Consider the following 110231-nt stretch of genomic DNA (forward strand, 5'->3'; position numbering starts at 1 on the left):
TTGCCGTTCGCCGCGTTCGATTCCTCGACATTGCAGACATAGAGGACGGGCTTTGCGGTCAGCAGCTGGGCCTGCGAAAAGACGCGGGCTTCCTCTTCGTCCTTGGGCACGGTCAGCCGCGCGGGCTTGCCATCGCGCAGCAGCTCCAGCGTCTGGCCCAGGACCGAGGCGGCGATCTTGGCTTCCTTGTCGCCCTGCTGGCCCTTCTTGATGAAGGCGGGGACGCGCTTTTCCAGGCTTTCCAGGTCGGAGAGCATCAGCTCGGTCTCGACCGTCTCGGCGTCGGCGATGGGATCGACCTTGCCCTCGACATGGGTGACGTCACCGTCCTCGAAGCAGCGCAGGACGTGGACGATCGCGTCCACCTCGCGGATATTGCCCAGGAACTGGTTGCCCAGGCCCTCGCCCTTCGACGCACCGCGCACCAGCCCGGCGATGTCGACGAACGCCAGCTGCGTCTCGATGATCTTGGCCGAGCCCGCGACCTCGGCCAGCTGGTACAGGCGCAGATCGGGCACCGCGACGTTGCCGACATTGGGCTCGATCGTGCAGAACGGATAATTGGCGGCCTGCGCCGCCGCCGTTTCGGTCAGCGCGTTGAAAAGGGTGGACTTGCCGACATTCGGCAGGCCGACGATGCCGCAGCGGAAACCCATGCGTCGCTTATCCTACAGGAAAGGGGAAAGCGCCCCTCTAGCGAGGATGGGGGAATTTCTCAACCGATGGTGCGGAGGGACGGGGGCGTTTGTCCCGCCTCCGTTCGGCCTGAGCGAAGTCGAAGGCCAAGGGAATCCGGTTAGCCAAGATACCCCTTGGCTAAGGTTTGACCCGTGGCCTTCGACTTCGCTCAGGCTGAACGGTGTGGGGGAGTTCCCGTACTCCTCAGGCGGCCCCTACCGCCAGCGCGGCGGCATAGCCGAGCAGCATGACGCCCATCGCACCCGAAAAGCCCATCAGCACCAGACCCATATAATGCAGGATCGCCGGATTGGCGCGCTGCGCCTTCTTGTTCCGACCCAGGCCCGACAGCACGAAGCTGGCCAACATGCCAAAGGTGAAGACGGCGAATTCGAGCATTGGGAACAGATCCGGGATAGGGGTGCGATCGCCTTTTCCCTTACCCAAAACAGGTTAACAGCACGATATCGCCGCGACCAAGCGCCTTTCATGCGCGACCAGCCGAGGGAACTTTTCGACTGGTCGCGGGTGCGGTGCGCGTCGTCGTCCCCGTTCCATTCGGATCAGTAATAATTGAAGCTGACGCTGATCCGCTCGCCCTTCGCGGCGTTGGGCACCACCTCATGCCGCAGCCAGCTTTCCCAGAGCAGCACCGTACCCGGCTCGGGCGTGGCGGTGGCGAAGGTTGCGAGATCGTCCGGCGCATCGGCGCGGCGCGGCGGCGCGGCCATCAGCATTGGCAGGCGCGGGTCCTCCAGCTTCAGTGCGCCCGAGCCCTTGGGCATGGCGACATAGAGCGTGCCCGACACCACCGAATGCGGGTGGATATGCGCCGAGTGGTGGCCGCCGGGCTTCAGGACATTGACCCACAGGCTGTCGAGCTTCAGCTTGCGGCCGCCAAGGTCGAAGGCACATTCCTCGGCGAAGCGCGCGACATGACGGTCCAGCTTTTTCTTGAGGTCGGCGAAGACGGGATCGCGGATCGGCAGGTCATTGAGCGAGGCATAGCTGGTATAGCCGCGATAGCCATGCTCCTTGGACCAGCGCCGCCCCGCCCGGTCGTCCTCGGCCAGCGCCCAGCAGCTTTGCTCGATCTCGGCCAGCAGCTCGGCATCATCCAACTGGCCCTCATAGAGCAGCGAGGCGAAGAGGCGCCGCACGCTCATGCCGCATCCCCCAGCCGCAGCGCGATGTCGTTGACGAAGCGCACGTCGTCGCCCTCCGCCAGCCAGTGCGCCTCCGCCGCCAGTGCGCCGAGCAGGTCGGACAGCGGTTCGATCTCGGACTTGGCGTAATTGCCCAGCACATGGCCGGTTACACGGTCTTTGTGCCCCGGATGCCCGATGCCCAGCCGCACGCGGCGAAAATCCGGCCCCAGATGCTGGTCGATCGAGCGCAGGCCGTTATGCCCCGCCGTACCGCCGCCGGTCTTCACCTTGACGCGGAAGGGCGCGATGTCGAGTTCGTCGTGAAAGACGGTCAGGGCGTCCACGCCCAGCTTGTAGAAGCGCAGCGCCTCGCCGACGCTGCGGCCGCTTTCGTTCATGAAGGTGGCGGGCTTCAGCAGCAGGATCTTCTGACCGCCGATCCGCCCTTCCTGGGTCCAGCCCTGGAACTGCTTCTTCACGGGGCCGAAGTCGTGCACCTCGGCAATGGCGTCCATCGCCATAAAGCCGACATTGTGGCGGTGCATCGCATATTGCGCGCCCGGATTGCCCAGCCCGGTCCAGACCTGCATGTGGTGTTCCTTGTCCGTGATCGCGACGGCCCCTAGCACCGGGCGCGACGAACGCGAAACGGGGCTTTGTCGTTGTGTAGACGATCAGGGCCGGGGCAGAAGGGCGATCGCCCGGTCGGTCGCGACGATATAGCGGTCGTCCGAGTAACGATGCGTGCCGACGAAATGGATGAAGCGCTCGTCCACCGGCTGCGGCTCCAGCCAGTAATTGTGATAGCGCGCATAGGGCAGCAGGCGCACGCCCGGTTCGTTGGCCAGCAGGAAGTTGGATGTGACCTGCTCGCTGCCCCAGCGTGTCCAGGCGGTATCGCCGACCAGCCGGGCGCCTTCCTGCGAAAAGCGAACCGCCTCGGCCTGCCCGCTCGGGCCGCCGCGTGCGAAGCCTGCAAATCCTGCACAGCCGCGAACATAATGGTGGCGGTCGGCGTCGAGATGGTCGGCCAGGCGCGACTCGATCAGGCTCTGGATATGCGCGGGCTCGGCGGCGGGGCCTTGGGGATAGCGATGGGCGACGAAGTCGGGCAGCGTCCGGATGCCCATGTCCTCGGCATCGGGGCCACCCAGGAAGAGGAAGCTGTCATTCGCGACGATCGCGGCACGCACTTCGGGAACGTCGCCCAGCGTCACCGTGTCCGAATCGAGCTGGATGACATAATCCTCCGCCCGCAGCGCCAGCACGGTCAGCAGCCTTTCCCATGCTCCGCCGCGCGGGCATCCCGCGCCGTCGACATCGGCCAGCCGCAATATGGTGGGCGATCCGACATGATGCGCGAGCAGGCGTTTGTCGGCGTCGGTCAGGGTGCCGTCGTCGAGGATGACGATCCGCCCCATGCCCAGATGGTGGTGGAACGACTTCACCGCGACCAGATAGGGCAGGACGGTGGCGGTGCCGATCATCGACAGGATCACCACGCCGTCCTGCTTCGGCACGATCGGCGGCGTTGCCTGAATCGCGCGGGCATGGTGGAAATGCCGCTTCATCCGATGGGCGCGCGACTGGCGGTCGACCAGATGACAGGCCAGGCCGATGCCCGGCAGCTTGCGGATTGCGTCCATCATGGCGCGCGTGATGAGCGAGCGGGCAGGGCCGGACAAGCCGGGATCGCGGCGGCCAAGGACCGATTTGGCACTATCGGGTCAGATTAGACCCTGCGCGCGCAAGCTGACATGGCCCGAGGTGCCGATGATGATATGGTCGTGCACCGTGATGCCCAGCCGCTTCCCCGCCTCGGCGATGGCGCGGGTCACGTCGATATCGGCGCGGCTGGGCGACGGATCGCCGCTGGGATGGTTATGGACCAGGATCAGCGCGGCCGAGCCGAAGTCGATCGCGCGCCGGATTACCTCGCGGACATAGACCGGGGCCTGGTCGATCGAACCCTGTCCCATCAATTCGTCGCGGATCAACATGTTACGGGTATTCAGATGCAGCACCCGCACCCGTTCGACCCCGTGATGCGCCATGTCGGCGTGAAGATAGTCGAGCAGCGCCTGCCAGTTGGACAGGACCGGCCGCTTCATCGCTTCCGCCTGGACCAGTCTAAGCGCGCACGCCTGGGCGATCTTGATCGTCGCCGCCGCCGTCTCACCGATCCCGTCGACCCGCTGGAGCGCGATCGGATCGGCGGTCAGGACGCCGCCGATATCGTGGAACTCGCGGAGCAGCGCCTTGGCCATCGGCTTGGTGTCGCGGCGCGGGATGGCGGTCATCAGCAGATATTCGATCAGTTCATGATCGAGCAATCCGCCACCGCCCAGCAATCGGTTGCGCAGCCGCGCGCGGTGCCCGGCATGGTCATTGGCCTCGATTTCGCTGGTGTCGCGCATGGTCCGTCCCCCCGATGCGGGTCAGCATAAAGCGGGCGGCGGGAACTGTCGCCGGGCTTCACGCGATTGCGTGGCGCGAGAACCGGCGGCTATGACATGGGCCGAGAGCGAGGGAGTGGCATCGGGGTGGAGGGCGCGAGCGAGGAGATCGAGACGCGCGTGACCCCGGTCGCGAGCCCCACCCGGCGTTTCCGCCGCCTGCAATTCACGCTGATCGCCATCGCCCTTGTCATCCTCGTCGCGCTGGTCGCGCTGTGGATCGAGCGAAAGCCGCTGGCCGGGCATGTGCTGGACCGCGAACTGGCGAAGCGCGGCGTGCCTGCGCGCTACAAAATTTCCGACCTGGGTTTTGGCCGCCAGCGGCTGACCGATGTGGTGATGGGCGATCCGCGCCATCCCGATCTGGTCGCCGACTGGATGGAGACGCGGACCCGCATGACCCTGTCGGGCCCGGAAGTGACGGGGGTGCGTGCCGGGCGCGTTCGCCTGCGCGGACGGCTGGTCGACGGGCGGATCAGCCTGGGTACGCTCGACAAGCTGATGGGCGGGGCAGGCTCCTCGGGCACGCCATTCCAGCTGCCCAAGCTCGACGTGATCGTGCAGGATGGCGGCATCCGGCTTGATACGCCGCACGGGGCCATCGGGCTCAGCGTGTCGGGGCAGGGCGTGTTGAGCGACGGCTTTACCGGGCGGCTGGCGGCGGTGGCCCCCCGGTTGGTGATGGGCGATTGCGTCGCCACCGGGCTGGCCGCGCCATTGCGCGTGCGGGTGGTGCGCGAGCAGCCGACGCTGACCGGGCCGCTGCGGCTGGGCAATCTGCGCTGCGGTGAGGTGGCGGTCGCCGATCTGGCGGCGCGGGTCGACGTGACCTTCGGCGCGGCGCTCGACCGCTGGCAGGGGCGCGCCTCGGTCGGCAGCGGCGCGATCCGCCATCCCGTCATCGCCGCCGCGGCGATCGACGGGCAGCTGGACTTTTCGGGCACGCCCAAGGGCACGCAGGGCCGGATGCAGGTCACCGCGCGCAACGTGGCGGCGCATTTCGGTCGGGCCGAGCGGGCGATGGTCGCGGGCCGCTATCTGGTCGGCCCGACCACCCGCTTCGACGGCCAGGCGCAGTTAAGCGGCGCACAGGCGTCGGCCACGGCCCTCGCCCCCGTGCTGAAGGCGGGGGAGGCGGCAGCGGGTACGCCGGTCGGGCCGGTGGTGCGCGCCATGGTTCAGGCGGTCGGCCGGGCCGGGCGGCGCTTCGCCGCCGACATGGCGCTGGCGATCGATAGCGATCGGGGGCCGCGAGGCCCCGGCTTTGCGGTGCGGGTGCCGCGCCTGACTATCGCCTCGGCCAGCGGCGGACGGCTCGCCTTCGCGGGCGGCTCCGGCCTGGCCTATGATGCGCGGGGGCTGCGCATCGATACGCGGCTCGCCATGGGCGGCGGCGGTCTGCCCGGCCTGCGTGCGACGCTGCAACAGGATGGCCCGAAACAGCCGATACGCGGCACCGCCGAGCTGGCCCGCTACGAAGCGGGCGGGGCGGCCCTGGCGTTCGACCGGATGGTGTTCCGCTCCGCCGCCAATGGCGAGACCCAGGTGACGACCCGCGTCGCATTGTCCGGGCCGATCAGCGGCGGGCGGATCGACGGGCTGGTCCTGCCGATCGCGGCGCGCTGGGACGGCGGGCGGCGGTTGCTCGTCAATCCGACCTGCCAGCCGCTGGCGATCGACCGGCTGGCGCTGTCGGGGCTGCGGCTGGCGCGGGTGGGCGTGCGGCTATGTCCGCTGGATGGCGCGCTGGTTCGGCTGGACGGGGCAAGGCTGGGCGGCGGGGCGCAGCTGGGGGCGACCAAGCTGGTCGGGCAGATCGGTAGCAGCCCGCTGGCGCTGGCGGCGACGACCACCCGCTTCGCGCTGGCCGACCGCAGCTTCACCCTGACCGGCGTGCAGTCCAGCATCGGCCGCCCCGAATCGCCGACCCGGATCGATGCGGCCGAACTGACCGGCCGGATCACGCCGCAAGGTATCGCGGGCCAGTTCACCGGCGGCGCGGGGCAGGTCGGGCAGGTGCCGCTGCTGCTCGGGGAGGCGCAAGGCGACTGGCAACTGAAGGGCGGCGTGCTGACCCTGAACGGCGCGCTTCAGGTGCGCGACGCGCGCGCCGATTCGCCGCGCTTCCTGCCCATGGCGGCGCGCGACGTCACGCTGACGCTGGTGGGCAGCCGGATCGACGCCAAGGGCACGCTGTTCGAGCCGACGAAGAATGTGAAGGTCGCCGATGTCACCATCACCCATGCGCTCGACAAGGGCGCGGGCGAGGCGGACCTGACGGTCCCCGGCATCACTTTCACAAAGGAGTTCCAGCCGGAATTGCTGACCCCGGTGACGAAAGGCGTGATCGAGGATGTGCGCGGGCCGGTCAACGGGACGGGCCATATCGCCTGGGACGCCGACGGTGTGCGCTCGACCGGGCGATTCGGCACCGACGGGATCGACCTCGCCGCCGCACTTGGCCCGGTCAGCGGCATTGTGGGGACGATCAATTTTACCGATCTGCTCGCGCTGGAAAGCGCACCGGGGCAGGTGGCGACGGTCAAGACGATCAACCCGGGCATCCAGGTGACGAACGGCGTCATCCGCTACCAGACGCTGTCCGGGTCACGCGTGAAGGTGGAGAGCGGTCGCTGGCCCTTTGCGGGCGGCACCCTGACCCTCGACCCGACGCTGCTCGACTTCTCGCAGCCGGTCGAGCGGCGCATGACCTTCCATGTCGAGGGGGCGGCGGCCGACCAGTTCCTGCTCCAGTTCGACTTCCAGAATCTGAACGCGACGGGCGTTTTCGACGGCACCCTGCCCATGATCTTCGACGAACGCGGCGGGCGGATCGAGGGCGGGCGGCTGATCGTGCGACCCGGTGGCGGAAGCATCGCCTATCTGGGTGAGATCAGTCAGAAAAATCTGGGCTTCTGGGGCAATCTGGCGTTCGGGGCGCTGCGTTCGCTCAACTATCGGTCCTTGCGGATCGACATGAACGGGCCGCTGGCGGGCGAGATGGTGACCGACGTGCGCTTCGCCGGGATCAGCCAGGGCAAGGGCGCCAAGTCCAATTTCATCATCCGGCGGCTGCAGAAGCTGCCCTTCATCTTCAACGTGCGGATCAAGGCGCCCTTCCGCGGGCTGCTTGATTCGGCGCAGTCCTTCTACGACCCGCGCCGCCTGATCCAGCGCAACCTACCCGCCCTTCTGGACGAACAGAACAAGCGGGCCGCACCGCCCGCCACCGTCAAACCCGCCATTCAGCCTTCGGCAAGCGAGACCGTGCCATGACCGTAACAGGATTGAAAATGCAGGACAGAATGCCGATCTTGGGGATGACACGATGGATGCCGGTCGCGCTGACCCTGCTCGGCGGAGGATGCGTCAACATCTCCGCGCCGGACAAGCCGATCGAGATCAATCTGAACATCAATGTGACGCAGGAAGTGGTATATCGCCTGGATGGCGAGGCCAAATCGCTGATCCAGCAGAATCCGGGGATATTCTAATCATGAAGGCAAAGACGGTGATCCTGGCGCTCGGTGCGGTGGCGCTGCTGGGCGTGTCCGGCATGGCAATGGCGCAGCGCGATCCGGCCTATGCCGCCGCGCGCGCCGAGGGCTTGGTGGGCGAGCAGCCCGACGGCTATCTGGGCATCGTCGGCAGCGCGACGCCCGCGCTGCGCACGCTGGTCAACAGCATCAACATCCAGCGCAAGGCCGCCTATACCCAAAAGGCGCAGGCCAGCGGCGCGACCGTCGAGCAGATGGCCTTCACCAGCGGCTGCAACCTGATCGCGCAGACCGCGAGCGGCGAGAAGTACAAGACGCCCGAAGGCGTGTGGAAGACCCGCACCGGCGCGGCCCCGGAACGCGCCCCGGCCTGCGTGTAATGCCCCTTCTTACTCCCCTCCCGCAGGCGGGAGGGGCCGGGGGAGGGGAGTCCGGTAGCGATCAGGCGAGCATGTTGGAGGCGCGCTTGAAACCTCTCGATCGAATTCATCGCTCGCCGACAGCGCCAGCCCTCCCCCAACCCCTCCCGCCTGCGGGAGGGGAGGAATAAAGGGGAGAAGAACAAGGGGGCGCTGTCACTCCCCGGCAACAATGCTTAACACATCTGTCACAACCCAACCCCCAGGCGGTTGACTTGGGGGGAGGGGCTTTCTAAACGGGCCTCGCCTTGGCGGGGTCGCTCGCCGTTCGCGCGCATTCTCCCCTTCGGTGACGAAATCAGGTGAGGGTGGCTGCGTGGCGGAGAAGGAACCCGGACAGGACTTTGGCGATGCGGACGATCCGCGTCTGGCCGCGCTGGATCAGCGATTGGCCAAGGCGAAAGCGGACGGCGCAGCGCGGCAGGGGGTGAAGGTGGATGCCGACAGGGGTTATTCCCAGGGCAGTCGCGTCATCTCCGCGCTGATCGGAAGTCTTGTCGGCAGTGCGTTGATCGGCTGGCTTTTCGACCGCTGGTTCGGCACCGCACCCTGGGCCCTGATCGTGATGCTGTTCCTGGGGATCGGCGTGGCGTTCAGGCAGATCATTCGGATTTCTGGTGAGCGCCCGGAGTAACCGGGCGTTCGTCATATGTGGGAACGAAGCAGCGTGGCGGCAGAATCGGGCGGCAAGATTGATCCGATGCACCAGTTCCTGATCGAGCCGGTGCTCGGTCGGCACTGGGTGGTCGGCGGCTACGACCTTTCCTTCACCAATTCCGCTTTGTGGATGGTGGCGACGCTGGTCGCGCTGTGGATCTTCATGATCGGCGGGATGAAGCGCGATCTGGTGCCCGGTCGCTGGCAGGCGGCGGTCGAGGGCTTTACCGGCTTCGTCAATTCGATGCTGACGTCGAACATCGGCCCGGAAGGCAAACGCTTCCTGCCCTATGTCTTCTCGCTGTTCATGTTCATCCTGTTCGCCAACATCCTAGGCCTGCTGCCCTTCGGTGTCGTGCCGGGTGTCCATCCCTTCACCGTGACCAGCCATCTGACCGTGACCGGCGTGCTCGCCGTCATCTCGTTCGCGATCGTGCTGATCGTCGGCTTCGGTCGTCACGGCTTTCACTTCTTCGCGCTGTTCGTGCCGCACGGCACGCCCAAGCTGATGATTCCGCTGATCTTCGTGGTCGAGCTGATGAGCTTCCTGGTGCGCCCCTTCTCGCTGGGTCTGCGACTGTTCGTCGCGATGACCGCGGGGCACATCCTGCTGAAGGTTCTCGCCGCCTTCGTCATCAACGGCATCAACATGGGCCCGGGTTATGCCGCGCTCATCACCCTGCCGAGCTTCCTGCTGATGATCGGCATCACGCTTCTCGAACTGCTGGTCGCCGCGATCCAGGCCTATGTCTTCGCGCTGCTGACCTCGGTTTATCTGAACGACGCCGTCAACCTGCACTGATCCGGTACGGCCGGATCGGGCAGGCGGGCGCGCCGCCGACTTGAATACCCAAACGACCCTTTTTGAACTGGAGTGATTGAAATGGACGCAGAAGCCGCGAAGCTGATCGGTGCCGGTCTGGCCGCTATCGGCATGGGCATCGCCTCGCTCGGCGTGGGCAACGTGTTCGCCAAGTTCCTCGAAGGCGCGCTGCGCAATCCGGGCGCGGCGGACAGCCAGCAGGGCCGCCTCTTCATCGGTTTCGCCGGTGCCGAGCTTCTGGGCCTGCTCGCCTTCGTGACGATGATCATCCTGGTGTTCGTCGCCTAATCATTCGGATCGGCCGGGCGTGTCGCTGACGATGCGCCCGGTTGATATGGCAACGAGGACTCCATGCCCCAGATAGCACAGATCAGTGCGACCTATGCGTCGCAGATCTTCTGGCTCCTCATCACGTTCGGCCTGCTGTATTTCGTGGTCGGTCGTGGGATGGTGCCCAAGATTCAGGCGACCGTCGACGCTCGCGAAGGCCGTATCGCCGGCGATCTGGCGGCGGCGGAGGCCGCGCGGGCCGAGGCCGACCGGGTCGAGGCGGCATGGCGCTCCGAAATGGACGCCGCCCGTGTCGCCGCGATGGCGGAAACCAACGCCGCTAAGGCGCGGGCCACCCATGCTTTCGAGGCGCAGGTGAAGGCGGCCGATGCCGACCTGGCCGAACGCCTGGGTCATCATGACCTGGCGATCGCCAATGCCAAGGCCGAGGCGATGGCCAATCTTCAGTCCGTGGCGGCCGAGGCCGCGCGCGATCTCGTCGTCAAGCTGTCCGGCGTCCAGGTGGGCGAGGATGCGGCGGCCGACGCGGTGCGAAAGGTAAGCGCGCATGGCTAATCATTCCGCAAACGGTACCGCGGCCAATGCCGATGCGCTGGTCGCGCAGAACCTGGCGGACGCGGCGTCGGCCGAAGGCATGACGCAGAAGCCGATCCGCGAAGGCGACGGCCTGACCGGTAACACGGTCGCAGCCGCCGAGGCCGAGCATCACGCGCCCAGCCCGACGGCGCTGGGTTTCGATTCGACCGGCTGGGTGGCGCTCGCCGCTCTGGTCGTGCTGATCGGCATGCTGGTGAAGAAGGTCCCGTCGATGATCGGTCGTTCGCTCGACCAGAAGATCGCCGGGATCCGCGCCCAGCTCGACGAAGCGAACAAGCTGCGTCAGGAAGCCGAGACGCTGAAGGCCGAATATGAGGCCAAGGCGAAGGCCGCCCATGCCGATGCCGAGGCGATGCGCGCCCAGGCCCAGCATGAAGCGGGTCAGCTGCTCAGCAAGGCCAAGGCCGATGCCGAGGCGCTGATGGAGCGTCGCGCCAAGATGGCCGAGGACAAGATCGCCGCCGCCGAGCGCGCTGCGCTGGCCGAGGTTCGTGCTCGTGCCGCCGAGGCTGCCGCCAAGGCTGCGGGTCTGCTGATCGCCGAGCATCACTCGGCCGATGCGGATCGTGCGATGATCGACCGCACTATCTCGGGGCTCGGTCGCCCGAACTGATCGGCTTTCGGGCCGGAAACAGGACCGCGCTTCGGGTTGGCCCGAGGCGCGGTTCGGTCGTTTTTGGAGCTTTCCAAGCCTCCGTTCAGGCTGAGCCCTTCGGCTGGCTGGCAAGCCAGCCGCTCTGGATAAACTTCGGCGCATAGCGCCGAAGTCGAAGCCCAAGGGAATCGCTCTTCTCCGCGCGGGGATAGGGCGGTGCGTGGGCTTCGACTTCGCTCAGCCTGAACGGAGGGTGGGGAAACGCATTCCTCCCCAAGCTCTGCTTGGGGAGGGGAACCGCCGGGCAAAGCCCGGTGGTGGAGGGGCCGAAGCCCCACAACACTTAGCCCGCCCTCAGGGCAGGCCCGCATCGCCGTCTCTTCCGGGTTTCCGGCGACGATGCCCATCCTTGAGCCCGTGACAAAGGAGACGCTTCCGATGGCATGGGTCATTCTGGGCATTGCCGTGATTACCGAGATTTGCTGGGCGCTCAGCCTGAAATGGGCAGCGACCGTCGCCACCTGGCAGGCATCGAGCGTGCCGATCATCCTTAGCTTCGTGAATATGGGCCTGCTCGCGCTCGCCATGCGCGGGCTTCCGGCGGGCACGGCTTATGCGGTGTGGACCGGGCTCGGCGCGGTCGGCGTGGTGATCGGCGGGGCCATCGTGTTCGGCGACAAGATCGCGCCGATCCAGGCGGGCTTCATGGTGCTGACCGTCATCGGCGTGATGGGCACCAAGCTGTTCGCGCAGGGGTAAGGTTACGTTCGCGCGAAGCCGCTGAGACACGAAGAAGATGGTTCGCGCGGAGGCGCAGAGAGCGGAGGGAGAAGAAGGTCTCTCGATCGCCACGTTCGGAACGCCTCTGCGTCCTCCGCGCCTCTGCGCGATCAAAAAAACCATCGCGTCTTCGCGGCTTCGTGTGAACCAAACACCCTGACAGGGTAGCGATCCGCCTTCGGCGATCCTAAATCGCACCCAATGTCCGAGCCTCCCGTCGACCGCTTCAACGAAGAGAAATCCACCTTCACCTTACGCGGGGCCGATGCGCCCGATCTGAAGGCGGGGGTGGCGGCGATCCGCAACGTCCTGGCGACGTTGCCGCTGCGCCCCGGCGTGTACCGGATGCAGGATGCGCGCGGCGACGTGCTGTATATCGGCAAGGCCCGCGCGCTGAAGAACCGCGTCGCCAACTACACCCAGGTCGACCGCCTGCCGAAGCGCCTGCAACGCATGGTCGCGCAGACCCGGTCGATGACCATCGTCACGACCAACAACGAGGCCGAGGCGCTGCTGCTCGAGGCGCAGCTGATCAAGCGCTACCGCCCGGCCTTCAACGTCCTGCTGCGCGACGACAAGAGCTTTCCCTTCATCCTGCTGCGCAACGACCACGACTTCCCGCGCATCCAGAAACATCGCGGCGCCAGGCGGGCGGTCGGCAATTATTACGGCCCCTTCGCCAGTGCGGGCAGCGTCAACAACACGCTGAACGCGTTGCAAAAGCTGTTCCTGCTCCGCTCGTGCACCGACAGCTTTTTCAAGGGCCGCGACCGGCCGTGCCTGCTCTATCAGATCAAGCGCTGCTCCGCGCCATGCGTCGGCCGGATCGACGAGGCCGCCTATGCCGAACTGGTCGCCGATGCGAAGAACTTCCTCGGCGGCAAGTCGACCCAGGTCCAGGCCAAGCTGGGCACCCAGATGCAGGCGGCCGCCGAGGCGATGGACTTCGAGCTGGCCGCGATCCTGCGCGACCGGCTGAAGGCGCTGACCTTCATCCAGGGCACGCAGGCGATCAATGCCGAAGGCGTGGGCGATGCCGACATCTTCGCGCTCGCCAATCGCGAGGGGGTGATGGGCATCCAGGCCTTTTTCATCCGCGGCGGCCAGAATTGGGGGCATCGCAGCTTCTTCCCCGCGCACACCACCGATGTGCCTGAGGAGGAGGTGCTGACCAGCTTCCTCATGCAATTCTACGAGGAAGTGCCGCCCGCCAAGACGATCCTGCTCGACCGCGACCTGCCCGAGGGCGAGCTGCTGACCGAGGCGCTGGGCGAGCGGGCGGGATACAAGGTACAGCTCACCGTGCCGCAGCGGGGCGATCGCCGCCGCCTGCTCGACCAGGCGAAGCGCAACGCGGTCGAGGCGCTAGACCGGCGACTGGCCGAGTCGACCACCCAGGCCAAGCTGCTGCGCGAGGTGGCCGACTTCTTCGACCTGTCCGAACCGCCGCAGCGGATCGAGGTCTACGACAACAGCCATATCCAGGGCACCAATGCGCTTGGCGCCATGGTCGTGGCGGGGCCGGAGGGTTTCCAGAAGGGCCAGTATCGCAAGTTCAACATCAAGGGGAACGAGGCGGCGACCAACGACGATTTCGGCATGATGCGCGAAGTCTTCCGCCGCCGCTTCGCCCGCCAGCTGGAGGAGAACCCGGATCGTGACGACGCGACCTGGCCCGACCTGGTGCTCATCGATGGCGGACGCGGCCAGCTCAACGCGGCCAAGGCGGTGCTGGAGGATCTGGGCATCGAGGATGTCTGCCTGGTCGGCGTCGCCAAGGGCCCGCATCACGGCCGCGAGGGGCGCGAGGTCTTCCACATGATGGACGGCAGCGAACGGATGCTGCCGGTCAACGCGCCGCTGCTCTTCTACCTCCAGCGGCTACGCGACGAGGTTCACCGCTTCGTGATCGGCGCCCACCGCGACAAGCGCGCCAAGGCGATGGGCGCGAGCCCGCTGGACGAAGTGCCGGGGATCGGCCCGGCGCGGAAGAAGGCGTTGCTGATGCACTTCGGCACGGGGCGCGCGGTACGGAACGCGAGTCTGGAGGATTTGCAGAAAGTGCCGGGGGTCAGCCAGGCGGTCGCGCAGCAGGTGTACGACTTTTACCATAGCCGATGATGGCGTATCGCCGCCGTCAATAGAATCTGCGCAATGTGACGGTCCGCGATGTGCCATCGCAGAGTGTCAGCAGATGCTTGGTTCCCGGGGCGGCGTGAGCAAAATAATCTTCGACCAAGTCTTTTGAGACGGCTTTATAATCAATGGAGCATATCTCGTCGCCCGGTTTCAACTTGGCGGCGGCTGCTGGCGATCGGCTCATGACATGGGCAACCGATAGTCGTCCGTTCCGGGTATATCCCTGTATCCCGGATGTGCTTCGATAGGCTGGCTTTGACGGCAGCACCCGTGGCTCCAGCAACATCCGTCCCGCTGTCAGGTCGACCGTCACATTGTAGTTCCGCAGCACGCCCATGCCGATCAAAGCCCGCATCTCTTTCGCTCCCCACCAGTTTGCGTGCTCGACCGTCGCATAGGCATCTGAAACCCTGTACGCCCCGAGCGTAAAATCGGTCAGTCGGCCAAGGGGTTGGACGACCACGCCTCCGGCACCGACCGATGCGATATCTGTCTGCGGTTTGAACCTCGTCCGCTCGGCAACAGCGGGCGAAATGGACACCTCGCTGTCGGAGCCGGTGTCGATCATCGTGGGGGATACGAACTGGCCGTTGATCGAGACGTCGGTGACCAGCCGGGAGTTGTTCGGCCCCACCCGGATCGGAATGCCGTCAGGGATCGGGATCGATCCGCTGCTTAGCAATCGGAAACGATGATGATCCTGATCGACCTGCCATTCGAAGATGCCGAGTATGGGCAGGCCGATCACCACCTCGACATCGGCAAGGCCCATAGCGTTCAAGCGGCTGAGATCCATGACGGTAACCGCGCCGGGCTTTGTGGTGCGAATTGCGGCGACATCCAAGGTGACGGAAGGCGTAGTGTAAAGTTGCGTGGGTCCACCGACACTGTCGGGTTTTGCCCAAGGTGTCAGGGGTAGATGATGGGAGTCGGCATAGGTCTTGCTCACAACAAGTTGATCGGAGCCCGTGTCGATCATCGCCTTGGTGGGGTGGCCGTTCAAGACGACGGGAATGACAATGATATCGCTTTTCTGATCGAACTCTATCCATCCCGATCCTGTATCAGGTATCCAGAAAACCGGGCGATCGGTGAACGTTGCGGGCAGGGTGGAAGGGGCTTCTTGTGTTGGAAGCGCCGAGAGCGGTGAAAGCGCTGCTACGGAAGATGTGAGCAATGCTGTCCGAGTCAGCGATCTTTTTACAAAGCCCAAAATCATTTCACCAACCTGCCCATTTTTGCAGTCTTTCGTGGAGACAGCTTTGAAGAATGGTGACGTAACGCGGGTCATTCGAGCAAGCTGAAAAGCGCCGTGGCCTAAGAATTTCACCAGCGCTGGTGGTGTTGCTTTACGAAACATGCTTGGCCTTGCCAAAAACCGCTTTTTATTTCTTGGACATAGCATCCCACCCCATTCCCCCCTACATCCTTTCCCATGCACCGGGTCGCCCCCGCCATCATCCTGTCGGTCAGGCCGCATGGCGAGCATGGGGCGATCGTGCGGGCTTTGACCCGGCAAGACGGGGTGCAGCCGGGCTATGTCCGGGGCGGGCGGTCGCGGGCGCTTCGGCCGGTGCTGCAACCGGGGAACGGGATCGTCGGCGAGTGGCGGGCGCGGACGGTGGAGCAACTTGCCGCGCTGACCATCGAGCCGGGCCATAGCCGCGCCGGACTGCATGGCGAGCCGCTGGCCGCCGCCGGGATCGAGTGGCTGTGCGCGCTGACCGCCGCCGCGCTGCCCGAGGAGCAGCCCTATCCCGTCCTTTACGACGCGCTCGACGCGGTGCTGACCGCGATCGAGTCGGCGCCCTCGGCACGGGGTTGGGCGGGGGCGTTGGTGCGATACGAGCTGCTGCTGCTGGGGCAGTTGGGCTTCGGGCTCGATCTGGAGCGGTGCACGGTCACCGGTGGGACGGACGATCTGGCCTTTGTGAGTCCCAAGAGTGGGGCGGCGGTGTCGGTGGGGGCGGCCTTTGGTTATGAGGCGCGGCTGTTTCCGCTCCCCGATTTCCTGCGCGAGGGTGGGGTGGGGGACTGGCCCGAGATTTTCGCCGCCGGGCGGATCACCGCGCATTTCCTGGCGCGCGATATCCTGGCGGGTTTGCGCCATGATCCGATGCCTGCCCGGGCGCGGCTGTTCGATCGTTTCAAAAGGGCGGTTGCGTGATGGCCGCCCGCTAAGGCAAAGGGCCCGTCGAACTAGGGTAAGAAGGGGCCAGCCATGGCATTGATCGCGATCCTCGCCGGTGACGGCATCGGCCCGGAAGTGACCGCCGAAGCACGGCGCGTGCTGGAGGCGCTGGACTTGGGCCTGACCTTCGAGGAAGCCAAGGTCGGCGGGGCGGCCTATGAAGCCGTCGGCCACCCGCTGCCGCCCGAGACGCTGGAGGTGGCGGGGCGCGCCGACGCGCTGCTGTTCGGCGCGGTCGGCGATCCGCGCTTCGATAATCTGGAGCGGGCGTACCGGCCGGAGCAGGCGATCCTGGGCCTGCGCAAGGCCTTCGGGCTGTTCGCCAATCTGCGCCCCGCGCGCCTGTTCGAGGGGCTGGAGGATGCCAGCTCGCTGCGCCCCGACATCGCGCGGCGCATCGACATGGTGATCGTGCGCGAGCTGACCGGCGACGTCTATTTCGGCGCCAAGGGGCGCGGCACCACCGAGGCGGGCCTGCGCGAAGGCCATGACCTGATGCGCTATGACGAGGAAGAGGTCGCCCGGATCGCCCGCGTCGGCTTCGAGACCGCGATGCGCCGCCGCCGCCGTCTGTTGTCGGTGGACAAGGCCAATGTTCTCGAAACCTCGCAGCTATGGCGCGACGTGGTGGTCGAGGTGGCGAAGGATTACCCGGACGTCGCGCTCGACCACATGTATGTCGACAATTGCGCGATGCAACTGGTGCGCGATCCGGGCCAGTTCGACGTGATCCTGACCGGCAATCTGTTCGGCGACATCCTGTCGGACCAGGCGTCGATGTGCGCAGGGTCGATCGGGATGCTGCCGTCGGCCGCGCTGGGGGCGACGGGCAAGGGGCTGTACGAGCCGATCCACGGTTCGGCCCCCGACATCGCGGGCCAAGGCAAGGCGAATCCGTGCGCGGCCATCCTGTCGTCGGCGATGATGCTGCGCCATTCGCTGGGCCTGACCGAAGCTGCCGACCGCATCGACGCGGCGGTGGCGGGTGCGATCCGCGAGGGCGCGCGCACAGGCGATCTGGGCGGCAGCCTGTCGACCCGCGCCATGGCCGACGCGATCCTCGAACGCCTCTGATCCGCATGGGTGCGCTCCTCGAACTCGCGGTCGTCATCCCGACCTTCAACGAGCGCGCCAATGTGCCCGTGCTCATCGCCAAGCTCGACCAGGCGCTGGCCGGGCGGCGGTGGGAGGCGATCTTCGTCGACGACAACAGCCCGGACGGCACCGCGGAGGCCGCGCGTGAACTGGGCCGGGTCGATTCCCGCGTCCGGGTGATCCAGCGGATTGGGCGGCGCGGGCTGTCTTCGGCCTGTATCGAGGGGATGTGCGCCACCGCCGCGCCTGTGGTCGCGGTGATCGACGGCGACCTCCAGCATGACGAGACGCTGCTCCCGAAGATGCTCGATCGGTTGCAGACGGAAGCGGACCTCGACATCGTCGTCGGCTCGCGCTTCGTCGATGGCGGCGGTACCGGCGACTGGGACCGCGACCGGGTGGCCAAGTCGGCCTTCGCAACCCGATTGTCGCAGCGGGTGTTGAACGTGAACCTATCCGACCCGATGAGCGGCTTCTTCATGGTCCGCACCCAGGTCGCGCGTGAGACGGTGCCGCATCTGTCGGGGATCGGCTTTAAGATCCTGCTCGACATCATGAGCGCCGCGCCGCGCCCGCTTCGCGCGGTTGAGATGCCCTATGTCTTCCGCCTGCGCACCGAGGGCGAGTCGAAGCTCGACCATGTCGTGGCGATGGAATATCTGATCGCGCTGTACGACCGGCGGTTCGGCAAGGTCGTGCCGGTGCGCTTCGCCATGTTCTCGGCGATCGGCGTGCTGGGCGTGGGCGTGCACATGGCGGTGCTCAGCCTGTTCTTCATCCTGCTCGGCGCGAGCTTCCTGGCCAGCCAGATCGTCGCGGTGACCGCGGCGATGACGTTCAACTTCTTCCTGAACAACGCACTGACCTATCGCGACCGGCGTCTGCGGGGGTTCAAGCCGCTGCTCGACGGATGGGTGTCCTTCTGCCTGGTCTGTTCGGTCGGGGCGATCGCCAATGTCGGCGTCGCGGCCTTCCTGCATGACGCCCGCGCGAACGAGTGGGCGCTATCGGCGCTGATCGGCGTGCTGATCGGCGCGGTGTGGAATTATGCGCTGTCGTCGCGGTTCGTGTGGGGGCGGTATTGAGCGACCGAGGTGAGAGCTGGGCGTGCATTTCGACTTCGCTCAGTGCGAACGGGGTTTGGTATTGAAACCCGTTCAGGCTGAGCGCAGTCGAAGCCCACGCCCTGACCCTCACCGCCAATCCATGAACCAAGTCCATCGCGCAAAGGACTTCGGCCCCGCCAGCGCCCCGGCCGTCAGGATCGGGTAGAAATAGACAAACAGGCAGGCGACGGCGACCAGATAGGCCTCGTCCCAATCGCGCAGCCGCCTGCGCCAGCGATCGATCGCCACCGCCAGCGCGACCGACAGCCAGATCGCGGGCAGGAAATAATAATAATAGAAGCCCAGCGACTTGGGGATGATCGCCCAGACCGCAAAGCCGCCGATCCACAGTGCCGCCGCGACGCCCAGCCGTATCTCGCGGGTCCGCAGCCAGCCGAGCGCGCACGCCGCCACCGCGACCAGCCCGCCCCACATGACCGCCGGATTGCCGAGCAGGAAAATGCCCCGCTGGGCGCCATCCGCCATCTCATAGAAATACCAGATCGGCCGCCCGATGACCGGCCAGCTCCACCAGGTCGACTGGTAATGATGCGGCGGCAGAATTTGCGTCTGGCGCGCATACATCTCCAGCTGGAAGGGCAGCAGCTTGGCCAGCGTCGTCGGCTCGCGCGCGTAGAAAAAGGCCGGCGCAAAGGTCGCCGCATAGGCCAGGCCCGCGCCCATCCCGAGCAACCCCCAGGCCGACCACCAGCGCAGGCCCGACCAGCGGCTCGGATCCTGCCGTTTCATCAGGACGAAGCCGATCGCGGCATAGCCCAGATAGGGCACCGCCGCCCATTTCGTCCCAACCGCTAGCCCCAGCAGCACCGCCCCCAGTCCCCAGCGCCAGCGGCTCTGTACAGGCGAGCCGCGCATCGCCCAGCCCATTGCCGCGACCGCCAGCACGACGAACGCCGCCATGAACCCGTCGAGCATCGCGATCCGCGCCTGCACCAGCACCATGAAGTTGAGGATGGTCAGCGCCGCTCCGATCGCCGCCGCGCGCGTCCGCCGGGTCATGAGCCAGACGATGCCGAAAACGCCCCCCACGATCGCCGTCCCGGCCCATGTCGACAGCGCGCGCCAGCCCAGCGGATCGTCCCCGAACAGCAGCATTCCCGCCGCGATCAGGGTCTTGCCGAGCAGCGGATGCTCGATATTGACCGGCCCCTCCAGCGCCAGCAGCGTGCGGGCGGCGGGAACGTAATGGATCTCGTCGAACACCAGCGTGTGCGGGGTGGTCAGCCGCCAGCTGAACAGGGCCTGGGCGGCGACCAACAGCGCCAGCAGGGCCGGGACCGGGCGACGGAGCGGATCGAGCAGGCGACGCATGGCCCTGGTCATGGCCGGGCAGGGCGGGGGGCACAATGATTTTTCGGCCCGGTCGCCCGTAGGTGCCCCTAACCCATCCTTCAGACTTATCCGCTAGGCCAGCGGGTCATGAGGGGGACCGACGTTCGGCGGTCGAACCGACATGGGTAATGGACGGATGGGTGCGATGGGTTTGTTCGGCAAGAAGGATGTAAGCCTGGGGGATCGGCTTGCGCTGGCGGTGTTCCGGCATTCGCCCGATGCCATGCTGCTGTTGTCGGACGGCAAGTTCATCGCGGGCAACGCCGCCGTCGAGCAGATCTATCATCGCCGCCTGTCGGAGGTGCTGGGTCACAACCCGCTGGATTTCTCCGCCCCCTGTCAGGCGGATGGCCGCCCGACCGAGGTGCATATCGGTGAGCGGGTGGGCCAGGCGCTACGGGATGGCTTCGCCCGGTTCGAATGGTTGAACCAGGACCCCAAGGGACAGGTGGAGCGGCTTCTCGTCACCCTGATCCCCGCCCATGTCGTGACGCCGCAGGATGTGCTGGTCCTGATCCAGGACATGGGCGAGACGATGGAGATGGTGAACCAACTTGGCGACGGACTGTCGCGCATCGCCAATGGCGATCTGTCGCACCGTATCGCCAAGCCCTTCCGTGATGATTACGAGCCGCTGCGCCTGCACTTCAACGAGGCGGCGCAGATGCTGGGCGGATCGATCCAGTCAATCGACTCGTCCTCGCGCCGGGTGCACAGCGCCGCGCTGGAGATCGGCAAGGCGGCCGGTGACCTGTCGCGCCGTACCGAGCATCAGGCCGCCTCGCTGGAGGAAACCGCCGCCGCGATGCGGCAGGTGACGAGCGCGATCCAGGAAACCGCACAGTTCGGCAACAAGGCTGCGCAGGTCGCCGCCTCCGCGCAGGAGAATGCGGCGCAGAGCGGCGTCGTCGTGCAGCGCGCGATGGACGCGATGGGCGGGATCGAGCGGACCTCCAACGAAATTTCCGAGATCATCGGCGTGATCGACGGCATCGCGTTCCAGACCAATTTGCTGGCGCTGAACGCGGGCGTCGAGGCGGCACGCGCGGGCGATGCGGGCAAGGGCTTCGCGGTCGTCGCCAGCGAAGTCCGAGCGCTGGCGCAGCGCTCGGCGGATGCCGCCAAGGATGTGAAGAGCCGGATCGGTGCGTCGGACGCACAGATCCGCTCGGGCGTGCAGGAAGTGGACGCCGCCGGATCAACGTTGCAACGCATCGCCGCGCAGGTCAGCGAAATGGCCGCGCTGATCGGCGACATCGCCAGCGCGTCCCAGCAACAGGCGAGCAGCGCGTCGCAGATCACGATCGCGATCGGCGACCTCGACTCGGTCACGCAGCAAAATGCCGCGATGGTCGAGGAAGCCTCCGCCGCCGCCCGCGAAATGGTGGGCGAGGCGAGCGCGATGGCCGATCAGGTCGGCCGCTTCCGCCTGGGAAGCCAACCCGCCCCGGTGGCACAGCCCATGTGGAAGGCGGCGTGACTTGCAAATCCTCCCCGGTACGGGGAGGTGGCAGCGCGAAGCGCTGACGGAGGGGGGCTTCCGCACGGGACCTTCTATGCGGCACGCCCCCTCCACCACCGCTTCGCGGCGGTCCCCCTCCCCGTACCGGGGAGAATAAAGGTCGTTCATTCGTCAGACAATTTGACGAAACCCCGTTTCGCATGGCACCCATGGTTCCAAAGCGGGGATGGGTGCGATGCGCCCCAATCCCGTCCGTGCGAAATGCGACAGAATGAACGGGAGAGTGACGTGATGCGAGCGGTTCGATCGGCCTTGTGCGCAATTCTGGCGGCCAGCGCGCTGTCGCCCCTTTCGGCGCAAAGTATGTCGGCGCAAGGCCCTGTCGCCAATGACGGCCCGCCCAGGACCTTCGAGGTGAAGGGCAAGGGGTTCCTGCGCAACGGCCAGCCGCATCAGGTGATCTCCGGCGAGATGCACTATACCCGCATCCCGCGTGCCTATTGGCGCGACCGGCTGCGCAAGGCCAAGGCGATGGGGCTGAACACCATCACCACCTATTCTTTCTGGAACGTGCATGAGCCGCGTCCCGGCGTCTATGACTTTAGCGGCCAGAACGACATCGTCGCCTTCATCCGCGACGCCCAGGCCGAGGGGCTGGACGTGATCCTGCGCCCCGGACCCTATGTCTGCGCCGAATGGGAACTGGGCGGCTATCCCGCCTGGCTGCTCAAGGACCGCAAGCTCGTGCTGCGTTCGACCGATCCCAAATATACCGCCGCCGTCGACCGCTGGCTGATGCGGCTGGGGCAGGAGGTGAAGCCGCTGCTGCTCAAGAATGGCGGGCCGATCGTCGCGGTGCAGCTGGAAAACGAATATGGCGCGTTCGGCGACGACAAGGCCTATTTGCGCGGGCTGGAGGCCAGCTACAAGCGCGCCGGACTGGGTGGCGGCATCCTGTTCACCTCCAACCAGGGCGGCGATCTGGCCAAGGGTTCGCTGCCCAACCTGCCATCGGTCGTCAATTTCGGTTCGGGCGGCGCGCAGAGCTCGGTCGCCAAGCTGGAGGCGTTCCGCCCCGACGGCCTGCGCATGGTCGGCGAATATTGGGCGGGCTGGTTCGACAAATGGGGCGAGGAGCACCACGAGACGGACGGCAAGAAAGAGGCCGAGGAAATGGCCTATATGCTCAAGCGCGGCTATTCGATCTCGCTCTACATGGTGCATGGCGGCACCACCTTCGGCTGGATGAACGGCGCGGATTCGCACACCGGCAAGGACTATCACCCCGACACGACCAGCTATGACTATGACGCGCCGATCGATGAGGCGGGCAATCCGCGCTATAAATACGGTCTGATCGCCGCCGCCATCGCCGAAGTGACGGGCAAGCCCGCCGCACCCACGCCCGCGCCCACGGTCGCGACGACCTTCCCGGTGTCGGCGGTGCGGCGCAGCGCCTCGCTTTGGGACAATCTGCCCGCGCCGGTGCGCGCGGCCCAGCCAAAGACCTTCGAGGAACTCGACCAGAATTATGGCTATGTCCTCTACCGCGTCGCGGTTCCGGCGGGGCCAGCACAGACGCTGACGCTGAAGGGCATGCATAGCTATGCCCAGGTCTATCTGGACAAGGCGCTGGTCGGTACGCTCGACCGGCGGCTCGATCAGGAGACGGTCGAGTTGCCCGCTCGCGCGAAGCCCGCGACGCTCGACATACTGGTCGAGAATACCGGCCGGGTGAACTATTCCCACGCGATCCGCACCGAACAGACGGGTCTGACCGGCGCGGTGACGCTGGCCGGACGGCCGCTCAGCGACTGGCAGATGTTCCGCCTGCCGATGGACAATCTGGCGTCGCTCAAGCTGTCGGCCACGCCGTGCAGCGGGCCATGTTTCTATGAGTCGGAGATGACGGTGGCGAAGCCCGGCGACACCTATCTCGACATGCGCGGCGCGCATAAGGGGCAGTTGTGGCTGAACGACCATAATCTCGGCCGCTTCTGGAGCATCGGGCCGGTGCATACGCTCTATACGCCAGCTCCTTGGCTGAAGGCGGGGGGCAACCGGGTGCTGTTCTTCGACCTGACCGGGGATGCGAGCGACAAGCTGACCACGGTGGACAAGCCGATCTATGGCAAGGTGACGAACCACCGCGAGGCGCAGTAAGCGGCGGCTTGCCCCTCCACCATCGCTTTCGCGATGGTCCCCCTCCCCATCGGAGATGGGGAGGAATGGGGCGATAAAATCCTCCCCAAGCTGTGCTTGGGGAGGGGGACCACCCGGCGGAGCCGGGTGGTGGAGGGGCGGGCGCCTTAGCGGACAGCCGCCGCCTGGTTCGCGACGATCGCCTCGCGCTGCTCGGGGCTCATAGCGGCGGCGTTGACATCTGCCGCCTTGATCGCGTCGGCGCGGTCCTCGGCATAGTCGCGGGTCTTTTCCGCCTGCTTGTCCAGCATCTTGGCCTGGTTGCGCAGCGTGTCGGCCTGATCCTCCATGCCGTCGGCACGGTTGTCGGCGGCCTTTTCGACATTCTCGGCCAGCTTGTCGGTGCCCTTGCCGTTGCAGGCGGACAGCGACACCAGGCTGGCGGCCATCAGCAGGCCGATGCGGATCTTCATGATTATTCTCCCTGTTGGAACTGGAGCGAATAACCGGATCGGGCGCTTTTCCGTTCCGCTGGCGTAACACTGACATATCGCGGGCGTTTCCGAATATCCTTGAACCCCGCTGCCCGGATCGGCAAATGAACGGGCATGAAGCGTAAGACTGGCCAGGACCGTTCGATCACCTCTGGGTGGCGCCCCGCGACGCAGGCCGTGCGCGGCGGCACCGCGCGGTCGGAATATGGCGAAACCTCCGAGGCACTCTTCCTGACCTCCGGCTATTGCTACGACCGGGCAGGGGACGCGGCGGCGCGGTTTGCGGGCGAGCAGGAGGGGATGACCTATTCCCGCCTCCAGAACCCGACCGTCGAGATGCTGGAACAGCGGATCGCCCTCCTCGAAGGCGCCGAGGCGTGCCGCACCATGGCGTCGGGCATGGCGGCGATGACCGCGGTGCTGCTCTGCCAGTTGCAGGCGGGCGACCATCTGGTCGGCGGTCGCGCGGCGTTCGGGTCGTGCCGCTGGCTGACCGACACGCTGCTCCCGAAGTTCGGCATCGCCACCACCGTCGTCGACGCGCGCGACCCGCAGGCGTTCCTGGACGCGGTGCGCCCCGAGACGAAGGTCTTCTTCTTCGAAACGCCCGCCAATCCGACGATGGACGTGGCGGACCTGGAGGCGATCTGCGCCATCGCGCGCGAGCGCGGCATCACCACGGTCGTCGACAATGCCTTTGCGACCCCGGCGCTCCAGCGGCCGATGGATTTCGGCGCGGATGTGACGGCCTATTCCGCCACCAAGATGATGGACGGGCAGGGGCGTGTGCTGGCAGGCGCGGTGTGCGGGACCGAGGACTTCATCACCAACACGCTGCTGCCCTTCACCCGCAACACCGGGCCGACGCTGTCGGCGTTCAACGCCTGGGTGGTGCTGAAGGGTCTGGAGACGCTGGACCTTCGCATCCATCGCCAGTCGGAATCGGCGCTGAAGGTCGCGACCTTCCTGGAAGGCCGCGTTCCGCGCGTCCTGTGCCCCGCGCTGCCCAGCCATCCGCAGCATGAACTGGCGATGCGCCAGATGAAGGCAGGCGGCAGCATCTTCGCGCTGGAACTCGATGGCGGCCGCGAACAGGCGCATGGCCTGCTCGACGCGCTGGAGTTGATCGACATCTCCAACAATATCGGCGACTCGCGTTCGCTGATGACGCATCCCGCCTCGACCACCCATGCGGGCGTGACCGAGGAAAAGCGGGTCGAAATGGGCATCGGCGAGGGGATGTTGCGCCTCAACATTGGGCTGGAGGATGCGGACGACCTGATCGACGATCTCGACCAGGCCTTGCGCGTCGTGGGTCTGTGAAGGCGCTCTTCTCCCACGCGCTGACCACCGGGCCGGTGACGGTTCGGGTGTCGGTCAGCTATCTGCCCGAACAGTCCGAGCCGCAGCGCGGGCGCTGGTTCTGGGCCTATCATGTCCGTATCGAGAATGATGGCGACCAGCCGGTTCAGCTGCTCACCCGCCGCTGGATCATCACCGACGCGCGCGGTGCCCGCCACTCGGTCGAGGGCGAGGGCGTGGTCGGCGAACAGCCGGTGATCCAGCCGGGCGCCGCTTACGATTATGTCTCGGGCTGTCCGCTGGCGACGACCAGCGGCGCGATGCAGGGCAGCTATCGCATGGTCGGCGCGGACGGCGTGACCTTCGACGTCGCCATTCCGCATTTCGCGCTCATCGCCCCGGCGGTGGAAACATGAAGCGCACGCATCTTCCGCTCAACGGCCTGCGCGTGCTGGACGCCGCCGCGCGCCATCTGAGCTTCACCCGCGCCGCCGACGAGCTCGCGGTAACCCCGGCGGCGGTCGGCCAGCAGATTCGCGCGCTGGAGGATACGCTGGGCGTCGTGCTGTTCCGGCGCACCACGCGCGGGCTGGAACTGACGCCCGAGGCCGAGGCGGGACTCGCGCCGCTGCGGGCGGGCTTCCTGCAATTCGAGGATGCGGTGCGCGCGATGCAGGCGGGCCAGTCGTCCAAGTCGCTGACCATTGCCGCGCCGCGCGACGTGACCGAGAAATGGCTGATGCCGCGCCTTGCCGCCATCGCCGCGAACGACCCCGATCTGCGCTTTTCGCTGATTGCGTCGGACGAAGGGCTGGACTTCACCGAGGCCAATCTCGACCTCGCCATTCGCTGGGGTGACGGTCCCGGCGGGCTGGAGGGCGAGGCGATCGAGTCGGACGGGATGATTCCGATCGGGCCCGCCGACGCACCGCTGATCGCCTGGCCGGGGGCACCGGAGGAAGGCGCACCACTGGTCCGCGTGACCGATGCAGGCCTCGCCATCGACGCGGTGGCGGCGGGCTTGGGCCATGCGATCGTACCGCAACTGCTGGCCGAACGCGATCTGGCCGCGGGGCGGGTGGTCGCGACCGGCGAGGCGGTGCCGTCGCGTATGGGATATTGGCTGGTCGCCCCGCTGCCGCAATGGCGCCAGCAGAAGGTCAAGGCGCTGGTCGAAGCGCTGGGCGGCTGATCCTCCCCGGAACGGGGAGGGGGACCATGCGCAGCATGGTGGAGGGGGATCGCCGCGAGGGACGCCCTATGCGGAAGCCCCCTCCGTCAGGCCTTGCGGCCTGCCACCTCCCCGTGCCGGAGAGGATTTCAGGGTCAGGCCGCCGGTGCCGCGTCGAAGGGTACCGGAAACTTCTTCGCGCAGAAGGCGCAGTCGACCTGGATCAGGCCGTCCGCATCCGCCATCTCGCGGCGTTCCTCGACCGAGAACTTCGTGATGACGCTGGCGATATACTCCGCCGAACATCGGCAGCCGCGCACGATGGCGGGGCTCTCCGACACGCGGACATTCTGCTCTTCGTGAAACAGCCGCCATACCAGGGTCTCCAGCGGCAGCGCGGCGTCGGCCAGCTCCTCGACCTGCATCGTCTGGCCGAGCGCCTGGACATGCTCCCATTCGGGATGGTCGAGCTTGACGTGCAGCCGCTCGCGGCCTTCCTCGCCCTCGGGCAGGTGCTGGAGGAACAGGCCGCCCGCGATGGTGCGGCCGTCGGGACCCTTGCTGATCCCGACGCGCAACAGGCTGGGAATCTGCTCCGACTGGGTGAAATAGCTCTCCGCCGCCGCCGACAGCGTATCGCCATCGATCGGCACAATGCCCTGATAGCGCTCGTCGGTCACCGCCAGGTCGAAGGTGATCGCCAGATAGCCCTGTCCGAACAGCGCAAACAGCGTGGGGTCGGCGGGCAGTTCGGCCAGTCGGTCCTCGTCATACTGAATATAGCCGCGCAGCTCGCCGCCGCGATAATCGCACACCAGCAGGCGGATCACGCCGCTGTCGCTGCGTGTCTGGATGGTCAGCTGGCCGCCGGTATCCTTCAGCGTCGCGCCCATCAGCGCGGTCAGGGTCAGCGCTTCGGCCAGCAGCCGCTCGATCACCGGGGGATAGGCGTGCGCCGCCAGGATTTCGTCCAGCACCGGGCCCAGCCGCACCAGGCGTCCGCGGGCGTGCTGCTCGGGGATGGTGAACGCGATCGCGCGGTCGAGGTCGGGCAGGGTGATGTCGGTCATGCTCGTGCCTTTACGCACCGGAGGATGTCCGGGCGATATGGTGCCGGTGCGGCGGGGGAAAGAGAAAAGGCCGACGAACCCGCCGGCCTTTCCATAGATAGTATGGGTCTCGCGCCGATCAACCGATCTGACCGAAGCACCACCGCAGCACGGACTTTTGCGCGTGCAGGCGGTTCTCCGCCTCCGGCCAGATCAGCGACTGCGGGCCGTCGATCACGTCGGAGGTCACTTCCTCGTCACGGTGCGCGGGCAGGCAGTGGAGGAACTTTGCATCCGGCTTGGCCAGCGCCATCAGCTCGGCATTGACCTGGAACGGCATCATCGCGGCCAGCTTTTCCTCGGCATGGGCCTGGCCCATCGAGATCCAGGTGTCGGTGACGACGATGTCCGCCCCCTCGACCGCAGCACGCGGATCGGTGGTGCAGGTGGCGCGGCCCTGGCCCAGCGCCAGCGTGCCCGGTTCCGGGTGATAGCCATCGGGGCAGGCGGCGACCACGTCGAAGCCAAGCAGCCCACCCGCCTCGACGATCGAGTGTAGCACGTTGTTGCCGTCGCCCAGCCAGGCGACCTTCATGCCCGAAAGCGTCTTGCCCGCCTCGATCACGGTCAGCAGGTCGGCCATGATCTGGCACGGATGCGACAGGTCGGTCAGGCCGTTGATGACCGGCACGCTGGCATAATGCGCCATTTCCTCGACCTTGGCATGGTCGTCGGTGCGGATCATGATCGCATCGGTATAGCCCGACAGGATGCGCGCGGTGTCGGCGATCGTCTCGCCGCGACCCAGCTGCATTGTGCCCGCATCGAGCACGATCGAGGTGCCGCCGAGCTGGCGGATCGCCATGTCGAAGCTGACGCGGGTACGGGTGGAGTTCTTCTCGAACACCATGGCGAGCACATGGCCCGCCAGCGGAGCGTCGGCATCGACGCGGCCCTTGGTGAAACCGGCGCGGGCGGCCTTGCGGGCCTGCGCGTCGTTCAGAATGGCGGTCACACCCTCGGGACCGGCGTCGGCGAGGTTCAGGAAGTGGCGGATCGTCATGGGTCGGTTCTCCGTCCCCCGGCGGTTTCCCGCCGCCGGGGTGGCAGGAATTAGTCGTCGGCGGCGGGGACGTAGACGCGCGCGGCGTCCGACAGCTTCGTCGCGAACTCGGTGATGTGGCTCTCGTCGATGGTCAGGGGCGGCAGGATACGGATAACGTTCTCGCCCGCCGCGACCAGCAGCAGTCCATGGTTGTCGCGGCAATGCGCCACGAAACGGCGGCTGTCGCTCTTCATCTTCAGACCCTGCATCAGGCCGTGACCGCGCACTTCCTCGAACAGATGGTCGAAGTTCGGGATCATCTGCTCCAGCGTCGAGCGCAGGCGCTTACCCATCGCCTCGACATGCTCAAGGAAACCGTCTTCCTGCATCACGTCGAGCACCGCTTCCCCGGCCGCCATGGCGAGCGGGTTGCCGCCATAGGTCGAGCCGTGCGTGCCGGCCACCATGCCCTTGGCCGCTTCCTCGGTCGCCAGGCACGCGCCCAGCGGGAAGCCGCCGCCGATGCCCTTGGCCGACGCCATGATGTCGGGCTTCACGCCGTACAGCTCATGCGCGAAGAACTTGCCGGTGCGGCCGTAACCGCACTGCACCTCGTCCAGCACCAAGAGCAGGCCATGCTCGTCGCACGCCTTGCGCAGCCCCTGCAGGAATTCCATGCTCGCGGGGCGCAGGCCACCTTCGCCCTGGATCGGCTCGACCAGGAAACCGGCCGTGTTCTCGTCGATCAGCGCCAGCGCGGCTTCCAGATCGTCGAACGGCGCATAGGCGAAGCCGGGCAGCAGCGGCTCGAACCCGTCGCGCATCTTGGGCTGGTTGGTTGCCGAGATCGCGCCCAGCGTCCGGCCATGGAAGGCGTTGTTGAACGTGATGAGCGTATGGCGCTGCGGATTGCCATTGGCGAAGTGATAGCGGCGCGCGGTCTTGATCGCGCACTCGACGGCCTCTGCACCCGAATTGGTGAAGAACACCGTGTCGGCGAAGGTCGAATCGACCAGCCGCTGCGCGAAATGCTCACCCTGCGGACTGCCATACAGGTTCGACACATGCATCAGCGTCGCGGCCTGGTTGGCGATCGCCTCGACCAGTTTCGGATGGCCATGGCCCAGCGCGTTCACCGCGATCCCGGCGGCGAAGTCCAGATACTGCTCGCCGTCCTCGCCGTACAGATAGACGCCCTCGCCTCGAACCGGACGCACCCCGCACCGTGGGTAAACGGGCATCAGGGCGGTGATGGTCACGGGAACGTCTCCTTCAAACAGCAAAGGGCGACATCAAGGGCCGCCCTTTGCAATCATACGGGCTATTGCGCGTACGCGTCAACTTGGGGGCCGCCCGTGTCGGTGCGGCCCGGCCCCATGGCTTGGCCGGAGCCGGGGTGGATCGTCAGCGCTTGGTCGTCACCGGATCGACCGCGGCGGTCAGATCCAACCGGCTGATCTGGCGATCCGCCGTGCGCGACGCGATGCGCGAGCCATTCTGCGTTTGTTGCCGCGAGATGAAGGTATAGCGCTCCAGGCGCAGCGTACCGTCGGGATGAGCGGGCTTCTGCAGTCTGGTATAGCGGCGCTCGCCCATCGCCTTGGTGATGGTATCGACCCAGGCGGGACGCGTTGCGGCCGTGACGTTTACCGGCTCGACATCGGCGACATGCCCGTCGGGCATTACGCGAAAGCTGATATCGACAAAGGCCGGGCCATCGTCCGTCACGGCCGCCCCTTGCGGCAGGTCGCGCGGATAGATGTTGGGCATATAGACGAGCGACTGATGATCGCCATCGCTTTCTAGTTCGGCGACAACCTTGTCGATCATTGCGGGACGATCCTTTTCGGGCACCAACTGGATGGGGATGGTGCGCGCGACGTTGCGATAGGGGCGCATTCCCGGCTCGGTTCGGCGCAGGATCGTGTCGATCGATTCCTGCGCGCGCTGCCGCCATGGCGGATTGTCCGCTGCGATAGCGTTGGTCAGGATGGCGGTGCGGACCAATGCCATGCCCAGCACATCGGTCATCCCTGCCTTTTCCGCCCCGTGTGCCACCCATGAATAATGCTGCAGTGCGCCGTAAGCCCGTCCTTCACGCGCCAGGGCGTCGCCAACCTCCAGCCGCTGTTCCCAAATGCTGGGCGCATTCCTGGGCAGACCGGCGCGCAGGGCATAGACCGCATCGGCGAAGCTGGAGACGGGGCTGGTTTCCAGGCCGTTCAGCCGGGTGACACGCCCGACCGCACGGTGAAGCCCGGCAACCTCGACCGGCAGTTCGGCGGCATAGCGGGCGTTGCGCGACCGCGATTCGGTCAGGGTCCGGTGGCTGCCCGGATAATCACCGGCAATGAACTGGAGTTCGGCATAGGTCAGCGAGCGCTGGATATCTTCCTTGGGCGGGCAATGATCGCGTAGGCATTGTTCGAGATCAGCCTTGGTAGCCTTCAGACTGCTGCCGGTGACGGTGATGGTCGATCCATCCTCGGTCGGCAGGGTGGCGATAGGCGTTTCGACCGGCGGGGCCGGGGGCGATAGCGGCGCCTGCGCTTGAAGCAACAAGGGGAGCAAGATCATAAGTCAAGCCTTTCCTGTCCGGGTCCAGAACGAATCTGGCCCTGCCTAGATGCCGGATGGGATCGGCATAGTGTTCATGTTACCGTAATCTTTACAAGTAAGCTAATGTTTCCCGAGACTATAGGTTCAGGCGTCGATCACCTCTTCGTCCAGTCGCGCCGCATTTTCCTGAATGAAGGCGAAGCGATGGGCCGGGTTGTTGCCCATCAGCCGGTCGACCAAATCCTTCACGCCTGCGCGTTCCTCATATTCCTGGGGCAGGGTGATGCGGATCAGGCTGCGGGTCGCGGGGTCCATCGTCGTTTCGCGCAACTGGCCAGGGTTCATCTCGCCCAGGCCCTTGAAGCGGGCGACGTCGACCTTCTTGCCCTTGAACGCGGTGCGCTCCAGCTCGGCGCGGTGGGCGTCGTCGCGGGCGTAGAGCGACTTGGCGCCGACGGTCAGGCGATAGAGCGGCGGCTGCGCCAGATACAGATGCCCGCGCCGGACCAGATCGGGCATTTCCTGGAAGAAGAAGGTCATCAGCAGCGTGGCGATATGCGCGCCGTCCACGTCTGCGTCGGTCATGATGACGATCTTTTCGTAGCGCAGCTGGGTCGGGTCGCAATCCTTGCGTGTGCCGCAGCCCATGGCCAGCGTCAGGTCGGCGATCTCCTGATTCTGCAGGATTTTGGTCGAGGTGGCGCTGGCGACGTTCAGGATCTTGCCGCGGATCGGCAGGATCGCCTGCGTCTTGCGATCGCGCGCCTGCTTGGCCGAGCCGCCTGCCGAGTCGCCCTCGACGATGAACAGTTCGGTCCCCTCGGGGCTGTCGGCCGAACAGTCGGTCAGCTTGCCGGGCAGGCGCAGCTTGCGTGCCGACGTGGCGGTCTTGCGCTTGACCTCACGCTCGGCCTTGCGGCGCAGGCGCTCGTCCATCCGGTCGAGCACATAGCCGAGCAGCGCCTTGCCGCGATCCATGTTCGCCGAGAGATAATGGTCGAAATGGTCGCGCACCGCCTTTTCGACCAGCCCGGCGGCTTCCGGGCTGGTGAGGCGATCCTTGGTCTGGCTCTGGAATTGCGGTTCGCGGATGAAGACCGAGAGCATCAGTTCGGAGCCGACCATCACGTCGTCGGCGGTGATGTCCTTGGCCTTTTTCTGGTTCACCAGTTCGCCGAACGCGCGAAGCCCCCGGACCAGCGCCTGGCGCAGGCCCTGTTCGTGCGTGCCGCCATCGGGGGTCGGGATGGTGTTGCAATACCAGCTATAGCTGCCGTCGCTCCACAGCGGCCAGGCGACCGCCCATTCGACACGGCCCTGTTCGCCCGGAAAGTCCTGATTACCGGAGAAGAAATCGGCGGTGGCGCATTCGCGGCCGCCGATCTGCTCCTTCAGATGATCGGCCAGGCCGCCGGGGAACTGGAAGACCGCCTCGGCAGGCGTGTCGTCGGTGATGAGTTCGGGCGCGCAGTGCCAGCGGATTTCGACACCCGCAAACAGATAGGCCTTGGAGCGGACCAGCTTGTGCAGCCGCGCGGGCTTGAAGTGCAGTTCGGGGCCGAAAATCTCGGTGTCCGGCGTGAAGGCGACGCTGGTGCCGCGCCGGTTGGGGGCGGCACCCACCGTCTCCAGCGGGCCCAGCGTCGCACCTTTGGCAAAGCGTTGGCGATAGAGGATACGCTCGCGGGCCACCTCGACCACCGTGTCCGACGATAGCGCGTTGACCACGGAGATGCCGACGCCGTGCAGACCGCCCGAGGTCGCATAGGCCTTGCCGGTGAACTTGCCACCCGAGTGGAGCGTCGACAGGATGACCTCCAGCGCCGACTTGTCGGGGAATTTCGGGTGTGGATCGACCGGGATGCCGCGTCCATTGTCGACGATGGTCAGGCGATTGCCCGGCTCCAGCTTCACCTCGATCCGGGTGGCATGGCCCGCCACCGCTTCGTCCATGGCATTGTCGAGGACTTCGGCGGCCAGGTGGTGCAGCGCGCGCTCGTCGGTGCCGCCGATATACATGCCCGGACGGCGCCGCACCGGCTCCAGCCCCTCCAGCACCTCGATCGAAGAGGCGTCATAGGCGGGCTGGGGGCGGGCGCCGCCCGCGAACAGATCATTGGACATAACGGGAACTATAGGCCTTGTGGCGCGCTTGCGCCAGCTTCGTGGCGCGTTGCGCAAATGCAACAAAACTTTGCTAAAAATCTAACCTGGGATATTTCCACGGGCCCGGGCCGTTTCCCCGTGACCTTTATGCCAAGGGTACGGGAGTGATAATGATGAAATTCTGGATGGCGGGGGCTTTGGCCTCGACGCTGATCGCCGCGCCGGCCATGGCGCAGGACGGTTCCTATGCGGCACAGGACGACGCGCCCTTCTCCGGCGTCTATGTCGGTGGCAGCTTCGGCTACGACGTCCAGCCCAACGACGTCGGCTCGCGCTTCCTGTTCGATCGCAATCTGGACGGGCGGTTCGGCGATACGGTGACGACGTCGGCTGGCGCCAACGCCTTCTCGCCGGGCTTCTGCAACGGTCGTGCGCGCAGTGTCCTGTCGCCGCAGAATGCCGCGACCGGCTGTGACAACGACAAGGACGGTATCGCCTATTATGGCCGCGTCGGCGTCGATCATCAGGTCGGCAATATCGTGTACGGCGCGGTGGGCGAGTTCGGTAAGTCGGAGATCACCGACAGCGTCTCGGCCTTCTCGACGACCCCGGCCTGGTACACCATGACGCGGAGCATCGACTGGGAAGCCTCGGTGCGCGGTCGCGCGGGCTATGCGGCGAACAACACGCTGTTCTACGGCACGTTCGGCGGCGGTTATGCCCGGATCAACCGTGAGTTCGCGACCTCGAACGGGGCGAACGCCTTCGCCATCGGCGGCAAGCGCAACCAGTTCGGCTTCCTCGGTGGCGGCGGTATCGAGCAGAAGATCGGGCGCAACTTCTCGATCGGCATGGAATATATGTACCACCAGTATCGCGACGACGACACGCGCGTGCGAGTGACGCAGGGCTCGGCGCCCGCGACCAACCCGTTTGTGCTGGCGCCCAATACGGCGGGCACGGACATCCGGCGTTCGGACGACAAGTTCCGCTGGCATTCGCTGCGCGCGACGGCGGCGTTCCGCTTCTGATGACAGGGTGCGTCCCGTCGCTTTTGGTGAGCGGCGGGACGTGCACTTCGACTTCGCTCAGTGCGAACCGAGTTGGTGGCTAGAGACCCTACCTCCGTTCAGCCTGCGCGAAGTCGAAGGCCACGGAACTACCGCAGTCACGAAAAAGCCCGCCGGTCACAAAACCGGCGGGCTTTTTTCATCGACCCCGAATCAGCGGACGCGCGGGCCGCCAAAGGGCAGGGGAGGCGGCGGACGGCGGTCGCGCCGGGGCAGCTGCGCCTGATAGGCGTGGCCGCAATGCGCGACGCAATAGGGGAAGCCCGGGTTCACCTTGTCGCCGCAGAAGTGGAAGTCCGGCTCGCCCGGATGGCCGATCGGCCATTTGCAGATGCGGTCGTTCAGGTCGAGCAGCGAGGTCTTGCCCGCCATTTCGGGGCTCGGCTTGGCGGGGACCAGGCGGCGCGGCGGCGCGGGCGAGGGCGGGGGCTGTTGTTCGCCGGGCGACTGGCGGACGAAGCCGCCGGGGCCGACCGAGCGCAGGATCGGCTGCGGCTCGCGCACCTTGGCGGGCTCGGCTTCGATCTCGGCGTCCGGTTCATCCTCGGCCACGAAAGGCGCGGGCTCTGGCTCGGGTTCCGGCGCGGGCGACGGCGGCGGAGCGGCCGCGACCACCGGCTCGGGCGCGGGGGCTGTAGCAGGCTCGTTGGCCTTCACCGGCGAAGGACGCGCCTGCAGGCCCAGGCGGTGCGCCTTGCCGATCACCGCGTTGCGGCTGACCCCGCCCAATGCTTCGGCGATCTGGCTGGCGGTCTGTCCCGCTTCCCACATCGTCCTGAGCGTATCGATCCGCTCATCGGTCCACGACATTCGAAACCTTTCCTTACTTCATCAACGCACCGGCCGATCATCGTACCGGGTTGCGGGCGGCCACGGCAACGGTTACGCGCTATGGCGATGAGCAGCCAGCCCCCTATCGGCGAAATTCCCTCGGCGGTGCGTGCCGCCCCCGGTGAGCCCGTAATCCGGAACATCAACTGGGGCGGCCTCAAGACCCTCTATATCAAGGAGGTGCGCCGTTTCTTCAAGGTGCAGCTCCAGACGATCTGGGCGCCGTCGGTCACGACGCTGCTTTATCTCATCATTTTCACCACCGCGCTCGGTGGTCGCCATGCCGTGCCAGTGGCGGGGATGCAGGTGCCGTTCGCCGATTTCATCGCGCCGGGCCTGATCGTGATGGGCATGATGAACAATGCCTTCGCCAATGCCAGCTTCTCGCTGCTGGTCGGCAAGATCCAGGGCACGATCGTCGATTACCTGATGCCGCCGCTGTCCACCGCCGAGCTTTTGGCCGCGCTGGTCGGCGGCGCGGTGACGCGCGCGGTGCTGGTCGGGGTGACGGTGTGGGCCGCCATGGCGATCTGGCCCGGGGTGCATGTGACGCCGCACGCCTTTTTCGCAGTGTTGTGGTTCGGTCTGTTGGGTTCGATCTTCCTGGCGCTGTTGGGGGTGCTGACCTCGATCTGGGCGGAAAAGTTCGACCATGCGGCGGCCGTCACCAATTTCGTGGTCGTGCCGCTGTCGCTGCTGTCGGGCACCTTCTATTCGGTCGATGGTCTGGCACCGGCGTTCCGTGCGATCAGCCATGCCAACCCGTTCTTCTATGTCATTTCGGGCTTCCGCTACGGTTTTCTGGGCCTTGCCGACTCGCCGGTGACGCTGGGCGGCTTCGTCGTGCTGGGCATCGACGTCGTGATGGCGGTCCTCTGCTATGCCCTGCTGCGCAAGGGTTGGAAGCTGAAAAACTGAAACGGTTCGGCTTTTACCGTTCCTTAACCATCCTGCCGCTAACGTAGGGTTCTGCTTTAGCAGCAGATTTCTCCCTCGACCGGGTCATCAGCATGCCCGGCCAGGTCCTTGGCGGGACTGATTTTTCGGTCCCGCCGTTTCTTCCCCCCGATAAAGCCCGGCATTGCAACCGCGCGCCAATGGGCGTAGCGGTCGCCCCATCATGACATCTTCTGCTCCCATGGCGGTCGTGCTCGTTTCGGGCGGGCTGGACTCGATGATTTCCGCTGCTTCGGCCAAGGCCGCCGGATACCGCGTGCTCGCGCTTTCGGTCGATTATAACCAGCGCCACAAGGTCGAACTCGCCGCCGCGGCGCGAGTCGCCGAGGCGCTTGGCGCCGAGCGCCACATCGTCCTGCCGCTCGACCTGTCGGCCTTTGGCGGCTCGGCACTGACCGCAGACATCGACGTGCCCAAGGACGGCGTGCAGCCGGGCATCCCGGTTACCTATGTCCCGGCGCGTAACACGATCTTCCTTAGCCTCGCGCTGGGTTGGGCCGAGGCGGCGGGCGCGCGCGACCTGTTCATCGGCGTGAACGCGCTGGACTATTCGGGCTATCCCGATTGCCGTCCCGAGTTCATCGCCGCCTTCGAGGGGCTGGCCGAGATCGCGACCAAGGCGGGCGTCGAAGGCCAGCCGTTCAAGATTCACGCGCCGCTCCAGCACATGACCAAGGCCGACATCGTGCGCGAAGGCACGCGGCTGGGCGTCGACATGGGGCTGAGTTGGTCCTGCTACGACCCGACGCCCGAGGGGCTGCATTGCGGCGAATGCGACAGCTGCCGCCTGCGGTCCAAGGGCTTTGAGGAAGCGGGCATTCCCGATCCCACCGCCTATGCGGTCAAGCCGCAGGGCTGAGGCCATGAGCTATGCCGTCAAGGAGATGTTCCTGACGCTCCAGGGCGAGGGCGTGCAGGCCGGGCGACGCGCGGTGTTCGTGCGCTTTGCAGGTTGCAACCTGTGGTCGGGGCGCGAGCAGGACCGGGCCAGCGCGATCTGCCGCTTCTGCGACACCGATTTCGTCGGGGTCGATGGTTTGGGCGGCGGGCGTTTTGCGGATGCGGCGGCGCTGGTCGCGGCGGTCGAGGGCTTTTGGGGCGAGTCGCGGGGCGAGCGCTTCGTCGTCCTCACCGGGGGCGAGCCGATGCTTCAAGTCGACGATGCGTTGGTCGATGCGCTCCATGCGGCGGGCTTCTTCATCGCGATCGAGAGCAACGGCACGATCGCCGCGCATCCGGGCATCGACTGGGTGTGCATCAGCCCAAAGGCGGGGTCTGAGGTCGTCCAGCGTTCGGGGCAGGAATTGAAGCTGGTCTGGCCTCAGGCGGGGATCGATCCGGTAGAGGTCGAGGGCTGGGACTTCGCGAACCACCTGCTCCAGCCGCTCGACGATCCGCGTGCGGAGGAGAATCGCGAGGCGTGTATCGCGATGGTGATGGAACGGCCGCGCTGGCGGCTGACGCTCCAGACGCACAAGATGCTGGGATTGCGATAATTCTCATTCCTCCCCTGTAAGGGGAGGTGGCAGGGCGCAAGCCCTGACGGAGGGGTGTCCCGCTCTCGATAGGGTGACACCCCTCCACCAGCTTCGCTGGTCCCCCTCCCCTTGAAGGGGAGAAATTTTTCTCAATGAACGAACCGCGCCACCACGTCGCGATAGCTGCGCGACACCTTCACCTGTGCGCCCGATTCGAGCAGTAGGAAACACTCGCCATTGGTATGCGGCTTGACCTGCTTGACCAGGTCCAGGTTGACGATCGTCGAGCGGTGCACCCGCTGGAAACGGCGCGGATCGAGCCGCTTTTCCAGGTCCTTCATCGTCTCGCGCAGCACCAGCGAATTGTCGCCGGTGTTGATGACCATATAGTCGCCCGCCGCCTCGATCATCTCGATCGTGTCGACATCGACGCGGAAAATCTGGCCGCGATCCTTGATGTTGATGAGCTTCTCGAACCGGCTCGACGCCACTTCGCCGCCCTCGCTCAGGTCGGTCACCGCGTCGGGGGCATGTTCGGCGAGCACTTCCTTCAACTTCTCGACCTCGCCCGCGCCGCGCTTCTCGTTCAGCCGCTGGCGCACGCGGTCGAGCGTGTCGGCCAGGCGCGCTTCCTCGACCGGCTTCATCAGATAGTCGACCGCCTGCGCCTCGAACGCGCGCAGGGCGTGGTCGGAATAGGCGGTGACGAAGACGAACAGCGGCGGCTCGACCTCCATCAGCCCCTGGACCACCGAAAAGCCGTCGAAGCCGGGCATCTGGATGTCGAGGAAAACGAGGTCGGGCTTGTGAGTCTTGATCGCGCGGATCGCCTCGCGCCCGTTCGAGCAGCGCTCGATGATCTCGACGTCGTCGTGCGCCTGGAGCCGAAGCTCCATGCCCTGGATCGCCAGGGGCTCGTCGTCGACGAGGATGGTACGGATGGTCATGCGGCCTCTCTGTTCACATTCTCAAGCTGGAAGGGGATCTCGATCTCGACCGAGAATCCGCCAGCCGGCGCGGAGCGGGATTCGAAGCGGTGGTCCGGGCCATAAGCCTGGGCCAGCCGTTCGCGGATATTGGACAGTCCAACGCCGGTCGAAACGCTTGAGGAATGGCGGATTTCGTGCAAGCCGGGGCCGGTGTCGGATACGGCGATCCGCACCCGTTGCCCGACCAGTCGCACATCGACGCGGATTTCCGCGCCTTCCTCCTGCGGCGTGACGGCGTATTTGATGGCGTTCTCGACCAGCGGTTGCAGCAGCAGCGAGGGCAGGCGCGCGCGTTCGGCCCGCGGGTCGATCTCGAAACTGGGACGCAAGCGGTCTTCGAAGCGCATCTTTTCGATTTCGAGATAGAGTTTCAGCGTTTCAACCTCTTGCGCCACGGTCACATGCGCCGTGGGCTCGTTCGCCAGCGTGTAGCGGAGGAAGGCTGACAGCCGGCTTAACATCGCATTGGCCCGCTCGGTCTGTTTCAGCAGGACGAGCGTCGAGATCGAGTTCAGCGTGTTGAACAGGAAATGCGGGTTGAGCTGATAGCGCAGCATGGCCAGCTGCGCAGTCGAGGCCTGAAGCTCCAATGCGCGCATCTCGTCGATCTGGCTCTCGACGATCAGATAATAGTTGATCGCGAAATACAGCGCCGACCAGCCCGCCAGCACCACGAAGGTGATGAACAGGTTGCCGATCAGTAGCGTGACGGTGACGCCCGGCTGGGTGGTGGTGATGAACGAAAAGGAAAAGGCGTTGAGCGCGGCGTACAGAAACGTCGCCGCCGCCAGCGTCGCCAGCGTCAGGAACACCCCCATGATGCGCGGGATGCGCCGGTAATAGCCGTACAGCGTCGAGAGCAGCAGGGTGATGCAATAGCCCAGGATCGCCTCGATGATGACCGGGATGATCTTCTCCAGCGAAAAGCCGTTGGAGATGCCGACCACCGATCGCAGCACCAGATAGCCCGACCACCCGGCCGCCTGCAGCGTCCAGAAGGCACGCGCCTTGTTCTCGAAAAACGGCCGTACCGACAGGGGATCGGAGGCGGGGGGCGAAGCGGGGGACGTCGCGGCGGGCGAATGACTGGCCATGGCCGGGCGACATCTACACGGCCCGGCGGGGAAGGGCAAAGATTGGGGCGGGGCAAAAAGAAGGGCCGCCCTTCCCGAAGGAAGGACGGCCCGATTGCCTGTCGCCGGACGCCTTGGCTTAGAAGCTGAAGCGTGCGCCGATGCGGATCTGGTAGAGCGACTGGTTGAAGCTCACCGCTTGCGTGTTCGGGTTGGTGAACGAGGTGTAGCGATACTGGGCGCAAGGCTGCGCCGTCGTGGTCGCCACCGTGCCACCGTTGTTCGCGTTGCCCGGGGTCGTCAGGCACTGCACCGTGATCGGCGCCGCACCATAGGGGAAGCTGAGCTGGCGCAGGCCACCCCAATCCTTGTTGATGAGGTTGGGCAGGTTGTTGATGTCGGCGAACACCGCGATGCGCGACCGGCCGATGAACGTCGGGATTTCCTGCTCGAGATGCAGGTCGATCCGGGTGAAGGCGCGATTGCGGCCCGTGTTCTTCGGCACGATCATGCCGCGATAGCGCGCCAGATCGGGGTTGGCGTTGATATAGGCGTCAAGCGCCTGTGCCGCTTGTGCCGCGGTCTGGGCCGTCTGAACGCCGTTCACCAGCGTCGTGCCATCACCATAGCTGACGCGCGTATCGTTCAGACCGGTCGGGACATACAGCAGGTTGGTCGGCGCATTGCCCGACAGGACCGTGCCGAACACCGGCGAACGCACGTTGTTCGAGTTGTCGAACATCGTATAGCTGTAGGCGCGGCCCGCGCGGGTTTCGCCGAACAGCTGGATACGGGTCTTATAGTCGCCGAAGAAGGCGTGATCGTAGCCGACGCTGTACTTGAACTGCCACTTAATCTGATCCGCCGAGATGCCATAGGCCGGGTTGTTCGGATCAGCGCCATAGAACTGGTTGCGGTAGTTCGAGTTGATCGTCGACGAGGTGGCGTTGCCGACATCCTTCACCCACTGACGGGTAAAGCTGCCGCCGAATTGAAGGCCCCAGTCGAATTCCTTGTCGAACCGCGCGACGATGACGTGACTATAGCCCTGCGAGCTGTTGGTCGACAGAATGTCATAGTTCGGATCCGCAAAGATAGTCGCGCTGCCGTAACGGGTACGGCCATCCGGCATCACGCCGACGGGGACCGAGCGAAGATCGGTGAAGATCACGCCGTCGACATTCTTGGTGTACAGATAGTCCGCACCAAAATTGATCCCGAACAGGCGATAGTCCGCCGACAGCGTGGCCTTGAGCGAACGCGGCAGGTGGAAGTTCTGGGCCAGTGCGCCGGTGTTGGTGCGCGACAGGTTCGTCGGATTGGTAGTGTTCGCGGCATACTGGGCAACGGCGGCCGGAACGTTGCCGGTCACGTTGTTGAGGGCCGCCTGGCAGATCGCATCGGGAATGCCGCCAGCGCAGGTGTTGAGGCCCTGGCCAGCCCGCGTGATCGTGATCGCGCTGGTCGTGAGGGTGTTCGAGAAGCTGTTCGACATGAAGATGTCGGGCAGGCCGCCACCGAAGATACCCGCACCGCCGCGAACCTTCAGGCCGCCGCCGAGGATGTCTGTCGGCTTCCAGTCGAAGCTGATACGCGGCTCGAACTGATCGAGGCCGTTATAGGTGTTGGTGTTGGGAAAGCCGTAACGCTGGTTGAAGAACTGGTTGTACACCGGCCGCTCGCCCATCGCGTAGAGCGTGTAGCGGGCGCCATAGGTCAACGACAGGGCGTCCGTGACCTGCCACTCGTCCTGCAGGCCGAGTGAAATGGTGGTGTAGCGGAAATCGGCTGCCGGACTGACGCCCGCGATCGGCGCGGCGAATTGCAGCTGGTTGGCGTTACCCGCACGGAAATCGGCCAGCGAGTCGAAGTAATAGGAGCCGAGGCTGTTCTGCACGAAGTTGTTGAAGGTGCGGTTCTGCGTGACGTCGATCAGCGCCTGCACCTGATGCGTGCCTGCCGTGTAGCGGCCGACGAGCTGACCGCCCCAGGTGTCGGTGAACAGCTGGTTGGTCTGACGGCTGTTATCGGGGCCAAAGGTGATACGCGGAACGGCGTTGCTGCAGCCCGTCAGCGCGCCGGTCGAGGTGGCGTCATCACACACCGAGAGCTGGCCGATGCTGCGGCCCTGGAGCGGCTCCTGACCACGGCGGTACCACTTGTAGAGTGCACGCGCTTCGGTCGAGAAATTGTCGGTCCAGTCGGAGTTCAGCTGGACGATGCCTGCGCGCAGCAATTCGGTCAGCGCATAGGCGTTCGAGCTGAGGCCATAGGTCGGCGCGTTGGCCGCCAGCGACGTATTGTTCTGGCTGACCAGCGAGTCGAACGAATTGATGTAGGACAGTGACAGGCGCTGGCCGGTCGCGACGTTCCAGTCGATACGGCCGACGATCTTTTCGTCCTTGCGCGGGTTGAGGCCCAGGATGCCGCCAGCCGCCGTGCCCAGGTTCTTCGTGTTGGCGATGTTCAGGACGTCATTGACGGCCTGCGTCACCGCGCCGGGGTTGGCGTAGGACTGGATGACGGTGCCGAACGGACGCGGATCGGTGTTGCGCTCGCCCGAGACCATGAAGAACAGCTTGTCGGGAATGATCGGCCCGCGCAGCGTGGCGCCGTACGTTTCCGACTTGAACTTGGCGGTGTTCAGGCGGTTGCTGCCGATCTGGTCGCCGGTCAGGCCGTCGGTATTCTGCGAATAGAAGCCGGTGCCGTGGAGCTGGTTGGTGCCCGACAGCAGAACGGTGTCGATTGCGCCGCCCTGGAAGCCCGACTGGCGGAAATCATAGGGTGCGATCGAGACCGATACCTGCGAGATCGCGTCGAAGGGGACCGGGCCACGGTTGGTCGGGCTGGCGTCCTGGTTCAGGCCGAAGCTGTCGCCGACGGTCACGCCGTTGATGGTGAAGCGGTTGAAGCGCGGGTTCACGCCCGCGAAGCTGACCGCGCCACCGCGATCGCCCTGGTTGCCGAGATCGATCGTGGCGAACGGATCGCGGCGTTCGATGTCACGGATGTCGCGGTTGACCGATGCGACCTTGGCGATGTCCGCCTGGGTCAGGACGGTCTGCGGACCATCGGAGGTGACGCCTGCGCCGCGAATGGCCGAAGCGGTGACGACGATGTCTGCGCCCGCGCCCGTGCCCGCATCAGCGGCGGCTGGGGTCAGGTCGATCGGCAGCGTATAGGCTTGCTGGACGACGGTGAAGACGTCGGTGACCGTCTTGTTGCCCTGGGGGCTCGTGACTTCGACCGTGTAGGGGCCGCCAGCCTGCAGGCCGGTTTGCGTGAAGGTGCCGTCCGTGCCCGACTGGGTGGATGTGCGCGTGTTGGTCGGCACGTTGATGATCGTGATCTGAGCGCCCGGAACGGGCACACCGCCTGCGGTCACGGTGCCGCGAATCGTCGCGGTCGTTTCCTGTGCGGCAGCCGCCGCCGGAATGGCGAGCGCGATGACGGCCGCGCCCAGGAAAAGCGAATTACGCATAAGTTATAGGTCCCCTTTTCGCGCGCGAAGCGGCGCGGTCCGACCGCTTATGCGGCTCGGTTGAGCGTGCCCCTGCGCTACGAACATTGCCGTTATGTTACAAAGACCGGGGCGGGGACAGGGGGGGATTCACTCCGTTGCCAGGCGTTGCAGTTTGGCAACGGTATTGTGAGCGGTAACCGCGCTATCCTGTTCAATAGGCAGCGGAATCCTCAATCCGCCTTGGCCGGTAGCCTTTTCGGCAAGGCCGATGAAAAGGTTTCCGGTGGGGCCGGGATGGCGGGAATCATGACGGTCGGGTCATGATTCCCGCCACGCTCAGCTTGCCGCGACCAGATCGTTCCAGGCGGCCTCGTCGATCACCCGGATGCCCAGGTCCTGCGCCTTTTTCAGCTTTGATCCGGCGCCCGGCCCGGCGATCACGAGGTCGGTCTTGGCGGACACCGATCCCGATACGCGCGCGCCCAGCGCCTCGGCCTGCGCCTTGGCCTCGTCGCGCGACAGGGTTTCGAGCGTGCCGGTGAAGACCAGGGTCTTGCCGGTCACTTCCGACTCGCGGGTCTGGTGGACGGTGTCGGCGGGCGTGACCTCGCTCAACAGATCGTCGACGACCTCGCGGTTATGCGCCTCGGCAAAGAAGTCGAGCAGCGCGTCGGCGACTTCGGGGCCGATCTGCGGCGTGTCGATCGCGGCGACGATGGCGCGCTGGCGGCGAAGCTCGAACTTGCGCTCGGGTTCGCCCAGTGCGGGGACGGTTTCGGCGCGAACCTGAAGCGCGGCGTCGATCATCGCGCGGAAGCCCGCCATCGAGACGAAGCGGCGGGCCAGGTCGCGCGCGGTGATCTCGCCGACATGGCGGATGCCGAGCGCGAACAGGAAGCGGTCGAGCGATATGGTCCGCCGTGCGTCGATGGCGGCGAGCAGCTTGTCGACCACCAGCTCGGACATGCGCTCGCGCTGGATCAGCGCCTCGCGATGCTGGTGCAGGCGGAAGATGTCGGCGGGCGAGGCGATCAGGCCATCGCGGAAGAACTCCTCGACGCGGACCAGCCCCAGCCCGGTGATGTCGAAGGCGTGGCGCGAGACGAAGTGGATGAGCCGCTCGACGCGCTGCGCCGGGCAGATCAGGCCGCCGGTGCAGCGGATGACGACCTCACCCTCCTCGCGTGTCGCCAGGCTGCCGCATTCGGGGCAGTGATCGGGGAAGATAAAGGGCTCGCGCGGCGTCTCGCGGGTCAGATTCTCGACGATCTGCGGGATGACGTCGCCTGCGCGTTGCAGGACCACCCGGTCGCCGGGGCGCACGCCCAGCCGCTCGATCTCGTCGGCATTGTGGAGCGTCGCGTTGGTCACGACGACACCGCCCACCGTCACCGGCTCCAGCCGGGCGACGGGGGTGAGGGCACCCGTGCGGCCGACCTGGATGTCGATCTTCTCCAGCGTGGTCTGCGCGCGCTCGGCGGGGAATTTGTGCGCGATCGCCCAGCGCGGCGTGCGCCCGACAATGCCCAGCCGGGCCTGCCAGTCCAGCCGGTCGACCTTGTAGACCACGCCGTCGATATCGAAGGGCAGGTCGGCACGCTGCGCCTCGATGGTGCGATAGATGGCGAGTGCGGCCGCCGCATCGGGCACGCGGGCAAAGGCGTCGGCGATGGGAAAGCCCCAGCGGCGCCACGCCTCGACCATGTCGAACTGCGTCTCGACCGGCACCTCGCTCGCCTCGCCCCAGCCATGCGCCAGGAAGCGCAAGGGGCGACCGGCGGTGATGGCGGGGTTCTTCTGGCGCAGCGAACCGGCGGCGGCGTTGCGCGGGTTGGCGAACTGGCGCGCCTCCTTGTTCGCGTCGGCGGCTTCCTGCGCCAGCCGGGCGTTGAGCGCGGCGAAATCGGCCTTGCTCATATAGACCTCGCCGCGCACCTCGATGACCTGCGGCGCGTCGGCGGGCAGAGTCTGGGGGATGTCGGCGATGGTGCGGACATTCTCGGTCACGTCCTCACCGATCGCACCGTCGCCGCGGGTCAGCGCCTGCACGAGTCGCCCGTCGACATAGCGTAGCGAACAGGACAGGCCGTCGATCTTGGGCTCGGCGGTCAGGGTGACCGGCTCGTCCTCGGGCAGCTTCAGATAGCGGCGGACGCGGCCGACGAACTCCTCGACCTCTTCGTCGGTGAAGGCATTGTCGAGGCTGGTCATCGGCCGCGCGTGCGGCACCTTGGCCAGATGCGCGGCGGGGGCGGCGCCGACCTGCGTATTGGGCGAATCGGGGCGGATCAGATGCGGGAAGGCGGCCTCGATCGCGGTGTTGCGGCGAACCAGCGAGTCATAGTCCGCATCCGAAATCTCGGGCGCGTCCTCGGTATGATAGAGGCGGTTGTGGTGGGCGATTTCGCGGGCGAGGCGATCGAGCTCGGCGGCGGCTTCGAGATCGGTTTGCGGCAGGGTCTGAGGTGCGGTCACGCCGCTCGTGCTAGTCCAGCCGCGATGGTGGGATCAAGCGGTTGCGCGACGGGCGGTCATTGGCGTCACAGGAGCTGATCGGCCGGGCGCAGGATATCCGGCGCCAGGCCATGGTCCGCCATCCAGCTACAGGCCTGTTCGATATGGATCGCCACCATCGGCAGGTCGAGCTTGTCGGCCTGCATCAGGCACAAGCGCAGGCCCGTGACCAGGGCGGTCATATCGTTTGCATCGACGATCTGAGCGGCAGAGGCGAAATTATGTGGCATCCTAAAGATCCATCATGTTGCGGTGACGGCTCGAAGTCCCCGATCACCGCGCAGAGTATCAGATATAAAATAATTTTCTACGAAATTCTGTCAGCTTTCCAGCAGCCGATCGGCCTGGGCGCGCGCTTCGTCGGTAATGGTCGCGCCCGACAGCATCCGGGCGATCTCCTCGCGGCGCTCCCCATCGCTCAGCGCGCGGACGCCGGTGCGGGTGACGGTGCCGTCATGGCTCTTGGCGATCAGCAGATGCGCGGCGCCGCGTGCCGCCACCTGCGGACTGTGTGTGACGACCAGCAGCTGGGTGCGCCCGGCCAGCCGGTGCAGGCGGTCGCCGATCGCCGATGCCACCGCGCCGCCGACGCCGCGATCGATCTCATCGAAGATCATCGTCGTCGCGCCGCCCTCTTCGGCCAGCGCCACCTTCAACGCCAGGATGAAGCGCGACAACTCGCCACCGCTGGCGATCTTCATGAGCGGGGCGAAGGGGGCGCCGGGGTTGGTCGAAATCTCGAACTCGACCCGGTCCTTGCCTGCCGCCGACCAGCCCGAGGGTTCGAGGCCTGCGACGATGGTGCGGAAGCGAGCCGCATCCAGCTTCAACGGGGCCAGTTCGCTTTTCACCGCCTGGTCCAGCCGTTCGGCGGCGGCGGTTCGGGCGGTCGTGACCGTCGCGGCGGCCTTGTCATAGGCGGTGCGGGCGGTGGCGACCGCCGCTTCCAGCCGCCCGATCCCTTCCTCGCCCGCGTCCAGCCGCTCCAGCCGTCCGCGCAGCTGCTCGGTCAGCGTGGCCAGATCGTCGGGCTGCACCCGGTGCTTGCGCGCCATACCGCGCAGTTCGAACAGGCGCGCCTCGTCCTCTTCCAACGCCCGCGGATCATAGGCGAGTTCGCGCTGCGCCTCGATCAGCCGTTCCTCGGCCAGCGACGCCTCGATCACCGCCCGGTCGATCGCGGCGAGCGCTTCGGTGAGGGCGGGGTGGTCTTCGCCGATCCGCTCCAGCACGCGAGCAGCCTGGCGCAGGCCCGCCAGCGCGCCGTCGGATCCTTGCAGATGCTCGTCGATAGCACCCAGCTCGCCCGCGATCTTCTCCGACCGCTGCATGGTGCGGCGGCGGTCGGCCAGCGCCTCTTCCTCGCCGGGCTCGGGGGCGAGCTTGGTCAATTCGGCGACCGCATGTTCCAGCCATTCGCGGTCGCGCGCCGCCGTCTCGATCTCCTCGCGCGCGGCGGTCAGTGCAGCTTCGGCTTCGCGATACCGTGCCCAGGCGGCGGCGACCGCGCTGGTGTCGATCCGCCCGAAGCTGTCCAGCATCGTCCTGTGGCCGCGCGGGTTCAGCAGGCCGCGATCGTCATGCTGGCCGTGGATTTCGACCAGATGGGGCGCGATCTCGCGGAGCAGCGCGGCGGAGGCGGGCTGGCTGTTGACGAAGCCCCGGCTGCCGCCATCGGCCTTGACCTGACGCCGCACGATCAGCGGCTCACCCGGTTCGATCTCGATCCCGGCGTCGTCGAGGATGGTGGCGAGGCGGCTGTCGGGGGCAGGGGGCTCGAAGCTGGCGGTGACGATGGCTTGGCCTGCACCGTGGCGGACCAGCCCGCTGTCGCCGCGTCCGCCAAGCGCCAGTCCCAGCGCATCGAGCAGGATCGACTTGCCCGCCCCGGTCTCGCCGGTCAGGACGCCCAGGCCCCGGCCGAAATCCAGGTCCAGCGCCTCGATCAGGACGACATCACGAATGGACAGCGTGGTCAGCATGGCCCGCGATATAAAGCGAAACGCAGGCGGATGTTATCCCCCGCCGCAAAAATGATCCCGATTTGTTCGGGGCGGCATTCCTTCCCTCGCCCTTTATAGAGGGGAGAGGGTTGCGCAGACTTGGTCTTTGCGAAAGCTAGAGCATGATGACATGAGATTAACCCACCCCTCCCCTTCAGGGGAGGGGCCGGGGGTGGGGCGCCTCCGCAAGCGTGCAGCCCGTGGCGAGGCCCCACCCCAACCCCTCCCCTGAAGGGGAGGGGCTCGCCTTGGTTCAACGCAACGTCATCACGGTCTAAGCCCTAGTCGGAGCTGGGTGAGGGGTGATGCGCTCGGAAGCCGAGCGCGCGAGCCTCTGGGCTCGCTCAACCCCTCACCCAAGCTGCGCTAGCCAGCAAAGCTGGCAAGCTTCGCTAACCCTCTCCCCTGTCCAGGGGAGAGGGAGATTTATGGAAAACTTATCCCGTCGGCGAACTGTTGTTGCCGGTCGGCGTGGGACGCCCGGGCGCCGCGGCGCTCGGCGTGGCGGTGTTGCCGCCGCCGGGCAGGCCGATATTGGTCGAACCGGGCGTGCCGGTCGGCACCACGGGCTGGCCAGGCTGGATCGCGGGGATCGGCTCGACCGGATATTCGCGCATCAGCTTGTAGGCGCGATTGTACCAGTCGCTGCCCGGATAGTTGGCGCCCAGTACGGCGGCGGAGCGCTCGGCCTCGCCGCGCACGCCCAGCGCCAGATAGGTCTCGACCAGACGCATCAGTGCCTCCGGCGTGTGGCTGGTCGTCTGATACTTGTCGACGACGGTGCGGAAACGCATCGACGCGGCCAGCCACTGGTGGCGATCCTCGTAGAAGCGACCGATCTCCATCTCCTTGCCCGCCAGGTGATCGTTGACCAGATCGACCTTCAACCGCGCATCGGCGGCATAGCGGCTGTTGGGATAGCGGCGCATCAGTTCGCCCAGCGCGTCCAGCGCCTGGCGGGTGATCTTCTGGTCGCGGGTGACGTCCTGGATCTGCTCGTAATAGTCGAGCGCGATCAGATAATAGGCATAGGGCGCGTCGCGGTTGCCCGGATGGACCGAGATGAAACGCTGTGCCGACTGGATCGACTGGGTATATTCGCGGCCCAGATAATAGCTGAACGCGCTCATGATCTGCGCGCGGCGGGCCCAGATCGAATAGGGGTGCTGACGCTCCACCTCGTCGAACAGCAGCGCCGCCTCCTTGTAGCGGTGCTGGTCCAGCCGCTGTTTGGCGGCCGTGTACAGCGTGCCGACGTCGCGCGCGACATAAGGCAGGTCGGTGCGGTTACGGTTGCGGGCGCAACCCGCGATCGGAAGGGCCAAAGCGGCGATCAGCGCCAGCGACAGCGCACGGGAACGGGGGTTACGCATCGCGCATGTCCTTAGCGCAGCATTGGGGCGGGGAACAGTCCTTCCCGTACAACCCGTAACGATAGCTCTTCGCGACAGACGACTTGCCTTCCCGGTAACGCTCGCGGCATGGAAATCCGGTGCGCCGGGCGGCAGGGAACGCCGCCCCGGCCCCGACGGTTCTGCCGTCGCCCGATCGGAAGGAACCTGAACGAAATGCCCGCCACGATGCTCCACACCCACCGCGTCGAGAAGCCCTGGGGCCGCCACAAGCTGTATCCGGGGTTCGAGGATGTCGCACCGGGCGGCGCCCCCGTGGGGGAGGTGTGGTTCCAGGAGCCGGGCGACACGTCGCCCGACCTGCTCATCAAATATCTGTTTACCAGCGAGAAGCTGTCGGTGCAGGTCCACCCCGACGACGAACAGGCGCATGCCCGCGGCCTGCCGCGCGGCAAGGACGAATGCTGGACGATCCTGACCGCCGAGCCCGATTCGACGATCGCCCTGGGGCCCAAGGCGCCGATGACCAAGGAACAGCTGCGCAGCGACGCCCGCGACGGCTCGGTCGAGGCGGATCTGGACTGGGTGCCCGTGAAGGAGGGCGATTTCTATTATGCGCCGTCGGGCACCATCCATGCAATCGGCGCCGGATTGACCGTGATCGAAGTGCAGCAGAACAGCGAGACGACCTATCGCCTCTATGACTATGGCAGCGACCGCGAGCTGCATCTGGAGGACGGTGTCGATGTCGCGCATCTGACCCCGTATCAGCCGATCGTCTCGCCCGGATCGGCGGGCGAAGGGCGCGACATTCTGGTCGAGGGGCCCAAATTCGTCCTCGAACGCTGGGCAGCGGGCGAGCATCCGGTGGCCCTGCCCGAGGGGCGGACGGCATGGCTGATCCCGATCACCGGATCGGGCGAGGTGGCGGGCATCGCGTTCCAGGCGGGCCAGTGCCTGACCGTTACCGGCAGCGAGACGGTGACGCTGTCGGCGGACGGCGACGCGCTGTTCGCCTATGCGGGCACGAAGCGGCTGTAAGACTGGTGGCCCTCTCCCCTGGACAGGGGAGAGGGATTACACGCCTTATTTCCCACGACCTTAGAACAGCCCCGGCACGTCGCGCTGTGCCACCGACGGACGGTCGGGCTGGAGCAGCTTGCGCGGGCCGGTCCCTGCCGCCTGCGCACTGGCGGTTGCGCTGATCGGGGTGCAGCTCTTGCCCTGGAGGAAGTCGAGCGCGGCGCGGGTCGAGGCTTCCTGCGGATCGCCCATCTTGCGCGTCAGGTCGTCGCTGGCGCGGCAGCTGGCGGGCACGGTGGCCGCCAGGCCGTTGTAATAATCGCCCTGCTTGTTGGCGTTCTGGAGCGAGATGGCGATGACACGCAGCCGATCGTCGCACTGGGCATTGTCGCGCGCGATCTGGCCCACCGGCTTGCCATAGGTGTTGGCGCCGATCAGGCCGGTATTGGCGCCCATATAGGGCAGGGTGCGGTTGAGGACGAGTTCGCTGGCCGAGGCGGTGCCGCCGGTGCCGATAAAGGCGAGGCGGGTGGGCACGATCGATTGGGCTTGTGGCGCGAAATAGGTCGTCTCGTTGTTCGACGACTTGCTGGCGCGGAAGGCGACATAGCCCATCACGTCCGAGGTCTGGCGGTTGCCGCCCAGCAGATTGTTGAACAGATCGGCGATGCTGAGGCTGCCGCCGCCATTATAGCGAAAATCGACGACGACCTGCGTGATGCCCTGCTGCTTGAAGGTCGCGAAGGCGGCGCGCAGCTGCGGGTCGGCGGTGCTGATGAAGGTGCGCAGGTTGATATAGCCATAGCGTTGGCCGTTATCGGTGATGATCTGCGTGCCGTAATTGGGCGATACCGGCTGGACGGTATAGGCCCCCTTGGTCAATGAAACGGTACGCACATTGCCCGCAGGGTCGGCCACCTGGAAATAGCGCACCGTGCCCGCCGTATCGGGGCCGAGCGCATTGGTGAGCCCGTTATTGGGATCGGCCCGAACGATGTCGCTGATCGACTGGATATTGGCGGTGGTGGTGCCGATGCCGCGAATCTCCGAGCCGCGGTCGATCCCGGCCGCCAGGGCCGCGCCGCTTTCGAAGGATTCGGCAATCATCAGCTTCGACTGTGACGCATCGGTCGTCAGGCGAAATCCGAAGCCCGCCGAATCGCCCGAGCTGTAATAGGCGTCCTCTTCCTTGATCGAGGTCAGATAGGTGAAGAAGCGGTCCTTGCGCTGCGCTCGCGCGGTCGCGGTCAGCGCATCGATATAGTCGCTGACCGTCGTATAGCCCGACGGGTCGAGCGAGGCGGGCAGGATTTCAGGGAACAGATACCATTCGTTCATCTGGGCCGAGACCCAGTTCTGGCGATTGCGCAGCGAACAGGCGCTCTCGACCGTGCCGGTTGCGCCGCCGCCGCTGCCCCCCGTGTTCGATCCGGTCGTGCTGCTGCTGCCGCCGTCACCGCCGCCGCAACCGGCCAGTGTCGCGCCCAGTGCCAATACCGCGCCCAAACGTCCGAATCGGCTCATCAAAACCCCCCACTGCAAAAGCTATCACCGGGATAGCCCATCGCCTCAACTGTGTCAGGCGCGATCTGTAGGATTGATGAACGGCCCATGTCTTGGCGGTCAGCCTATTGTTCTTGCTCGTTCAAGTTGTTCTTCAATTCGGTCACGTCGCCGATAATGTCACGACATGCACGATTTTTTGTGCCGACGGGAGTAAGAGGTCTCATGCTGAACGTGCTGACCCTGTCGAGCCTGTTTCCCGACGCCACACGGCCGAATTTCGGCATCTTCGTCGAACGCCAGACGGCTGCGCTGGCGTTGCGGCCCGGCGTCGTGGTTCGGGTGGTCGCACCGATCGGCCTGCCCGTCTGGCCGCTGGTACGCTCGGCACGGTTCCGGGCGCAAGCGGCCTTGCCGTTGCGCGAGACATGGGCGGGCCTGGACGTCCGCCGCCCGCGTTTCGTGACGATCCCCGGCACTGGCGGGCGGTTTCATGCGCCCGCACTGGTTCGCGCGCTGACCCCGGTGCTCGACCGCTTGCGGGACGAGGCGCCGTTCGACGTGATCGACGCGTCCTTCTTCTTCCCCGACGGCCCGGCGGCGGTCGCGCTGGGGCGGCGTTACGGCGTGCCCGTGTCGATTAAGGCGCGGGGGGCGGACATTCATCACTGGGGCCGCGCCCCCGCCACCCGGCATCAGGTCGCGCGCGCGGCGATGCAGGCGAACGGGCTGCTCGCGGTCAGCGATGCGATGGCCGATGACGTGGCCGCATTGGGCGTCCCGAGGCACCGTATCCGCGTCCACCATACCGGCGTGGACCAGAGCCGGTTCCAGCCTGTCGATCGGGCAGCCGCCAAGCGGGCACTCGGTGTTACGGGGCCGCTGATCCTGTCGCTCGGTGCGCTGATTCCGCGCAAAGGGCACGGCGTCGTGATCGATGCGGTCGCGCGGCTGCCCGGTGTCACGCTGATGATCGCAGGTGAGGGGGCGGAGCGTGCGGCACTGATCGCGCGGGCGGAGCGGGCGGGCATTGCCGGGCGGGTACGGCTGCTCGGTGGTGTGCCTCATGCCGAATTGCCTCCCTTGCTGGGGGCGGCGGATGTGATGGCGTTGGCATCCGCCTCCGAAGGGCTGGCCAATGCCTGGGTCGAGTCGCTCGCCTGCGGGACGCCGATCGTCATAACCCCGGCGGGCGGGGCGGGCGATGTCGTGACGAGCCGCGTGGCCGGGCGAATCGTAGAGGCCGATCCGGGCGAGTTCGCCGCCGCGATCCGCGACGTGCTGGATCAGGCCGCGGACCCCTGGGCGGTGCGGGCGGTGGTGCGGGACTTTACCTGGGCGGCCAATGCGGCGGCGCTGCATTCGCACCTGGCCGAACTCGTGGCGCGGCGGCGGTAGGAAAGTCCTCCCCGGTACGGGGAGGGGGACCACGCGCAGCATGGTGGAGGGGGCGTGCCGCAAGCGATGCATTGCGAGGAAGCCCCCTCCGACAGGCCTTCGGCCTGCCACCTCCCCGTGCCGGGGAGGATTCGTCAGATCAGGCGTCGAGCGGGTAGAGGGCCGCACAGATCTTGCGGCCTTCACTGCGCAACACGCCCCAGGAGCGGGCGGCGGCGCGGCTGTCCATGACTTCGACGCCCAGCCCGCGCGCCTCGAGCGCCGCCACGAAGGCGGCGGGCGCGCGGCGCAGGTTCGCACCCGTGCCGAGCAGCAGGAATTCCGGCGCCTCGTCGATCAGTGCCGCGACCGATTCCGGGCTCAGTACCTCGAACGGCGGCGGGCTCCACGGCTCGTGCCAATCGGGTGACAGGAGCAGCGCGGGATAGGCGATCTCGCCGACCCGAAAGCCCGTTGCGGCAAAGCCACGGACGATCGGGCCGGGCGCGGTGGGATCGCGCGTGATGCGGATCGAGTCGCTCACGCTGGCGCTCAGCCCTCGCGCGGGGTGATGCGCTCGGCGTCGGCCACCTTGCGCTTGTCGGTGGTGCCCGGCTTCTCGCGGTTCGGCTCGGCCCGCAGGCCCAGCGTGATGAGCAGCGAGGACGAGACGTAGATCGACGAATAGGTGCCGACCACGATGCCCAGGATCATGGCGGCGGTGAAGCCGCGCAGCACATGGCCGCCCAGCAGCAGCAGCGCGATTAGCGCCAGCAGAATCGTGACCGAGGTCATGACCGTGCGCGGTAGCGTCTCGTTCACCGACAGGTTGATGATCTCGCGCATGTCCATCTTGCGATAGCGGCGCATATTCTCGCGGATGCGGTCGTCGATCACGATCTTGTCGTTGATCGAATAGCCGATGATGGTCAGGAACGCCGCGATGATCGTCAGGTCGACTTCGAACCGCGTAATCGCGAAAAAGCCGAGCGTGACCAACAGATCGTGGACGATCGCGACGATGGTCGACACGCCGAACTGCCATTCGAAGCGGAAGATCGCGAACAGGCCGATACCCAGCACCGCCAGCACGACCGCCAGCACGCCGTGCTTGATAAGCTCGCCCGAGACCTTGCCCGACACGGTGTCGTAACGGCTGAAGGTCGCGCCGGGGAATTGCTGGCCCAGAGCGGTTTCAACCTTGCGGACGACGGCGTTGGTCGCGCCGTCGTCATTGGATTTGGGCGCGGGCAGGCGGATGCTGATGGTCCGGCCATCGCCGACCGTCTGAATATTGGCTTCGCCGACGCCCAGCCCGTCGATCACCGAGCGGACCCGATCGGCCGAAGGCGGGGTGGGGAACTTCTCCTCGATCATCAGGCCGCCGACAAAGTCGACGCCCAGATTGAGGCCCTTGGCGAACGTGACGCCGACCGCCAGCAGGGTGAGCGCGAGCGTCAGCCCGAACGCCCAGCCGCGCAGGCGGACAAAGTCGATGTTCGTATTGTCGGGGACGAGTTTCAGGAGGCGCATGATCTGTTCTCCTGCCTCAAATATTGATGGTCTTGGGCTTCTCACGGCGCAACCAGAGCGCCACGAGCATCCGCGTGAAGGTAACGGCAGTGAACACGCTGGTCACGATGCCGATCAGCAGCACGACCGCGAAGCCCTTGACCGGGCCGGAGCCGAGCACGAGCATGATGACGCCCGAGATCGCGTGGGTCACGTTCGCCTCGAAGATGGTGCGGCTGGCTTCCTTATACCCCAGCTCGACCGACTGGACGATATTGCGGCCGCGCCGTCGTTCCTCGCGGATACGCTCGTTGATGAGCACATTGGCGTCGACCGCAGTGCCGATGGTCAGCACGAAGCCCGCGATACCCGGCAGGGTCAGCGTCGCGTTCAGCATCGCCATCACGGCCAGGATGACCAGGATGTTGATGATGACCGCAATGTTCGCATAGATGCCGAACCGGCCATAGGTGAGGGTCATGAAGATGACCACGGCCAGCGCCGCGATCGCCGAGGCGAGGATGCCCGCATGGATCGAATCCGCGCCCAGATCGGGGCCGACGGTACGCTCCTCGATGACCTTCAGGTCGATCGGCAGCTTGCCCGACCGCAGCGAAATCGCCAGCTGGTTGGCCGTGTCGACGGTGAAGTTACCGCTGATCGACGCGCGACCGCCGAGGATCGGTTCGTTAATGTTGGGGGCCGACAGCACCTGACCATCGAGGATGATCGCAAAGGGCTTGCCGGTATTCTCCTGCGTGATTCGCGCGAACTTGCGACCGCCCTGCGCGTCGAAGGTGATCGCCACCTGCGGCGCGTTGGTCTGCTGGTCGAAGGTCTGCTGCGCGTCGATCAGCTGATCGCCCGAGATGATGACCGGCCGCTTGACCGCGATCACCGGCGCACCCAGCGGATTGCCCGGATAGGGCAGAATCTGGCTGCCCGCGGGCGCATTGCCCTTGGCCACGTCCACCGGGTTGGCGGTCGTGTCGACCAGCTTGAATTCCAGCTTGGCGGTCTTGCCGATCAGGTTCTTCAGCTGCTGCGGATCCTGAAGGCCGGGCACCTGCACCACGATGCGGTTGCTGCCCTGCTGCAGGATCGTCGGTTCCTTGGTCCCCAGCGCGTCGATACGGCGACGCACGACTTCGGTCGCGGTCTTCATCGCGGTATCGACCGCCTGGTTCAGCCCCGCCTGGGTCGGCTTCAGCACGAAGCGCGAGGTGTCGACGACCTGGATGTCCCATTCGCGCTGGCCGGTCATGCCCGCGCCACCGCCGGTGATCGCCAGCAACCGCTCGCGCGCCGCATCCACCTGGCTCGGGTCGCGCAGCATGAAGCTGAGCTGGCCGTTCCGCACCGAGATATCGCCGATGTCGATCCGCGGATTGCCACGGCGCATTTCGGCCGCGACCTGATCGCGCATCGTCTCCAGCCGCGTATTGGCGAGGTCGGACGTGTCCGCCTCCAGCAGCAGATAGCTGCCGCCGGCCAGATCGAGGCCGAGGTTTACGCGCGGATGGGGAATGGGGCCCCATTTGCTGGTGGTGCTCTCAGGCAGAAAGCTCGGGATCGCGAGCAGGCACAGCGCGGCCAGCAGTGCGACGATGGAAGCGACCTTCCAGCGGGGGAAATCCAGCATAGGATCAGTCGTTCGCGGGTTTGGCGGTGGGGTCGAGCACGTCGGTCAGCGTCGCCTTGACCACGCGAACGCGGACGTTCGGCGCGATCTCGACCTCGACCAGCTGGTCCTCGACGCGGGTCACCTTGCCGACGATGCCGCCCGCCGTGGTGACCTGATCGCCCTTCTTGACCGCCTCGATCGACGCCTGCAGCGTCTTCATGCGGCGCTGTTGCGGGCGGATCATCAGGAAATAGAAGACGACGAAGACGAGGAGCAGCGGCGCGAGGCTGAGGAACGAGGCGGCTCCGCTCGATGCGGCGACGCCAGATGCTGCCTGGGCGGTGAAGGGAATGAACATTCGGACCCGTCTATGCTGAATGGGCACGGGTACGAGTCGACCGATGACGATCGACAAGCCCCCATGTCGGATAGCCTGCCCGCTACCATCGCAGGCGGACAGGCGCAATGGAGAGGCGGATGTGGTGTTGCGACTATCGCAACATCAAGGCTTGCATCCCCGATAAAACCCGCCTAGAGGCCGCCGCTCGGTCGGGGCGTAGCGCAGCCTGGTAGCGCATCACACTGGGGGTGTGGGGGTCGCAGGTTCGAATCCTGTCGCCCCGACCAATCTTCTACCGACATCGGTGGGCGACGAAGAAGCGGGCGAAAGCCCGCTTTTTTCGTTTCAGGCGTTTTTCACTTTCACTGTGGAGTGAAGCGCGGGAGGTTTGGCTTCATGGCGGGCCAAAGCGATCCAAGCTGAATGGTGGCTATGGGTGGGAAGCGGACATGCTGTCTTGGCGTCAGCAAGCCCAGCCTGTCGCCGCAAGCACGACGCCAAAGCACGCGAGCGAAATGTAAATCACGGCAAGAACCCGAAATGCTACAGGAGTCGCATCTCGGTCGGCATCATCTACGCTACGGAAAACGCTTGGCATGTTTCCACTGGCGAAACCTGCCCATAATGCGATCCCTGAGAATGAGGCTATCACCAGCCCAACGATCACTGAAGCGTTCATAGCTCATCATTGCCACCCGTAGGAATGTCCGCAAGTGGGCGAAAGCCGCCGCCTCTACCGAACCGCCATCTCCGCCGCCGCGATCTGCGACAGCAGGTTCGCGCGCACCACGTCGGATACCGGCGGCAATGGCCGCGCCGCCTTGCCATGGCGCAGGCGTTCGCGGTCCTTTTCGTCCGGCTCGACGACGCGCACCCGCACTGCCGCCTTGCCGACCGCGCGCAGGCCGAGTTGTTCGGCCGCGCCGCGTGACAGGTCAATGATCCGCGACGATCCGGCGAACGGCCCGCGATCGTTGACCCGCACGATAATCCGCCGTCCGGTATCCAGCGCCGTCACCTCGACATAGCTGGGCAGGGGCAGGGTGGTGTGCGCCGCCGTCGCCCAGCCGGGGCGGAAGCGTTCGCCGTTCGCGGTGCGCTCGCCCGATTCGCTGCCATACCAGCTGGCATAGCCGAGCATGTCATAGGTCGCGTCGGCGGCGGGGACATAGGTGATGCCCCGCACGGTATAGGGCTTGCCGATCCGCACCGGGAAATCGCTGACCGGCCGGTAATTCCCACCCGAACAGGCCGCGACCAGGCAGGCCGCCGCCGTTGTCCATCGGCGCATCGCTTTCCAAACCACCATGCGCCTCGATTAGGCTTGCCGAGCGCCGGGATAAAGCCGTTTGCGCCTCTATCCGCCGCAGACTATCCCCGTGCCGACCGGCAAGGGCTTTCAGCCCCGCCGCCGGTCTATCGCATCGGTGCCCCTCGGGGCTTCAAACGGGAATATGGTGCAAATCCATAGCTGTCCCTGCAACTGTAAGCGGTGAGCGCGTGATGCCGGTTCCTGCGACAGGGAACAGCCACTGGAGTGATCCGGGAAGGCCGCATGACCGACGCTTCGACCCGCAAGCCAGGAGACCTGCCGATGCGAGTCGCTCTTTGCCGGGGTCCAGGGGATGGTCATGGCCAGGATATATTGTATCATGCGAGCGACGCCATCCGGCCGACCCGAATCGGAACCCCGCCCGGCGTGCGCCCGCCCGAGGCTGGAGACCGCCGCGACAGCGGAAGGGGTGGCCTTAGTCGCAACGGCGCTGTGCAAGGCGTGATTCGCCCATGTCCGAAGTTTCCGCCCGACCATCTTTGAAGCGTCGCGTCACCCTGCTGATGGGGACGCTGGTCATCGTCAATATCGCCGTCTGGGGCTGGGCCTTCAGCGTCTTTGCGGGCAACAGCCTGATGCTCGGGACCGCGCTGCTCGCCTATAGCCTGGGCCTGCGCCATGCGGTGGATGCCGATCACATCGCCGCGATCGACAATGTCACCCGCAAGCTGATGCAGGATGGCCAGCGCCCCATTGCGGTCGGCCTGTGGTTCGCGATCGGCCATTCCGCCATCGTGCTGATCGCGGCGACCACCGTGGCGCTGGCCGCGAGCACCCTGTCCGACTTCGAGGCGTTCGGGCAGAGCGGCGGGACCATCGCCACCATCGTCTCGGCCAGTTTCCTGTTCGCCATCGCGATCATGAACCTGATCATCCTGCGCGACGTCTGGACCCGGTTCCGCCGCGTCGCGCGGGGCGAGCCGATGGCGGAGGCGGATGCGGGCATGCTGTTTTCGGGGCAGGGGCCTTTGTCGCGGCTGTTCCGACCGCTGTTCCGGCTGATCCGGCGCAGCTGGCACATGGCGCCGCTCGGCTTCCTGTTCGGGCTGGGCTTCGACACCGCGACCGAGGTGGCGATATTGGGTCTGTCGGGGTCGCACGCGGCGGACGGCGTGTCGCTGGCGACGATCCTGGTGTTCCCGGTGCTGTTCGCGGTCGGCATGGCGCTGATCGATACCGCCGACGGGCTGGTGATGCTGGGCGCCTATGAATGGGCGTTCGTCCATCCGCTGCGCAAGCTCTACTATAACATGACGATCACTTTGGTCTCCGCACTGGTCGCGCTGGTGATCGGCGGCATCCAAGCGACCGCCTTGCTCGCCGAGCGGTTTGGCTGGACCTCGGGACCGTTCCGCTATGCGGGTGCGCTGTCCGAGCATTTCAATGTGCTGGGCTTCGCCATCGTCGGGCTGTTCGTGGTCTGTTGGGGCGCGAGTTTCCTCCTCTATCGCTGGCGCGGGTTCGCCGCGATGGAGGCGCGAATTGCCAAGCCCGGCGCGGCGGGATAAATGCCGCACATCGGGGACGAAAGTCCCCGAAGATCGCGCCGGTGCCCGCAAGGGCTTTAAACGGGAATGGGGTGCAAATCCCCGGCTGTCCCTGCAACTGTCAGCGGCGAGCGAGCGATGCTGGTGCCCCCTCCCTTTCACTAGGGCGCGAGGCACGGCCACTGGAGTGATCCGGGAAGGCGCATCGCATCCGCTTTGACCCGCGAGCCAGGAGACCTGCTGGCGTCATGGTCGCTCTTGCCTGGACCCAGGGGGTGGTCGGGGCACGGTTCTCCGTCGGGGAGCGACGAAGCCATGCGGCCGGGGCCGCATCGGTCGCCGACCAGCGGGGCGGACGCATTACTCGCGCCCGTCCGTCACCGCTTTCGGCGATGGGCCCCGTCCGCGCTCGCTCGTCCGGCGCGTCGGAGAAACATCATGCGTGACCTCTCCAAGGTCCCCGTCACCATCGTCACCGGCTTTCTGGGCGCGGGGAAAACCACGCTCATCAGCCATCTGATCCGCAACGCGGGCGGCCGTCGCCTGGCGGTGGTCGTCAACGAGTTCGGCACTTTGGGCATCGATGGCGACATCCTGCAAAGCTGCGCCATCCCCGATTGCCCGGCGGAGAATATCGTCGAGCTGGCCAATGGCTGCATCTGCTGCACCGTCGCCGACGACTTCATCCCCACGGTCGAAAAGCTGCTGGCGATGGAGCCGCGCCCTGATCACATCCTGATCGAGACCTCGGGCCTGGCGCTGCCCAAGCCGCTGCTGAAGGCATTCGACTGGCCCGCCATCCGCTCGCGTATCACCGTCGACGGCGTGGTCGCGCTCGCGGATGCCGAGGCGGTCGCGGCGGGCCGCTTCGCCCCCGATCTCGATGCGGTGGAGGCGCAGCGTGCCGCCGACCCCAGCCTCGACCATGAAACCCCGCTGTCGGAGGTATTTGAGGACCAGCTGGCCTGCGCCGACATCGTCCTGCTGACCAAGGCGGACTTGGCCGGGCCGGAGGGCATCGCCAAGGCGCGCGCGATCATCGCCGCCGAGGCCCCGCGCCCGCTGCCGATGGTCGAGGCGGTCGACGGCATCGTCTCCGCCGAGATCGTGCTGGGCCTGGAGGCGGCGGCCGAGGACGACATCGCCGCGCGCCCCTCGCACCATGACGGCGCGGACGATCACGAGCATGACGATTTCGACAGCATCTCGGTAATGCTGGGCGAGGTGGAAAGCCCCGAGGCGATCGCCGCGCGTATCGTGACGCTGGCCGAGCAGCAGGATATTTTGCGCGTGAAGGGCTATGCCGCGGTCGCGGGCAAGCCGATGCGGCTGCTGGTCCAGGCGGTCGGCCGCCGCGTGCGCACCAGCTATGACCGGCCCTGGGGCGCAGGCGAGCCGCGTGGCACGCAGCTGGTCGTCATCGCCGAGCATAACCGGATCGACCGTTCGGCGATCGAGGCCGTGCTGAAGGGCTAAGGCCGGTGCATCTCGTCTTTCGCGAGAGCCATGGGCTGGAGGAACAGGCGGTTCCACAGGATCTGGGGCAGCGCCCCGGTGATGTGGTCGTCCTGTCCTTCTCCGACAGCGACCTCAGCGCCTTTGCGGCGGGCTGGCGGGCGGCGGGATTTCCCTGGTCGCTGCGGCTCGCCAATCTCGCGGCGCTGGTCCATCCGCTGTCGGTCGATACCTATGTCGAGCAGACTTTGGTGCATGCGAAGGCGATCCTGATCCGGCTAATCGGCGGGGCGGCGTATTGGGATTACGGCCTGCGCGAGGTCGAGCGGCTGGCCCGCGAGCGGGGCATCACGCTGGCGGTGCTGGCGGCCGATGGGCGCGAGGATCGGCGGTTGGCGGGGGCTTCCAACGTGGGGGAAGCGGTGGTGCGGCGGTTGACGGCGCTGTGCGATGCGGGTGGGGCAGGTGCGGCGGGTGTGGCTTTGCGTGAAATCGCGGCGTTGCCGTCCGTGGCCCTTGCCCCTCCCCAACCCCTCCCCCTGCCGGGAGAGGGGCTTTCAAGGGACGCGGTGACCCCAAGCACGCCCCTCCCGCAAGCGAGTTGCGGGTCGGCCATGCCCCCGGCATGGCCTGAACGATGCGGGGCATCGTTCACCCGCAACTGGGATGGGGGAGGGCCCTCTCCGCACGTAGCCCCGGTCGGAGGCTGGTCCCCAAACGGCGCATCATGCCCCGCCGCCGCCCTGCTAACCGCAACCCGCCCCCGCATCCTGATCGTCTTCTACCGCGCCTATCTCGCCGCCGCCGATCTGGAGCCGATCGCCGCCCTCCACGCCGCGCTGGAGGAACGCGGTTTCGACCCCATCGCCCTGTTCGTCCCCTCGCTGAAAGCCGAGGGTGCAGGCCCCTGGATCGCGCGCTGGGTCGGCGCACTCACGCCCGCCGCGATCGTCAACGCCACCGCCTTCTCCGCACGCGGCGAGGACGACACGATGCCGCTCGACGGGGCGGGCGTGCCGGTGTTCCAGGTCGCGCTCGCCACCAGCGACCGCGCGGGCTGGGAAGCCTCGGCGCGGGGGCTGTCGCCCGCCGACCTCGCCATGCATGTCGTCCTGCCCGAGATCGACGGACGCCTTTTCGCGGGCGTGGTCAGCTTCAAGCAGCCGGGCGAGCGCGACCCCGATTTCGACATCGCCCTGCGCCTCCACCGCGCCGAGCCCACCCGCATCGCGGCGGTCGCCGATCGGGTGGCGGGCTGGGCCAGGCTGGCGGCGACCCCGGCGGCGGAGCGGCGGCTGGCGATCCTGTTGTCCACCTATCCGGGCAAGGACTGGCAGGCGGCGCATGCGGTCGGGCTGGACGGATTCGCCTCGACGGCGGCGATCCTCGAAGATTTGGGTCAGGCGGGTTATGACGTGGCGTGCCCGGCCGATCTGCCCGAGGCGCTGATCCATAGCCGCATCGCATGGCCGGTCGCAGCCTATCGCGAGGCGCTGTCCACGCTGCCTGAAACCTTGCGCGCCGATCTTCTGGAAAGCTGGGGCGCGGTCGAGAACGATCCGCTGGTGGAGGGCGATGCCTTTCATTTCCCCGCGCTGGCGCTGGGCAAGGCGATCGTCGCGCTCCAGCCCGAACGCGGGCGGCGCGACGTACGCGCGGACGAATATCACGATCTTTCGCGCTGCCCGCGTCATTCCTATGTCGCCTTTTACCTCTGGCTCCGTGCGCAGACGATCGACGCGCTGGTTCATGTCGGTGCGCACGGCACGCTGGAATGGCTGCCCGGCAAGGCGGTCGCGCTGTCGGACGCCTGCTGGCCCGAGGCGTTGACCCGCGACTGGCCGGTCCTCTATCCCTTCATCGTCAACGATCCGGGCGAGGCGGCGCAGGCCAAACGCCGTCTGGGGGCCGTCACCATCGGCCATGTTCCCCCGGCTCTGGTCCAGGCCGGAACAGGCGCGGGGCTGGGGCGGCTGGAGGCGTTGCTCGACGAATACGCCAATGCCGATGGCCTCGACCCCGCCCGGCGCGACCGGCTGCGCGCGCTGATCGCCGAGGAGGCGGAGAGCGTCGGGCTGGGCGAGACGCTGGGGCTGGCGGGAGCCGAGGATCCGCTCGTCCGGATCGACGCCTTTGTCTGCGACGTGAAGGACAGCCAGTTCGGTGAGGGGCTGCATGTCTTCGGGCGCGGCGAGCAGGGGGCGGCTGAGCGCGCGGGGTTGCTCGCCGGGCTGAACGGTCAGCGGGTGGCGGCGGGGCCTTCGGGTTCGCCTTATCGCGGGCGCGCCGATGTGCTGCCCACGGGCCGCAACCTTTATGCGATCGACCCGCGCGCAGTGCCGAGCCGGGCGGCGCAAGCCCAGGGCGTGAAGCTCGCCGAGGAACTGCTTCGCCGCCACATGCAGGAGGAGGGCGATTATCTGCGCACCCTGATCGTCGATCTCTGGGGATCGGCGACGATGCGCACGGCGGGCGAGGAGTTCGCCATGGCGCTGCACCTGATCGGGGTCGAGCCGGTGTGGGACCATCGCTCCGAACGGGTGACGGGGTTCGAGGTGATGCCGCTGATGCGCTTCGACCGGCCGCGCGTCGATGTGACGCTGCGCGTGTCGGGGCTGTTCCGCGACGCCTTTCCGCATCTGGTCGCACTGTTCGGGCAGGCGGTGCGGGCGCTTGGCCAGCGTGACGAAGCGCCGGACTGGAATCCTTTCGTCGGGCAGGCGACCCCGCGCGTCTATGGCCCGGCGCCGGGGCGTTACGGCGTCGGGCTGGACCCGAATGCGGGTTACGACGAAGCGGCGCGGATCGAGGCGGGGCAGAGCTGGCTCGCCGCCTCGGCCACCGCGCTCGACGATGGCGACCGGCGCGACGCGGCTGGTATCGCCGCGCGGGTGGCGGGGGCGCAGGCCTTTGTCCATCTCCACGACCTGCCCGAAAGCGATCTGCTGCTGGCCGCCGATTATGCCGCGCATCAGGCGGGGTTTGCGGCGGCGCGCGCGGCGCTGGGGGAGGGGGCGGCGTCGCTCTATCATCTCGACACGCGCGATCCGGCCCATCCCAAGGCGCGGACGCTGGCCGAGGAGATCGCCCGCACCGTCCATGCCCGCGTCGCGAACCCACGCTGGGTCGAGGGGATGATGCGCCACGGCTTTCGGGGCGCTGCCGAGATCGCGACGACGCTCGACCATCTGGGCAGCTTTGCGCATTTGGCCGACGCGGTGCCCGCCGCGCTGATCGACCTCTATTGGGATGCAACGCTGGCGCAGGACACGGTGCGCGACTTCATGGCGCAGGCGAATCCGGCGGCGCTGGCGGCGATGGAGGCGCGCTTCGCGGCGCTTCACAAGGCGGGACTGTGGCGGACGCGGCGCAACTCGGTGCTGGCGATGCTGGACGGCGACGCATGAGCGGCTTCGTCGTTAAGGGCTGGTGCCCCGATGCGTTCCGGCCGATGATGGCGGGCGACGGCCTGCTGGTTCGCGTCCGCCCGCCGCTGGGGCGGTTGGCCGCCGCGCAGGTCGAGGGGCTGTGCGAGGTGGCCAACGCCCATGGCAATGGCCAGATCGACCTGACGGCGCGCGCCAATCTGCAACTGCGCGGCGTGACCGAGAAGGGCTGGCCCGTGCTGCTCGAAGAATTGCAGGCGCTGGGGCTGGTCGATCCCGATCCGGTGCGCGAGGGGCGGGGCGCGATCCTGGTCGATCCCGCGTGGCGCGAGGGCGACGACACGTACGGCATCGCCACCGAACTGCGCGCGCGGCTGGCTGAATTGCCCGCGCTGCCGGGCAAGGTCGGCTTTGTCGTCGATGCGGGCGCGCGGCCGATGCTGAGCGACGCGCCCGGGGATTTCCGTATCGAGCGGGCGGCGACTGGCGGCCTGCTGCTGCGCGCCGATGGGCGGGCGACCGGTGTCGCCACGTCGCGCGAGGATGCGGTCGACGCCCTGATCCGGCTGGCCCACTGGTTCGTCGCGAGCGGGGGGCAGGCGGCGGGGCGGATGGCTCGGCATGGCGCGACCCTGCCAAAATGGGCATCGGGTGCGGTGTCGTCCGCCCCCGCCGGTGAATCGCTGCGACCCGGTGCGCATCCGATGGGGGCGGTCTATGGCTTGCCTTTCGGGCGCATCGACGCCGCAGAGCTTGCCGCCTTCGTTCGCACGCATCGCGTGGCGCTTCGCCTGACGCCGTGGCGGATGCTTCTGGCCGGGGGAATGGCCCCGGCGCCTGCCGCCGCCATGGTCCTGGAAGACGCGCCCATCCTCCATGTCGATGCCTGTGTCGGCGCGCCCGCCTGTCCGCAGGCCAGCGTCGCGACCCGCGATCTGGCCGCCCGTCTCGCCCCGCTCGTCACCGGCCGCCTGCACATATCGGGTTGCGCGAAGGGCTGCGCACGGGCACGGGCGGCGGACTGGGTGCTGACCGGGCGGGAGGGGGCTTTCGACCTGGCCCGCAACGCCCGCGCCGGGGCCGCGCCCCTTCACACCGGATTGACGCCCGAGCGGGCGGTCGCGCTTCTCGGAGCCTGTTGATGCCCTATACGTACGAAACCGACGGCGCGGCGATCTATCGCCAGTCCTTCGCCATCATCCGCGCCGAGGCGGAGCTGGCCCGCTTCGACGCGGAGGAGGAGCCGGTCGCGGTGCGCATGATCCATGCCGCCGGGCTGGTCGAACTCGCGCCCTCGATCCACTTCTCAAGCGGTTTCGCGGTGGCGGGGCGGCAGGCGCTGGCGAATGGTACGGCGATCCTGTGCGACGCGCACATGGTCAGCGAAGGGGTCACGCGCACGCGCCTGCCCGCCGACAATCCGGTGATCTGCACGCTGCGCGATCCCGCCGTGCCCGCCCTTGCCAGGGAGATGGGCACGACCCGCTCGGCCGCCGCGCTGGAGCTGTGGCGGCCGCATCTGGCGGGGGCGCTGGTGGCGATCGGCAATGCGCCGACCGCGCTGTTCCATCTGCTGACCATGCTGGAGGACCCGACATGCCCTCGCCCGGCGGCGATCATCGGCTGTCCGGTCGGTTTCGTCGGCGCGATGGAGTCGAAGGATGCGCTGTGGGAGGCGCAGCCCGTGCCGTGCGCCATCGTCAAGGGCCGCCCCGGCGGCAGCGCGATCACGGTGGCGGCGATCAACGCGCTGGCGAGCCGCGCCGAATGACGGGAACCGTTCACGGTGTCGGCCTGGGGCCGGGCGCGGCGGACCTGATGAGCGTGCGCGCCGACCGGCTGGTGCGCGGGGCCCGGCATGTCGCCTATTTTCGTAAAAGCGGACGGCGCGGCCACGCGCGCACCATCGTCGAGGGAATGCTGCGGGCCGACGTGGTCGAATATCCGATGGACTATCCGGTCACGACCGAAATCCTGTTCACCGATCCGCGCTACAATGAATGCCTGTCCGCCTTCTATGCGGAGTGCACCGCGCATATCCTGTCGCTCGTTCAAAGCGGCGAGGATGTCGTCGTGCTGTGCGAGGGCGATCCGTTCTTCTACGGCTCTTTCATGCACCTTTACAGCAGGTTGAAGGACCAGGTGCCTGTCGCGGTCGTGCCCGGCATCACCGGCATGTCAGGGGCCTGGACCGCCAGCGGCGCGCCGATCACCTGGGGCGACGATGTGCTGACGGTGGCGATGGCGACCCTGCCCGAGGACGAGCTGACCCGCCGCATCGCCCAGACCGACGCGCTGGTCGTCATGAAGATCGGCCGCCACCTGCCCAAGCTGCGCCGCGCCATCGCGGCGGCGGGGCGGACGGATCAGGCGTGGCTGGTCGAACATGCCGCCCAGGCTGGCGAGCGCGTGCGGCGGCTGAGCGAGGTCGAGGACGCGCCCGCCCCCTATTTCTCGATCGCGCTGATCCACGGCCAGGGGCGGCGGCCATGAGCGGCTGGCTGATCGTCGCGGGGCTGGGGCCGGGCGCGGAGGCGATGGTGACGCCCGAAGTGTCGGCGGCGCTGGCCGAGGCAACCGATGTCGTCGGCTATATCCCCTATGTCGCGCGCGTGCCCGAGCGGCCCGGCCTGACCCGCCATGCCAGCGACAACCGGGTCGAGCGCGACCGGGCGCTCCATGCGCTGGAGATGGCGGAGGCGGGGCGGCGGGTGGTCGTTGTATCGTCAGGCGATCCGGGGGTGTTTGCGATGGCGGCGGCGATTTTCGAGCGGGTGGAGGAAGACCCCGCCCGCTGGCACGACCTCGATATCCGCGTCCTGCCCGGCATCACCGCGATGCTGGCCGCGAGTGCGCGCGCGGGCGCGCCGCTGGGCCATGATTTCTGCGCGATCAACCTGTCCGACAACCTCAAGCCCCAGGCGCTGATCGAGCGGCGGCTGGCGCTGGCGGCGGAGGCGGATTTCGCCATCGCGCTCTACAATCCCCGGTCCAAGGCGCGGCCCGATGCGCTCGATGCCGCCTTCGCGCTGCTCCGCGAAACGTGCGGCGACGACCGCCCGGTGCTGTTCGCGCGCGCCGTCTCGACGCCCGAAGAAGCCCTGCGCATCGTGCCGTTGCCGCAAGCGCGCGGGGACATGGCCGATATGCGCACCGTCGTCATCATCGGGTCGAGCCGCACGCGCATGATCCCGCATGCCGGACGGCCGATCCTCTACACCCCCCGGACGGCGCCGTGATCCAGCCAGTCGAGCACCGCCGCGACGCTGCCCACTTGCGGGCGGGGCGGGATGAAGGGGCGGTCGATCATCACGACCGGCAGGCCGAGTTCACGTGCCGCGTCGAGCTTCGCCCGTGCGCCGGAGCCTCCGGCGTTCTTGGCGACCACCATTTGGATCCGGTGCTCGCGCAACAGGGCCAGTTCGCCCGCCAGCGTGAAGGGACCGCGATCGACCACCAGTCGGTGGTTCGGAAAATTGGCGGGCTCCGCCGCATCGACGAAGCGCAACAGGTAGAAATGCTGCGCAGCATGCGTGAAGTCCCCGATCGTCTGGCGACCAAGAGCCAAGAAGACACGCGCCGGTTCGGTGTCGAGTGCGGTCACCGCTTCGCCTGTGTTGGCCACGCGCGTCCAGCGGTCGCCGGGACCCTCCACCCATTCGGGCCGGGTCAGCGCGAGAAGGGGGACGCCCACCGCCGTCGCCGCCGCCATCGCATTGGCACTGATCCGCGCGGCGAAGGGATGGGTGGCGTCGACCAGATGGGTCATGCCCTCGCGCATCATGTAAGCGGCCAGCCCCTCGACACCGCCGAATCCGCCCACGCGCGTCGGAATAGCCTGCGCGCGCGGAGCCTCGGTGCGGCCCGCATAGCTCAGCACCGCGCGTTCGCCGCGCGCCGCCAGCGCGGTCGCCAAAGCGCTCGCTTCGGTCGTGCCGCCGAGCAGAAGGATGTGGCGCATGGCTGACTCCGAACCCTGGCTGACGATCGTCGGCATCGGCGAGGATGGCTGGGACGGCCTGACCGCCCCCGCGCGCGCCGCGATCCTGACCGCCGATAGCGTGATGGGCGCAGCCCGTCACCTGTCGCTGCTGGCCGAACAGGGCCGGGCGGAGCGGATCGTCTGGCCGGTGCCCTTTGCCGATGGCGTTCCCATGCTGCTCGAACGGCGTGGGCAAAGGGTGGTGATGCTCGCCTCGGGCGATCCCTTCTGGTTCGGGGCGGGGACGGTGGTGACTCGTCACCTGGAGCCGGACGAGTGGGTCGCCTATCCGGCGCCGTCCACCCTGTCGCTGGCGGCGGTGCGGCTGGGCTGGCCGACCGAGACGATCCAGAGCGTCGGACTTCACGCCCGCCCGATCGAGACGCTCCGCCCGCATCTGGCACCCGGCCAGCGGATATTGGCGCTGATGCGCGACGGGGCGTCGGTGACGGGGCTTGCGGCATGGCTGGCCGAACAGGGCTTCGGCGACAGCGTGCTTACCGTGCTGGAGGCGCTTGGCGGGCCGCGTGAGCGGGTGCGCGCCTGCACGGCGGATGCGCTCGACTGGACGGATATCGCCCATCCGGTCGCGGTGGCTATCGAGCCTGCGGGCTCGGGCCGGATCTTGCCCCGCGCAAGCGGACTGGACGATGACTGGTTCGCGCATGACGGACAGATCACCAAGCGCCCCGTTCGCGCGCTGGCGCTCTCCGCGCTCGCCCCGCGACCCGGCGAACTGTTGTGGGACATCGGCACCGGATCGGGATCGGTCGCGATCGAATGGCTGCTCAGCGACCCGACCACCCACGCCATCGGTTTCGAGCGGGACCCCGCGCGCCTGGCCCGCGCCGCCGCCAATGCGGCACGACTGGGGCTGGCACGGCTGGAACTGGTCGAGGGCGATGCGGTGGCCCAGCTGGCCGAGCGCCCGCATCCCGATGCGGTGTTCGTCGGCGGCGGCCTGTCGCGGCCGCTGGTCGACGCGCTGCGGACGCTGCCGCGCTGTCGCCTGGTCGCCCATGCCGTCACGCTGGAGACCGAGGCGCTGCTCGCCGAATGTCATGCGCGATATGGCGGCGAGCTGCTGCGCATCGAACTGGCTCATGCCCGACCGCTCGGCACGAAGCGCGGGTGGAAGGCGAGTTATCCCATCGTTCAATGGCGGGTCGCATGGTGATCGCCGGATTCGGATGCCGGGCGGAGGCGACGGCGGAGTCCTTCCGCAGCGCGCTGGCGGCGACGGGCATGCGCCCGGATGCGCTCGCCGTGCCCGCCGATCGCGTAGCGGTGATCGCGCCATTTGCCGAGGGGATGGCCGTCCATTCGATCGCTGCCGATCTGCTGCAAGATATCGACACCCCGACCCGCTCGACCGTCAGCATGACCGCGCGCGGCGTGGGCAGTGTCGCCGAAGCCGTGGCGCTCGCCGCCGCTGGATCCGGCGCGCGGATCGTCGTTACCCGTGTAATTTCCTCCGACCGCATGGCGACCTGCGCCATCGCCCAGGGACCTGAATCATGACCGTCCACTTCATCGGCGCCGGACCCGGTGCCCCCGACCTGCTGACCTTGCGCGGCCGCGACCTGATCGCCGCCTGCCCGGTTTGCCTCTATGCCGGATCGCTGGTGCCGGAGGCGGTGCTGGCGCACTGCCCGCCGGGTGCCAGGATCGTGAACACCGCGCCGATGACGCTCGACGAGATCATGGCCGAAATCTCGGAGGCCCATGCCAAAGGCCAGGACGTCGCCCGGCTCCACTCGGGCGACCTGTCGGTGTGGTCGGCGATGGGTGAGCAGGTCCGGCGCTTGCGTGAACTGGGCATCCCCGTCTCGGTGACGCCCGGCGTGCCGTCCTTCGCGGCGGCGGCGGCGGTGCTGGAGAGCGAGTTGACCCTGCCCGGCATCGCCCAGTCGGTGATCCTAACCCGCACGCCGGGCCGCGCCAGCGCCATGCCGGAGGGTGAATCGCTGGCCGCCTTTGCCGCGACCGGCGCGACGCTGGCCATTCACCTGTCGATCCACAATCTCGCCAAGGTCGTCGCCGACCTGACCCCGCATTACGGCGCGGATTGCCCGGTCGCGATCGTCTGGCGTGCCAGTTGGCCCGAGCAGCGGATCGTCCGCGCGACGCTTTCCACCATCGAGCAGGCCGCCGCCGACGGGCCGGAGCGAACCGCGCTGATCCTCGTCGGCCGCGTACTTGCCTCCAGCGATTTCGCCGAGAGCCGTTTGTATGCCGAGGGCTATGACCGCCGCTACCGCCCGGGGAACAGCCTGACATGACGCCGGGATTGATGATCGCCGCGCCCGCTTCGGGCACGGGCAAGACCACCGTGATGCTGGGCCTGCTCCGCGCGTTTCGGGATGCGGGACTCCGCGTCCAGCCGTTCAAGAGCGGTCCCGATTATATCGACCCCGCCTTTCACCGCGCGGCGTGCGGGCGGGCGTCGTTCAACCTCGATGGCTGGGCGATGCCCGCCGCGCTGCTCGATACGCTGGGCCAGCGCGGGGCGGATGCCGACCTGATGCTGGCAGAAGGCTCGATGGGGCTGTTCGACGGCGTCGCCAAGCCCGGCGCGACCGGCATGGGCAGCAGCGCGGAGACGGCCAGGCGTATGGGCTGGCCGGTGATCCTGGTCATCGACGTGTCGGGACAGGCGCAGTCGGCGGCGGCGACGGCGCTGGGGTTTGCACGCTACGACCCGGAATTGCGGGTGGCGGGGGTGATCCTGAACCGCGTGGCGAGCCCGCGTCATGAGCGGCTGGCAAAGCTGGGTTTTGAGGAGATCGGCCTGCCGGTCTTCGGCGCGCTGCCCCGTCGCGGCGATCTGGTCCTGCCCGAGCGGCATCTGGGGCTGGTGCAGGCGGTCGAGCATCCCGAACTCGACCGGCTGATCGGCGATTATGCCGCGTTCCTCGCGGCGCATGTCGATCTGGAGGCGGTGCGCGCGGCGGCCTATGCAAAGCCCGCCATGCCCATGTCCGGCACGCTTCCGCCAGCACCCGCCCAGCGGATCGCGCTGGCACAGGATGCGGCCTTTTCCTTCGTCTATCCGCACATGCTGGAGGGCTGGCGCGCAGGGGGGGCGGAGATTTTGCCCTTCTCGCCGCTCGCCGACGAAGCCCCCGACGCCTCGGCCGATCTGGTGTGGCTGCCCGGCGGCTATCCCGAGCTTCACGCCGGGCGGCTGGCGGCGGCGGAGACGTTCCGCGCCGGGCTCGCCGCCCATGCCGCGACCAAGCCGATCCATGGCGAGTGCGGCGGCTATATGGCGCTGGGTGAGGCGCTGATCGATGCGGAAGGCGTCAGTCACCGGATGGCCGGGCTGCTCGGCCTCGTCACCAGCTATGCCAGGCGGAAAATGCACCTCGGCTATCGCCGCGCGATCCTGCTCGGCGAGGTGGCGGGGATGCCCGAAGGCGCGGTGCTGGGCGGGCATGAGTTCCATTACTCGACCGTGCTCGAACAACCCGACGAAGCGCTCGCCCATGTCGTCGATGCGCAAGGCGAGGCGGTGCCGGAGACCGGGTCGCGGCGAGGGGCCGTGACCGGCACATTCTTCCATCTGGTGGCGCGCTGGTGGTGAGCGGGGTGGTGAGCGGGTTCGTGTCCCTTGTCGGCGCGGGGCCGGGCGATCCGGAACTGCTGACGCTGAAGGCGGTGCGCTGTCTGGGCGCGGCCGATGTCGTGCTGTTCGACGACCTCGCCGCCGGGGCGATGCTGAGCCATTGTCGCCCCGACGCCGAACTGATCGCGGTCGGCAAGCGCGCGGGCCGCGCGTCGCCCAAACAGGGCGAGATCGACCGGCTGCTGGTCGATCATGCGCTCGGCGGCAAGCGGGTCGTCCGATTGAAGTCGGGCGATCCGGGCGTCTTCGGGCGGCTGGAGGAAGAGATCGTCGCGCTGAAGGCGGCGGGCATCCCGTTCGAGATCGTCCCCGGCGTCAGCGCGGCGAGCGCGGCGGCGGCGGCGGCGGGCATCCCGCTGACCCGGCGCAACGAAGCGCGGCGGGTGCAGTTCGTGACGGGCCATGACGTCACCGGCGCGCTGCCCGCCGACCGCAATATGGCGGCGCTGGCCGATGCATCCGCGACGACGGTGGTGTTCATGCCCAAGCGGACCTTTTCCGCACTGGCCGAGGCGCTGATCGCGCACGGCCTGTCGCCCGAGACGCCAGCGCTGATGGCCGAGCATGTCGGCTGCCCCGACCAGCGCCTGACCCGCGCGAGCGTGGGTGAACTCGCCGCTCGACTGGCCGAGGGCGTGTCCGACAAGGCCGCGCTGATCCTCTACGGCCCGCTGATGGAGGATATGTGATCCATCTCGACCTGATCGGCATTGGTACAGGCAATCCCGACCACCTGACCCGCGCGGCGGAGACGGCGATGCGGAGCGCCGACCTGATCCTGCTGCCACGCAAGGAAGACAAGGCGGAATTGATCGACCTGCGTCGCGACATCTGCGCACAGGTGCTGGCGGGAACGAGCGTGCGGGTGGTCGAATTCGACCTGCCAGTGCGGGCGAGTGAAGGGGCCTATCTCGATACGGTCGAGCATTGGCACGATGCGATTGCCGAACGCTGGGCGGCGGAGATCGCCGCGCATCTGCCGGGTGGTGGGCGCGTGGCGTTGCTCGTCTGGGGCGATCCGTCGCTGTATGACAGTACGATCCGGATCGCGCGGCGCTTGGCCTCGGTCGAGCGGGTGACGGTGGTGCCGGGGATCACCAGCCTTCAGGCGCTGTGTGCGGCCCATGCCATTCCGTTCAACGCGGTCGGGGCGCCGGTTTTGGTGACGACCGGGCGGCGTCTGCGCGAGGGCGGCTGGCCCGAGGGGGCGGACAGCGTCGCGGTGATGCTCGATGGCGGATGCGCGTTCACGACGCTGGACCAGCCGGATGCGATGATCTGGTGGGGGGCCTATCTGGGCATGGACTACCAGGCGATCGAGGCCGGGCGGCTGGCGGATGTGGCCGAGCGGATTGTCGCGCGCCGGGCGGAACTGCGTCGGGTCCACGGGTGGATCATGGACGTGTATCTGTTGCGGCGGGGTGGGGATCTGGTGGGGGAGGGGGCGTGATAAAGTCCGTCACTCCGCCACGCGCCGCCCCCCTCCCGCAGGCGGGAGGAGATGGGGGAGGGTTTTGCCTCAAGCCGAGTCACCAGCGGCTTAACCCCCACCCCAAACCCCTCCCCCCTGCCGGGAGGAGGGGCTTAGCGCGTATCGCTCAGGCACAGGGCACTCCCCTCCCGCAGGCGGGAGGGGCTGGGGGAGGGCTTTGCCTCGAGCCGCATCGCCCGCGGCTTAACCCCCACCCCAAACCCCTCCCCCCTGCCGGGATGAGGGGCTTAGCGCGTATCGCTCAGGCACAGGGCACTCCCCTCCCGCAGGCGGGAGGGGATGGGGGAGGGCAACGCCACAAGCTCAACCGCTTGAGGCCTTGTCATTACACTGACGATTTAAAACTCGATGCCCTTTTGCGCCTTCACGCCCTGTTCGCGGAAGGGGTGCTTCACCTGCGTCATGTCGGTCACCAGATCCGCTGCTTCGATCAGCGCATCGGGCGCGTTGCGGCCGGTGATGACGACATGGGTCATCGCGCCCTTGGTCGCCAGCACCTCCAGCACCTCGTCGACCGGCAGATAGTCATAGCGCAAAACGATGTTCAATTCGTCCGCGACGATCAGGTCGTAGGACGGATCGGCGATCATTCGCTTGACCTCCTCCCACGCGCCCCGCGCGGTGGCGATGTCGCGGCTGCGGTCCTGGGTGTTCCAGGTGAAGCCCTCGCCCATCGCGTGAAAATCGACCTCGGGAAAGCGCGCCAGCACCGCCGCTTCGCCGGTGGTCATCGCGCCCTTCACGAACTGGACCATGCCGACGCGCATGCCGTGGCCGACCGCGCGGATCACCATGCCGAGCGCGGCGGTCGTCTTGCCCTTGCCCTTGCCGGTATGGACGATGACCAGGCCCTTTTCGGCGTCGCGCGCGGCGACCTTGCTGTCCTGCGCGGCCTTTTTCTTGGCCATGCGCTCGGCATGTTCGGCGTCGGTTCGCATCATTTCTCTCCTGAAAGCCGCAAAGGCAGGCCCGCCACCACCAGATCGGTCGCGTCGCACACCCGCGCCAGCCGCTGGTTGAGCGTCCCTTGCGCATCGCGGAAGCGGCGCGCGAGCGCATTGTCGGGCACGATGCCGAAGCCGACCTCGTTGCTGACCATCACCACCGGGCCGGGCGCATGTGCGACCGCCGCGACCAGTGCATCGCCCGCCGCCGCCAGATCGGCCTCCGCCAGCAACAGGTTGGTCAGCCAAAGCGTCAGGCAATCGACCAGCAGCACCCGGTCGGCGCGGCTATGCTCGGCGACGGCTTCCGGCAGGGCCATGGGCGCTTCGACCGTCATCCAGCGTTCGTCGCGATCGGCCTGGTGCCGGGCGATGCGGTCGCGCATCTCGTCGTCCCAGGCCTGCGCGGTCGCGATGAAGCAGCCGGTGGGCGTCATCGCTTCGGCCAGCGCCTGCGCATGGCGGCTCTTGCCCGACCGGGCACCGCCGAGGACGAGGATGGTACGGAGCTTCGACATGCCGCTGCGCATTGCGGGAGCGGGCCGATGACGCAAGCCCAAATGGCGGCCCTGACCCATCATGGCGGCCGGATCGACGCAGCCAAGGCATTGTTCCCGAACGCCCCCATGCCTTGGCTGGACCTGTCGACGGGGATCAATCCGGTGCCCTGGACTCCGCCCGAAGGGCTGGAGGTCGACGCCGCCCCCCTGCCGGATCGAACTGCGCTGGCCCGATTGGAGTCGCTGGCGGCCGCGTATTTCGGCGTCGCGGCGGAACGGGTCGCGGCCGTGCCGGGCAGCGAGATGGCGCTGCGCCTGTTGCCGCTGCTGGGCGCCCCGCAGCCGATCGTTGCGGTTCGCCCGAGCTATGGCACGCATGGCGCGGTCGCGTCCCAGCGGGTCGACCATGACGCGCTGGACGATTGGGCGGGGCAGGCGGGAAGCCTGTTGATCGCCAATCCCAACAATCCCGATGGCGTCCATCGTACGCCCGAGCAACTGACCCGGCTGGCGGCGGGGCAAGCACGGGCGGGTGGCTGGCTGGTCCTGGACGAAGCCTTTGCCGATGCGATGCCGGGAAACGGGTTCGATGGCGGTGAACGGGTCGTGGTGCTGCGATCGTTCGGCAAGTTCTTCGGGCTGGCCGGGGTGCGGCTGGGCTTCGTCATAGCCGCGCCCGAGGTCTTGGCAGGTCTTCGCGATCTGCTGGGCGACTGGCCGGTGTCGGCGCATGCGATCGCCTGGGGCAGCGCGGCCTATGCCGATCGCGCCTGGATCGCGGCGACCCGGATCGCCTTGGTCGAACGGGCGGCAGCGCTGGACGCGGTGCTCGCCCGGCATGGCCTGACCGCCCGCGGGGCCTGTCCGCTGTTCCGCATGGTCGACACGCCGGAGGCGGGCGTCATCTTCCAGCGATTGGCGGCGGCGGGCATATTGGTCCGCCCCTTCGCCGACGCGCCGGAGCGGTTGCGTTTCGGCGTGCCCGCTGCGGCGGCGGAGCTCGAACGATTGGATGAGGCGTTGCGACATGGCTGACCCGGTGGCTCTGGTCGCACTGGCGCTCGATGCGACGATCGGCTGGCCCGACCGGCTCTACGCGCGTGTCGGCCATCCGGTGGGGGCCTTCGCGCGGTTCCTGAATCTGGCCGAGCGGCTCGGCAATTCGCCCACGCGGCCCGAGGGCGTGCGGCGGGGCCTGGGTGTCCTGACCATGGTCGTGCTGATCGCGCTGACCGGCGGGGTGGCGTGGTGGCTCGACCGGGAATCGCATATTTTGTTCGGCCGTTGGGGCTGGATCGCCAGCGCGGTTCTCGCCTGGCCGGCGCTGGCGCAGCGGAGCCTGTACGTTCATGTCCGGCCCGTGGCCGATGCCCTGCTGCGTGGCGATTTGCCCGCCGCCCGCGTGCTGGTCGCGCGGGTCGTGGGACGCGATACCCAGCGGCTGGATCAGGCGGGCGTCTCGCGCGCGGCGATCGAGACGCTGGCGGAGAGTTTCTGCGACGGCATCGTGGCCCCCCTGTTCTGGCTGCTGCTGCTCGGGCTGCCGGGGGTGTGGATGTACAAGGCGATCAACACCGCCGACAGCATCATCGGGCACAAGGAGCCGCGCTGGCGGGCGTTCGGCTGGGCGGCGGCGCGGATCGACGACGGGGCGAACTGGATCCCTGCGCGGATCGCCGGGGCGCTGGTCTGCATCGCGGGCGCAGGCGGCTGGGCGGTGATGAAGCGCGATGCGCGCGCCCATGCCTCGCCCAATGCGGGCTGGCCCGAGGCGGCGATGGCGGGGGCGCTGGGCGTCGCACTCGCCGGGCCGGTCGCCTATGACGGGGTGACCCAGATCAAGCCGTGGATCGGCCGCGAAGGACGCGCCGCTTCACCCAAAGACATCGTCACGAGTTTGCAAATCTATGCCCGCGCCTGCCTGTTGCTCTGGGTGATCGCGGGGAGTGTCGCATGGCTGGCGTGATGATCCAGGGCACCGGCTCGGACGTGGGCAAGTCGGTGCTGGTCGCGGGCCTGTGCCGGGCCTTTGCCAATCGCGGGCTGCGCGTCCGCCCCTTCAAGCCGCAGAATATGAGCAACAACGCCGCCGCGACGCCCGATGGTGGTGAGATCGGGCGGGCGCAGGCGACGCAGGCGCTGGCGGCGCGGGTGCCCCCGCATGTCGACATGAACCCGGTGCTGTTGAAGCCGCAGGGCGACCGCACCTCGCAACTGATCGTGCGCGGACAGGTGCGCGGAATGCTGCCTGCGTCGAAGTGGCGCGAAGGGCGCATCGGGCTGCTGCCGGAGGTGGTCGACTGCTATCGCCGTTTGGAGGCGGAGTGCGACCTCGTCATCGTCGAGGGCGCGGGCTCGCCCGCCGAGGTCAATCTGCGCAGCGGCGACATCGCCAATATGGGCTTTGCCCGCGCGGCGAACGTGCCGGTGGTGCTGGCGGGCGATATCGACCGGGGCGGGGTGATCGCCTCGCTGGTCGGCACGAAGGCGGTGATCGACCCGGCCGATGCCGCGATGATCCGCGGCTTTCTGGTCAACAAGTTTCGCGGCGACCCCGCGCTGTTCGCGGATGGCATGGGCGTGATCGCCGAGCATACCGGCTGGCATTCGCTTGGCCTGATTCCCTGGCTGGCGGACGCGACACGGCTGCCCAGCGAGGATGCGGTGGTGCTGGAGCGAAGCCGCGCCGGTGCCGGGGGGCGGATCGTGCTCGCCTGTCCGATCACGCCGCGCATCGCCAATTTCGACGATCTCGATCCGCTGCGCCTGGAGCCGCAGGTGGATCTGGTCATGGTCCGCCCCGGCGAGCCGATCCCCGATGCCGCGATGATCGTCCTTGCGGGATCGAAGGCGACCATCGCCGACCTGGCCTTCATCCGTGCGCAGGGCTGGGACATCGACATCGCCGCGCATGTCCGGCGCGGGCGGCCGGTGCTGGGCCTGTGCGGAGGCTACCAGATGCTGGGGCGTACGGTTGCGGACCCGGACGGGATCGAGGGGCCGGCGGGGACGGTCGCGGGGCTGGGCCTGTTGGACGTCGATACCGTGCTGACCGGCGAAAAGACGGTGCGGCCGGTGACCGGCGAGGCGCTTGGCGCGTCCTTCTCGGGCTATGAGATTCATCTCGGGCGGACGAGCGGGCCGGATACTGCGCGGCCGGTAGGTCATCTGGCGGACGGCCGTGCCGAGGGGGCGATACGTGCCGACGGGCTGGTCGCGGGCAGCTATGTCCACGGCCTGCTGGGCGAGGCGGGGCAGCGCGCGGCGTGGCTGGCGCGGATCGGCGTGGCGGGGCAGGGGCCGGATCACCGCGCCGATGTCGACGCCGCGCTCGATGCGATTGCCGCCGTGCTGGAGGCGCATGTCGATTGCGATGCGCTGCTGCGGATCGCTCAGGGCAAGGCATAGCGGACGGCGGCGAGCAGGAGCACGGTTTCGGTCAGTTCGATCCCGGCGCCATGCACATCGCCGGTCACCCCGCCCAGCTTGCGCCGGAACCAGAGCGACAGCGTCAGGATGATGAAAGGCGCGGCCGCCAGCGGCGGATAGAACAGGCCAAGCACAAGCGCGACCAGCATCCATCCGATCATGTCGACCGGCCGTATCGCCTTTGCGACCATCGCGCCCAGCCCGCCGGGGCGTAAGGGCGGCAACAGGCGCGCCCAGACCAGCGGCCCGACCCGCGCCGCCGCCGGAATCAGCGCGAGCATCGGCCCTGCACTAACAGGCAAGGCATGGAGCACCACCAGCTTGGCGATCAGCTGCATCGCCAGCGCGACCACGCCGAAGCTGCCGATATGCGGATCGGCCATCACCGCCAACAACCGCGACCGATCGCCATGCGCCGCGCCCAGTCCATCGGACAGGTCCGCCAGCCCGTCGAGATGCAGCGCCCCCGTCGCCCAGACCCAGGCGATCAGCGCCGCCAGCGCGCCCGTCCATGGATCGACGTGCGCGCCAAGCCAGCCTGCACCCGCGACGATCACGCCGACCACAAGGCCCGCCACCGGGTAGAGCCGGATCGCCCGCGCGAAATCCACCTCGTCCGCTTCGACGCGCGGCATGGGGAGGCGGGTCAGGAAACCCAGCGCGACGATCAGCGTCTTCATGCCGTGACCAGCCCCGTCACCTGCGCGTTGCGTGGTTCGCCGTCCCATACGTCCAACGTGACCAGCACGGCATAGGGCAGCGCGAACGACCAGCAGGCGCGTAGGTCGAACCCGCACAGGACATGCAATGCTGCCCGCATCGTGCCGCCATGGGTGACGATCAGGGTCGGCTCGGGCGACAGATCGACGATGGCGGCACGGACCCGCGCGACCAGATCGGACCAGCGCTCACCACCCGGCGGTGGGGCAGCGTCGGGGTCGTTCCAGAATTGGCGCAGCGCCTCCGGATCGATGTCGCTCGCGGCCAGCCCGTCCCAGTCGCCGAAATCCAGCTCCCGCCAGCGCGGATCGACCTCCGTCGGGCCGATCGCTTCGGCACAGGCGCGCGCGCGCGACAGGTCGGAGGCGATGCGGCGGGTGACGTCCAGGCCGCTCGCCCGCGCGACGCAGGCCGCGACTCCCGCGGTCGTGGCCGGACTGTCGGTTCGCCCCAGCATCCGCCCCGTCAGCGCGGGTTCGCCGTGACGGAGCAGATGAAGGCGAAAGCCGGTCATTCGCCCGCGATGCCCGCCTCTGCAAAGGTCGCCATGCCGTCATGGGCGGCGACCGCAGAGCGGATGACCTGGACCGCCACCGCCGCGCCGCTCGCCTCGCCCAGCCGCATGTTCAGCGACAGGATCGGCTCCAGCCCTAGCCGCGCGAGCAGCAGGACATGGCCCGGTTCGGCCGAGCAATGGCCCGACAGGCAATGCGCACTGATCGCCGGATTGGCATGGGCCAGCGGTGCGACGGCGGCGGTGCCGATAAAGCCGTCGAGCACGACCGGAATCCGCCGGTGCCGTGCGGCCAGCACCGCGCCAGCCATGGCGGCAATCTCGCGCCCGCCCAGGCGGCGCAGAATTTCGAACGCGCTGGTCAGATGCTCACGGTGGAGCGCCAGCCCCTCGGCCACCACCGTCGCCTTGCGCTGGACACCTTCGGGATCGACCCCGGTGCCGGGTCCGACCCAGAGCGGAGGCGCCCCGCCGAAACTGGCGGCGGCGAGCGCGGCGGCGGCGGTGCTGTTGCCGATGCCCATCTCCCCCAGCACCAGCAGGTCGGCATCGCCCACCGCCTCGGCCCCGGCGGACAGCGCGCTCAGGCACTCCTCCTCGGTCATCGCGGGCGCGGCGGTGAAGTCGGCGGTCGGCCGGTCGAGGTCGAGCGGCACCACGACCAGCTCCAGCCCCGCCGCTGCGGACAGTGCGTTGATCGCCGCCCCCCCGGCGGCGAAATTGGCGACCATCTGGACGGTCACTTCCGCCGGAAAGGCGCTGACGCCGCGCGCGGTGACGCCGTGATTGCCCGCGAAGATGACTGCGCGCCCCCGCTCGATCCGGGGCCGCTCGACGCCCTGCCATCCGGCGAGGAAGACGGCGATGTCCTCCAGGCGACCGAGCGAACCCGGCGGCTTGGTCAACTGCCCTTGCCGCGCGGTCGCGGCGGCGCGGGCCTGGTCATCCGCCCGGGGCAGGGTGGCGAGCGCGGTCTCGAACGCCGCGACATTGGGGAAGGCGTTCATTCGACGACATATCCTTCGGGGGGCGTGCGGGTCAGGAAATGGCCTTTCACCCCTTGCGGCCACTGTTTGTAGGGCACCTGGCCCCAGTCGCTGTCGGCATAGGCGCGGGCATAGTCCAATATGGCGCGTGCGGCATCGTCATCGGGGGTGAACTTGCCCATCACATAGCCGACCTTACCGGGACAGCGCAGGTGGACGGTGCAAAAGGATTGGCAGGCGAAGAGGCAGGGCATCTCCTCGACGGCGACATCGGCATAGGCCGGGTCGGACGCCCGCACCCGGCGCAGCGCCTCGACCAGCAGCGCGCCGCCGCGCTGGCCCTGTTCGTTCTCGCGCGCGTCGTCGGACAGGCGGCAGGTGTTGCAGGCGACCACGGCGGGGCCGTTCGCGGCGGGCTTCAGCATGACAGGAACTCGGACATCGGGACGTTTCTCCAAAGGCGCTGTCGCCGCGCGAGGGGAAAGCCCCGTTTCGTCCGGCACACCCTGTCCGGTCGAAGGACGACCGCGACGGGCAGGTCTCCTGGCTCGCGGGTCGGGGCCGATCCGCCGCCTTCTCAGGGATTAGCCCAATGGCGTCGTGGCGGGCGGCTCGCCGCTTACAGTTGCAGGGGCAGCCGGGGTATCGCACCCCATTCCCTTTTCACCTCTTGCGAGGAACCTGTCGCAAGGGCGGCGATAGGCGGGTGAGGGCGGGGTGGCAAGCGTTGTGCCTTGTTGCGTCACGGTCGTGACGACTATGTCATCGCGGAACCCCTTACCCCATCGGTGAGTCCCTGTCGCATGACCCAGAACGCCACCACCCGCACCGAAACCGACTCGATCGGCCCGATCGAGGTCCCCGTCCATGCCTATTGGGGCGCGCAGACCGAGCGCAGCCTGGAGAATTTCCCGTTCGGCACGCGCGAGCAGATGCCGATCGGCATCGTCCATGCGTTGGCCATCGTGAAGAAGGCGGCGGCGCGGATCAATCGCGGCCATGGCCTGGCAGCGGAGAAGGCCGATGCGATCGAAGCGGCGGCGCAGGAGGTGATCGACGGGCGGCATGACGACCAGTTCCCGCTGGTCATCTGGCAGACCGGCTCCGGCACCCAGTCCAATATGAACGCCAACGAGGTGATTGCGGGCCGCGCCAACGAGATGCTGACGGGTACGCGCGGCGGCAAATCGCCGGTCCACCCCAATGACGACGTCAATCGCGGCCAGTCGTCGAATGACACCTTCCCCACTGCGCTCCATGTCGCCGCCGCGCTGGCGGTGACGAAGCAACTGTTTCCCGCGCTCGACCGGCTCCACGCCGCGCTGGAGGCTAAGGCGAAGGAATGGGATTCGATCGTCAAGATCGGCCGGACCCATTTGCAGGACGCGACCCCGCTGACCCTGGGGCAGGAATTTTCGGGCTATGTCCAGCAACTCGCCAATGCTCGCGACCGGATCGAGGGGACGCTTCACCGCAATATCCTGCCGCTGGCGCAAGGGGGGACGGCGGTCGGCACCGGGCTGAACGCGCCGAACGGCTTTGCCGAGGCGATCGCGGCCGAGATCGCCGAGGCGACCGGCCTCGACTTCGTGACCGCGCCCAACAAATTCGAGGCGCTGGCGAGCAATGACGGGCTGGTCGACCTGCACGGCACGTTGAACGTGCTGGCGGTTGCGCTGACCAAGATCGCCAACGACATCCGGCTGCTGGGTTCCGGCCCGCGCTCTGGGCTGGGCGAGCTGGAGCTGCCCGCCAACGAACCGGGCAGCTCGATCATGCCGGGCAAGGTCAATCCGACCCAGTGCGAGATGCTGACCATGGTCGCCGCGCAGGTGATCGGCAACAATGCCGCTGTGACGGTCGGCGGCTTGCAGGGGCATCTGGAGCTGAACGTCTTCAAGCCGCTGATCGGGGCGAACGTGCTGCGCTCGATCCATCTGCTGGCGGTGGGCATGGAGAGCTTCGCGACCCGCACCGTCGAGGGGATGACGGTCAATCGCGACCGGATCACCGAGCTGCTCGACCGCTCGCTGATGCTGGTGACCGCGCTGGCGCCCGAGATCGGTTATGACAATGCCGCCAAGATCGCCAAGCACGCGCATCAAAAGGGACAGACGTTGAAGGAAGCCGGGCTGGAACTGGGGCTGGTCGACGAGGCGACCTTCGACCGGGTGGTGCGGCCGGAGTTGATGTTGGGACGGTGAGGGCTTCCCTTGGGCTTCGATTTCGCTCAGCCTGAACGGATGAAGGGTTTATCCCCCAAACCCCGTTCAGCCTGAGCGAAGTCGAAGGCCACGCCCCAACGCCTACCCCCGATCCCACCCCTTCGCCGGATAGGCGGGCAGTGCGATCCGATACCGGATCGCGGCCCCACGCAGCACGAACCCGGCCAGCGCCGCGATCGGCCCCGCGCCGGGCACCCCCAGCTGCATCAAGATCACATAGCTGGTCGAGGACAGCGCCGCCGCCGTCACGTACAGCTCCGGCCGCATCAGGATCGAGGGCTCGCCTGCGATCACGTCGCGGATGATGCCGCCGACACAGGCCGACACGACGCCCAGCATCGCCGCCGCCACCGGCGGAATGCCATAGCCGGTGGCCTTGGCCGCGCCGTACACGGCATAGGCCGCCAGCCCTACCGCGTCGAACCAGTCGAGCGCGCTGCCCCGCCACCAGCGCTCGGGCGTCGCCCAGACCGCGATCGCCGCGATCAGGCAGACGATCGGCACCCTGGCGTCATGCACCCAGAAGACCGGCGCATCGATCAGCAGGTCGCGCAACGTCCCTCCGCCGACCCCGGTGATGAGCGCGAAGAAGACCAAAGTCACCATCGTCTGGCGATGCTTGGCCGCGACAAGTGCACCCGACACCGCGAATACGGCCAGTCCGGCCAGGTCGAGCCAGGGCATCACGGCGGGCAGCATGGCGGTCGGTTGGGGCAGCATCGCCAGCGACCCTAGAGCGGCCATCCGCAGGGGGGAAGGGCGGCGCGTTGATGAACGTGACGTTATCTGCCGTTCATGCAACGGACGTTAGAAGTGGGACGTTACGGCGTCAGATCAATTCGAAAGGAAGTTTGTGATGCGGAAATTGATGCTTGCCCTGGGTTGCACCGCCATGGTCGTCCCCTCGCTGGTCCTGCCCGCGACCGCTGCCGATGCGCAGCGCCGCTACAAGTATCGCGAATGGCGCGATGACCGTGGTCGCGTCCGCTGCCGCAAGCCGGACGGCACGACGGGTCTGGTCGTCGGTGGCGTCGCGGGCGCGCTGCTGGGCCGCACCATCGATACGCGCGGCGATCGCACGCTGGGCACGCTGGGCGGTGCCGCCGTCGGCGCGCTCGCCGGTCGCGAGATCGAGCGGGGCACGAGCAATCGCCGCTGCCGCTGAGACCGGCTCTCCCCGACATGCGGGAAGCAGGGGCGTCACCTCCGGGTGGCGCCCCTTTTGTTTGGAAAAACAAGCAGATCATGATGTCTCGATAGTGAACGGCAAGTAGTTTTCGGTTCACGCAACAATCAGCGTGAAGGCGGGTTCATCTTCCCATCATCAACGGGAGTTCGAGTATGCGTATCGCTCTGTTGACGGCCACGATCGCCGCCACCGCCTTTTCCGCCATTCCTGCCGAGGCGCAGCGCAATGGCTATGAAGCCCGCCAGGAATATCGCGAGGACGTCCGCGATGCACGCCGCGACTATAACCGCGAAGTGCGCCGCGCCAACTCGCCGCGAGACATCCGGGAGGCGCGCCGCGAATATCGCGAGGACATTCGCGATGCCCGCAAGGATTATCGCAAGGACATGCGCAATGTCCGTTGGCGCAACTACGACTATAACCGTTTCGAGCCGGGCCAGCGCGGTTACTATCCCGAGCGCTATTATCGCGACGGCCGCTATTACCAGCCGCGCGCGCTCGGCCGCAACGACCGCATCTATCGCGGCATGAACGGCCGTTTCTATTGCCGCCGCAATGACGGCACCACGGGTCTGGTGATCGGCGGTCTGAGGGCGGCGCGCTGGGCAATGTGATCGCAGGCGGCGGTTCGCGTCTGCTCGGCACGGTGATCGGCGCGGGCGGCGGTGCGCTGCTGGGCCAGCAGATCGACCGCGGCCAGGTCCGCTGCCGCTAAGCAGCGTGTAGCGTGAAGGACGGCCCGGCGGGGAAACCCGCCGGGCCGTTTGTCATTTTAGATGAAGCCGCCGCCCAGCATCAGGCGAAGGCCGAAGATCAGGATGAGGATCAGGTTGAGATTGCGCCCCGTATCACGCGACGACAGCGCACCCACCGCCGCACCGACGATCGCGATGGGAATCACGAACCAGTAGCCCCAGGCAAAAAAGGGCAGAAACGGCACGATCCCGAGCAGAAGCGCGACCAAGCCGATGACGATCGAGAACAGGTTCAGCATGGAGGCCAAGATGGCGTGGGCTGATCCTCTCTACAAGCGCACCCGTCCATATCCTGTCATGATCGGGTATCATGGTAAGTTGACCATGCACTTCCCAAAGCACCACCCCGGCGAAGGCTGGGGTCCAGTTGCAGGCCATCGCAGAGACTCACGAGCGCTCACCCAACTGGATCCCGGCCTCCGCCGGGATGATGAGCCGGTTTGCCGTCGATGCCCCGATGCGACGATCGTTAAGGATCACGTCGCATCCGCGTGCTAGAAGGGACCTCATGATGCCGAAGTCGCACTATATCCTGATTCCGCTGGGTTGCCTGCTACTGGCGGCATGCGGTGGCAAGTCCGATGACGATGCGCAGCTCAATGCGCTCGACAGGGAACTAGCGTCGATGAACGACGGCAGCCCGAGCCGCGACCCCCAACTCCGCGAGGCGCTTGCGGGGCAGATCATGGTCGATCCCGGCCTGACCCAGAGTTCCAATGCCAATGCGGTGCGCCCGCCGAACCGGCCCGCCAGCGATCAGCTGCCTCCGATGCCGCCGCCCGCCGATCCGGTCGATGCCCGCACGCTAAAGTCCGCGCCCGTCGCCGCGCGCGACTGCCCCGAATGCCGCGCCTCGGCCGGGGCCTTCACGCTGGCTGCCAAGGCCGGGCAGCAGCCGGGCAATGCGGCCTGCCTGTCGGGCCTGCGCTATTCGGCGACTTGGGCGAACCGGATGCCGCAGGCCTTTGCCCCCTATCCGGGGTCACGCGTCGCGGAAGCGGCGGGCAATGACGCGAATGGCTGTGGCTTCCGCATCGTCAGCCTGCGCACCGCCGCGCCCGCTGCCAAGGTCATCGACTATTACTACACCCGCGCGAGCGGTGCGGGCTACAGCGCCGAGCACAAGCTGGACGGCGCGCAGCATGTCCTGGGCGGTACGCGGGGGCAGGCGGCCTATATGGTCTATGCGACCGCCGGTCCCGGAGGCGGCACCGACATCGATCTGGTGGTCAAGGGCGGCTGATCCAGACCCGCACACGCTTGTCCTTTGCGCGGGTGACGGGGTTGCGCTAAGGGGAGCGGATCATGCCACCGCTTCTTCTCGTGATGCTGGGCGGCGCATTGGGCTCGGGGGCCCGGCATTTGACCGGCCGCTATATGCTCCATGCGTTCGGCCCGAGTTTTCCCTATGGCACGCTGACCGTCAACTGGGTCGGCGGTCTGTTGATGGGATTGCTGGCGGGCGTCCTCGCCCGAACCGGCGCTGCGGAGGGGTGGCGGCTGTTCATCGGCGTCGGGATATTGGGGGGCTTCACCACCTTTTCCTCCTTCTCGCTCGATACCATCACACTGATCGAACGCGGCCAGATCACGGTCGCGCTCGGTTACATCGCCTTGTCGTTGCTGGGTTCGCTGGCCGCGTTGTGGGCCGGACTTTCGCTAACAAGGATCTTCGCATGACGGACTCCGTCCGCCAATTTACCGTCGGCTATGACGATGACGGCATCCGGCTGGACCGCTGGTTCAAGCGGCACATGCCCGACACCAGCTTCACCACCGTCGCCAAATGGGCGCGCACCGGACAGCTGCGCGTCGATGGTCTTCGCGCCGCACCGGGCGACCGGATCGCGGCGGGCCAGGTGCTGCGCGTGCCCCCCGCCGAGCCCGCGCTGGCCGAGAGCAGCAAGCCGACGATGCGGCCGCGCCACATCCTGTCGGAGGACGAGGAGTCGTTCGCGCGCGAGATGGTGATCCATAAGGATCGCGACGCGCTGGTCCTCAACAAGCCGCCTGGTCTGGCGACGCAAGGCGGCACCAAGACGACGCAGCATGTCGACGGCCTGCTCGACGCGTTGCAGTTCGAGGCGGAGGGGCGGCCCAAGCTGGTCCACCGGCTGGACAAGGACACCTCGGGCGCGCTGCTGGTCGCCCGCAACGCCCGCGCGGCGGCGTTCTTCGCCAAGGCGTTTTCGGGCCGCACCGCCAAGAAGATCTACTGGGCGCTGGTCGTCGGCGTGCCCTCGATCGACGACGGCACGATCGAACTGCCCATCGCCAAGCAGCCGGGCACCGGCGGCGAGAAGATGCATGTCGACGAGGAAAACGGCCAGTCGGCGCGCTCGCGCTACCGCGTGATCGAGCGGGCGGGCAACAGCTGCTGCTGGGTCGAGTTGCAGCCCTTTACGGGGCGCACCCATCAGCTGCGCGTGCACATGGCCGCGATCGGCCACCCGATCGTCGGCGACGGAAAGTATGGCGGGGCGGCGGCGTTCCTGACCGGCGGGATCAGCCGTAAGATGCACCTGCACGCGCGGCGCATCCGCGTCGATCATCCCGATGGCGGTCGCATCGACCAGACGGCCGAGCTGCCGACCCACTTCGCCGAATCGATGAACCAGCTCGGCTTCGACGAGATTCGCGGCGACGTCCTGCCCCAGGACGAAGATCGCGGCCCGCCGCCGAAAGAAGTCCTGAAGCAGCGCGCCAAGGCGCACGCCAAACAATATCGCAAGGAACGCCGCGGCGAACGGCGGGGTAGAGGCGCGCGGTAAATACAATCCTCCCCGGCACGGGGAGGGGGACCGCCGCGGAGCGGTGGTGGAGGGGGTGTGCCGCTGGGCTAATCCCGTGTGGCGAGCCCCCCTCTATTAAGGCAGCCGCCCTGCCACCTCCCCGGTACGGGGAGGATCAGCGGGAAGACCGCAGCACATGCCGCCCCGTGCCGCGCAGGACCAGCGTCGCCAGCGCATAGCAGGCGAGTGCCCCGGCCAAGGCGATCGGCAGGACCCACAGTCCCATCATTTCCGGCGCGGCGGGGGGATCGGTGAGGATGCCGAAGGCCGACCCCTGCGGCAGCGACCAAAGCCCGACATGGCTGGGAAAGAGCGGTTTCACGATCGCGACTGCCGCGAAGCACAGCGCGAACAGATAGAGCAGCATCGCCATCAGCACCCCGCCGAACGCCGCCACGCTGCGTCCCGATCGGGTCAACAGGGCGTAAATCAACGGGGCAGGGCGATCGTCGCCCAGCGCACCGGCCAGCCGAAATTCCTGAATATAGCGCGCGGCCATCGCATGAGGCGGTCCCATCGCCGCGATCGCGGCGTCCAGCGAATGGGGTCCCGCCGCGAAGCTGTCGTTCAGGTGGCTTTCGATCTCGCGGACGAGGCCATCGCGATCCTCGGCCGGGATCGCCTGCAACGACCAGCGCAGACGGCGGGCATAATCGGCGATGCGGCGGGCAGGCTCGTTCATGGCTGATCCTCGACAAGGGTGGTGATAGTGGTTCGGAACTCGATCCAGGCCGCGCGCATCGCCTCGGCCAACGCTGCGCCTTCGGGTGTTAGGCGGTAATATTTGCGCGGGTTGCCGCCCTCGGCGGGAAGCTCCCAACGGCCGGTGATGCGACCCGCTTTTTCCAGCCGGGCGAGCAGGGGATAGAGGCTGCCCTCGCTGACCAGATCGCCGCCCGCCCGGATGCGTGCGAGAATTTCCAGGCCATAGGCCTCGCCGTGAAACAGGACCGACAGCAGCACCAGCTCGGCGGCTCCCTTGCGCAACTGAGACTGCCAGCTTCCGATATCCATTACGAACGAGTAACGCCATGTACCATGTTATGCAAGGCATGAGGTTACAAGAAGCCCCGCCGACACTTGGCCGACGGGGTTTCCATTATCCTAAAAGCGAGGGGGCATACCCCCTCAGCCCGGAATGTTACCGGCAATAGCCGGGGTTGTTCGACTTCTCGATCGCATGACCGGCCAGCGCACCGGCGCCACCACCCAGGATCGTGCCGAGGGTGCGGTCGCCCCGCGTGTCGATCGTGCGACCCAGCAGGCCACCCGCGATCGCGCCGACGATGGTGCCCGTCGTGCCGTTGTTGCAGCGCTGCGGACCACGGTTGTAATAGCCGCGATTATACCCGCCACGGTCGTAATAGCCGCGATCATAGCGCGGGCCGCGATTATAGCCGTCCGAATAGGCGTCGCCATAGGCACGGTCGTAGCCGTAGCCGCGATCATAATAACGCTGCGCCGAAGCAGCGGTCGGAACCATGGCCGTGGCGCCGACGGCAAGGGCGGCGGCAGCGAGCGAAAGCTTCTTGAACATCACGATCTCCCTTGATCTTCAAACCGGCGGCGGCGGGGTGATTCCCGTCGTCGTTGAAGCCCTTATGAGTGATTCGCCATGTTCGGATGCTGAATGCGTCTGTTAGCTGTTGTTCATCCGAAACGTCATGCTTCCCCCGCGCGGGCCTTGCCGATAGGAGGGAGCGATGACGCGCCCGCGCCTTGCCCTGTTCGATTGTGACGGCACTCTGGTCGATAGCCAGGCCAATATCTGTCTCGCCGCCGTCGAAGCGTTTACCATGGCGGACCTCACGCCGCCGCCCGCGCCTGCGATTCGCCGGATCGTGGGCTTGAGCCTGGTCGAGGCGATGCGCGTGCTTGCCCCCGATCAGCCGAATGCGATGCACCACCAGCTGGCGAGCGACTATAAGGCCGCCTTCTTTCGCCTGCGCACGGCGGGCGCGATGGAGCCCGAGCCGCTGTTCGACGGCATTCCCGCGCTGCTCGATCATTTGGCGGGGGAGGGCTGGCTGATGGGCGTGGCGACGGGCAAGTCGGATCGTGGCCTCAATCGGGTGTTGGCGGAACATGGCCTCAACCATCACTTCGTCACGCTGCAAACCGCCGACCGGCATCCATCCAAGCCCGATCCCTCGATGGTGCTCGCCGCGATGGCCGAGACCGGCGTCTCGGCACAGGATGTCGCGATGATCGGCGATACGAGCTTCGACATGGCGATGGGCAAGGCGGCGGGCGCCTTCGCGGTCGGCGTCGCCTGGGGATATCATGACGTGACGGAACTGGTGAACGCGGGCGCCGAGGTCGTGGCGCAAGAGGTTGCGGACCTGCCCGCCCTGCTGGTGCGGGCATGAGCGGCGACACGCGCGCGCGGCGGCACTGGTTCATCATCATGGGGGTGCGCCTGATCGGCGTGGCGGGCGCGCTGTTCGGCGTGGTGCTCGCCTCGCGCGGGGGGGCATGGCCGCACAAGGCGCTGGGTGTCGCCATCATCCTGTCGGCGCTGGCGATGATCGCGATCGTACCCGCGGGGCTGGCGCATCGTTGGCGGAGTGGGGGCGAATGAAGCGGTTCTGGACAAATGTCTCGGTCGATGCCGAGCGGGTGGTGCGGCTGGACGACCGGCCGGTGCGCACGCCGGGTCGGGTGCCACTGGCGCTGCCGACGCCCGCGCTGGCCGAGGCGGTGGCGGAGGAGTGGCGCAGCGTCGGGGAGACGGTCGACCCGCGCGCCATGCCGCTGACCGGCCTTGCCAATGCGGCGATCGACCGGATCGCGGCGGACCCGGCGCCCTTTGCGGACGGGCTGGCGCGCTATGCGGAAAGCGACCTGCTCTGTTACCGCGCCGACTCGCCGCCCGAGCTGGTCGAGCGACAGGATGCGGTGTGGAACCCGCTGCTCGACTGGGCGCGCGATCGCTACGACGTGCATTTCACGCTGGTGACGGGGATCATGCATCAACCCCAGCCCTCCGCGACCGTCGAGCGGCTGGCGCAGGCGGTGGCGGCGGTCGATCCGTTCCGCCTCGCCGCGCTGTCGCCGGTGGTGACGATGACCGGCTCGCTGGTCCTCGCGTTGGCGTTGCTGGAGGGGGCGGCGGAGGTCGACACGATCTGGACCGCCGCGCATGTCGACGAGGATTTCCAGGCGGAGCAGTGGGGCGAGGATTATCTCGCCATCGAGGCACGCGAGGCGAAACGGCGCGAGTTCGACGCGGCGGTGCGGTTCTTGACGGCGTTGGGGTAAGTTTGTTGCGAGGATAGGGCGTGGGCTTCGCCTGCGCTCAGCCTGAATGGGGCGTAGGGATTGTAGAACCTCGGCTCCGCGCCTGCTGCCGCCAATCCCGCCCCCCGTTCGTACTGAGCGAAGTCGAAGTGCACGGGATGCGCGTGCGGCCAGGCTTACCCTTGGGCTTCGACTGCGTTCAGCCTGAACGGGGCGTAGGGATTGTAGAACCTCGCCTCCGCGACCGCTGCCGCCAATCCCGCCCCCCGTTCGCACTGAGCGAAGTCGAAGTGCACGCCCCGAACGGCCCCCGCGCTTACTTCGTCGTCAGCTTCCGGATGAACCCGATCAACCCGGTCTGGCGCGAGCGCTTCAGCCGTTCGGCCTGGAGGATCGTCTTGACGCCCTGGAAGCATTGCTCCACATCGTCATTGACCAGGACATAGTCGTAACCATCCCAGTGGCTGACCTCGTTGGTCGCACGCGCCATGCGGGCGTCGATGACCTGGACCGAATCCGTTGCGCGGCGCTCGAGACGCTGACGCAGTTCCTCCATCGAGGGGGGGAAGATGAACACGCGGACCACGTCGCCGCCCGCGATTTGGAACAGCTGCTGCGCACCCTGCCAGTCGATGTCGAACAGCACGTCCTTGCCCGCGGCCAGCATCGCCTCGACCTGCGCGCGCGGCGTGCCGTAGCGATTGTCGAAGACATGCGCCCATTCGAGGAACTCGTCATTCGCCACCATGCGGCGAAATTCCTCGAGGCCGACAAAATGATAATCCTTGCCGTCCACTTCACCCGGCCGGATGCCGCGAGTCGTCGCCGACACCGACATTTGCAGGCCGTCGTCATCGGCGAGCAGCTTGCGCGCGATCGTAGACTTGCCCGCACCCGAGGGCGAGGACAGCACGAACAACATGCCGCGGCGCTTCAGCTTGTGGGGATCGTCGGGATGGGCGGGCGAATTGGGCATGCCTGCCTTTGACGCACGCGGTTGCGGCGCGTCAAGTCATGCCTGACGCGCTGCGGTATCGCTTTGTCGGTAAGTGGCCGATCAGTAGCGGTTGCCCGCGACCTTGCCCGCCTTGTGCCGGTCATAGGCCTTCTTGGCCGCATAGCCGCCGCCAAGCAGCAGGCCGAGCGGACCCAAGCGGCGCATGCCGCCGACCGCCAGCGCGCCGAGTGCCGCGCCCTTAAAGCCGTCATTGCCTTCGCGGCGGCCGATTTCACGCCCGACGAGCGCGCCGATAATACGTCCGATCATGCTGTTTCTCCGAAAACCCGGTCCTTGATCTCGCCCGCGCCGCGCAGCACTGCCCAGCCCACCGCATAGGTGATGGCGAGCGGCAGCACGACTTTCAGGACATTGGCGGTCACCGCGCCGATGATCGCGCCATCCGCGACGCCGTCATCACCCGACATGCCGTCGATGGCGGCGCCCACCATGGCGCCGATGGTCGTTGCACCCATGCTCATGCCCTTCGTTGCTCAAGGCGAACAAAGCATGGGAGGGGGGATGGGTTCCGCCCCTCACCATTCCTCCCCTGCAAGGGGAGGGGGACCAGCGAAGCTGGTGGAGGGGTGTCACCCCTATCGAGAGCGGGACACCCCTCCGTCGCGCTACGCGCGCCACCTCCCCTTCAAGGGGAGGAAAAAGGGTTACGCCTTCGCCGCGACCTTCGCTTCGATCGCGTCCCAGATCATTCCGGCGACATCCGTCCCGTCGAACTTCTCGATCGCGACGATGCCCGTCGGCGAGGTGACGTTGATCTCGGTCAGCCATTCGCCGCCGATCACGTCGATGCCGACGAACAACAGGCCGCGCCGCTTCAACTCCGGCCCCAGCACCGCGCAGATTTCGTGCTCGCGGTCGGTCAGATCGGTCTTCTCCGCCGATCCGCCGACGGCCAGGTTGGAACGGATCTCGCCTTCGCCCGGCAGGCGGTTGATCGCACCGGCGACCTCACCATCGATCAGGACGATGCGCTTGTCGCCCTTCGCCACCGCAGGCAGGAAGGCCTGCACCATGTGCGGTTCGCGGTAAGCGGTGTTGAACACCTCGATCAGCGCGGACAGGTTCGCACCGTCGCGGCCGACCTTGAAGATCGCCTTGCCGCCATTACCGTGCAGCGGCTTGATGACGATCTCGCCATGCTGCGCCAGAAAGCTGCGTGCCTCATCCAGCGAGCGGGTGACGAGCGTCGGCGGCATGAACTGCGGATAGTCGAGGACGAAGACCTTTTCCGGCGCGTTGCGCACGCTGCGCGGATTGTTGACGACCAGGGTTTTCTCGGCGACCCGCTCCAGCAAATGGGTGGCGGTGATATAGCCCAGGTCGAAGGGCGGGTCCTGCCGCATCAGCACGACATCGGCCTCGTCGCCCAGGTCGAGCTTCACCGGATCGCCGAAGCGGTAATGGTCGCCCGCGACGCGCTGCACCGTGACGGGATGCGCGCGGGTCCAGAGATGGCCGTCCGACCAGTTCAGGTCGCCCGCATCGTAATGGAACAGCCGGTGCCCGCGCGCCTGGGCCGACAGCATCAGCGCGAAGCTCGAATCGCCCGCAATGTTGATCTGGTCCATCGGGTCCATCTGGACGGCGACGGTCAGCGGCTTGGACATGGGGTGTTCCTTCCTTCGGACGGGTCTTTGGCGGGGGAGGTAATCCTTCGCCTTGCCGCTGTCACCCACACCATGCGTTTTCGATGTGACGCGGCCGCGTGCCCGGTGCCAGCAGGATGACGTCGATGCGTATGTCGTCGCCCGGCCCGGCATAGGTGGCCATCAGCACCTCCGCCGCCGCCGCGACCCGCGCCAGTCGCCGCGCGTCGATCGCGAAGTCCAGTTCGGCGGCGGTCTTGCGCGTCTTCACCTCGACAAAGGCGACCAGCGATCCACGCCGCGCGACCAGGTCGACCTCGCCCGCAGGCGTGCGAACGCGGCGGTCGAGAATGCTCCATCCCTTCAACCGCAGCCACCACGCGGCCAGGCGCTCGCCGCGGCGGCCGGATTCTTCGGCAGCGCGGCGATTGCGACCGGGGCGAGGCGAAACGCGTGACATGCGCCTTTGCTAGCCCATGATAAGGCCGTCAGGCGAGGCTTTCCTCTGGTGCGGTCAGCCATTCCAGACTGTCCTCCGCCGTATCGAAGACGCGCAGATAGGGCTGGGTCATCAGCCGCCGGATCTGCTGGCGCCCGACCGCGCTGCCGTTGACCATTGCGATCCGGCTGGCGCGGGGAAAGTCGCCAAGCGCTTCGTGAATGGTCATGACCGCGTCCTTCGGCTGGACCTGTATCGCGGACATGTCGATGCGCAGGCGATAGCCGGGGCGGAAACCGCTGCGCCGGAACGCGTCGACCAGTTCGCGGGCATAGCGCGTCGCGACCTCGGGCGTGAAATGCCCGGTCCACTGGATGTCCAGTAGATTCATATCATGGCGAAACTGAAAGGCGTACATGGGGAGCGGCTCCTGGCGCCACGATGCACCTCGGATGCTTGCCGAATTGCTAACGACGGACCCTAATCGCTTGAATCCTCCTCCTTCATCGCCAGTGCGCGCGTATAGAGCGCCTTGCGGTCGAGCCCCAGCGCCTTGGCGACCTCGCTGGCCGCGCGGCCGACGGGGAGGCGGGTCAGCGCTTCGGCGAGCGCGGCGTCGGCGTCCTGCTCGGTGGCGGGGGGAGCTTCGCCCGGCGGCGCGATGACGATCGCGATCTCGCCCTTGGGGCCACCCTCGGCATAGCGGGCGGCGAGGGTGGAAAGCGTGCCGGTCACCGCCTCCTCGAACTTCTTGGTGATCTCACGCGTCACCGCGGCCTCGCGGTCGCCAAGTCCGTTCGCCAGCGCGATCAGCGTGGCGGCCAGGCGTGGCCCCGATTCGTAGAGGACCAGGGTGGCGCGGATCCCCGCAATCTCGGCAATGGCATCGGCGCGTGCCTTTTCCTTCGGCGGCAGGAAGCCCGCGAACAGGAAGCGGTCGGTCGGCAGCCCGGCGAGCGTCAGCGCGGCGATCGCGGCGCAAGGACCCGGGATCGTCACCACCGCATGGCCCGCCGCCCGCGCATCGCGAACCAGCTTGTAGCCGGGGTCCGAGATCAAGGGTGTGCCCGCGTCCGACACCAGTGCCACCGCCTGCGTCGCCATGCGCGCGATCAGGCCGGGGCGGACATGCTCGGCATTATGGTCGTGATAGGGCTGCATCGGCCGCTTGACGCCGATATGGCGGAGCAGCCCGGCTGTCACGCGGCTGTCCTCGACCGCGATGACATCGGCGTTTGTCAATATGTTGGCCGCGCGCGGGGACAGATCGCCGAGATTGCCGATGGGGGTCGCGACGATGTACAGGCCGGGTTCGAGAGTGTTTTCGGATTGGGTCACGGGGATCGTCATGACAGAGGCAGGGCTGTTCGTACAACCGGGGGCCGTCATTCGGGGCGGCTTCCCGTCGCTATCGGGTCGGTGGGGCCGCGCGGTCGCGCTGGCGACGACGATGGCGCTGGCCGCGTGTCAGACGATCGTGCCGCGTGGTCCCGTCGACCAGCCTCAGGCGCGGCCGGTCCCGACCACGCCGCGCCCCTCGACCGAGCCGGAAGCCGGGTTGCCGCGCGACACCGCGCGCCACCGGATCGCGCTGCTGGTGCCCTTGTCGGGCAGCAATGCCGGGGTGGGCCAGTCGATCGCCAATGCGACGATGATGGCGCTGCTCGATGCGCAGGCCGACACGATCCGCATCACCAATTACGACACCGCGAGCGGCGCGGCGGCGGCGGCGCAGAAGGCGATCGCCGAGGGTGCGCAACTGATCTTGGGGCCGCTTTTGTCCGAGGATGTCCGCGCCGTCGCACCGATCGCGCATGCCGCGCGGGTGCCGGTCATCAGCTTTTCCAATGACGTGGGCGTGGCAGGCAACGGCACGTACCTGATGGGCTATACGCCCGCCCAGTCGATCGACCGGGTTGTCACCTATGCGCGGGGGCGCGGCGTCACGACCTTTGCCGGATTGGTCCCCAACGGCCTGTATGGCGAGCGCGCCTCGACCGCGTTCCTCCGTTCGGTCGAAGGGGCGGGGGGGCAGGTCGTCTCGCTCCAGCCCTATGGCCGCATCGCGGGTGGCATCGGCGCCGCGGCGCAACGGCTGAACGCCAAGGCCCCGTATGACGCCGTGCTGATCGCCGATGGCGGGGCGGCGGCGGCTATGGCGGCGCCCATCCTCAAACGCGGTTCGGGCGCCAATACGCGGCTGCTGGGCACCGAATTGTGGAACTCCGAATCGGGCATCGCCTCGCGCGCGGCGCTCAACGGCGCGTGGTTCGCCAGCGTTTCCAATAGCCTCTACCGCCAATATGCGACCAAATACCGGGCGCGGTTCAAGGCGGCTCCGTACCGCCTGTCGAGCCTGGGCTATGACGCGGTTCTGCTGACCGTGCGCATCGCGCGCGACTGGAAAATGAACGCGCCTTTCCCCGAATCCCGGCTGCGCGCGTCGGACGGTTTTGCGGGCATCGATGGCGCCTTCCGCTTCGGCCGCGACGGCGTCGCCGAACGCGCACTCGAGGTCCAGGAACTGCGCGACGGCACCGCCGTGACGGTCAGCCCCGCACCGACCGGGTTCGGAAGCTGAATGCAGAATATCCATTGATTGACGATAAAAAAAGGCCGGGATGAAAGTACATCCCGGCCCAGTCAAGGTTGTTCGGGTCAAATAGTCCAAACAACCTCTGGGGTAACGGTTAGAAGGCGTATTGGAACTGGATCCGCGCGTTACGACCGGCTTGGTAGCCGGTGATCTGACGATAGAAGATCGACGCCGTGCCATTCCCGGTCGTACCGAACTCGTCGAAGTTATTCGGGGTGGACAGGTTCAGGAAGTTGAACACAGACAGGCGCAATGTAGCGGTCGAGCGACCAATCGGGATCTTCGTCGAGATGTCGATATCATCGGTGAAGAGCCAGCGGCCGTTAAACGCTGTCCCCCGGCGGACCAACTGGACGGGGAAGGCCACGGTCGGATCGGTGTTGATCGAACCGTCTGGCTTGACCTGGCAATAGGCGCCCGCCGCACCATAAGCACGCGCGTAAGGATCGACCGAGCGCGGGACTGTGCCGATGCAACCATATTTGCGCGGTGCGGTGGCCGAGAAGGCCGCGCCGATATTGAAGATGCCAAGTTGATAGCTGCCGAACAGCTTGAAGACGTGTCGACGATCGTTCGGCGTGTAGCCGTACATACCGCGCGTCAGGCCGGGCTGGTCGAAATCTTGGGTCAGGCCAGTGTCCGTCTGACCATTGTCGCTCTTCACACCGCCTTCGTAATTGCCATAGGTCTTGCCATAGACATACGAGCCTTCGATGCTCCAGACGCCATCAAATTCACGGGTGGCACGGAACGTCATAGAGCGATGGAAACGCTGGGCCTTCGGATAGCCAAGATCGGCGGCCGAAAAATTGACCGTCCGCAGTGAGGTTTCGCCGTTAATCGGATCAGACAGGGTAATCGCCGCAGGACGCCCTGGATTGATCAAGACGTACTGGTGAAAGCCATCCCAGACGTTGTTGCAGCCAGCAATCTTCTGCCTGGTGCAATAATTGTTGACGGCCAGATCGATAGCTGCGTCTTCGAGAACTTCGTTGAGACGCGTGACTGTCAGATAGGTCTCAAACTTCCAGCGATCGACGCGCTTGCTATAGCCGAAAATCATCTCATCGGCGGATTGCGGCTTCAAGCCCTGTGCGACCACGGCGCGGGTATCAGGAGCCTTGCCCGTGCCGGTCACATCGCAATTGGCTATGCCAGTATCCGGGCAATTGGCCGCGCCAGCATAGAGAACCGGCGCCCCCAGGATCGGGACATTGTTGGGACCGAGACCGCCGAATAGGTTCGTACGCGTGTAGTAGGTTTCGCCGCCCGCAAGGCGGATATTGGTATTGGCAGCCACCGGAATATAAAGACGGCTGAAGCTGCCATAGAATTTGTCGGTCTGGTTGCCGATCGGATCGAACGTAAAGCCCAGGCGCGGACCCCATTGATTGCCGGATTTGTAGAAGGTGTTGCCGTCACCGTTTTTGTTCTCGAACCGATCGAGGCGCAGGCCAAGATTAAAGTTTAGCCGGTTCTCCATGAGCGACCAGCTGTCCTGAACATAAAAGGCGTCGTTACGCGACGAAAATCCGCCGCCGACCTGATAGGCGAATTGGCGGACATAGTCGGTTCCGATTGGAACGCCGAATTGGTCGCCAGCGCGCGCCTTGAAGATGGTGAAGCCAACGCCGCCACCATTGCCGAGATTCTGCACGACGGAGGACAGGTCTTCTCGGTCATAGCCAAAGCGGACATGGTGAGTGCCGAGCGCCTTGAAATAGACGTCGACGTCGCCGCGATAGAACTTGCGAACATCCTGAGCAGAATTGATCGCGCCGCCTGGATTGGTCAGGCTGATCGCTTGATCGGTGCGCGAATCCGTGACCGGCGGCAGGGTCGAGTTCGATGCATTGATCGATTGGCCGAACGAAATGTTTTCGTTGCGTCCATAGGCGGCCGAAACGGTCAGCCACTTGCTCATCACGCCGGTATAGCGGCCAACATAGTTGGCACCGCCATAACGGCCATAGGTATAGCCCTGATAAGGACCGTCCTGGCCCGTGACGAGATTGAAGCGGTTGGCGATCGAATTTGTGTTGCCGTAGTAGCGCCTCGTATCTTCGCCCGTAGTGTTGAAATAGGTGAACTCGAGGCGCTGGCCATTGGTGATGACGGCGTCCAGCTTGCCGCCGTAAAAGGGAGAGGTCGTGCGATAAAAGTTGCGGTTGGTGCCCAGGAATGTGTTGGTGGCCGGGAAAAACTGACGGCCTGCTCCGGTCGTGGCAATGCTGCGGGCTTGATAAAGGCCATAGAAGAAGAGGTGATCTTTCCATAACGGACCTGATAATTCGGCCGTCATGCTGGTTGACTCACTGCGTGTGAATTTGTTGGCGGAGTAAATCGTATCCTTGGCCCGCGAAATCAGCGTATCTGGATTCCAGCTGAAAAGAATGCCACCGTGGAATTCGTTGGACCCCGACTTGGTCGTCGCATTGATGAATCCACCAGTCGATCGGCCAAATTCGGCGGCATAGCCGCCCGTCTTGACCTCGACGGTCTGATAGAAGTCAAAGGGCACCGTCACCGACCCTAGGCTGCGGCGGAAGTCGGTAATGTTCAGCCCGTTGACGAAGAACGCATTTTCCGACACGGCCGAGCCGTTGATCGATGGCAGGCCGCCAAAGGCACCGGCGCCCGCATTGGCGCCTGGCGCTAGCAGGATGACTGATTGGAGGCTGCGGCCAACCGGCAGCCGCGAGGCAATTTCGGAGACATCGATGACGGACCCGGTCGTCGTGCTGTCGAAATCGGATGTGCGGATGCGTCGGCCCGAAACCGTAATTTCACCCGACGTGCTTTCAGCACCCAGAGCGAAGCGGTTGGAGGCGGAACCGGCGCGCAGCTGGACCTCGTCTTCGCGGTACGTGGCATAGCCCGGTGCATTGATCGTGAAGCTGTAGCTGCCGGGCGGTAATTCCGGAATCTGATAGGCGCCGTTCTTGTCAGTGGTTGCGTTGCGCGTGAAGCCCTGCGCATCCGACGTCACCGTGACCGTTGCCCCCGCAATCGGTTTGCCATCAGCATCTGTAACTAAGCCGCCAGCGATGACGTTGACATAGCCCTGGGCGGCGGCCGGCGTCGCGATTACGGCTATTCCGGATGCCGCGACGATCGCAGCTGCAGCAGACAAGAGTATGCCTTTGCGGCGACGCCGCATTGTTACCATGCTCATCGGTATATTCCCCCTCATATGCCCGCCCGGTATCGGACGTGGCATCTGGCAAGGCCCCCAAATTCTGGTGCAGCCTCGAACGCAGCTTAGGCAAACCGCAAACGGAGGGTCAATATAGTATAATTTATTGTATTACGGCTCTATGTCACCTTTTAAACATTTGATTTAAAATAACAAAAATTAACATAGGTGATGTAGTTAGAAAAATATACGAAACTTAATCAAAATTTCATTCATTTTTCGTTCAGATGTTGCCTGGTTGCAACAAGGGGCAGTTCGACTATCAGGATATTGCGCTGATAGTGGGGATGGTGTCGCGGACAGCGATTGCAGTTGACGATTGATCCAACGGAATTGCTTGCTAAACCACCACTTCACGCAAAATCGCGTCCAGCAGCAGCGCGCCCGCGTCGGTCACGATCAACCGCCTGCCATCCAGTCGGACGAGGCCCTGCTGCGCCAGCGTGTCGACGGCAGCGTGGTTCACCATTTCGCGTCCCTCGGCCAGCACGGCCACGCGGGTAAGGTCGACGCCTTCGGTCAGGCGCAGGCCCATCACGAGCGCTTCGGTGGCGCGGGTGGTGGGGGGGAGGGTTTCCTCCAGCTCGATGCCGTGGCCGTTGCGTTCGACCGCCGCCATCCAGTTTTCGGGCTTCTTGCGCCGGGCGGTGGCGACGCCTTCGCGGCGGCCATGCGCGCCGGGGCCGATCCCGGCATAGTCGCCGTACCGCCAATAGGTCAGGTTGTGGCGGCTCTCCGCATTTGCCGCCGCGTGGTTCGAGGTCTCGTAGGCGGGCAGCCCGGCGGCGGCGGCGATGCCCCGTGTCGTCTCGAACAGGTCGGCGGCGGCGTCGCCATCGGGGATGGTCAGCCGTCCGGCGGCCGCCTCGGTCGCGAAACGCGTGCCGGGCTCGATGGTCAGCTGGTACAGTGACAGATGCTCGGTGCCATAGCCGATGGCGCGGGTCAGCTCGGCTTCCCAGTCGCCGAGCGGCTGGCCGGGGCGGGCATAGATCAGGTCGAAGCTGACGCGGCCGAACTGCTCCTGCGCGGTCTGGAGCGCGCGCAGCGCTTCATCGACGCCGTGCGCGCGGCCCAGAAAGCGCAGCGCCTCGTCGTCCAGCGCCTGTACGCCCAGCGACGCACGGTTGACCCCGGCGGCGGCAAGGTCGGCGAAGCGCGCCGCCTCGACCGAGGAGGGGTTGGCCTCCAGCGTGATCTCGATCCCCTCGGCAAAGCCCCAATGCCGCTCGGCCGCATTCAGGATCGCGGCGACGGTGGCGGGCGGCATCAGCGAGGGCGTACCGCCGCCGAAGAAGATCGAGGTCAGTTGCCGCTCCGGCAGCATGGCCGCTTCATGAGCCAGATCGGCGAGCAGCGCCTTGGCCCACGCAGCCTGGTCCACCGACTCGCGGACATGGCTGTTGAAGTCGCAATAGGGGCATTTGGAGACGCAGAAGGGCCAGTGGACATAAAGCGCGAGCGGGGCGGGTGAAATGGAGGCGGCGGGCGATATTGCGGAGGACATGATGTTCTCCGATATGGCGGCGATGCGCACGCTTCGCCATCTCTTATCGCTATCGGTCGCCGCGATCCTGCTGGCGGGGTGCGGGCCGATGATCCCCTCGCAGACCGGCAGCGTGGAGCGTACGCCGCCGCGTGTCGTCGATCAGCCGACCTCGGACGCGCCCGCGCCGCGTGGAGCCGGGCTATTGCGGCAGGCGATGCTTGAAGGCCACCGGGCGGCCCGGGTGGAGGTTGGCTTGCGGCCGCTCGTCTGGGACGAAGGGCTGGCTGCGAGCGCCCTGGCCTATGCGCAGGAGATGGCGCGAACCGGCCGTTTCCAACATGCCGAACAGCCGCAGGGGCCGATGCATCAGGGCGAAAATCTGTGGACCGGCACGCGGGGCGCCTATCGCTATGACGAGATGATGGGGCACTGGCTGGGCGAGCGACGCAATTTCGTGAACCTGCCGGTGCCGGAGTCCAGCCGAACCGGGCAGTTCGGCGATGTCGGCCATTATACACAGATCGTCTGGGCGCGCTCTACGGCGGTCGGTTGCGCCATGGCAAGTAATGCGCGCGACGACTTCCTCGTTTGCCGCTATAGCCCCACCGGCAACGTCTTTGGCGAGCGGGCCTTCTGACCCGGCGGGCGTCGCAAAGGAAAGCTATTATGGCCAATCCCTATGATCCGATGGCGTGGATCACTTTCTGGACCGCGCCCGCGCGGTTCGCGGTGATGGCGGGTGAGGCGATGGTGAGTGCGCAGAGCGTGATCGCCACCCGGATGGGTGCAATGGCGACGGGTACGTCCTCGGCGGCGGAAATGGCCTTGATGGTCAGCGAGAAGGTGAAGGCGTTCGACCAGTCGGCCAAGGTCTGGAACCGCGATCAGGCGGCGCTGTCGCGGCTGTCGCGGCACGACCCGCGCGGCGGGGCGATCGATGCGTGGGAAACGATGGCGCGCGCGATGCTGATCGGGGCGTCGATGCCGATCCAGGCGATGGCGCCGGTGCACCGCACGGTGACGGCGAACCAGAAGCGGCTGGCGAAGGGGTAGGAACCTCCGCTTCGCCAGCCAATCGATGGCCTTAGCCCTGGTTGTCATATTCCCTAGCGATCTCGGCCGTGGTTTCCTCGATACCTGGATAGATCGTGCTGGACTTGATGTTCATGCGATGCAGCTGGTCGAGGATCTCACGCTTTTTGCGCACCACAATTCGACGCACGTTGAGCGAGCTATGGCCCGTCTCGGGTAGGATCGCATCACGGCCAAACAGCAGAAAGGCGCCGGATTGGGATGAGATGCGCGCATTGGATTGGCGGGCTTTCACGAAGACGATACGGCCAAGATCGGCTGGGTCAATCGCCGGTTTGAAATAGGGTTTTTCCGCACCGATGAAATGGAGCAGGCGTCTGCATTCATCGCTTTCGTTGAATTCCGCGATCGATAGGTCGGTGTCCATGCGCTCCTTATACTCGTTGGGCAGCATGGCGAGGTTGGCGATGCAGCTCACCGTATCGGAGTCGTAAAACTTTATGTCCGTCTTGCGCGTCGACAGGATGATGACTTCCCCGTCGATCTCATCCCCGTTTTTGTCGACCTTAACGCCCGAGCAACAGAAATATAGGCCGACCAATGGGTTAGATGTTACATCGAGAAGTCGCGTCGGCAGGCCGAAATGCTGCATTCGCACCAGCTTGTCGATCATGTAGAGGTCGCCGGCAAAATCTCCCGGCCGCTCAGAAAGCAACTCGCGCACCATCTGGTCTTCGTCGCGCAGGAAGCGTGGGCCGCCGGTCGCGTTCTTTCGAAAGAGCGAGGGTTCCAACCGATAGCTTTTGTCGGAATGACCGCGATAGAACGTCTGATCGCCGGATGCTCCGCCGTCACCAAGAACAATGGCCAAATATTCTTCGAGTGTCTGGACGATTTCGACATCTTCAGTCTTGACCGCGTCGGTAATCACGTCGACGCCTTGACCGTCCGCATCGTCGTCCTGGACGGGTATCTCGAGGCCAAGTTCCGCAAGCGCATCGGCCAGATCAGAGCGCTTGATGGCCCAGTGAGTTCGTGTCAGTTCCCAACGGCCAAGCCCCAGGGTTTGTTCGAGGTGTTTGCGCGTGTCCGTGTCGGGAATGGGGAAACGCCCGAGGTCGCCGTCAATTTCAAGATCGAAATAGATCGTCCCGCCGTTGACCGTCAAATTGAAAACCCGACCGACTCGCATGGATACATAGTCGGGCTGATCCTCATCAGCGCTGCCTGTGAGTTCACTCATGAAAAGAGTGGGCATGTCCTCTAGAATTGCCAATGTCTCGTTAGACACTGGTTGGAGAACTGCCGAAATCTCGGGGTCGGTGTATTCCAGATAGCGGGAAAGAGCGAAGCTCCCCTTTTGAATTTGCCCGATCGGTACATCCCTATCGCGGTCAGCGTTAGCCATGATCAAATTGAACATCAGTCACTCCCCTTCAGGCATCATCATTCCTGACTTGAGCGGGGAATAGTTTCTCAGGTACTAAGACATTAATTGAAGAGGGCAATTTCATCCGTTTTGGATACGATGGTGCCGGCTTGACAAAAATGGGGGCACTCGAGGCCCCCATCCGCTCTTGTTTCAGAACACCGCCTTCACCAGCTGGCCGAACGCGTCGGCGCGGTGGCTGATGCGGTTCTTTTCGTCCTGGTCCATCTCGGCGAAGGTTTCGGTGCCGCCGATCGGCTGGAAGATCGGGTCGTAACCATGGCCCTTGTCCCCGCGCGGAGGCCAGACGATGGTGCCGTCGACGCGGCCCTCGAACCATTCGACATGGCCGTCGGGCCAGCCGATCGCCAGCGCGCAGACGAAATGCGCCGCGCGCGCCATGTCGGGTTCTTCGTTCAGCCGATCCTCGACCGCGCGCATCGCCATGCCGAAGTCCTTTTCCGGCCCCGCCCAGCGTGCCGAGAACAGCCCCGGATCGCCGCCCAGCGCCTCGACGCACAACCCACTGTCATCCGACAGGGCGGGCAGGCCCGACAGGTCGGCGGCGGCCAGCGCCTTCAGTTCGGCATTCGCCACGAAGGTCGTGCCGGTTTCCTCGGGCTCAGGCAGGTCGAGATCCCCGGCCGCGATCACCTCCATGCCATAGGGCGCGAGGAGTTCGCGAAATTCGACGATCTTGCCCTTGTTGTGGCTGGCCAGCACCAGCTTGCCTGGTGTCAGCTTGCGGATCGCCTGGCGGCCGTTTCCTTCGCCGCTCATGCGCGGATCGCCCGGTCCTGCGCGGCGAAGATCTCGGTGCAGCCCATGCGCGCCAGACGCAGCAGGCGCAGCAGCGCCTCTTCGTCATAGGTGGCGTGCTCGGCGGTCGCCTGCACCTCGGCGATGTGGCCGTTCTCGATCAGCACGAAATTGGCGTCAGCGTCGGCGTTCGAATCCTCGATATAGTCGAGGTCGAGGACCGGCGTGCCCTGATGGATGCCGCAGGAGACGGCGGCGACCTTGTTGCGGATCGGGTCGCTGGTCAGCTTGCCCTCGGCCATCAACTTATTGACCGCCATGCGCAGCGCGACCCAGGCGCCCGAAATGGCGGCGGTGCGGGTGCCGCCATCGGCCTGGATCACGTCGCAGTCGATGGTGATCTGCCGCTCGCCCAGCGCCTTCAGGTCGCAGACGGCGCGCAGGGAGCGGCCGATCAGCCGCTGGATTTCCTGGGTGCGGCCCGACTGCTTGCCCTTGGCCGCCTCACGGCTGCCGCGCGTATGGGTGGCGCGGGGGAGCATGCCATACTCGGCCGTGACCCAGCCCTCGCCCTTGCCGCGCAGGAAGGGGGGCACGCGTTCCTCGACGCTGGCGGTGACGAGCACCTTGGTATCGCCGAACCCGATCAGCACCGATCCTTCGGCGTGGCGGGTGAAGTTCGGCTCGATCGTGATGGGACGCATCTGGTCGGGCATCCGGCCGGACGGGCGCATAGTCTTCTCCTTGTTCCTTGGGGACAGCCCTAACCGGCCCCTGCACGATGCGCCAGAGACGAAGGTAGCGATCGGAAGACACTCCTCTTCTCTCTGCGCCTCTGCGCGAAATTTCTCACGCGGAGACGCGGAGCCGCGGAGATTGTTCGGTTCCTCCTCCGCGTCTCCGCGCCTCCGCGTGAACCATTCTTCTTTTTGCGCGCAGAGGCGCAGAGGGCGCGGAGAAGAAGACACGTCTTCCGATCGCGGTTGAGTGGCGCGCCGCCCGTGCCTACATTTCCGTCATGGTCACACTTCCGATCACCGAGCTGACCGACCGGGCGCGCGATATCTTTCGTGTCGTGGTCGACAGCTATCTGACCAGCGGCCAGCCGGTGGGATCGAAGACCATTGCGCTGTCGGGGATCAACCTGTCCCCCGCCTCGATCCGCAACGTGCTTCAGGAACTGGAGGAACGCGGGCTTCTCGCCGCGCCCCATACCAGCGCGGGGCGGATGCCGACCGATATGGGGCTTCGGCTGTTCGTCGACGGCATGATGCACGCGATGGAGCCCAGCATCGAGGAGCGTGCCGCGATCGAGGCGCGGGCGGCGCGCTCCGGCCCGGTCGAGGAGGCGCTGGCGGCGACGACGGCGGTTCTGTCGGGCCTGTCGGCCTGTGCCGGTCTGGTGATGGTGCCCAAGCGTGAGATGAAGCTGCGCTCGATCGGGTTCGTGCCGCTGTCGCCGACCCAGGCGCTGGCCGTGCTGGTCGCCGAGGACGGCGCGGTCGAGAATCGCGTGCTCGAACTGCCGCCGGGCATGACCGGCTCCGCCCTGGTCGAGGCGGGCAACTATCTGTCCGCCACGCTGGCGGGGCTTACGCTGGGCCAGGCGCGCGAGCGGCTGGAGCGCGAGCTCGCGGCGGGCCGTGCGGCGCTGGACGGCGCGGCGCGGGCGCTGGTCGAGCAGGGGCTGGCCGTCTGGAGCGAGGACGGCGAGCGGCGGCCAATCCTGATCGTGCGCGGGCAGGGGCGGCTGATCGACGCCGCCGCCGCCGCCGATCTGGAGCGGGTCCGCGACCTGCTCGACGATCTGGAGGGCAAGCAGGAGATTGCCAGCCTGCTCGATTCGGCGCGTGCGGGGGACTCGACGCGTATCTTCATCGGCGCGGAGAACAAATTGTTCGCGCTGTCCGGGTCTTCGGTGATCGCCCGGCCTTTTCGCGGCCTCGACGGCCAAGTGGTCGGTGTGGTCGGCGTAATCGGGCCGACGCGGTTGAACTATGCCCGCGTCGTGCCCATGGTGGATTTCACGGCGGCAACGCTTGCCCGCATGATGGGCTGAACAGGGATTATGATGAGCGAGAATACGACCAACGAGACCCAGAACGACCTGCGCGAAGAAACGGCCGAGGCCGCGCCCGAAGTGGCGGTGCAGGACCGCGTCGCGGAGCTGGAGAACCAGCTGGCCGAGGCCAAACAGCAATATCTCTACGCCCAGGCCGAGAATCAGAATGTCCGCCGTCGTGCGGAAAAGGAAGCGGTCGACGCGCGCAACTATGCCGCGACCGCCTTTGCGCGCGACGTCCTGTCGGTCGCCGACAATCTCCAGCGCGCACTGCAGGCGATCCCGGCCGATCTGCGCACCGACGACAAGTGGAAGGGCCTGGTGATCGGTCTTGATGCGACCGGCCGCGAGATGGAGAGCGTGCTCGGTCGCCACGGCATCACCAAGATCGAGGCGATGGGCCAGACGCTCGACCCCAACAAGCATCAGGCGATGATCGAAATGCCCTCCGACCAGGAGCCGGGCACGATCGTGCAGGAGATGCAGTCGGGCTATATGATTAAGGACCGCCTGCTGCGCCCCGCGCTGGTCGCGGTGGCGAAGAAGCCCGACTGATCGGGCTTTCCTGACGGATAAGGAAAGGGCGGTCCTGCGGGGCCGCCCTTTTTCGTTATTGGCCGAGCAGTTTCAACACATCCTTCTGGCTCTGATTGGCCTGCGCCAGCATCGCGGTCGAGGCCTGGGCGAGGATCTGGGCGCGGGCGAGCTTCACCGACTCTTCGGAATAATCGGTGTCGGCGATCCGCGAGCGGGCCTCCGACAAGTTGGTCGTGCCGCTGGTCAGGGTGGAGACAGCGGATTGCAGGCGGTTGGCCGTTGCACCGAGTTGCCCTTGAACGCTCGCCACCGTGCCGAGCAGTTGATCGACGCGCTTCAGCGTATTGTCGGTGCGATAGCGGTTGGTAACGTTTAGTTCGTCAGTCAACGAGAATTGGCGATGTTGCAGGTATTCGTCGTAGTTGTAACTTACACCATAAACGGCGCCATTCTTATCATACCATTGGTCGCCAATGCGTTGATAGACGATGCGGCCGATATCCTCCCGCTTGACCTCATCCCCTGCAATTTTTCCTCTTGCCAGATAATCCTCGAAAGTCACCAAATGCGACTTCGTCGTGTCTAGGCTGTTAAATTGTTGCGGCTGGGTAAGCGGTGCCTTATATCCATTGTACCAATAGGTTTCGATCTCATCTCGAAAATACATGATTGGAATTGACGGTATTTGGACCGGGATCGTGTCGGTAATGTTCGGCCCTGCCTGAACGTTCAGCTTTACGCTGGCGTCGACCAGCTGGTTGTTGTTGTCGTAAACCGGCGCATTGGCATTGAACAGCGCGACGCCGTTGAACGATGCATTGCGGATCGTCTGGTCGATCTGCGTGGACAGCGCGGTCACTTCCAGCTGAAGCGCCGCACGGTCGCTCATGCTGTACGTCCCCGACCCCGCCTGCACCGCCAGCTCGCGTACCCGTTGCAGCATGTTGGACACTTCGGTCAGCGCGCCATCGGCAGTCTGGACCAGCGAGACGCCGTCCATCGCATTGCGGATGCCCTGCGTCATGCCGCGGATCTGCGCCGTCATGGAACTGCTGATCGCCAGCCCCGCCGCATCGTCCTTGGCCGAATTGATCCGCTGGCCCGAGGACAGCCGCGCCATGGATTGCGCAAGGTCGGTATTGGCGCGCTGTGTGGCCGCCATCGCTCGAAGCGCGGCGCCGTTGGTGTTGATGACCGTCATGGTAACTCCCATCCCGTGACGAGCGCGGGAGGGCCCGCGCGCGAAAAAGATGGTTGACGAAATTCACCATGACCAAACAATCCGGGCTTTTCCCGGATATTAGAGCAAGATGACATGAGACTAACTCACCCCTCCCCTTCAGGGGAGGGGCCGGGGGTGGGGCGTCTCCGCAAGCGTGCAGCCCGTGGCGAGGCCCCACCCCAACCCCTCCCCTGAAGGGGAGGGGCTCTCCTTGGTTCAACGCAACGCCATCACGGTCTAGCGGGTGGTGGGGATATTTTCGGGGTTCGGGCTTTCCCTCCCCCATCCCCTCCCGCTTGCGGGAGGGGGGCGATGCGCGGCTGCCTCAGGGACCAACGATGCGGCGATGCGCGCGGCCACCAAAAGCACGCCCCTCCCGCAGGCGGGAGGGGATGGGGGAGGGCACTCGCCCCAAGCAAAACCTCAGCGAGTCCCCCGAAACGGCACCAATGTCTGATACTGCGCCAATGGCGGCGCCCCCGCGACCACCGCGCCACGCTTCAGCAGAAAGGCATGGCGAACGATCTCCGCCTGCTGCTCGATGCCATAGCGATCGAAACGCTGTCCGGGCTTCAGGCAATAGCTGTAGCGGCAAAAGGGATGGCGTTTCAGCGGCAGGAAGATGCCCCGCTGATGCTGCCAGATATGCACCATCTCATGGATGAACAGCCCCTGCTCATGCAGCGGGCAGGCACCGAAATCCGCCCGCCACAAATCGCTCTTGGGATGGAAATGGATGCAGCCGGTCGGGGCCATCACCGTGTCGCGCGGCTGGAAGAACGCCCATTTGGTCTGCGATAGCCGCACTTGCGCATAGTCGATCGCATCGCCGAACACGGTACGCGCCAGCGCTTCCTCGGCCGGGGTCAGGGGACGTTTTGCCGTCATCAGCTTTGCGGCGCAGGATCGCCCGCCGCGATCACCCGCGCGCCCTGGCGGAGGCGCGTGCCGTCCGAGAAGGTCAGGAGCAGCGACAGGATACGCCCCGGCTTCACCCCCGGATTCATGTCGTACAGCATCACATGCCGACCGCCCGGCTGAAAGGCGACGGTGCCGCCCGCCGGGATGGGCACGGAATCGACCTTCTTCATCGCCATGCCGCCCTCATGCATCTCGCTGGTGATCGCGACGTCGCTGCTGACCCCGATCAGGTTCAACGGCTTGGGGCCGCCATGGATGATGAAATAAGCGGCGGCCGGGCGCCCCGGCACGGCGGCCAGGCGGACCCAGCCCTCTTCGGTCGAAAGCTCGGGCTTGGAGGAGCAACCGCCCAGCGTCGCCACCCCGGCGAGTGCCCAAAGGCCCAGAAAAGTGGCGCGACGCATGACAAACCCTCCCGTTTCGGCAAATCCTGACGCGACACTAGGTTCCATCCAATCTTGCGGCAACAAAACGCCCACCTATATCCGCCTTCGTGAACGGGGTTTTCGGGTTGCCGCTTTCGGGACCGGCGAACCCCGGCATTGGACTTCCAGACTATGTTCTTGAGGGGCATTTAGAGACTTATGGCAAAAGTGATCGGCATCGACCTCGGCACCACCAACAGCTGCGTCGCTGTCATGGAGGGCGGCAAGCCCAAGGTTATCGAAAACGCGGAAGGTGCACGCACCACGCCGTCGATCGTCGCCTTCGCCAAGGATGGCGAGCGTCTGATCGGCCAGCCTGCCAAGCGCCAGGCGGTGACGAACCCCGACAACACCATCTTCGCGGTGAAGCGCCTGATCGGTCGTCGCTTCGACGATCCCGTCACCAAGAAGGACACCGAGCTGGTTCCGTACGCCATCGCGCGCGGACCCAACGGCGACGCCTGGGTGAATGCGGGCGGCAAGGATTACAGCCCGTCGCAGATCTCGGCCTTCACGCTGCAGAAGATGAAGGAAACCGCCGAATCGTACCTCGGCGAGACTGTGACCCAGGCGGTCATCACGGTTCCGGCCTATTTCAACGACGCGCAGCGCCAGGCGACCAAGGACGCCGGCCAGATCGCCGGTCTCGAAGTGCTGCGCATCATCAACGAGCCGACCGCGGCGGCGCTGGCGTATGGCCTGGAGAAGCAGGACGGCAAGACGATCGCGGTCTATGACCTTGGCGGCGGCACGTTCGACATCTCGATCCTCGAGATCGGCGACGGCGTGTTCGAGGTGAAGGCGACCAACGGCGACACCTTCCTGGGCGGCGAAGACTTCGACAACAAGATCGTCGACTTCCTGGCCTCGGGCTTCCAGAAGGATGAGGGCATCGACCTCACCAAGGACAAGCTGGCGCTCCAGCGTCTGAAGGAAGCGGCCGAAAAGGCGAAGATCGAGCTGTCTTCGGCCCAGTCGACCGAGGTCAACCTGCCCTTCATCACCGCCGACCAGAACGGCCCTAAGCATCTGGTCAAGACGATCACCCGCGCCGATCTGGAGCGTTTGGTCGAGGACCTGATCCAGCGCACGCTGGAGCCCTGCAAGAAGGCGCTGGCCGATGCGGGCATGAAGGCCGACGAGATCGCCGACGTGGTGCTGGTGGGCGGCATGACCCGCATGCCGCGCGTCCGTGA

Annotated in this window: 109 protein-coding genes, 1 tRNA gene, 1 pseudogene and 3 riboswitches (2 of these 114 cut by a window edge); of the genes and pseudogenes, 56 read left to right on the forward strand and 55 right to left on the reverse strand. The window is 66.6% G+C overall.

The features are described 5' to 3' along the window. From ychF to radC, 6 genes are all read right to left on the reverse strand, one after another. A protein-coding gene (gene ychF / locus AC1GI4_RS14420) for a redox-regulated ATPase YchF (RefSeq protein ID WP_479629957.1) crosses the window boundary here: on the reverse strand, positions 1-656 show its 5' portion. It extends 445 nt beyond the left edge of the window; 656 of the gene's 1101 nt are visible here — the first part of the coding sequence; the start codon lies at positions 654-656; its stop codon lies off the left edge, out of view. A gap of 226 nt (positions 657-882) precedes the next feature. Beyond that, a complete protein-coding gene (locus tag AC1GI4_RS14425) occupies positions 883-1077 on the reverse strand; it encodes a hypothetical protein (RefSeq protein WP_433911287.1) in 195 nt (64 codons plus the stop codon). A gap of 164 nt (positions 1078-1241) precedes the next feature. Beyond that, complete coding sequence (locus AC1GI4_RS14430; RefSeq protein WP_479629958.1) at positions 1242-1844, reverse strand: TIGR02466 family protein; 603 nt, start codon at positions 1842-1844, stop codon at positions 1242-1244. Further along, on the reverse strand, positions 1841-2416 hold the full coding sequence (pth, locus tag AC1GI4_RS14435; RefSeq protein ID WP_294273403.1) for an aminoacyl-tRNA hydrolase: 576 nt from the start codon (positions 2414-2416) through the stop codon (positions 1841-1843). The genes AC1GI4_RS14430 and pth overlap by 4 nt, the downstream gene beginning before the upstream one ends. Positions 2417-2500: 84 nt before the next feature. Next, complete coding sequence (locus tag AC1GI4_RS14440) at positions 2501-3475, reverse strand: hypothetical protein (protein WP_479629959.1); 975 nt, start codon at positions 3473-3475, stop codon at positions 2501-2503. 78 nt (positions 3476-3553) lie between these two features. After that, positions 3554-4243, reverse strand: coding sequence for a RadC family protein (gene radC, locus AC1GI4_RS14445; RefSeq protein ID WP_479629960.1), 690 nt, complete (start codon positions 4241-4243; stop codon positions 3554-3556). A gap of 126 nt (positions 4244-4369) precedes the next feature. On the opposite strand from radC, the gene AC1GI4_RS14450 reads away from it, so the two are divergent. From AC1GI4_RS14450 to uvrC, 10 genes are all read left to right on the forward strand, one after another. Then, positions 4370-7558: an intermembrane phospholipid transport YdbH family protein gene (locus tag AC1GI4_RS14450; RefSeq protein WP_479629961.1), complete on the forward strand. Its 3189-nt coding sequence runs from the start codon at positions 4370-4372 to the stop codon at positions 7556-7558. A gap of 44 nt (positions 7559-7602) precedes the next feature. After that, positions 7603-7776, forward strand: a complete 174-nt coding sequence (locus AC1GI4_RS14455; protein ID WP_479629962.1) for a YnbE family lipoprotein — start codon at positions 7603-7605, stop codon at positions 7774-7776. A gap of 2 nt (positions 7777-7778) precedes the next feature. Beyond that, positions 7779-8159, forward strand: coding sequence for a YdbL family probable chaperone protein (locus AC1GI4_RS14460; RefSeq protein ID WP_076711475.1), 381 nt, complete (start codon positions 7779-7781; stop codon positions 8157-8159). 355 nt (positions 8160-8514) lie between these two features. After that, positions 8515-8832 carry an AtpZ/AtpI family protein gene (locus tag AC1GI4_RS14465; RefSeq protein ID WP_042484278.1) on the forward strand — a complete coding sequence of 106 codons (318 nt, stop codon included), beginning with the start codon at positions 8515-8517 and terminating at the stop codon, positions 8830-8832. A 33-nt stretch (positions 8833-8865) separates the two neighbouring features. Then, a complete protein-coding gene (locus AC1GI4_RS14470) occupies positions 8866-9657 on the forward strand; it encodes a F0F1 ATP synthase subunit A (RefSeq protein WP_230481902.1) in 792 nt (263 codons plus the stop codon). Between the two features lie 81 nt (positions 9658-9738). Further along, positions 9739-9966 carry a F0F1 ATP synthase subunit C gene (locus AC1GI4_RS14475; RefSeq protein ID WP_007406947.1) on the forward strand — a complete coding sequence of 76 codons (228 nt, stop codon included), beginning with the start codon at positions 9739-9741 and terminating at the stop codon, positions 9964-9966. 63 nt (positions 9967-10029) lie between these two features. Then, positions 10030-10524 carry a F0F1 ATP synthase subunit B family protein gene (locus AC1GI4_RS14480; RefSeq protein WP_294273376.1) on the forward strand — a complete coding sequence of 165 codons (495 nt, stop codon included), beginning with the start codon at positions 10030-10032 and terminating at the stop codon, positions 10522-10524. Then, a complete protein-coding gene (locus AC1GI4_RS14485) occupies positions 10517-11179 on the forward strand; it encodes a F0F1 ATP synthase subunit B family protein (RefSeq protein ID WP_479629963.1) in 663 nt (220 codons plus the stop codon). The genes AC1GI4_RS14480 and AC1GI4_RS14485 overlap by 8 nt, the downstream gene beginning before the upstream one ends. Positions 11180-11599: 420 nt before the next feature. Continuing rightward, the gene (locus AC1GI4_RS14490; RefSeq protein ID WP_042484285.1) at positions 11600-11920 is read left to right on the forward strand and encodes a DMT family transporter; all 321 of its coding nucleotides are present in this window, start codon (positions 11600-11602) and stop codon (positions 11918-11920) included. A 222-nt stretch (positions 11921-12142) separates the two neighbouring features. After that, positions 12143-14062: an excinuclease ABC subunit UvrC gene (gene uvrC / locus AC1GI4_RS14495; RefSeq protein WP_479629964.1), complete on the forward strand. Its 1920-nt coding sequence runs from the start codon at positions 12143-12145 to the stop codon at positions 14060-14062. A gap of 16 nt (positions 14063-14078) precedes the next feature. Here uvrC and AC1GI4_RS14500 read toward each other — a convergent pair whose 3' ends face one another. Beyond that, the gene (locus tag AC1GI4_RS14500) at positions 14079-15440 is read right to left on the reverse strand and encodes an aspartyl protease family protein (protein WP_479629965.1); all 1362 of its coding nucleotides are present in this window, start codon (positions 15438-15440) and stop codon (positions 14079-14081) included. A gap of 75 nt (positions 15441-15515) precedes the next feature. Between AC1GI4_RS14500 and recO the strand changes: the two genes are divergently transcribed. Genes recO through AC1GI4_RS14515 form a run of 3 tightly spaced genes read left to right on the forward strand, consistent with a single transcriptional unit; the run spans position 15516 to position 18451 of the window. Next, positions 15516-16247 (forward strand): DNA repair protein RecO, encoded by a 732-nt coding sequence (gene recO, locus AC1GI4_RS14505; protein WP_479629966.1) that lies wholly within the window; start codon positions 15516-15518, stop codon positions 16245-16247. Between the two features lie 54 nt (positions 16248-16301). After that, entirely contained in the window at positions 16302-17345 is a 1044-nt protein-coding gene (leuB, locus tag AC1GI4_RS14510; RefSeq protein WP_479629967.1) for a 3-isopropylmalate dehydrogenase, read from the forward strand. Positions 17346-17350: 5 nt separating this feature from the next. Beyond that, positions 17351-18451: a glycosyltransferase family 2 protein gene (locus AC1GI4_RS14515; protein ID WP_479629968.1), complete on the forward strand. Its 1101-nt coding sequence runs from the start codon at positions 17351-17353 to the stop codon at positions 18449-18451. A 108-nt stretch (positions 18452-18559) separates the two neighbouring features. Here the strand turns inward: AC1GI4_RS14515 and AC1GI4_RS14520 are convergent, their stop codons facing one another. After that, a complete protein-coding gene (locus AC1GI4_RS14520) occupies positions 18560-19804 on the reverse strand; it encodes a phospholipid carrier-dependent glycosyltransferase (RefSeq protein WP_479629969.1) in 1245 nt (414 codons plus the stop codon). 166 nt (positions 19805-19970) lie between these two features. Between AC1GI4_RS14520 and AC1GI4_RS14525 the strand changes: the two genes are divergently transcribed. Beyond that, positions 19971-21305, forward strand: a complete 1335-nt coding sequence (locus tag AC1GI4_RS14525) for a methyl-accepting chemotaxis protein (protein WP_479629970.1) — start codon at positions 19971-19973, stop codon at positions 21303-21305. A gap of 273 nt (positions 21306-21578) precedes the next feature. Then, positions 21579-23450, forward strand: coding sequence for a glycoside hydrolase family 35 protein (locus AC1GI4_RS14530; protein ID WP_479630425.1), 1872 nt, complete (start codon positions 21579-21581; stop codon positions 23448-23450). A 146-nt stretch (positions 23451-23596) separates the two neighbouring features. On the opposite strand, the gene AC1GI4_RS14535 is transcribed toward AC1GI4_RS14530, so the two are convergent. Further along, on the reverse strand, positions 23597-23902 hold the full coding sequence (locus tag AC1GI4_RS14535; RefSeq protein WP_479629971.1) for a hypothetical protein: 306 nt from the start codon (positions 23900-23902) through the stop codon (positions 23597-23599). A 135-nt stretch (positions 23903-24037) separates the two neighbouring features. On the opposite strand from AC1GI4_RS14535, the gene AC1GI4_RS14540 reads away from it, so the two are divergent. Genes AC1GI4_RS14540 through AC1GI4_RS14550 form a run of 3 tightly spaced genes read left to right on the forward strand, consistent with a single transcriptional unit; the run spans position 24038 to position 26417 of the window. After that, positions 24038-25246: a trans-sulfuration enzyme family protein gene (locus AC1GI4_RS14540; RefSeq protein ID WP_294273343.1), complete on the forward strand. Its 1209-nt coding sequence runs from the start codon at positions 24038-24040 to the stop codon at positions 25244-25246. Next, a complete protein-coding gene (gene apaG, locus AC1GI4_RS14545; RefSeq protein ID WP_433911274.1) occupies positions 25243-25641 on the forward strand; it encodes a Co2+/Mg2+ efflux protein ApaG in 399 nt (132 codons plus the stop codon). Before AC1GI4_RS14540 ends, apaG begins: the two co-directional genes overlap by 4 nt. Then, positions 25638-26417 (forward strand): LysR family transcriptional regulator, encoded by a 780-nt coding sequence (locus AC1GI4_RS14550; RefSeq protein WP_479629972.1) that lies wholly within the window; start codon positions 25638-25640, stop codon positions 26415-26417. The genes apaG and AC1GI4_RS14550 overlap by 4 nt, the downstream gene beginning before the upstream one ends. 134 nt (positions 26418-26551) lie before the next feature. On the opposite strand, the gene hslO is transcribed toward AC1GI4_RS14550, so the two are convergent. From hslO to parE, 5 genes are all read right to left on the reverse strand, one after another. Further along, positions 26552-27466, reverse strand: a complete 915-nt coding sequence (gene hslO / locus AC1GI4_RS14555) for an Hsp33 family molecular chaperone HslO (RefSeq protein WP_294273334.1) — start codon at positions 27464-27466, stop codon at positions 26552-26554. A gap of 118 nt (positions 27467-27584) precedes the next feature. Then, on the reverse strand, positions 27585-28508 hold the full coding sequence (gene argF, locus AC1GI4_RS14560) for an ornithine carbamoyltransferase (protein WP_479629973.1): 924 nt from the start codon (positions 28506-28508) through the stop codon (positions 27585-27587). A gap of 50 nt (positions 28509-28558) precedes the next feature. Then, the gene (locus AC1GI4_RS14565; RefSeq protein ID WP_294273328.1) at positions 28559-29749 is read right to left on the reverse strand and encodes an aspartate aminotransferase family protein; all 1191 of its coding nucleotides are present in this window, start codon (positions 29747-29749) and stop codon (positions 28559-28561) included. 145 nt (positions 29750-29894) lie between these two features. Then, on the reverse strand, positions 29895-31067 hold the full coding sequence (locus AC1GI4_RS14570; RefSeq protein WP_294273325.1) for a hypothetical protein: 1173 nt from the start codon (positions 31065-31067) through the stop codon (positions 29895-29897). 126 nt (positions 31068-31193) lie between these two features. Continuing rightward, a complete protein-coding gene (parE, locus tag AC1GI4_RS14575; RefSeq protein WP_479629975.1) occupies positions 31194-33173 on the reverse strand; it encodes a DNA topoisomerase IV subunit B in 1980 nt (659 codons plus the stop codon). 152 nt (positions 33174-33325) lie between these two features. Between parE and AC1GI4_RS14580 the strand changes: the two genes are divergently transcribed. Next, positions 33326-34186: an outer membrane protein gene (locus tag AC1GI4_RS14580; protein WP_479629976.1), complete on the forward strand. Its 861-nt coding sequence runs from the start codon at positions 33326-33328 to the stop codon at positions 34184-34186. 192 nt (positions 34187-34378) lie between these two features. Here AC1GI4_RS14580 and AC1GI4_RS14585 read toward each other — a convergent pair whose 3' ends face one another. Then, on the reverse strand, positions 34379-35035 hold the full coding sequence (locus AC1GI4_RS14585; protein WP_479629977.1) for a GcrA family cell cycle regulator: 657 nt from the start codon (positions 35033-35035) through the stop codon (positions 34379-34381). A gap of 87 nt (positions 35036-35122) precedes the next feature. On the opposite strand from AC1GI4_RS14585, the gene AC1GI4_RS14590 reads away from it, so the two are divergent. The 3 genes from AC1GI4_RS14590 (at position 35123) to queE (ending at position 37509) form a co-directional block, all read left to right on the forward strand. Next, positions 35123-35974: an ABC transporter permease gene (locus AC1GI4_RS14590; protein ID WP_294273313.1), complete on the forward strand. Its 852-nt coding sequence runs from the start codon at positions 35123-35125 to the stop codon at positions 35972-35974. A gap of 202 nt (positions 35975-36176) precedes the next feature. Continuing rightward, positions 36177-36872 (forward strand): 7-cyano-7-deazaguanine synthase QueC, encoded by a 696-nt coding sequence (gene queC / locus AC1GI4_RS14595; RefSeq protein WP_479629978.1) that lies wholly within the window; start codon positions 36177-36179, stop codon positions 36870-36872. Between the two features lie 4 nt (positions 36873-36876). Continuing rightward, positions 36877-37509: a 7-carboxy-7-deazaguanine synthase gene (queE, locus tag AC1GI4_RS14600; RefSeq protein WP_294273307.1), complete on the forward strand. Its 633-nt coding sequence runs from the start codon at positions 36877-36879 to the stop codon at positions 37507-37509. A 131-nt stretch (positions 37510-37640) separates the two neighbouring features. Here the strand turns inward: queE and AC1GI4_RS14605 are convergent, their stop codons facing one another. The 7 genes from AC1GI4_RS14605 to AC1GI4_RS14635 form a co-directional block, all read right to left on the reverse strand. Continuing rightward, the gene (locus AC1GI4_RS14605; RefSeq protein WP_056431755.1) at positions 37641-38438 is read right to left on the reverse strand and encodes a LytR/AlgR family response regulator transcription factor; all 798 of its coding nucleotides are present in this window, start codon (positions 38436-38438) and stop codon (positions 37641-37643) included. Next, positions 38435-39574 (reverse strand): sensor histidine kinase, encoded by a 1140-nt coding sequence (locus AC1GI4_RS14610; protein WP_172839688.1) that lies wholly within the window; start codon positions 39572-39574, stop codon positions 38435-38437. Before AC1GI4_RS14610 ends, AC1GI4_RS14605 begins: the two co-directional genes overlap by 4 nt. A gap of 118 nt (positions 39575-39692) precedes the next feature. Continuing rightward, complete coding sequence (locus tag AC1GI4_RS14615) at positions 39693-43037, reverse strand: TonB-dependent receptor (protein WP_479629979.1); 3345 nt, start codon at positions 43035-43037, stop codon at positions 39693-39695. 318 nt (positions 43038-43355) lie between these two features. After that, positions 43356-45494: an NAD-dependent DNA ligase LigA gene (gene ligA / locus AC1GI4_RS14620; protein WP_479629980.1), complete on the reverse strand. Its 2139-nt coding sequence runs from the start codon at positions 45492-45494 to the stop codon at positions 43356-43358. A gap of 65 nt (positions 45495-45559) precedes the next feature. Continuing rightward, positions 45560-45715: a hypothetical protein gene (locus AC1GI4_RS14625; RefSeq protein ID WP_479629981.1), complete on the reverse strand. Its 156-nt coding sequence runs from the start codon at positions 45713-45715 to the stop codon at positions 45560-45562. A 138-nt stretch (positions 45716-45853) separates the two neighbouring features. Further along, a complete protein-coding gene (gene recN, locus AC1GI4_RS14630; RefSeq protein WP_479629982.1) occupies positions 45854-47515 on the reverse strand; it encodes a DNA repair protein RecN in 1662 nt (553 codons plus the stop codon). A gap of 458 nt (positions 47516-47973) precedes the next feature. Then, positions 47974-48909: an outer membrane protein assembly factor BamD gene (locus AC1GI4_RS14635; protein WP_294271465.1), complete on the reverse strand. Its 936-nt coding sequence runs from the start codon at positions 48907-48909 to the stop codon at positions 47974-47976. A 195-nt stretch (positions 48910-49104) separates the two neighbouring features. Here AC1GI4_RS14635 and AC1GI4_RS14640 point away from each other — a divergent pair, with 195 nt between their 5' ends. Further along, a complete protein-coding gene (locus tag AC1GI4_RS14640) occupies positions 49105-49929 on the forward strand; it encodes a phosphoheptose isomerase (RefSeq protein WP_479629983.1) in 825 nt (274 codons plus the stop codon). A 60-nt stretch (positions 49930-49989) separates the two neighbouring features. Here AC1GI4_RS14640 and AC1GI4_RS14645 read toward each other — a convergent pair whose 3' ends face one another. Next, positions 49990-51435: a S41 family peptidase gene (locus AC1GI4_RS14645; protein WP_479629984.1), complete on the reverse strand. Its 1446-nt coding sequence runs from the start codon at positions 51433-51435 to the stop codon at positions 49990-49992. A 204-nt stretch (positions 51436-51639) separates the two neighbouring features. Between AC1GI4_RS14645 and AC1GI4_RS14650 the strand changes: the two genes are divergently transcribed. Then, the gene (locus tag AC1GI4_RS14650; protein ID WP_479629985.1) at positions 51640-52812 is read left to right on the forward strand and encodes a glycosyltransferase; all 1173 of its coding nucleotides are present in this window, start codon (positions 51640-51642) and stop codon (positions 52810-52812) included. Between the two features lie 139 nt (positions 52813-52951). Here the strand turns inward: AC1GI4_RS14650 and AC1GI4_RS14655 are convergent, their stop codons facing one another. From AC1GI4_RS14655 to yajC, 4 genes are read right to left on the reverse strand one after another with little or no spacing between them, the layout of a single operon-like run. After that, positions 52952-53335, reverse strand: coding sequence for an Mth938-like domain-containing protein (locus AC1GI4_RS14655; RefSeq protein ID WP_294271476.1), 384 nt, complete (start codon positions 53333-53335; stop codon positions 52952-52954). An 8-nt stretch (positions 53336-53343) separates the two neighbouring features. Then, positions 53344-54324 (reverse strand): protein translocase subunit SecF, encoded by a 981-nt coding sequence (gene secF, locus AC1GI4_RS14660; protein WP_433911256.1) that lies wholly within the window; start codon positions 54322-54324, stop codon positions 53344-53346. A gap of 16 nt (positions 54325-54340) precedes the next feature. Further along, the gene (secD, locus tag AC1GI4_RS14665; RefSeq protein ID WP_433911255.1) at positions 54341-55945 is read right to left on the reverse strand and encodes a protein translocase subunit SecD; all 1605 of its coding nucleotides are present in this window, start codon (positions 55943-55945) and stop codon (positions 54341-54343) included. A gap of 4 nt (positions 55946-55949) precedes the next feature. Continuing rightward, on the reverse strand, positions 55950-56285 hold the full coding sequence (gene yajC, locus AC1GI4_RS14670; protein WP_433911254.1) for a preprotein translocase subunit YajC: 336 nt from the start codon (positions 56283-56285) through the stop codon (positions 55950-55952). Positions 56286-56477: 192 nt separating this feature from the next. Between yajC and AC1GI4_RS14675 the strand changes: the two genes are divergently transcribed. Next, positions 56478-56554: transfer RNA gene (locus AC1GI4_RS14675), tRNA-Pro, on the forward strand. Positions 56555-57000: 446 nt separating this feature from the next. On the opposite strand, the gene AC1GI4_RS14680 is transcribed toward AC1GI4_RS14675, so the two are convergent. Beyond that, a complete protein-coding gene (locus tag AC1GI4_RS14680) occupies positions 57001-57558 on the reverse strand; it encodes a septal ring lytic transglycosylase RlpA family protein (protein ID WP_479629986.1) in 558 nt (185 codons plus the stop codon). A 117-nt stretch (positions 57559-57675) separates the two neighbouring features. Continuing rightward, a riboswitch (cobalamin riboswitch) is annotated at positions 57676-57877 on the forward strand. Between the two features lie 175 nt (positions 57878-58052). Between AC1GI4_RS14680 and AC1GI4_RS14685 the strand changes: the two genes are divergently transcribed. From AC1GI4_RS14685 to cobJ, 7 genes are all read left to right on the forward strand, one after another. Next, complete coding sequence (locus tag AC1GI4_RS14685) at positions 58053-59108, forward strand: HoxN/HupN/NixA family nickel/cobalt transporter (protein ID WP_479629987.1); 1056 nt, start codon at positions 58053-58055, stop codon at positions 59106-59108. A 22-nt stretch (positions 59109-59130) separates the two neighbouring features. Then, positions 59131-59346: riboswitch (cobalamin riboswitch) on the forward strand. Between the two features lie 179 nt (positions 59347-59525). Then, a complete protein-coding gene (cobW, locus tag AC1GI4_RS14690; RefSeq protein WP_479629988.1) occupies positions 59526-60563 on the forward strand; it encodes a cobalamin biosynthesis protein CobW in 1038 nt (345 codons plus the stop codon). 5 nt (positions 60564-60568) lie between these two features. Next, entirely contained in the window at positions 60569-63949 is a 3381-nt protein-coding gene (gene cobN, locus AC1GI4_RS14695) for a cobaltochelatase subunit CobN (protein ID WP_479629989.1), read from the forward strand. After that, complete coding sequence (locus tag AC1GI4_RS14700; protein ID WP_479629990.1) at positions 63946-65070, forward strand: cobalamin biosynthesis protein CobG; 1125 nt, start codon at positions 63946-63948, stop codon at positions 65068-65070. Before cobN ends, AC1GI4_RS14700 begins: the two co-directional genes overlap by 4 nt. Continuing rightward, entirely contained in the window at positions 65070-65699 is a 630-nt protein-coding gene (locus AC1GI4_RS14705) for a precorrin-8X methylmutase (protein ID WP_479630426.1), read from the forward strand. Before AC1GI4_RS14700 ends, AC1GI4_RS14705 begins: the two co-directional genes overlap by 1 nt. Then, positions 65696-66421: a precorrin-2 C(20)-methyltransferase gene (gene cobI / locus AC1GI4_RS14710; protein ID WP_479629991.1), complete on the forward strand. Its 726-nt coding sequence runs from the start codon at positions 65696-65698 to the stop codon at positions 66419-66421. Before AC1GI4_RS14705 ends, cobI begins: the two co-directional genes overlap by 4 nt. Further along, positions 66418-67167 carry a precorrin-3B C(17)-methyltransferase gene (cobJ, locus tag AC1GI4_RS14715; protein WP_479629992.1) on the forward strand — a complete coding sequence of 250 codons (750 nt, stop codon included), beginning with the start codon at positions 66418-66420 and terminating at the stop codon, positions 67165-67167. Before cobI ends, cobJ begins: the two co-directional genes overlap by 4 nt. On the opposite strand, the gene AC1GI4_RS14720 is transcribed toward cobJ, so the two are convergent. Beyond that, entirely contained in the window at positions 67143-67889 is a 747-nt protein-coding gene (locus AC1GI4_RS14720; protein WP_479629993.1) for a cobalt-precorrin-6A reductase, read from the reverse strand. The two genes, cobJ and AC1GI4_RS14720, sit on opposite strands and share 25 nt — an antisense overlap. Between AC1GI4_RS14720 and cbiE the strand changes: the two genes are divergently transcribed. From cbiE to cobF, 6 genes are read left to right on the forward strand one after another with little or no spacing between them, the layout of a single operon-like run. Then, the gene (gene cbiE / locus AC1GI4_RS14725; protein ID WP_479629994.1) at positions 67888-69087 is read left to right on the forward strand and encodes a precorrin-6y C5,15-methyltransferase (decarboxylating) subunit CbiE; all 1200 of its coding nucleotides are present in this window, start codon (positions 67888-67890) and stop codon (positions 69085-69087) included. The genes AC1GI4_RS14720 and cbiE overlap by 2 nt on opposite strands. Further along, positions 69081-69431 carry a cobalamin biosynthesis protein gene (locus AC1GI4_RS14730; RefSeq protein WP_479629995.1) on the forward strand — a complete coding sequence of 117 codons (351 nt, stop codon included), beginning with the start codon at positions 69081-69083 and terminating at the stop codon, positions 69429-69431. The genes cbiE and AC1GI4_RS14730 overlap by 7 nt, the downstream gene beginning before the upstream one ends. After that, complete coding sequence (gene cobM / locus AC1GI4_RS14735; RefSeq protein WP_433911242.1) at positions 69428-70192, forward strand: precorrin-4 C(11)-methyltransferase; 765 nt, start codon at positions 69428-69430, stop codon at positions 70190-70192. The genes AC1GI4_RS14730 and cobM overlap by 4 nt, the downstream gene beginning before the upstream one ends. Continuing rightward, a complete protein-coding gene (locus AC1GI4_RS14740) occupies positions 70189-71496 on the forward strand; it encodes a cobyrinic acid a,c-diamide synthase CobB (protein WP_433911241.1) in 1308 nt (435 codons plus the stop codon). The genes cobM and AC1GI4_RS14740 overlap by 4 nt, the downstream gene beginning before the upstream one ends. A gap of 8 nt (positions 71497-71504) precedes the next feature. Continuing rightward, a complete protein-coding gene (cobA, locus tag AC1GI4_RS14745; protein ID WP_479629996.1) occupies positions 71505-72227 on the forward strand; it encodes a uroporphyrinogen-III C-methyltransferase in 723 nt (240 codons plus the stop codon). Beyond that, complete coding sequence (cobF, locus tag AC1GI4_RS14750) at positions 72224-72988, forward strand: precorrin-6A synthase (deacetylating) (RefSeq protein ID WP_479629997.1); 765 nt, start codon at positions 72224-72226, stop codon at positions 72986-72988. Before cobA ends, cobF begins: the two co-directional genes overlap by 4 nt. Before the next feature lie 380 nt (positions 72989-73368). On the opposite strand, the gene cobO is transcribed toward cobF, so the two are convergent. Further along, positions 73369-73968 (reverse strand): cob(I)yrinic acid a,c-diamide adenosyltransferase, encoded by a 600-nt coding sequence (gene cobO / locus AC1GI4_RS14755; RefSeq protein ID WP_479630428.1) that lies wholly within the window; start codon positions 73966-73968, stop codon positions 73369-73371. After that, positions 73968-74492 (reverse strand): bifunctional adenosylcobinamide kinase/adenosylcobinamide-phosphate guanylyltransferase, encoded by a 525-nt coding sequence (gene cobU, locus AC1GI4_RS14760; RefSeq protein WP_479629998.1) that lies wholly within the window; start codon positions 74490-74492, stop codon positions 73968-73970. The genes cobO and cobU overlap by 1 nt, the downstream gene beginning before the upstream one ends. A gap of 27 nt (positions 74493-74519) precedes the next feature. Here cobU and AC1GI4_RS14765 point away from each other — a divergent pair, with 27 nt between their 5' ends. The 3 genes from AC1GI4_RS14765 to AC1GI4_RS14775 are packed head-to-tail and all read left to right on the forward strand — an operon-like array spanning position 74520 to position 77882. Further along, positions 74520-75509, forward strand: coding sequence for a threonine-phosphate decarboxylase (locus AC1GI4_RS14765; RefSeq protein WP_479629999.1), 990 nt, complete (start codon positions 74520-74522; stop codon positions 75507-75509). Beyond that, positions 75502-76440, forward strand: a complete 939-nt coding sequence (cbiB, locus tag AC1GI4_RS14770) for an adenosylcobinamide-phosphate synthase CbiB (RefSeq protein ID WP_479630000.1) — start codon at positions 75502-75504, stop codon at positions 76438-76440. The genes AC1GI4_RS14765 and cbiB overlap by 8 nt, the downstream gene beginning before the upstream one ends. Then, positions 76428-77882, forward strand: coding sequence for a cobyric acid synthase (locus AC1GI4_RS14775; RefSeq protein WP_479630001.1), 1455 nt, complete (start codon positions 76428-76430; stop codon positions 77880-77882). The genes cbiB and AC1GI4_RS14775 overlap by 13 nt, the downstream gene beginning before the upstream one ends. Here the strand turns inward: AC1GI4_RS14775 and cobS are convergent. From cobS to AC1GI4_RS14795, 4 genes are read right to left on the reverse strand one after another with little or no spacing between them, the layout of a single operon-like run. Further along, complete coding sequence (cobS, locus tag AC1GI4_RS14780; RefSeq protein ID WP_479630002.1) at positions 77867-78583, reverse strand: adenosylcobinamide-GDP ribazoletransferase; 717 nt, start codon at positions 78581-78583, stop codon at positions 77867-77869. The two genes, AC1GI4_RS14775 and cobS, sit on opposite strands and share 16 nt — an antisense overlap. Continuing rightward, complete coding sequence (locus AC1GI4_RS14785) at positions 78580-79137, reverse strand: histidine phosphatase family protein (protein ID WP_479630003.1); 558 nt, start codon at positions 79135-79137, stop codon at positions 78580-78582. Before AC1GI4_RS14785 ends, cobS begins: the two co-directional genes overlap by 4 nt. Then, positions 79134-80144, reverse strand: coding sequence for a nicotinate-nucleotide--dimethylbenzimidazole phosphoribosyltransferase (cobT, locus tag AC1GI4_RS14790; protein ID WP_479630004.1), 1011 nt, complete (start codon positions 80142-80144; stop codon positions 79134-79136). Before cobT ends, AC1GI4_RS14785 begins: the two co-directional genes overlap by 4 nt. Next, positions 80141-80548, reverse strand: a complete 408-nt coding sequence (locus tag AC1GI4_RS14795; RefSeq protein WP_294275543.1) for a DUF1636 domain-containing protein — start codon at positions 80546-80548, stop codon at positions 80141-80143. The genes cobT and AC1GI4_RS14795 overlap by 4 nt, the downstream gene beginning before the upstream one ends. A 91-nt stretch (positions 80549-80639) precedes the next feature. Beyond that, positions 80640-80823: riboswitch (cobalamin riboswitch) on the reverse strand. 103 nt (positions 80824-80926) lie between these two features. Between AC1GI4_RS14795 and fumC the strand changes: the two genes are divergently transcribed. Beyond that, complete coding sequence (gene fumC, locus AC1GI4_RS14800) at positions 80927-82327, forward strand: class II fumarate hydratase (RefSeq protein ID WP_479630005.1); 1401 nt, start codon at positions 80927-80929, stop codon at positions 82325-82327. Between the two features lie 102 nt (positions 82328-82429). Here fumC and AC1GI4_RS14805 read toward each other — a convergent pair whose 3' ends face one another. Further along, positions 82430-83068 (reverse strand): trimeric intracellular cation channel family protein, encoded by a 639-nt coding sequence (locus tag AC1GI4_RS14805; RefSeq protein WP_433911229.1) that lies wholly within the window; start codon positions 83066-83068, stop codon positions 82430-82432. Positions 83069-83204: 136 nt separating this feature from the next. Here AC1GI4_RS14805 and AC1GI4_RS14810 point away from each other — a divergent pair, with 136 nt between their 5' ends. Both AC1GI4_RS14810 and AC1GI4_RS14815 read left to right on the forward strand, forming a co-directional pair. Continuing rightward, the gene (locus AC1GI4_RS14810; RefSeq protein WP_058715332.1) at positions 83205-83513 is read left to right on the forward strand and encodes a glycine zipper 2TM domain-containing protein; all 309 of its coding nucleotides are present in this window, start codon (positions 83205-83207) and stop codon (positions 83511-83513) included. A gap of 176 nt (positions 83514-83689) precedes the next feature. Continuing rightward, positions 83690-84252, forward strand: a pseudogene (locus AC1GI4_RS14815) (glycine zipper 2TM domain-containing protein). A gap of 57 nt (positions 84253-84309) precedes the next feature. On the opposite strand, the gene AC1GI4_RS14820 reads toward AC1GI4_RS14815, so the two are convergent. Then, positions 84310-84531 carry a hypothetical protein gene (locus AC1GI4_RS14820; protein ID WP_058746007.1) on the reverse strand — a complete coding sequence of 74 codons (222 nt, stop codon included), beginning with the start codon at positions 84529-84531 and terminating at the stop codon, positions 84310-84312. Between the two features lie 269 nt (positions 84532-84800). On the opposite strand from AC1GI4_RS14820, the gene AC1GI4_RS14825 reads away from it, so the two are divergent. The 3 genes from AC1GI4_RS14825 (at position 84801) to AC1GI4_RS14835 (ending at position 87063) form a co-directional block, all read left to right on the forward strand. Continuing rightward, positions 84801-85535, forward strand: a complete 735-nt coding sequence (locus AC1GI4_RS14825; RefSeq protein WP_479630006.1) for a hypothetical protein — start codon at positions 84801-84803, stop codon at positions 85533-85535. A gap of 62 nt (positions 85536-85597) precedes the next feature. After that, entirely contained in the window at positions 85598-85972 is a 375-nt protein-coding gene (gene crcB, locus AC1GI4_RS14830) for a fluoride efflux transporter CrcB (RefSeq protein WP_294275548.1), read from the forward strand. Continuing rightward, complete coding sequence (locus AC1GI4_RS14835) at positions 85969-87063, forward strand: RluA family pseudouridine synthase (protein ID WP_294275549.1); 1095 nt, start codon at positions 85969-85971, stop codon at positions 87061-87063. The genes crcB and AC1GI4_RS14835 overlap by 4 nt, the downstream gene beginning before the upstream one ends. Before the next feature lie 136 nt (positions 87064-87199). On the opposite strand, the gene AC1GI4_RS14840 is transcribed toward AC1GI4_RS14835, so the two are convergent. From AC1GI4_RS14840 to AC1GI4_RS14850, 3 genes are all read right to left on the reverse strand, one after another. Further along, positions 87200-87766, reverse strand: coding sequence for an HAAS signaling domain-containing protein (locus tag AC1GI4_RS14840; protein ID WP_479630007.1), 567 nt, complete (start codon positions 87764-87766; stop codon positions 87200-87202). Further along, a complete protein-coding gene (locus AC1GI4_RS14845) occupies positions 87763-88098 on the reverse strand; it encodes a PadR family transcriptional regulator (protein WP_479630008.1) in 336 nt (111 codons plus the stop codon). Before AC1GI4_RS14845 ends, AC1GI4_RS14840 begins: the two co-directional genes overlap by 4 nt. A gap of 127 nt (positions 88099-88225) precedes the next feature. Next, complete coding sequence (locus AC1GI4_RS14850; protein ID WP_042484542.1) at positions 88226-88621, reverse strand: glycine zipper 2TM domain-containing protein; 396 nt, start codon at positions 88619-88621, stop codon at positions 88226-88228. 166 nt (positions 88622-88787) lie between these two features. Here AC1GI4_RS14850 and AC1GI4_RS14855 point away from each other — a divergent pair, with 166 nt between their 5' ends. From AC1GI4_RS14855 to AC1GI4_RS14865, 3 genes are read left to right on the forward strand one after another with little or no spacing between them, the layout of a single operon-like run. After that, positions 88788-89453, forward strand: a complete 666-nt coding sequence (locus AC1GI4_RS14855; RefSeq protein ID WP_479630009.1) for an HAD-IA family hydrolase — start codon at positions 88788-88790, stop codon at positions 89451-89453. Next, positions 89450-89665: a hypothetical protein gene (locus tag AC1GI4_RS14860; RefSeq protein ID WP_479630010.1), complete on the forward strand. Its 216-nt coding sequence runs from the start codon at positions 89450-89452 to the stop codon at positions 89663-89665. Before AC1GI4_RS14855 ends, AC1GI4_RS14860 begins: the two co-directional genes overlap by 4 nt. Then, positions 89662-90345, forward strand: a complete 684-nt coding sequence (locus AC1GI4_RS14865; protein WP_479630011.1) for an ATP12 family chaperone protein — start codon at positions 89662-89664, stop codon at positions 90343-90345. Before AC1GI4_RS14860 ends, AC1GI4_RS14865 begins: the two co-directional genes overlap by 4 nt. A 295-nt stretch (positions 90346-90640) precedes the next feature. Here AC1GI4_RS14865 and gmk read toward each other — a convergent pair whose 3' ends face one another. From gmk to rsmI, 7 genes are all read right to left on the reverse strand, one after another. Then, entirely contained in the window at positions 90641-91300 is a 660-nt protein-coding gene (gene gmk, locus AC1GI4_RS14870; RefSeq protein ID WP_479630012.1) for a guanylate kinase, read from the reverse strand. A gap of 81 nt (positions 91301-91381) precedes the next feature. Next, positions 91382-91591: a hypothetical protein gene (locus AC1GI4_RS14875; protein WP_433911221.1), complete on the reverse strand. Its 210-nt coding sequence runs from the start codon at positions 91589-91591 to the stop codon at positions 91382-91384. Beyond that, positions 91588-91803, reverse strand: a complete 216-nt coding sequence (locus AC1GI4_RS14880; RefSeq protein WP_479630013.1) for a hypothetical protein — start codon at positions 91801-91803, stop codon at positions 91588-91590. The genes AC1GI4_RS14875 and AC1GI4_RS14880 overlap by 4 nt, the downstream gene beginning before the upstream one ends. Positions 91804-91986: 183 nt before the next feature. Next, positions 91987-92949, reverse strand: coding sequence for a glutathione synthase (gene gshB / locus AC1GI4_RS14885; RefSeq protein ID WP_479630014.1), 963 nt, complete (start codon positions 92947-92949; stop codon positions 91987-91989). Between the two features lie 61 nt (positions 92950-93010). Next, entirely contained in the window at positions 93011-93388 is a 378-nt protein-coding gene (locus AC1GI4_RS14890) for a YraN family protein (protein ID WP_294275562.1), read from the reverse strand. A 28-nt stretch (positions 93389-93416) separates the two neighbouring features. Further along, positions 93417-93758 (reverse strand): STAS/SEC14 domain-containing protein, encoded by a 342-nt coding sequence (locus AC1GI4_RS14895; RefSeq protein WP_367114004.1) that lies wholly within the window; start codon positions 93756-93758, stop codon positions 93417-93419. A gap of 89 nt (positions 93759-93847) precedes the next feature. After that, on the reverse strand, positions 93848-94717 hold the full coding sequence (gene rsmI, locus AC1GI4_RS14900) for a 16S rRNA (cytidine(1402)-2'-O)-methyltransferase (RefSeq protein WP_479630015.1): 870 nt from the start codon (positions 94715-94717) through the stop codon (positions 93848-93850). 100 nt (positions 94718-94817) lie between these two features. Here rsmI and AC1GI4_RS14905 point away from each other — a divergent pair, with 100 nt between their 5' ends. Next, the gene (locus AC1GI4_RS14905) at positions 94818-95948 is read left to right on the forward strand and encodes a penicillin-binding protein activator (protein WP_479630429.1); all 1131 of its coding nucleotides are present in this window, start codon (positions 94818-94820) and stop codon (positions 95946-95948) included. Between the two features lie 109 nt (positions 95949-96057). Here AC1GI4_RS14905 and AC1GI4_RS14910 read toward each other — a convergent pair whose 3' ends face one another. Together AC1GI4_RS14910 and hemW are read right to left on the reverse strand one after the other, a co-directional pair. Further along, positions 96058-99138 carry a TonB-dependent receptor gene (locus tag AC1GI4_RS14910; protein ID WP_479630016.1) on the reverse strand — a complete coding sequence of 1027 codons (3081 nt, stop codon included), beginning with the start codon at positions 99136-99138 and terminating at the stop codon, positions 96058-96060. 361 nt (positions 99139-99499) lie between these two features. Then, the gene (hemW, locus tag AC1GI4_RS14915) at positions 99500-100666 is read right to left on the reverse strand and encodes a radical SAM family heme chaperone HemW (protein WP_479630017.1); all 1167 of its coding nucleotides are present in this window, start codon (positions 100664-100666) and stop codon (positions 99500-99502) included. On the opposite strand from hemW, the gene AC1GI4_RS14920 reads away from it, so the two are divergent. Together AC1GI4_RS14920 and AC1GI4_RS14925 are read left to right on the forward strand one after the other, a co-directional pair. After that, positions 100665-101285 carry a CAP domain-containing protein gene (locus AC1GI4_RS14920; protein ID WP_479630018.1) on the forward strand — a complete coding sequence of 207 codons (621 nt, stop codon included), beginning with the start codon at positions 100665-100667 and terminating at the stop codon, positions 101283-101285. The genes hemW and AC1GI4_RS14920 overlap by 2 nt on opposite strands. A gap of 29 nt (positions 101286-101314) precedes the next feature. Then, positions 101315-101701, forward strand: a complete 387-nt coding sequence (locus AC1GI4_RS14925; RefSeq protein ID WP_479630019.1) for a hypothetical protein — start codon at positions 101315-101317, stop codon at positions 101699-101701. A 31-nt stretch (positions 101702-101732) separates the two neighbouring features. Here the strand turns inward: AC1GI4_RS14925 and AC1GI4_RS14930 are convergent, their stop codons facing one another. The 3 genes from AC1GI4_RS14930 to rph form a co-directional block, all read right to left on the reverse strand. Next, a complete protein-coding gene (locus AC1GI4_RS14930) occupies positions 101733-103103 on the reverse strand; it encodes an FRG domain-containing protein (RefSeq protein ID WP_433911211.1) in 1371 nt (456 codons plus the stop codon). A gap of 159 nt (positions 103104-103262) precedes the next feature. Next, entirely contained in the window at positions 103263-103889 is a 627-nt protein-coding gene (gene rdgB / locus AC1GI4_RS14935; protein WP_294275579.1) for an RdgB/HAM1 family non-canonical purine NTP pyrophosphatase, read from the reverse strand. After that, positions 103886-104602 carry a ribonuclease PH gene (gene rph, locus AC1GI4_RS14940; RefSeq protein WP_343528626.1) on the reverse strand — a complete coding sequence of 239 codons (717 nt, stop codon included), beginning with the start codon at positions 104600-104602 and terminating at the stop codon, positions 103886-103888. The genes rdgB and rph overlap by 4 nt, the downstream gene beginning before the upstream one ends. 284 nt (positions 104603-104886) lie before the next feature. On the opposite strand from rph, the gene hrcA reads away from it, so the two are divergent. Both hrcA and grpE read left to right on the forward strand, forming a co-directional pair. Beyond that, positions 104887-105927, forward strand: a complete 1041-nt coding sequence (gene hrcA, locus AC1GI4_RS14945; RefSeq protein ID WP_294275583.1) for a heat-inducible transcriptional repressor HrcA — start codon at positions 104887-104889, stop codon at positions 105925-105927. Between the two features lie 12 nt (positions 105928-105939). Then, entirely contained in the window at positions 105940-106485 is a 546-nt protein-coding gene (gene grpE, locus AC1GI4_RS14950; protein ID WP_479630020.1) for a nucleotide exchange factor GrpE, read from the forward strand. 55 nt (positions 106486-106540) lie between these two features. Here grpE and AC1GI4_RS14955 read toward each other — a convergent pair whose 3' ends face one another. From AC1GI4_RS14955 to AC1GI4_RS14965, 3 genes are all read right to left on the reverse strand, one after another. After that, a complete protein-coding gene (locus AC1GI4_RS14955; protein ID WP_479630021.1) occupies positions 106541-107668 on the reverse strand; it encodes a flagellin N-terminal helical domain-containing protein in 1128 nt (375 codons plus the stop codon). Between the two features lie 444 nt (positions 107669-108112). Further along, entirely contained in the window at positions 108113-108577 is a 465-nt protein-coding gene (locus tag AC1GI4_RS14960; RefSeq protein WP_479630022.1) for a vgr related protein, read from the reverse strand. Next, positions 108577-109014: a copper chaperone PCu(A)C gene (locus tag AC1GI4_RS14965; RefSeq protein WP_479630023.1), complete on the reverse strand. Its 438-nt coding sequence runs from the start codon at positions 109012-109014 to the stop codon at positions 108577-108579. The genes AC1GI4_RS14960 and AC1GI4_RS14965 overlap by 1 nt, the downstream gene beginning before the upstream one ends. Before the next feature lie 180 nt (positions 109015-109194). On the opposite strand from AC1GI4_RS14965, the gene dnaK reads away from it, so the two are divergent. Then, positions 109195-110231, forward strand: partial view of a molecular chaperone DnaK gene (gene dnaK, locus AC1GI4_RS14970; protein WP_479630024.1) — the 5' portion only. Its footprint extends 862 nt past the window's final position; only the first 1037 of its 1899 coding nucleotides appear in the window; it begins with the start codon at positions 109195-109197; its stop codon lies off the right edge, out of view.

It is taken from the genome of Sphingomonas sp. 77B (genome assembly GCF_056497825.1).

Excerpts from the sequence above, each read along its gene's own strand:
- AC1GI4_RS14425 (WP_433911287.1), bottom strand. The coding sequence starts at position 1,077 with ATGCTCGAATTCGCCGTCTTCACCTTTGGCATGTTGGCCAGCTTCGTG.
- AC1GI4_RS14430 (WP_479629958.1), bottom strand. The coding sequence starts at position 1,844 with ATGAGCGTGCGGCGCCTCTTCGCCTCGCTGCTCTATGAGGGCCAGTTG.
- pth (WP_294273403.1), bottom strand. The coding sequence starts at position 2,416 with ATGCAGGTCTGGACCGGGCTGGGCAATCCGGGCGCGCAATATGCGATG.
- AC1GI4_RS14440 (WP_479629959.1), bottom strand. The coding sequence starts at position 3,475 with ATGATGGACGCAATCCGCAAGCTGCCGGGCATCGGCCTGGCCTGTCAT.
- radC (WP_479629960.1), bottom strand. The coding sequence starts at position 4,243 with ATGCGCGACACCAGCGAAATCGAGGCCAATGACCATGCCGGGCACCGC.
- AC1GI4_RS14455 (WP_479629962.1), top strand. The coding sequence starts at position 7,603 with ATGACACGATGGATGCCGGTCGCGCTGACCCTGCTCGGCGGAGGATGC.
- AC1GI4_RS14460 (WP_076711475.1), top strand. The coding sequence starts at position 7,779 with ATGAAGGCAAAGACGGTGATCCTGGCGCTCGGTGCGGTGGCGCTGCTG.
- AC1GI4_RS14475 (WP_007406947.1), top strand. The coding sequence starts at position 9,739 with ATGGACGCAGAAGCCGCGAAGCTGATCGGTGCCGGTCTGGCCGCTATC.
- AC1GI4_RS14480 (WP_294273376.1), top strand. The coding sequence starts at position 10,030 with ATGCCCCAGATAGCACAGATCAGTGCGACCTATGCGTCGCAGATCTTC.
- AC1GI4_RS14485 (WP_479629963.1), top strand. The coding sequence starts at position 10,517 with ATGGCTAATCATTCCGCAAACGGTACCGCGGCCAATGCCGATGCGCTG.
- AC1GI4_RS14490 (WP_042484285.1), top strand. The coding sequence starts at position 11,600 with ATGGCATGGGTCATTCTGGGCATTGCCGTGATTACCGAGATTTGCTGG.
- uvrC (WP_479629964.1), top strand. The coding sequence starts at position 12,143 with ATGTCCGAGCCTCCCGTCGACCGCTTCAACGAAGAGAAATCCACCTTC.
- AC1GI4_RS14500 (WP_479629965.1), bottom strand. The coding sequence starts at position 15,440 with ATGTTTCGTAAAGCAACACCACCAGCGCTGGTGAAATTCTTAGGCCAC.
- recO (WP_479629966.1), top strand. The coding sequence starts at position 15,516 with ATGCACCGGGTCGCCCCCGCCATCATCCTGTCGGTCAGGCCGCATGGC.
- leuB (WP_479629967.1), top strand. The coding sequence starts at position 16,302 with ATGGCATTGATCGCGATCCTCGCCGGTGACGGCATCGGCCCGGAAGTG.
- AC1GI4_RS14515 (WP_479629968.1), top strand. The coding sequence starts at position 17,351 with ATGGGTGCGCTCCTCGAACTCGCGGTCGTCATCCCGACCTTCAACGAG.
- AC1GI4_RS14520 (WP_479629969.1), bottom strand. The coding sequence starts at position 19,804 with ATGCGTCGCCTGCTCGATCCGCTCCGTCGCCCGGTCCCGGCCCTGCTG.
- AC1GI4_RS14525 (WP_479629970.1), top strand. The coding sequence starts at position 19,971 with ATGGGTTTGTTCGGCAAGAAGGATGTAAGCCTGGGGGATCGGCTTGCG.
- AC1GI4_RS14530 (WP_479630425.1), top strand. The coding sequence starts at position 21,579 with ATGCGAGCGGTTCGATCGGCCTTGTGCGCAATTCTGGCGGCCAGCGCG.
- AC1GI4_RS14535 (WP_479629971.1), bottom strand. The coding sequence starts at position 23,902 with ATGAAGATCCGCATCGGCCTGCTGATGGCCGCCAGCCTGGTGTCGCTG.
- AC1GI4_RS14540 (WP_294273343.1), top strand. The coding sequence starts at position 24,038 with ATGAAGCGTAAGACTGGCCAGGACCGTTCGATCACCTCTGGGTGGCGC.
- AC1GI4_RS14550 (WP_479629972.1), top strand. The coding sequence starts at position 25,638 with ATGAAGCGCACGCATCTTCCGCTCAACGGCCTGCGCGTGCTGGACGCC.
- hslO (WP_294273334.1), bottom strand. The coding sequence starts at position 27,466 with ATGACCGACATCACCCTGCCCGACCTCGACCGCGCGATCGCGTTCACC.
- argF (WP_479629973.1), bottom strand. The coding sequence starts at position 28,508 with ATGACGATCCGCCACTTCCTGAACCTCGCCGACGCCGGTCCCGAGGGT.
- AC1GI4_RS14570 (WP_294273325.1), bottom strand. The coding sequence starts at position 31,067 with ATGATCTTGCTCCCCTTGTTGCTTCAAGCGCAGGCGCCGCTATCGCCC.
- parE (WP_479629975.1), bottom strand. The coding sequence starts at position 33,173 with ATGTCCAATGATCTGTTCGCGGGCGGCGCCCGCCCCCAGCCCGCCTAT.
- AC1GI4_RS14580 (WP_479629976.1), top strand. The coding sequence starts at position 33,326 with ATGATGAAATTCTGGATGGCGGGGGCTTTGGCCTCGACGCTGATCGCC.
- AC1GI4_RS14585 (WP_479629977.1), bottom strand. The coding sequence starts at position 35,035 with ATGTCGTGGACCGATGAGCGGATCGATACGCTCAGGACGATGTGGGAA.
- AC1GI4_RS14590 (WP_294273313.1), top strand. The coding sequence starts at position 35,123 with ATGAGCAGCCAGCCCCCTATCGGCGAAATTCCCTCGGCGGTGCGTGCC.
- queC (WP_479629978.1), top strand. The coding sequence starts at position 36,177 with ATGACATCTTCTGCTCCCATGGCGGTCGTGCTCGTTTCGGGCGGGCTG.
- queE (WP_294273307.1), top strand. The coding sequence starts at position 36,877 with ATGAGCTATGCCGTCAAGGAGATGTTCCTGACGCTCCAGGGCGAGGGC.
- AC1GI4_RS14605 (WP_056431755.1), bottom strand. The coding sequence starts at position 38,438 with ATGACCATCCGTACCATCCTCGTCGACGACGAGCCCCTGGCGATCCAG.
- AC1GI4_RS14610 (WP_172839688.1), bottom strand. The coding sequence starts at position 39,574 with ATGGCCAGTCATTCGCCCGCCGCGACGTCCCCCGCTTCGCCCCCCGCC.
- AC1GI4_RS14615 (WP_479629979.1), bottom strand. The coding sequence starts at position 43,037 with ATGCGTAATTCGCTTTTCCTGGGCGCGGCCGTCATCGCGCTCGCCATT.
- AC1GI4_RS14625 (WP_479629981.1), bottom strand. The coding sequence starts at position 45,715 with ATGACCGCCCTGGTCACGGGCCTGCGCTTGTGCCTGATGCAGGCCGAC.
- recN (WP_479629982.1), bottom strand. The coding sequence starts at position 47,515 with ATGCTGACCACGCTGTCCATTCGTGATGTCGTCCTGATCGAGGCGCTG.
- AC1GI4_RS14635 (WP_294271465.1), bottom strand. The coding sequence starts at position 48,909 with ATGCGTAACCCCCGTTCCCGTGCGCTGTCGCTGGCGCTGATCGCCGCT.
- AC1GI4_RS14640 (WP_479629983.1), top strand. The coding sequence starts at position 49,105 with ATGCCCGCCACGATGCTCCACACCCACCGCGTCGAGAAGCCCTGGGGC.
- AC1GI4_RS14645 (WP_479629984.1), bottom strand. The coding sequence starts at position 51,435 with ATGAGCCGATTCGGACGTTTGGGCGCGGTATTGGCACTGGGCGCGACA.
- AC1GI4_RS14650 (WP_479629985.1), top strand. The coding sequence starts at position 51,640 with ATGCTGAACGTGCTGACCCTGTCGAGCCTGTTTCCCGACGCCACACGG.
- secF (WP_433911256.1), bottom strand. The coding sequence starts at position 54,324 with ATGCGCCTCCTGAAACTCGTCCCCGACAATACGAACATCGACTTTGTC.
- secD (WP_433911255.1), bottom strand. The coding sequence starts at position 55,945 with ATGCTGGATTTCCCCCGCTGGAAGGTCGCTTCCATCGTCGCACTGCTG.
- yajC (WP_433911254.1), bottom strand. The coding sequence starts at position 56,285 with ATGTTCATTCCCTTCACCGCCCAGGCAGCATCTGGCGTCGCCGCATCG.
- AC1GI4_RS14680 (WP_479629986.1), bottom strand. The coding sequence starts at position 57,558 with ATGCGCCGATGGACAACGGCGGCGGCCTGCCTGGTCGCGGCCTGTTCG.
- AC1GI4_RS14685 (WP_479629987.1), top strand. The coding sequence starts at position 58,053 with ATGTCCGAAGTTTCCGCCCGACCATCTTTGAAGCGTCGCGTCACCCTG.
- cobW (WP_479629988.1), top strand. The coding sequence starts at position 59,526 with ATGCGTGACCTCTCCAAGGTCCCCGTCACCATCGTCACCGGCTTTCTG.
- AC1GI4_RS14700 (WP_479629990.1), top strand. The coding sequence starts at position 63,946 with ATGAGCGGCTTCGTCGTTAAGGGCTGGTGCCCCGATGCGTTCCGGCCG.
- AC1GI4_RS14705 (WP_479630426.1), top strand. The coding sequence starts at position 65,070 with ATGCCCTATACGTACGAAACCGACGGCGCGGCGATCTATCGCCAGTCC.
- cobI (WP_479629991.1), top strand. The coding sequence starts at position 65,696 with ATGACGGGAACCGTTCACGGTGTCGGCCTGGGGCCGGGCGCGGCGGAC.
- cobJ (WP_479629992.1), top strand. The coding sequence starts at position 66,418 with ATGAGCGGCTGGCTGATCGTCGCGGGGCTGGGGCCGGGCGCGGAGGCG.
- cbiE (WP_479629994.1), top strand. The coding sequence starts at position 67,888 with ATGGCTGACTCCGAACCCTGGCTGACGATCGTCGGCATCGGCGAGGAT.
- AC1GI4_RS14720 (WP_479629993.1), bottom strand. The coding sequence starts at position 67,889 with ATGCGCCACATCCTTCTGCTCGGCGGCACGACCGAAGCGAGCGCTTTG.
- AC1GI4_RS14730 (WP_479629995.1), top strand. The coding sequence starts at position 69,081 with ATGGTGATCGCCGGATTCGGATGCCGGGCGGAGGCGACGGCGGAGTCC.
- cobM (WP_433911242.1), top strand. The coding sequence starts at position 69,428 with ATGACCGTCCACTTCATCGGCGCCGGACCCGGTGCCCCCGACCTGCTG.
- AC1GI4_RS14740 (WP_433911241.1), top strand. The coding sequence starts at position 70,189 with ATGACGCCGGGATTGATGATCGCCGCGCCCGCTTCGGGCACGGGCAAG.
- cobO (WP_479630428.1), bottom strand. The coding sequence starts at position 73,968 with ATGCGAACCGACGCCGAACATGCCGAGCGCATGGCCAAGAAAAAGGCC.
- cobU (WP_479629998.1), bottom strand. The coding sequence starts at position 74,492 with ATGTCGAAGCTCCGTACCATCCTCGTCCTCGGCGGTGCCCGGTCGGGC.
- AC1GI4_RS14765 (WP_479629999.1), top strand. The coding sequence starts at position 74,520 with ATGACGCAAGCCCAAATGGCGGCCCTGACCCATCATGGCGGCCGGATC.
- cbiB (WP_479630000.1), top strand. The coding sequence starts at position 75,502 with ATGGCTGACCCGGTGGCTCTGGTCGCACTGGCGCTCGATGCGACGATC.
- AC1GI4_RS14775 (WP_479630001.1), top strand. The coding sequence starts at position 76,428 with ATGGCTGGCGTGATGATCCAGGGCACCGGCTCGGACGTGGGCAAGTCG.
- cobS (WP_479630002.1), bottom strand. The coding sequence starts at position 78,583 with ATGAAGACGCTGATCGTCGCGCTGGGTTTCCTGACCCGCCTCCCCATG.
- AC1GI4_RS14785 (WP_479630003.1), bottom strand. The coding sequence starts at position 79,137 with ATGACCGGCTTTCGCCTTCATCTGCTCCGTCACGGCGAACCCGCGCTG.
- cobT (WP_479630004.1), bottom strand. The coding sequence starts at position 80,144 with ATGAACGCCTTCCCCAATGTCGCGGCGTTCGAGACCGCGCTCGCCACC.
- AC1GI4_RS14795 (WP_294275543.1), bottom strand. The coding sequence starts at position 80,548 with ATGCTGAAGCCCGCCGCGAACGGCCCCGCCGTGGTCGCCTGCAACACC.
- fumC (WP_479630005.1), top strand. The coding sequence starts at position 80,927 with ATGACCCAGAACGCCACCACCCGCACCGAAACCGACTCGATCGGCCCG.
- AC1GI4_RS14805 (WP_433911229.1), bottom strand. The coding sequence starts at position 83,068 with ATGCTGCCCCAACCGACCGCCATGCTGCCCGCCGTGATGCCCTGGCTC.
- AC1GI4_RS14810 (WP_058715332.1), top strand. The coding sequence starts at position 83,205 with ATGCGGAAATTGATGCTTGCCCTGGGTTGCACCGCCATGGTCGTCCCC.
- AC1GI4_RS14820 (WP_058746007.1), bottom strand. The coding sequence starts at position 84,531 with ATGCTGAACCTGTTCTCGATCGTCATCGGCTTGGTCGCGCTTCTGCTC.
- AC1GI4_RS14825 (WP_479630006.1), top strand. The coding sequence starts at position 84,801 with ATGATGCCGAAGTCGCACTATATCCTGATTCCGCTGGGTTGCCTGCTA.
- crcB (WP_294275548.1), top strand. The coding sequence starts at position 85,598 with ATGCCACCGCTTCTTCTCGTGATGCTGGGCGGCGCATTGGGCTCGGGG.
- AC1GI4_RS14835 (WP_294275549.1), top strand. The coding sequence starts at position 85,969 with ATGACGGACTCCGTCCGCCAATTTACCGTCGGCTATGACGATGACGGC.
- AC1GI4_RS14840 (WP_479630007.1), bottom strand. The coding sequence starts at position 87,766 with ATGAACGAGCCTGCCCGCCGCATCGCCGATTATGCCCGCCGTCTGCGC.
- AC1GI4_RS14845 (WP_479630008.1), bottom strand. The coding sequence starts at position 88,098 with ATGGATATCGGAAGCTGGCAGTCTCAGTTGCGCAAGGGAGCCGCCGAG.
- AC1GI4_RS14850 (WP_042484542.1), bottom strand. The coding sequence starts at position 88,621 with ATGTTCAAGAAGCTTTCGCTCGCTGCCGCCGCCCTTGCCGTCGGCGCC.
- AC1GI4_RS14855 (WP_479630009.1), top strand. The coding sequence starts at position 88,788 with ATGACGCGCCCGCGCCTTGCCCTGTTCGATTGTGACGGCACTCTGGTC.
- AC1GI4_RS14860 (WP_479630010.1), top strand. The coding sequence starts at position 89,450 with ATGAGCGGCGACACGCGCGCGCGGCGGCACTGGTTCATCATCATGGGG.
- AC1GI4_RS14865 (WP_479630011.1), top strand. The coding sequence starts at position 89,662 with ATGAAGCGGTTCTGGACAAATGTCTCGGTCGATGCCGAGCGGGTGGTG.
- gmk (WP_479630012.1), bottom strand. The coding sequence starts at position 91,300 with ATGCCCAATTCGCCCGCCCATCCCGACGATCCCCACAAGCTGAAGCGC.
- AC1GI4_RS14875 (WP_433911221.1), bottom strand. The coding sequence starts at position 91,591 with ATGATCGGACGTATTATCGGCGCGCTCGTCGGGCGTGAAATCGGCCGC.
- AC1GI4_RS14880 (WP_479630013.1), bottom strand. The coding sequence starts at position 91,803 with ATGAGCATGGGTGCAACGACCATCGGCGCCATGGTGGGCGCCGCCATC.
- gshB (WP_479630014.1), bottom strand. The coding sequence starts at position 92,949 with ATGTCCAAGCCGCTGACCGTCGCCGTCCAGATGGACCCGATGGACCAG.
- AC1GI4_RS14890 (WP_294275562.1), bottom strand. The coding sequence starts at position 93,388 with ATGTCACGCGTTTCGCCTCGCCCCGGTCGCAATCGCCGCGCTGCCGAA.
- AC1GI4_RS14895 (WP_367114004.1), bottom strand. The coding sequence starts at position 93,758 with ATGAATCTACTGGACATCCAGTGGACCGGGCATTTCACGCCCGAGGTC.
- rsmI (WP_479630015.1), bottom strand. The coding sequence starts at position 94,717 with ATGACGATCCCCGTGACCCAATCCGAAAACACTCTCGAACCCGGCCTG.
- AC1GI4_RS14905 (WP_479630429.1), top strand. The coding sequence starts at position 94,818 with ATGGCGCTGGCCGCGTGTCAGACGATCGTGCCGCGTGGTCCCGTCGAC.
- AC1GI4_RS14910 (WP_479630016.1), bottom strand. The coding sequence starts at position 99,138 with ATGAGCATGGTAACAATGCGGCGTCGCCGCAAAGGCATACTCTTGTCT.
- AC1GI4_RS14920 (WP_479630018.1), top strand. The coding sequence starts at position 100,665 with ATGATGTTCTCCGATATGGCGGCGATGCGCACGCTTCGCCATCTCTTA.
- hemW (WP_479630017.1), bottom strand. The coding sequence starts at position 100,666 with ATGTCCTCCGCAATATCGCCCGCCGCCTCCATTTCACCCGCCCCGCTC.
- AC1GI4_RS14925 (WP_479630019.1), top strand. The coding sequence starts at position 101,315 with ATGGCCAATCCCTATGATCCGATGGCGTGGATCACTTTCTGGACCGCG.
- AC1GI4_RS14930 (WP_433911211.1), bottom strand. The coding sequence starts at position 103,103 with ATGTTCAATTTGATCATGGCTAACGCTGACCGCGATAGGGATGTACCG.
- rdgB (WP_294275579.1), bottom strand. The coding sequence starts at position 103,889 with ATGAGCGGCGAAGGAAACGGCCGCCAGGCGATCCGCAAGCTGACACCA.
- rph (WP_343528626.1), bottom strand. The coding sequence starts at position 104,602 with ATGCGCCCGTCCGGCCGGATGCCCGACCAGATGCGTCCCATCACGATC.
- hrcA (WP_294275583.1), top strand. The coding sequence starts at position 104,887 with ATGGTCACACTTCCGATCACCGAGCTGACCGACCGGGCGCGCGATATC.
- grpE (WP_479630020.1), top strand. The coding sequence starts at position 105,940 with ATGAGCGAGAATACGACCAACGAGACCCAGAACGACCTGCGCGAAGAA.
- AC1GI4_RS14955 (WP_479630021.1), bottom strand. The coding sequence starts at position 107,668 with ATGACGGTCATCAACACCAACGGCGCCGCGCTTCGAGCGATGGCGGCC.
- AC1GI4_RS14960 (WP_479630022.1), bottom strand. The coding sequence starts at position 108,577 with ATGACGGCAAAACGTCCCCTGACCCCGGCCGAGGAAGCGCTGGCGCGT.
- AC1GI4_RS14965 (WP_479630023.1), bottom strand. The coding sequence starts at position 109,014 with ATGCGTCGCGCCACTTTTCTGGGCCTTTGGGCACTCGCCGGGGTGGCG.